Source organism: Flavobacterium sp. LM4 (genome assembly GCF_002017935.1).
GTDB classification, from domain to species: Bacteria; Bacteroidota; Bacteroidia; order Flavobacteriales; family Flavobacteriaceae; genus Flavobacterium; species Flavobacterium chungangense.
Window position 1 is genome coordinate 1,153,431 of record NZ_MUFW01000001.1, and the last position, 115,343, is coordinate 1,268,773.

Annotated in this window: 103 protein-coding genes and 2 pseudogenes (2 of these 105 cut by a window edge); 78 read left to right on the forward strand and 27 right to left on the reverse strand. The window is 33.7% G+C overall.

Annotated elements, in window-relative coordinates:
* The 3 genes and pseudogenes from BXU10_RS05170 to BXU10_RS25165 form a co-directional block, all read left to right on the forward strand.
* Positions 1-850 carry the 3' portion of an alkaline phosphatase family protein gene (locus BXU10_RS05170; RefSeq protein WP_078226409.1) on the forward strand. It extends 521 nt beyond the left edge of the window, so only the last 850 of its 1,371 coding nucleotides appear in the window; its start codon lies beyond the left edge, outside the window; it ends in the stop codon at positions 848-850.
* Positions 851-919: 69 nt separating this feature from the next.
* A protein-coding gene (locus BXU10_RS05180; RefSeq protein ID WP_223255388.1) for an IS3 family transposase occupies positions 920-2,094 on the forward strand; the annotation gives its coding sequence in 2 pieces (ribosomal slippage) (positions 920-1,175 and positions 1,175-2,094; 1,176 coding nt in all).
* Between the two features lie 101 nt (positions 2,095-2,195).
* Positions 2,196-2,456, forward strand: a pseudogene (locus BXU10_RS25165) (group II intron reverse transcriptase/maturase); the annotation flags it as partial.
* 77 nt (positions 2,457-2,533) lie between these two features.
* Here BXU10_RS25165 and BXU10_RS05190 read toward each other — a convergent pair.
* Positions 2,534-2,827 carry a type II toxin-antitoxin system RelE/ParE family toxin gene (locus BXU10_RS05190; RefSeq protein ID WP_078226410.1) on the reverse strand — a complete coding sequence of 98 codons (294 nt, stop codon included), beginning with the start codon at positions 2,825-2,827 and terminating at the stop codon, positions 2,534-2,536.
* Complete coding sequence (locus tag BXU10_RS05195; protein ID WP_078226411.1) at positions 2,820-3,071, reverse strand: type II toxin-antitoxin system ParD family antitoxin; 252 nt, start codon at positions 3,069-3,071, stop codon at positions 2,820-2,822. The genes BXU10_RS05190 and BXU10_RS05195 overlap by 8 nt, the downstream gene beginning before the upstream one ends.
* 150 nt (positions 3,072-3,221) lie before the next feature.
* On the opposite strand from BXU10_RS05195, the gene BXU10_RS05200 reads away from it, so the two are divergent.
* Positions 3,222-4,760 carry an IS1182 family transposase gene (locus tag BXU10_RS05200; RefSeq protein WP_078226412.1) on the forward strand — a complete coding sequence of 513 codons (1,539 nt, stop codon included), beginning with the start codon at positions 3,222-3,224 and terminating at the stop codon, positions 4,758-4,760.
* Between the two features lie 211 nt (positions 4,761-4,971).
* Here the strand turns inward: BXU10_RS05200 and lgt are convergent, their stop codons facing one another.
* Positions 4,972-5,814: a prolipoprotein diacylglyceryl transferase gene (gene lgt / locus BXU10_RS05205; protein ID WP_078226413.1), complete on the reverse strand. Its 843-nt coding sequence runs from the start codon at positions 5,812-5,814 to the stop codon at positions 4,972-4,974.
* A 278-nt stretch (positions 5,815-6,092) separates the two neighbouring features.
* Between lgt and BXU10_RS05210 the strand changes: the two genes are divergently transcribed.
* Positions 6,093-7,100 (forward strand): transposase, encoded by a 1,008-nt coding sequence (locus BXU10_RS05210; protein ID WP_078225959.1) that lies wholly within the window; start codon positions 6,093-6,095, stop codon positions 7,098-7,100.
* Between the two features lie 141 nt (positions 7,101-7,241).
* Here the strand turns inward: BXU10_RS05210 and BXU10_RS05215 are convergent, their stop codons facing one another.
* Positions 7,242-7,910, reverse strand: coding sequence for a hypothetical protein (locus BXU10_RS05215; RefSeq protein WP_078226414.1), 669 nt, complete (start codon positions 7,908-7,910; stop codon positions 7,242-7,244).
* Positions 7,911-8,009: 99 nt separating this feature from the next.
* On the opposite strand from BXU10_RS05215, the gene BXU10_RS05220 reads away from it, so the two are divergent.
* Complete coding sequence (locus BXU10_RS05220) at positions 8,010-9,542, forward strand: IS1182 family transposase (protein ID WP_223255389.1); 1,533 nt, start codon at positions 8,010-8,012, stop codon at positions 9,540-9,542.
* 273 nt (positions 9,543-9,815) lie between these two features.
* On the opposite strand, the gene BXU10_RS05225 is transcribed toward BXU10_RS05220, so the two are convergent.
* A complete protein-coding gene (locus BXU10_RS05225) occupies positions 9,816-10,235 on the reverse strand; it encodes a protease inhibitor I42 family protein (RefSeq protein ID WP_078226415.1) in 420 nt (139 codons plus the stop codon).
* 421 nt (positions 10,236-10,656) lie between these two features.
* Between BXU10_RS05225 and BXU10_RS05230 the strand changes: the two genes are divergently transcribed.
* Positions 10,657-11,664 (forward strand): transposase, encoded by a 1,008-nt coding sequence (locus BXU10_RS05230; RefSeq protein ID WP_078225959.1) that lies wholly within the window; start codon positions 10,657-10,659, stop codon positions 11,662-11,664.
* A gap of 141 nt (positions 11,665-11,805) precedes the next feature.
* On the opposite strand, the gene BXU10_RS05235 is transcribed toward BXU10_RS05230, so the two are convergent.
* Positions 11,806-12,369 (reverse strand): nucleoside monophosphate kinase, encoded by a 564-nt coding sequence (locus BXU10_RS05235; protein WP_078226416.1) that lies wholly within the window; start codon positions 12,367-12,369, stop codon positions 11,806-11,808.
* 139 nt (positions 12,370-12,508) lie between these two features.
* Here BXU10_RS05235 and BXU10_RS05240 point away from each other — a divergent pair, with 139 nt between their 5' ends.
* Positions 12,509-14,041: an IS1182 family transposase gene (locus BXU10_RS05240; protein WP_078226417.1), complete on the forward strand. Its 1,533-nt coding sequence runs from the start codon at positions 12,509-12,511 to the stop codon at positions 14,039-14,041.
* A gap of 231 nt (positions 14,042-14,272) precedes the next feature.
* Here the strand turns inward: BXU10_RS05240 and BXU10_RS05245 are convergent, their stop codons facing one another.
* Both BXU10_RS05245 and BXU10_RS05250 read right to left on the reverse strand, forming a co-directional pair.
* The gene (locus tag BXU10_RS05245) at positions 14,273-14,584 is read right to left on the reverse strand and encodes a helix-turn-helix domain-containing protein (protein ID WP_078226418.1); all 312 of its coding nucleotides are present in this window, start codon (positions 14,582-14,584) and stop codon (positions 14,273-14,275) included.
* Between the two features lie 4 nt (positions 14,585-14,588).
* Positions 14,589-14,927, reverse strand: a complete 339-nt coding sequence (locus BXU10_RS05250) for a type II toxin-antitoxin system RelE/ParE family toxin (RefSeq protein ID WP_078226419.1) — start codon at positions 14,925-14,927, stop codon at positions 14,589-14,591.
* A 320-nt stretch (positions 14,928-15,247) separates the two neighbouring features.
* Between BXU10_RS05250 and BXU10_RS05260 the strand changes: the two genes are divergently transcribed.
* Positions 15,248-16,255 carry a transposase gene (locus BXU10_RS05260; protein ID WP_078225959.1) on the forward strand — a complete coding sequence of 336 codons (1,008 nt, stop codon included), beginning with the start codon at positions 15,248-15,250 and terminating at the stop codon, positions 16,253-16,255.
* Positions 16,256-16,962: 707 nt separating this feature from the next.
* A complete protein-coding gene (locus tag BXU10_RS05265; RefSeq protein WP_078226421.1) occupies positions 16,963-17,193 on the forward strand; it encodes a hypothetical protein in 231 nt (76 codons plus the stop codon).
* A gap of 138 nt (positions 17,194-17,331) precedes the next feature.
* Here BXU10_RS05265 and BXU10_RS05270 read toward each other — a convergent pair whose 3' ends face one another.
* Positions 17,332-18,153: a hypothetical protein gene (locus tag BXU10_RS05270; RefSeq protein WP_123921951.1), complete on the reverse strand. Its 822-nt coding sequence runs from the start codon at positions 18,151-18,153 to the stop codon at positions 17,332-17,334.
* Positions 18,154-18,313: 160 nt separating this feature from the next.
* Between BXU10_RS05270 and BXU10_RS05275 the strand changes: the two genes are divergently transcribed.
* Positions 18,314-19,846 (forward strand): IS1182 family transposase, encoded by a 1,533-nt coding sequence (locus BXU10_RS05275; RefSeq protein WP_078226423.1) that lies wholly within the window; start codon positions 18,314-18,316, stop codon positions 19,844-19,846.
* Positions 19,847-20,073: 227 nt separating this feature from the next.
* Here the strand turns inward: BXU10_RS05275 and BXU10_RS05280 are convergent, their stop codons facing one another.
* From BXU10_RS05280 to BXU10_RS05300, 4 genes are all read right to left on the reverse strand, one after another.
* Positions 20,074-20,592 (reverse strand): CbrC family protein, encoded by a 519-nt coding sequence (locus tag BXU10_RS05280; RefSeq protein ID WP_078226424.1) that lies wholly within the window; start codon positions 20,590-20,592, stop codon positions 20,074-20,076.
* Between the two features lie 201 nt (positions 20,593-20,793).
* A complete protein-coding gene (locus BXU10_RS05285) occupies positions 20,794-21,294 on the reverse strand; it encodes a hypothetical protein (protein ID WP_078226425.1) in 501 nt (166 codons plus the stop codon).
* A 626-nt stretch (positions 21,295-21,920) separates the two neighbouring features.
* On the reverse strand, positions 21,921-22,319 hold the full coding sequence (locus BXU10_RS05295) for a tyrosine-type recombinase/integrase (protein ID WP_304529077.1): 399 nt from the start codon (positions 22,317-22,319) through the stop codon (positions 21,921-21,923).
* A 472-nt stretch (positions 22,320-22,791) separates the two neighbouring features.
* Positions 22,792-23,601 (reverse strand): hypothetical protein, encoded by an 810-nt coding sequence (locus BXU10_RS05300; protein ID WP_078226428.1) that lies wholly within the window; start codon positions 23,599-23,601, stop codon positions 22,792-22,794.
* Positions 23,602-23,657: 56 nt separating this feature from the next.
* On the opposite strand from BXU10_RS05300, the gene BXU10_RS05305 reads away from it, so the two are divergent.
* From BXU10_RS05305 to BXU10_RS05375, 15 genes are all read left to right on the forward strand, one after another.
* Positions 23,658-23,891 (forward strand): hypothetical protein, encoded by a 234-nt coding sequence (locus BXU10_RS05305; RefSeq protein WP_031457072.1) that lies wholly within the window; start codon positions 23,658-23,660, stop codon positions 23,889-23,891.
* A 10-nt stretch (positions 23,892-23,901) separates the two neighbouring features.
* Positions 23,902-25,848 carry a hypothetical protein gene (locus tag BXU10_RS05310; RefSeq protein WP_078226429.1) on the forward strand — a complete coding sequence of 649 codons (1,947 nt, stop codon included), beginning with the start codon at positions 23,902-23,904 and terminating at the stop codon, positions 25,846-25,848.
* 41 nt (positions 25,849-25,889) lie between these two features.
* Positions 25,890-26,735 (forward strand): AAA family ATPase, encoded by an 846-nt coding sequence (locus tag BXU10_RS05315; protein WP_078226430.1) that lies wholly within the window; start codon positions 25,890-25,892, stop codon positions 26,733-26,735.
* On the forward strand, positions 26,735-27,178 hold the full coding sequence (locus BXU10_RS05320) for a hypothetical protein (RefSeq protein WP_078226431.1): 444 nt from the start codon (positions 26,735-26,737) through the stop codon (positions 27,176-27,178). The genes BXU10_RS05315 and BXU10_RS05320 overlap by 1 nt, the downstream gene beginning before the upstream one ends.
* Positions 27,159-27,797 (forward strand): ATP-binding protein, encoded by a 639-nt coding sequence (locus tag BXU10_RS05325; protein WP_051872957.1) that lies wholly within the window; start codon positions 27,159-27,161, stop codon positions 27,795-27,797. The genes BXU10_RS05320 and BXU10_RS05325 overlap by 20 nt, the downstream gene beginning before the upstream one ends.
* A gap of 12 nt (positions 27,798-27,809) precedes the next feature.
* Entirely contained in the window at positions 27,810-28,178 is a 369-nt protein-coding gene (locus BXU10_RS05330) for a hypothetical protein (RefSeq protein WP_078226432.1), read from the forward strand.
* 126 nt (positions 28,179-28,304) lie between these two features.
* Entirely contained in the window at positions 28,305-28,637 is a 333-nt protein-coding gene (locus tag BXU10_RS05335) for a hypothetical protein (protein ID WP_078226433.1), read from the forward strand.
* A 19-nt stretch (positions 28,638-28,656) separates the two neighbouring features.
* Positions 28,657-29,364: a DUF3164 family protein gene (locus BXU10_RS05340; protein WP_078226434.1), complete on the forward strand. Its 708-nt coding sequence runs from the start codon at positions 28,657-28,659 to the stop codon at positions 29,362-29,364.
* A 212-nt stretch (positions 29,365-29,576) separates the two neighbouring features.
* Positions 29,577-30,020, forward strand: a complete 444-nt coding sequence (locus BXU10_RS05345; RefSeq protein ID WP_078226435.1) for a hypothetical protein — start codon at positions 29,577-29,579, stop codon at positions 30,018-30,020.
* A gap of 120 nt (positions 30,021-30,140) precedes the next feature.
* The gene (locus tag BXU10_RS05350; protein ID WP_078226436.1) at positions 30,141-30,473 is read left to right on the forward strand and encodes a hypothetical protein; all 333 of its coding nucleotides are present in this window, start codon (positions 30,141-30,143) and stop codon (positions 30,471-30,473) included.
* Positions 30,473-30,781, forward strand: a complete 309-nt coding sequence (locus BXU10_RS05355) for a DUF4406 domain-containing protein (RefSeq protein ID WP_078226437.1) — start codon at positions 30,473-30,475, stop codon at positions 30,779-30,781. The genes BXU10_RS05350 and BXU10_RS05355 overlap by 1 nt, the downstream gene beginning before the upstream one ends.
* A 1-nt stretch (position 30,782) precedes the next feature.
* Positions 30,783-31,217 carry a hypothetical protein gene (locus BXU10_RS05360; RefSeq protein ID WP_078226438.1) on the forward strand — a complete coding sequence of 145 codons (435 nt, stop codon included), beginning with the start codon at positions 30,783-30,785 and terminating at the stop codon, positions 31,215-31,217.
* Between the two features lie 347 nt (positions 31,218-31,564).
* Complete coding sequence (locus BXU10_RS05365) at positions 31,565-32,131, forward strand: hypothetical protein (protein WP_078226439.1); 567 nt, start codon at positions 31,565-31,567, stop codon at positions 32,129-32,131.
* A 152-nt stretch (positions 32,132-32,283) separates the two neighbouring features.
* Positions 32,284-32,832 carry a hypothetical protein gene (locus BXU10_RS05370; RefSeq protein WP_078226440.1) on the forward strand — a complete coding sequence of 183 codons (549 nt, stop codon included), beginning with the start codon at positions 32,284-32,286 and terminating at the stop codon, positions 32,830-32,832.
* A gap of 51 nt (positions 32,833-32,883) precedes the next feature.
* Complete coding sequence (locus tag BXU10_RS05375) at positions 32,884-33,114, forward strand: hypothetical protein (RefSeq protein ID WP_078227916.1); 231 nt, start codon at positions 32,884-32,886, stop codon at positions 33,112-33,114.
* A 178-nt stretch (positions 33,115-33,292) separates the two neighbouring features.
* Here BXU10_RS05375 and BXU10_RS05380 read toward each other — a convergent pair whose 3' ends face one another.
* The gene (locus BXU10_RS05380; protein ID WP_035136924.1) at positions 33,293-33,775 is read right to left on the reverse strand and encodes a hypothetical protein; all 483 of its coding nucleotides are present in this window, start codon (positions 33,773-33,775) and stop codon (positions 33,293-33,295) included.
* An 86-nt stretch (positions 33,776-33,861) separates the two neighbouring features.
* Positions 33,862-34,149, reverse strand: coding sequence for a hypothetical protein (locus tag BXU10_RS05385; protein WP_031457087.1), 288 nt, complete (start codon positions 34,147-34,149; stop codon positions 33,862-33,864).
* Positions 34,150-34,454: 305 nt separating this feature from the next.
* On the opposite strand from BXU10_RS05385, the gene BXU10_RS05390 reads away from it, so the two are divergent.
* The 22 genes from BXU10_RS05390 (at position 34,455) to BXU10_RS05495 (ending at position 50,171) form a co-directional block, all read left to right on the forward strand.
* Complete coding sequence (locus tag BXU10_RS05390) at positions 34,455-34,868, forward strand: N-acetylmuramoyl-L-alanine amidase (RefSeq protein WP_078226441.1); 414 nt, start codon at positions 34,455-34,457, stop codon at positions 34,866-34,868.
* Positions 34,869-35,014: 146 nt separating this feature from the next.
* Positions 35,015-35,404, forward strand: coding sequence for a hypothetical protein (locus BXU10_RS05395; RefSeq protein ID WP_123921952.1), 390 nt, complete (start codon positions 35,015-35,017; stop codon positions 35,402-35,404).
* Positions 35,401-36,576 (forward strand): DUF2586 family protein, encoded by a 1,176-nt coding sequence (locus tag BXU10_RS05400; protein ID WP_078226443.1) that lies wholly within the window; start codon positions 35,401-35,403, stop codon positions 36,574-36,576. The genes BXU10_RS05395 and BXU10_RS05400 overlap by 4 nt, the downstream gene beginning before the upstream one ends.
* The gene (locus BXU10_RS05405; RefSeq protein ID WP_031457091.1) at positions 36,576-36,992 is read left to right on the forward strand and encodes a hypothetical protein; all 417 of its coding nucleotides are present in this window, start codon (positions 36,576-36,578) and stop codon (positions 36,990-36,992) included. Before BXU10_RS05400 ends, BXU10_RS05405 begins: the two co-directional genes overlap by 1 nt.
* Before the next feature lie 74 nt (positions 36,993-37,066).
* Positions 37,067-37,636 (forward strand): hypothetical protein, encoded by a 570-nt coding sequence (locus tag BXU10_RS05410; RefSeq protein WP_078226444.1) that lies wholly within the window; start codon positions 37,067-37,069, stop codon positions 37,634-37,636.
* A 224-nt stretch (positions 37,637-37,860) separates the two neighbouring features.
* Entirely contained in the window at positions 37,861-39,282 is a 1,422-nt protein-coding gene (locus tag BXU10_RS05415; RefSeq protein ID WP_078226445.1) for a hypothetical protein, read from the forward strand.
* Positions 39,282-39,872: a DUF6046 domain-containing protein gene (locus BXU10_RS05420; protein WP_078226446.1), complete on the forward strand. Its 591-nt coding sequence runs from the start codon at positions 39,282-39,284 to the stop codon at positions 39,870-39,872. The genes BXU10_RS05415 and BXU10_RS05420 overlap by 1 nt, the downstream gene beginning before the upstream one ends.
* A 17-nt stretch (positions 39,873-39,889) precedes the next feature.
* Positions 39,890-40,879 (forward strand): late control protein, encoded by a 990-nt coding sequence (locus BXU10_RS05425; protein WP_078226447.1) that lies wholly within the window; start codon positions 39,890-39,892, stop codon positions 40,877-40,879.
* Between the two features lie 19 nt (positions 40,880-40,898).
* Positions 40,899-41,402 carry a hypothetical protein gene (locus tag BXU10_RS05430; protein WP_078226448.1) on the forward strand — a complete coding sequence of 168 codons (504 nt, stop codon included), beginning with the start codon at positions 40,899-40,901 and terminating at the stop codon, positions 41,400-41,402.
* Positions 41,402-41,770 (forward strand): hypothetical protein, encoded by a 369-nt coding sequence (locus BXU10_RS05435; RefSeq protein WP_078226449.1) that lies wholly within the window; start codon positions 41,402-41,404, stop codon positions 41,768-41,770. The genes BXU10_RS05430 and BXU10_RS05435 overlap by 1 nt, the downstream gene beginning before the upstream one ends.
* Positions 41,748-42,044 (forward strand): hypothetical protein, encoded by a 297-nt coding sequence (locus tag BXU10_RS05440; protein WP_031457098.1) that lies wholly within the window; start codon positions 41,748-41,750, stop codon positions 42,042-42,044. The genes BXU10_RS05435 and BXU10_RS05440 overlap by 23 nt, the downstream gene beginning before the upstream one ends.
* A complete protein-coding gene (locus BXU10_RS05445; protein ID WP_078226450.1) occupies positions 42,044-42,886 on the forward strand; it encodes a hypothetical protein in 843 nt (280 codons plus the stop codon). The genes BXU10_RS05440 and BXU10_RS05445 overlap by 1 nt, the downstream gene beginning before the upstream one ends.
* Positions 42,876-43,340 (forward strand): hypothetical protein, encoded by a 465-nt coding sequence (locus BXU10_RS05450; RefSeq protein WP_078226451.1) that lies wholly within the window; start codon positions 42,876-42,878, stop codon positions 43,338-43,340. The genes BXU10_RS05445 and BXU10_RS05450 overlap by 11 nt, the downstream gene beginning before the upstream one ends.
* Positions 43,340-44,116 (forward strand): hypothetical protein, encoded by a 777-nt coding sequence (locus BXU10_RS05455; RefSeq protein WP_078226452.1) that lies wholly within the window; start codon positions 43,340-43,342, stop codon positions 44,114-44,116. Before BXU10_RS05450 ends, BXU10_RS05455 begins: the two co-directional genes overlap by 1 nt.
* Positions 44,117-44,119: 3 nt before the next feature.
* Entirely contained in the window at positions 44,120-44,530 is a 411-nt protein-coding gene (locus BXU10_RS05460; RefSeq protein ID WP_078226453.1) for a hypothetical protein, read from the forward strand.
* 49 nt (positions 44,531-44,579) lie between these two features.
* Positions 44,580-45,881, forward strand: a complete 1,302-nt coding sequence (locus BXU10_RS05465) for a hypothetical protein (RefSeq protein ID WP_078226454.1) — start codon at positions 44,580-44,582, stop codon at positions 45,879-45,881.
* Positions 45,882-45,914: 33 nt separating this feature from the next.
* The gene (locus tag BXU10_RS05470; protein WP_078226455.1) at positions 45,915-46,106 is read left to right on the forward strand and encodes a hypothetical protein; all 192 of its coding nucleotides are present in this window, start codon (positions 45,915-45,917) and stop codon (positions 46,104-46,106) included.
* A 387-nt stretch (positions 46,107-46,493) separates the two neighbouring features.
* Complete coding sequence (locus tag BXU10_RS05475; protein WP_078226456.1) at positions 46,494-47,741, forward strand: hypothetical protein; 1,248 nt, start codon at positions 46,494-46,496, stop codon at positions 47,739-47,741.
* 14 nt (positions 47,742-47,755) lie between these two features.
* Complete coding sequence (locus BXU10_RS05480; protein WP_031457107.1) at positions 47,756-47,947, forward strand: hypothetical protein; 192 nt, start codon at positions 47,756-47,758, stop codon at positions 47,945-47,947.
* Between the two features lie 100 nt (positions 47,948-48,047).
* Positions 48,048-48,458, forward strand: a complete 411-nt coding sequence (locus BXU10_RS05485; RefSeq protein WP_078226458.1) for a hypothetical protein — start codon at positions 48,048-48,050, stop codon at positions 48,456-48,458.
* 50 nt (positions 48,459-48,508) lie between these two features.
* Positions 48,509-48,688, forward strand: coding sequence for a hypothetical protein (locus BXU10_RS05490; protein WP_123921953.1), 180 nt, complete (start codon positions 48,509-48,511; stop codon positions 48,686-48,688).
* Positions 48,669-50,171 carry a leucine-rich repeat domain-containing protein gene (locus BXU10_RS05495; protein WP_078226460.1) on the forward strand — a complete coding sequence of 501 codons (1,503 nt, stop codon included), beginning with the start codon at positions 48,669-48,671 and terminating at the stop codon, positions 50,169-50,171. The genes BXU10_RS05490 and BXU10_RS05495 overlap by 20 nt, the downstream gene beginning before the upstream one ends.
* A gap of 476 nt (positions 50,172-50,647) precedes the next feature.
* Here BXU10_RS05495 and BXU10_RS05500 read toward each other — a convergent pair whose 3' ends face one another.
* Positions 50,648-51,391: a carbonic anhydrase family protein gene (locus BXU10_RS05500; protein ID WP_078226461.1), complete on the reverse strand. Its 744-nt coding sequence runs from the start codon at positions 51,389-51,391 to the stop codon at positions 50,648-50,650.
* Between the two features lie 318 nt (positions 51,392-51,709).
* On the opposite strand from BXU10_RS05500, the gene BXU10_RS05505 reads away from it, so the two are divergent.
* On the forward strand, positions 51,710-53,656 hold the full coding sequence (locus BXU10_RS05505) for a metallophosphoesterase (RefSeq protein WP_078226462.1): 1,947 nt from the start codon (positions 51,710-51,712) through the stop codon (positions 53,654-53,656).
* A 256-nt stretch (positions 53,657-53,912) separates the two neighbouring features.
* On the opposite strand, the gene BXU10_RS05510 is transcribed toward BXU10_RS05505, so the two are convergent.
* The gene (locus BXU10_RS05510; RefSeq protein WP_078226463.1) at positions 53,913-54,968 is read right to left on the reverse strand and encodes a phosphatidylinositol-specific phospholipase C1-like protein; all 1,056 of its coding nucleotides are present in this window, start codon (positions 54,966-54,968) and stop codon (positions 53,913-53,915) included.
* A gap of 380 nt (positions 54,969-55,348) precedes the next feature.
* Here BXU10_RS05510 and BXU10_RS05515 point away from each other — a divergent pair, with 380 nt between their 5' ends.
* From BXU10_RS05515 to BXU10_RS05580, 13 genes are all read left to right on the forward strand, one after another.
* Positions 55,349-55,864: an RNA polymerase sigma-70 factor gene (locus tag BXU10_RS05515; protein WP_078226464.1), complete on the forward strand. Its 516-nt coding sequence runs from the start codon at positions 55,349-55,351 to the stop codon at positions 55,862-55,864.
* Between the two features lie 92 nt (positions 55,865-55,956).
* On the forward strand, positions 55,957-56,877 hold the full coding sequence (locus tag BXU10_RS05520; RefSeq protein ID WP_078226465.1) for a FecR family protein: 921 nt from the start codon (positions 55,957-55,959) through the stop codon (positions 56,875-56,877).
* A 69-nt stretch (positions 56,878-56,946) separates the two neighbouring features.
* Positions 56,947-60,228 carry a SusC/RagA family TonB-linked outer membrane protein gene (locus BXU10_RS05525; protein WP_078226466.1) on the forward strand — a complete coding sequence of 1,094 codons (3,282 nt, stop codon included), beginning with the start codon at positions 56,947-56,949 and terminating at the stop codon, positions 60,226-60,228.
* A 5-nt stretch (positions 60,229-60,233) separates the two neighbouring features.
* Positions 60,234-62,006 carry a RagB/SusD family nutrient uptake outer membrane protein gene (locus BXU10_RS05530; protein WP_078227917.1) on the forward strand — a complete coding sequence of 591 codons (1,773 nt, stop codon included), beginning with the start codon at positions 60,234-60,236 and terminating at the stop codon, positions 62,004-62,006.
* Between the two features lie 252 nt (positions 62,007-62,258).
* Complete coding sequence (locus tag BXU10_RS05535) at positions 62,259-63,017, forward strand: hypothetical protein (protein ID WP_078226467.1); 759 nt, start codon at positions 62,259-62,261, stop codon at positions 63,015-63,017.
* Between the two features lie 326 nt (positions 63,018-63,343).
* Complete coding sequence (locus BXU10_RS05540; protein WP_123921954.1) at positions 63,344-63,772, forward strand: hypothetical protein; 429 nt, start codon at positions 63,344-63,346, stop codon at positions 63,770-63,772.
* A gap of 325 nt (positions 63,773-64,097) precedes the next feature.
* A protein-coding gene (locus BXU10_RS05550) for an IS3 family transposase (RefSeq protein WP_223255388.1) occupies positions 64,098-65,272 on the forward strand; the annotation gives its coding sequence in 2 pieces (ribosomal slippage) (positions 64,098-64,353 and positions 64,353-65,272; 1,176 coding nt in all).
* Positions 65,273-65,596: 324 nt separating this feature from the next.
* Positions 65,597-67,252 (forward strand): sensor histidine kinase, encoded by a 1,656-nt coding sequence (locus BXU10_RS05555; protein WP_078226469.1) that lies wholly within the window; start codon positions 65,597-65,599, stop codon positions 67,250-67,252.
* Positions 67,249-67,881, forward strand: a complete 633-nt coding sequence (locus BXU10_RS05560; protein ID WP_078226470.1) for a response regulator transcription factor — start codon at positions 67,249-67,251, stop codon at positions 67,879-67,881. The genes BXU10_RS05555 and BXU10_RS05560 overlap by 4 nt, the downstream gene beginning before the upstream one ends.
* Before the next feature lie 116 nt (positions 67,882-67,997).
* The gene (locus tag BXU10_RS05565; RefSeq protein WP_078226471.1) at positions 67,998-68,318 is read left to right on the forward strand and encodes a hypothetical protein; all 321 of its coding nucleotides are present in this window, start codon (positions 67,998-68,000) and stop codon (positions 68,316-68,318) included.
* A gap of 332 nt (positions 68,319-68,650) precedes the next feature.
* Positions 68,651-69,088, forward strand: coding sequence for a MarR family winged helix-turn-helix transcriptional regulator (locus BXU10_RS05570; protein WP_078226472.1), 438 nt, complete (start codon positions 68,651-68,653; stop codon positions 69,086-69,088).
* 1 nt (position 69,089) lies between these two features.
* Entirely contained in the window at positions 69,090-70,415 is a 1,326-nt protein-coding gene (locus tag BXU10_RS05575) for a serine hydrolase (RefSeq protein WP_078226473.1), read from the forward strand.
* Between the two features lie 181 nt (positions 70,416-70,596).
* Positions 70,597-71,280, forward strand: coding sequence for a hypothetical protein (locus BXU10_RS05580; RefSeq protein WP_123921955.1), 684 nt, complete (start codon positions 70,597-70,599; stop codon positions 71,278-71,280).
* Positions 71,281-71,473: 193 nt separating this feature from the next.
* On the opposite strand, the gene BXU10_RS05585 is transcribed toward BXU10_RS05580, so the two are convergent.
* From BXU10_RS05585 to BXU10_RS05615, 7 genes are all read right to left on the reverse strand, one after another.
* Positions 71,474-74,290: a pitrilysin family protein gene (locus BXU10_RS05585; protein WP_078226475.1), complete on the reverse strand. Its 2,817-nt coding sequence runs from the start codon at positions 74,288-74,290 to the stop codon at positions 71,474-71,476.
* 257 nt (positions 74,291-74,547) lie between these two features.
* Positions 74,548-77,142 (reverse strand): S9 family peptidase, encoded by a 2,595-nt coding sequence (locus BXU10_RS05590; RefSeq protein WP_078226476.1) that lies wholly within the window; start codon positions 77,140-77,142, stop codon positions 74,548-74,550.
* A 21-nt stretch (positions 77,143-77,163) separates the two neighbouring features.
* Positions 77,164-79,143 carry a TlpA disulfide reductase family protein gene (locus BXU10_RS05595; protein WP_078226477.1) on the reverse strand — a complete coding sequence of 660 codons (1,980 nt, stop codon included), beginning with the start codon at positions 79,141-79,143 and terminating at the stop codon, positions 77,164-77,166.
* A 12-nt stretch (positions 79,144-79,155) separates the two neighbouring features.
* Positions 79,156-80,514, reverse strand: a complete 1,359-nt coding sequence (locus BXU10_RS05600; protein WP_078226478.1) for a RagB/SusD family nutrient uptake outer membrane protein — start codon at positions 80,512-80,514, stop codon at positions 79,156-79,158.
* A 17-nt stretch (positions 80,515-80,531) separates the two neighbouring features.
* Positions 80,532-84,101, reverse strand: a complete 3,570-nt coding sequence (locus BXU10_RS05605; RefSeq protein WP_078226479.1) for a SusC/RagA family TonB-linked outer membrane protein — start codon at positions 84,099-84,101, stop codon at positions 80,532-80,534.
* A 159-nt stretch (positions 84,102-84,260) separates the two neighbouring features.
* The gene (locus BXU10_RS05610) at positions 84,261-85,313 is read right to left on the reverse strand and encodes a FecR family protein (protein ID WP_078226480.1); all 1,053 of its coding nucleotides are present in this window, start codon (positions 85,311-85,313) and stop codon (positions 84,261-84,263) included.
* 86 nt (positions 85,314-85,399) lie between these two features.
* On the reverse strand, positions 85,400-85,942 hold the full coding sequence (locus BXU10_RS05615; protein WP_078226481.1) for an RNA polymerase sigma factor: 543 nt from the start codon (positions 85,940-85,942) through the stop codon (positions 85,400-85,402).
* Between the two features lie 460 nt (positions 85,943-86,402).
* Between BXU10_RS05615 and BXU10_RS25170 the strand changes: the two are divergent.
* From BXU10_RS25170 to BXU10_RS05670, 12 genes and pseudogenes are all read left to right on the forward strand, one after another.
* A pseudogene (locus tag BXU10_RS25170) lies at positions 86,403-86,560 on the forward strand (short-chain dehydrogenase/reductase); the annotation flags it as partial.
* A gap of 257 nt (positions 86,561-86,817) precedes the next feature.
* Complete coding sequence (locus BXU10_RS05620) at positions 86,818-87,408, forward strand: RNA polymerase sigma factor (RefSeq protein WP_078226482.1); 591 nt, start codon at positions 86,818-86,820, stop codon at positions 87,406-87,408.
* A 226-nt stretch (positions 87,409-87,634) separates the two neighbouring features.
* The gene (locus BXU10_RS05625) at positions 87,635-88,678 is read left to right on the forward strand and encodes a FecR family protein (RefSeq protein WP_078226483.1); all 1,044 of its coding nucleotides are present in this window, start codon (positions 87,635-87,637) and stop codon (positions 88,676-88,678) included.
* A 170-nt stretch (positions 88,679-88,848) separates the two neighbouring features.
* On the forward strand, positions 88,849-90,231 hold the full coding sequence (locus tag BXU10_RS05630; protein WP_078226484.1) for a SusC/RagA family TonB-linked outer membrane protein: 1,383 nt from the start codon (positions 88,849-88,851) through the stop codon (positions 90,229-90,231).
* The gene (locus tag BXU10_RS05635) at positions 90,186-92,231 is read left to right on the forward strand and encodes a SusC/RagA family TonB-linked outer membrane protein (protein WP_223255453.1); all 2,046 of its coding nucleotides are present in this window, start codon (positions 90,186-90,188) and stop codon (positions 92,229-92,231) included. Before BXU10_RS05630 ends, BXU10_RS05635 begins: the two co-directional genes overlap by 46 nt.
* A gap of 10 nt (positions 92,232-92,241) precedes the next feature.
* A complete protein-coding gene (locus BXU10_RS05640) occupies positions 92,242-93,606 on the forward strand; it encodes a RagB/SusD family nutrient uptake outer membrane protein (protein ID WP_078226486.1) in 1,365 nt (454 codons plus the stop codon).
* Between the two features lie 59 nt (positions 93,607-93,665).
* Positions 93,666-94,613: an ABC transporter ATP-binding protein gene (locus BXU10_RS05645; protein ID WP_078226487.1), complete on the forward strand. Its 948-nt coding sequence runs from the start codon at positions 93,666-93,668 to the stop codon at positions 94,611-94,613.
* An 11-nt stretch (positions 94,614-94,624) separates the two neighbouring features.
* Entirely contained in the window at positions 94,625-96,892 is a 2,268-nt protein-coding gene (locus BXU10_RS05650; protein ID WP_078226488.1) for a Gldg family protein, read from the forward strand.
* 12 nt (positions 96,893-96,904) lie between these two features.
* Positions 96,905-99,718: a pitrilysin family protein gene (locus tag BXU10_RS05655; protein WP_078226489.1), complete on the forward strand. Its 2,814-nt coding sequence runs from the start codon at positions 96,905-96,907 to the stop codon at positions 99,716-99,718.
* A gap of 572 nt (positions 99,719-100,290) precedes the next feature.
* Positions 100,291-100,737 (forward strand): response regulator, encoded by a 447-nt coding sequence (locus BXU10_RS05660; protein ID WP_031457402.1) that lies wholly within the window; start codon positions 100,291-100,293, stop codon positions 100,735-100,737.
* A gap of 18 nt (positions 100,738-100,755) precedes the next feature.
* Complete coding sequence (locus BXU10_RS05665) at positions 100,756-104,787, forward strand: PAS domain S-box protein (RefSeq protein WP_078226490.1); 4,032 nt, start codon at positions 100,756-100,758, stop codon at positions 104,785-104,787.
* 414 nt (positions 104,788-105,201) lie between these two features.
* Entirely contained in the window at positions 105,202-106,308 is a 1,107-nt protein-coding gene (locus BXU10_RS05670; protein ID WP_078226491.1) for a polysaccharide lyase family 1 protein, read from the forward strand.
* A 266-nt stretch (positions 106,309-106,574) separates the two neighbouring features.
* On the opposite strand, the gene BXU10_RS05675 is transcribed toward BXU10_RS05670, so the two are convergent.
* Together BXU10_RS05675 and BXU10_RS05680 are read right to left on the reverse strand one after the other, a co-directional pair.
* A complete protein-coding gene (locus BXU10_RS05675; RefSeq protein ID WP_035137010.1) occupies positions 106,575-106,925 on the reverse strand; it encodes a helix-turn-helix domain-containing protein in 351 nt (116 codons plus the stop codon).
* A 261-nt stretch (positions 106,926-107,186) separates the two neighbouring features.
* Entirely contained in the window at positions 107,187-108,092 is a 906-nt protein-coding gene (locus BXU10_RS05680) for an IS1595 family transposase (RefSeq protein WP_078226492.1), read from the reverse strand.
* 169 nt (positions 108,093-108,261) lie between these two features.
* On the opposite strand from BXU10_RS05680, the gene BXU10_RS05685 reads away from it, so the two are divergent.
* On the forward strand, positions 108,262-108,654 hold the full coding sequence (locus tag BXU10_RS05685; protein WP_078226493.1) for a helix-turn-helix domain-containing protein: 393 nt from the start codon (positions 108,262-108,264) through the stop codon (positions 108,652-108,654).
* Positions 108,655-108,832: 178 nt separating this feature from the next.
* On the opposite strand, the gene BXU10_RS05690 is transcribed toward BXU10_RS05685, so the two are convergent.
* On the reverse strand, positions 108,833-109,408 hold the full coding sequence (locus tag BXU10_RS05690; protein WP_123921956.1) for a DUF1080 domain-containing protein: 576 nt from the start codon (positions 109,406-109,408) through the stop codon (positions 108,833-108,835).
* 1,039 nt (positions 109,409-110,447) lie between these two features.
* Here BXU10_RS05690 and BXU10_RS05695 point away from each other — a divergent pair.
* The 3 genes from BXU10_RS05695 to BXU10_RS05705 all read left to right on the forward strand — a co-directional run.
* Positions 110,448-111,026, forward strand: coding sequence for an RNA polymerase sigma factor (locus BXU10_RS05695; RefSeq protein ID WP_078226495.1), 579 nt, complete (start codon positions 110,448-110,450; stop codon positions 111,024-111,026).
* Between the two features lie 214 nt (positions 111,027-111,240).
* On the forward strand, positions 111,241-112,089 hold the full coding sequence (locus BXU10_RS05700; RefSeq protein WP_078226496.1) for a FecR family protein: 849 nt from the start codon (positions 111,241-111,243) through the stop codon (positions 112,087-112,089).
* Positions 112,090-112,225: 136 nt separating this feature from the next.
* On the forward strand, positions 112,226-115,343 hold the 5' portion of the coding sequence (locus BXU10_RS05705) for a TonB-dependent receptor (protein ID WP_078226497.1). 116 nt of this gene lie beyond the right edge of the window; the window shows 3,118 of its 3,234 coding nt (coding positions 1-3,118); its start codon is at positions 112,226-112,228; its stop codon lies beyond the right edge, outside the window.

The window sequence follows — 115,343 nt, forward strand, 5'->3', positions numbered from 1 at the left end:
AAAAGCATCAAAACTGGTTTATGAATGGCACAATCCTACACTTACCTTAATTTATTTACCTCATTTAGATTATTGTTGTCAAAAATTTGAGCCCGGATCATCTGAAATCAGCAATGATCTAAAAGATATTGATAAATTATGTAAAGATTTAATTGAATTTTTTGAAGGCAATGGCGTAGAAGTTATTGTTTTATCTGAGTATGGCATTACTAAGGTAACAAATCCAGTACACATCAATAGGTTTTTACGCATCCATGATTATCTGGAAATTAGAGAAGAAAGAGGATTAGAATTATTAGATACTGGTGAGTGTCGCGCTTTTGCATTGGCAGATCATCAGATAGCTCACATATATATAAAAGATAAAAATGATATTCCTGAGCTCAAAAAACTACTGGAAAAAATATCAGGAGTAGCAAAAGTATTAGATGATGCAGGAAAAACAGAGTATCATCTCAATCACGAACGCGCAGGCGATCTTATACTTGTGGCAGAACAAGATAGTTGGTTTACGTATTATTATTGGCTGGATGATAGTAAAGCACCCGACTTTGCCCGAACGGTAGAAATTCATAAAAAAACAGGTTATGATCCTGTAGAATTGTTTTTGGACCCTAAAAAGAAATTTATTTTACCCCGCATTATTTTAAAATTAATTAAAAAGAAACTGGGATTTCGCACTCTTATGAATGTGATTCCGCTTGATGCCAAATTGGTTAACGGTTCCCATGGATGTATTCCTGAAAAAGAGCAGGATAAACCAGTGTTTATCAGTAAAAAAAATCTTTCCGCGAAAATAGAGAGCAACTTCGTATGTCAATATATATTAGACACTATCTTTAAAAATTAAGCAGGGGAGGGCTGGATGTGCTAACTTAGCGTGGAGTTCTAGTTAAGGACAAAATCTTAACTTTAGACCATGAAAGAAAATCGTAAAAATTACGACCGCATTTTCAAAGAGAAAGCAGTCCAATTAAGTTATGAAAGAGATAATATCTCTCTACTTGCCAAGGAACTTGGTATTACAGCTGCTTTGCTTTATAAATGGCGCCAAGATTATCAAGAATTTGGAACGGGAAGTTTTCCTGGAAAAGGCAATTTAAAACTAAGTCCCGAACAAGAAAAAATTCATGAACTTGAAAAAAAATTAAAAGAAGCAGAATTAGAACGTGATATCTTAAAAAAGGCAATAAGCATCTTTTCCAAGGGAGGTCGATGATTTATCTTTTCATAAAAGACCATGAAAAAATATATTCGATTGAAAAGATGTGCAAAGTTTTAGCAGTAAGCAACAGCAGTTACTATAAATGGAAAAAACAGATTGTTTCAGAAAGGCAAAAACGAGTGATTTTAATAAAAGAAGCAATAACTTCAATATATTTTAATACCAAACAGCGATATGGAAGTCCAAGAATTACTTTAGAACTTCAAAATATAGGATATCAAATATCTAGAATAACAGTCGCTAAATACATGAAGCAATTAGGTTTGTACAGTAAATTGAGTAAAAAATTTAAAGTAACAACCAATTCAAAACATAATCATTTTGTTGTTCCAAATATCTTAAAAAGAGAATTTACGGTGAAGGAACCATCTAAAGCTTGGGTTTCAGATATAACATATATTCAAACAAAGGACGGATTTTTGTATCTCACAATTATTTTGGATTTGTTCGACAGAAAAATAATTGGCTGGAGTCTAAGCAATGGTTTGAGTACTAAACAAACTACATTAACAGCTTGGAAAATGGCACTTAAAAATCGAAAAATTACAAATGAATTAATATTCCACTCCGACAGAGGAATTCAATATGCTAATAAAAGCTTTACTAATATGCTTGACTCTTTTAAAACTGTCACTAGAAGTATGAGCCGTAAAGGAGATTGCTGGGATAATGCTGTTGCAGAAAGTTTTTTCAAATCACTAAAAACAGAATTAATTTATGGGAATAAACTAATTACTAAAGAACAAATGGAACTTGAAATTTTTGAATACATCGAAATTTGGTACAATAAAAAAAGAAGGCACTCTGCTTTGAACTATAAAACTATTGAAGAATTTAATAAATTAACTAATTACAAAAATGTAGCTTAACTTTTTCTCTACTTTTTGTTTGCATATCCATTTTTTTTGTACATTCAAAAAATGTGAAAGTCAAAATTGTAATTATGATATTACGGGATTTAGACAGCTGACTCAGAAACCAACTTCAGTACTGTATTTGGCACGATTGGAAGAAGCCTGAAAGAAAGAGAAAGAATCTCATACGATTGGGTGTAAGTCAAGACCACGCCTATGCTTTTAGTCGCACTCGCAAAGGCGGTTGGGCAATTGCACAGAGTCCTATTTTGAGTACGACCATTACCTTAAAACGTTTAAAACAGCGAGTTTATCAATCTCTAACCGATGTTTATATCGAATTTAATCCATCACTTTGCGAACCGCCGAGTACGTGATCCGTACGCCCGGTAGTGTGAGAGGCGCACTCCGTTCCGTGTGGGGCGGAGCCGTCTACTCGATTATGTGAGGTTCCTTATAGTCTGCTTTTCAAATCCATCATTCCATGAAGAATTCTTGCGATTTCTATTTCGTTCTTTGATATAATTGAGTAGAAGATAATATGTTCACCTGATTTAAAACCTAATATTCCTTTCGTAACTATATCATAGTTTCTACCAAGTTCTGGATTATTTGCTAGATCATCACATGATGCCAAAAGTAAATCGTAATACTTTTCAGCTTGCATCTCTGACCAAGTTTCGATTGTATAATCCCAAATTTCAGTTAAGTCATCAACAGCTTTATTTGTTAAATAATATTTAGCCATTTGATGTTTTTCTTGCTTTTAAGACATTAAGATGTTTTTTAGCATCAAAATCTACTGCACGTCCACTTTCAATTCCATCATTAATCGCTTTTCTTAAAGCTACAATTTTATTTTCCTCATCTTCTAAAAGACGAAGACCGGCTCTGACAACTTCACTTGCGTTATTGAATCTTCCATCATTTACACTGTGTTCGATAAAACTTTCGAAATGATTACCAAGCGATATAGAAGTATTTCGTCCCATAATTTTTTTAGCTAAGTTACCAAAAAATGGTAACTTTTCAAATGATTCTGTATTTTTTTTGGAATCTCACATAACGTCAGTCTGTGAAAAAACTTCCGTTGATTAGTAACAAATATAGAAAAGTATTGTTTAAAAACAGGATTTTTCGTAATGCAACATATACAAGGAATTTCCCGCCAACAAATGCGTTTTTCAAGTTTAGAAGATGCAATATCTGCCGATAATCAAGTACGTTTTATAGATGCTTTTGTAACCTTTTTAGATTTGGAAAAACTTGGTTTTGCAGTTACTTCTATTAAATCAGAAGGTCGACCGAGCTATAATATCAAAGTGTTTTTGAAAATCTATTTATACGGCTATCTCAATGGATTAAGAAGTAGCCGCAAACTGGAAAAAGAATGTTTTAGAAACATTGAAATGCAGTGGTTGTTAGAAGACATTCGACCGAACTACCACAGCATATCTGATTTTAGAAAGAACAATCCTGCAGCATTAAAAAACTTGTTCAAACTCTTTGTCGTTTTCTTGAAAGATGCCGATTTAATAGCAGGGGAAACCATTGCTATTGATGGAACTAAAAGCCGAGCGCACAATAGCCGTAAAGCTAATTTCAATCAAAAGAAAATAGATAAACATTTAGAGTATATCGAAATCAAAACCCAGCAATACCTTGATGCTTTGGAAGAAAATGATGCAAAGCATAACCCTGAAAAAATCAAAAACATCCAGCAAAAAATAGAACGTTTAAAACAAAACAAAATCCGCTATGAATTACTGGAAGAAAAACTAGAAGCAAGTGGCGAACCTCAAATAAGCACCACCGATAGCGATGCCAGAGCCCTATTAGTACAAGGGCAAGTGGTTGAAATCTCATTTAACATTCAGGCTGCAGTCGATGCCAAACACAATCTTGTGGTAGCCACTCATACCATCAACAAGAACGATCGTAGCGCTTTATCTGCCATTGCCATAGAAGCCAAAGAAAATTTAGGAATTGAAACTTATACCGCTTTGGTAGATAAAGGCTACCATAATGGGAAACAAATAGAAATTTGCAAACAAGCCAATATCACTACAATTGTAGCGCAACCCGAACAAGGAAAAAGTAACGAAAAAGGTACAACTAAGGATTACCTGGTTGCCAGGTTTCGATACGATAAAATGACCGATACTTATACTTGCCCACAAGGTGAAATACTAAAAACTACTGGTAGTTGGCATAAAAAAACTACGGATAAAGACAGCTATAATTTTAAAAAGTACCGAACCCCAAAATGCAAAGAATGTCCTGTAAAACATTTATGTACCAGTAGAGCAGCAGGCAGGGAAATAGACCGCAGCCAATATGCCGATGCAGTAAAAGAAAATAATAAACGTTATGATGAAAACCCACAACTCTACCGCAAGCGTCAGGAAATCAACGAGCATATCTTTGGGACTATCAAACTGCAATGGGGCTATAATCACACTAATTTAACAGGATTGGAAAAAGTAAACGGAGAACACAGCTTAATTATGTTGGTCTATAACATCAAACGCAGTATCAATATACTGGGCGTTCCCGAACTTATTGCAAAACTTCAAAAATGGAACTCACCCTACAAGGCAAAAGTCTTGTTTTTACTAAAAACGAGTTATTTAAAGCTTCATACAACAACTAATTTTTATCCCGAGAAATTAGCAGCCTAAAAAAAGTGATTCAATATAAGGCTTTATTTGAATTACAGTAGAGTAAAATCTAGAGGTTTTAACTGGAAAAGGAGGTTTTTTCACAGCCTGACGTTTTGCAGCTTGGCGAAGTGGCGGATTTAGAAGCACTTACTTTCAATTTAGCACTAATGTTCATTTGAAAACCAAATGTTCAATTTAGCACTGAATCCGCCATTTTGCCAAACTGCTGTTAGTGGCTGGTTTTTTGTTCGGTTTCTTTTTTTATTAAATTTTTCCCCATAAAATATATTCCGAATATAATAAATGGAATACTCAAAATTTGTCCCATATTTAATTTCATTCCTTCTTCAAATTCCACTTGATTTACTTTTACATACTCGATTAAAATTCTCATTGTAAAAATTAAAGTAATTGCCAAGCCAAACATAAATCCATTTCCTAACTTTATGTTTTTAGTTTTGTAAACAGTGAAAATTATAATAAAAATTATAAAATATGCAATTGCTTCATAAAGTTGGGCTGGATGTCTTGGTAAATTGTCAACTTTTCTAAAAATAAATGCCCAAGGCATTGTTGTCGGATTACCAATCATTTCAGAGTTCATCAAATTAGCAAGTCTAATAAATGTTGCTCCAAGTGGCGCAACTATAGCAATTAAATCTAGTATTTTAAGATATTTTATTTCATATTTTTTTGAATATAAAAAAAGAGAAATAATAAGTCCTATTGTTCCTCCGTGGCTTGCTAATCCGCTATAACCAATAAATTTTATTTCTCCAACTTGATTTATTTTTATTGGTAAAAACATTTCTAAAATATTTTTTGAATAATATTCAAAGTCATAAAATAAACAATGTCCAAGTCTTGCTCCAACAAATATTCCGATTATTCCATATATGAACAATGCTTCGTGTGCATTATCTTTTAAATTTTCTCTTTTGTAAATTCCTTTTAGTATGTAAGTACTCAAAAGCAAACCACCACCAAATAAAAGTCCGTAATATTTTAATGGAAACCCAAAAATGTTAACTATTTCAGAGTCAAAATCCCAATTTATGTATAATCCAATCATATTCTTTTTGTTATTTTCTGTTTTTTGCGGTTTTTTGGCAAACTAGCCACTAACGTTCCGGCGCTTGGCCTTTACTTTGTAAAGCATAAATTTTGTAAATTTCTCAAAGGAAAGCAGAAGTGAACTACGCGCTTGGCCAGACTCATGATCCATACCTCGCATTAGTCTTCTGCTCCTCCTTGAGTTTTGTTGAATGGCTTCAAATAGAATGATAGACAACGGGTCTAATAAAGGCTTTAAAGCAAATTCAACTTTTTATTTCACTTAAAATCAAATGTATGAAAAAGTATTTATTTTTTGTAGGGATTGATGTTTCTAAGTCAAAATTAGACGTCACTTTTCTTGAGAAGCCATTAGGAAAGAAAATAGTTCACTTTGTGGTAAGTAACGACAACAAAGGAATTAAAGAGATTGTAAAGCAGCTAAACAATCGAAAAATTGCTTTAGAAGAGGTGTTGATCAGCTTTGAAGATACGGGTGTTTATTCACTTCCTTTGGGATGTTATTTGACACGGTACAAGATCGATTATTGGATGATTCCCGCCATTGAAATCAAACGCAGCAAAGGAATCTCCAGAGGGAAAACTGATAAAAATGACTCTAAAGATATTGCATTTTATACCTTAACACATTTGCACAAGTTGCGATTAACACAGCTTCCAGAGTTATCATTAATGGAACTTAAATTACTTTTTACAGAACGTGAAAAACTACTTAAAAGCTTGCGTATCATTGGAAGTACCAGTGAAGGAATCGGTTATATTCCCAAAGAAGCTATGGGTGATGTTTTAAAAATTAATAAAGTAGTTATTAAACAACTTCAAAAAGCAATCGAAAAAGTAGAAAGGAAAATGAAAGAAATCATTCAATCCAATGAGCAGCTCAAATTGCAGAACGAGCTCATTCAAAGTATTCCAGGGGTTGGGCCACAAACTGCCTTGTATATTATCTTAGTTACCAAATCGTTTCAATCCTTCGAAAACTGGCGACAAGTGGCTTGTTATGCTGGAGTGGCTCCATTTCAATACAGTTCTGGAAGTTCTATAAAAGGAAGGACAAAGGTCAATCATCTAGCAGATAAAAAACTAAAATCGTTACTGAATATGTGTGCTTTAAATAGCAAAAAACACGACGCGGAACTCAAACAATATTATGCACGGAAAGTAGGCGAAGGGAAATCGAAAATGTTGGTTTTAAATAATATAAGATGCAAACTATTGGGGCGAATTTTTGCAACTATTAACCGCGGAACACCTTATGTAAACATTCAAAAATTTGCAGCATAATTTTAGCGTTTTTTACTTGGATTTTGCCATAGAATGCGAGGTTGCGAACTTCGGAACCGATTATTTTCTATCAAAGATAAAATTTCTTGCGAGAAATAAACGTGTATTTACTAAAAAATTCGCAATCTTGCCAAACGCCTGTTAGCCACAGTTTTTATTTTCAGTTAGTTCTTCTTTCAGTTTTTCTGAGACTAATTCATTTCCCAACAAATACTCCTTTATCATTTTTAGAAATTTTTTACTGTCTTTTAGATAATCTTTGTCGAGTAAATCTGATTTCGTTTCTAAATATGTATATGCTCTTTGAACAAACCGTCCTGCACCTTCAAATTCCTTACTCATAAAAAGTGTTCCAACTAAAGAAATATAAGTTACAAACTCATATTGGAGATGGTTTCTCCTTAAATATTTAACTGGAAGTTTTTTGTTCATACTTTGAAAGTGCGAAATTATTCCGATGTCTTTCAAAAATTTTTCTTCTTCAATTACGAACCAGTCGTCCAATACTTCGCCATATAAATCTGTTTCAAATTCGTAATAACCAATCTGTTCTATATTTTCGAGCCAATTTTGGTTCTCAACATATAATCCTATTCTTGTTCTAATAATTGTGCTACCGTGCCTTCTGTCAGTTTGATATTTAAATCCGTCAAATATTGGTTTAATTTCAGTACGCTCAAAACCTCCTAGAAAATCTTTATCATTAGAGTTTTCGGTAAATATGTCGTCAAGAGATTCAAAAGCTTTTCTTTTTAAGTCAAGCGTTTTACATCTTTCTGATAATAATATTTCAAGTTCTTGTTCGGTCATAAATTGTGGCTAACGTCAGTCTGTGAAAAAACTTCCGTTTTGTTGTAAACAAATATAGGGAAGTATTGTTTAAAAACAGGATTTTTCGTATTTTTCGTAATGCAACATATACAAGGAATTTCCCGCCAACAAATGCGTTTTTCAAGTTTAGAAGATGCAATATCTGCCGATAATCAGGTTCGTTTTATAGATGCTTTTGTAACCTTTTTAGATTTGGAAAAACTTGGTTTTGCAGTTACTTCTATTAAATCAGAAGGTCGACCGAGCTATAATATCAAAGTGTTTTTGAAAATCTATTTATACGGCTATCTCAATGGATTAAGAAGTAGCCGCAAACTGGAAAAAGAATGTTTTAGAAACATTGAAATGCAGTGGTTGTTAGAAGACATTCGACCGAACTACCACAGCATATCTGATTTTAGAAAGAACAATCCTGCAGCATTAAAAAACTTGTTCAAACTCTTTGTCGTTTTCTTGAAAGATGCCGATTTAATAGCAGGGGAAACCATTGCTATTGATGGAACTAAAAGCCGAGCGCACAATAGCCGTAAAGCTAATTTCAATCAAAAGAAAATAGATAAACATTTAGAGTATATCGAAATCAAAACCCAGCAATACCTTGATGCTTTGGAAGAAAATGATGCAAAGCATAACCCTGAAAAAATCAAAAACATCAAGCAGAAAATAGAACGTTTAAAACAAAACAAAATCCGCTATGAATTACTGGAAGAAAAACTACAAGCAAGTGGCGAACCTCAAATAAGCACCACCGATAGTGATGCCAGAGCCCTATTAGTGCAAGGGCAAGTGGTTGAAATCTCATTTAATATGCAGGCTGCAGTCGATGCCAAACACAATCTTGTGGTAGCCACTCATACGATCAACAAGAACGATCGTAGCGCTTTATCTGCCATTGCCATAGAAGCCAAAGAAAATTTAGGAATTGAAACTTATACTGCATTAGTGGACAAAGGCTATCATAATGGCAAACAAATAGAAATCTGCAAAAAAGCGAACATCACTACAATTGTAGCACAGCCCGAACAGGGGAAAAATAAAGAAAGGATAGCTGAGGGTTATTTGATCTCGAAGTTCCAATACGACCAAACCACCGACACCTACACTTGCCCTGAGGGAGAAACGCTTAAAACCACAGGTCACTGGCACAAGAAAACTGATAGCGATAGTTATGAATTCAAGAGATACCGAACATCCAAGTGCAGGGAGTGTCCCGTAAAGCAGTTATGTACCAGCAGAGTGGCTGGACGAGATATAGACCGCAGTCAATATGCTGATGCCGTAGAAGAAAACAACAAACGTTATCACGCAAATCCACAGCTCTACCGCAAGCGTCAGGAAATCAACGAGCATATCTTTGGGACTATCAAACGGCAATGGGGCTATAATCACACTAATTTAACAGGATTGGAAAAAGTAAACGGAGAACACAGCTTAATTATGTTGGTCTATAACATCAAACGTAGTATCAATATACTGGGCGTTCCCGAACTTATTGCAAAACTTCAAAAATGGAACTCCCCTTACAAGGCAAAAGTCTTGTTTTTAATAAAAAGGAGGTATTTAAAGCTTAATACAACAACTAATTTTTATCCCGAGAAATTTGCAGCCTAAAAAAAGTGATTCAATATAAGGCTTTATTTGAATTACAGTAAAGTAAAATCTAGAGGTTTTAACTGGAAAAGGAGGTTTTTTCACAGCCTGACGTTCTCGCGCTACAGCGGGTTTGGGACTAAATTAAGCTCTATTTTCGGATTTGCCAAATCATCACAAATACAAAACCAACTTTCCATTAAGCCAATTGCCCAAATCCGTTGTAGCGTGTGTTACAGGCAGGTTGTTTTGTTGGAATTATGATTTTAAATGCAACTTTCACGTTTCTGTTTTTCAGTCAGTTATTTTAATTATAAATTCGTTATCGCTTTTTGTGTTTTCTGTATTGTAATCGGTACATTTTTCCCCATCTCTAAATGAGCAATTTGCAATTTTTATTGTGTCAACACCGACTTTTAATCCTTTAAATGTCATTTCAATTAAACCTCCCGAACCAATATATCCCAATCGAGCATTTAAACTTTGAGAGTATTCTTCTTTTACTTTTTTCAATAAAGGATTGTTCTGTTCATTTAGCCAACAATTTGAATAGCCTGTCGAACCATTTTCATAAAGTCGAATATGAAATTCTTGACCAACTTTAATTTCAAAAGAATCATTTTCTCCGCTTTCGTAATAATTTTCAAATTCACGATAGTAAAGTACTGATAAAACGAGAATAACAAATGCACCTAAAACCAATATTTTTTTCATAATTAGAACTCTGTTTTATTTACTTTTTTAGGATTCAGCAAAATTTGGCTTTTCTGCGCAATTTTGGTTCAACTTGCCTGTAACGTCAGTCTGTGAAAAAACCTCTTCAAATTTAGAAAGTATTCGGAGAGCTACCGGAGAAAAATCTCAAATATGAGATTCTCAAGACGTTGATTTTAGTTTTTTCACAGCCTGACGTCCCGCAGCTTGGCCTTTACTTTGTAAAGCATAAATTTTGTAAATTTCTCAAAGGAAAGCAGAAGTGAACTACGCGCTTGGCCAGACTCATGATCCATACCTCGCATTAGTCTTCTGCTCCTCCTTGAGTTTTGTTGAATGGCTTCAAATAGAATGATAGACAACGGGTCTAATAAAGGCTTTAAAGCAAATTCAACTTTTTATTTCACTTAAAATCAAATGTATGAAAAAGTATTTATTTTTTGTAGGGATTGATGTTTCTAAGTCAAAATTAGACGTCACTTTTCTTGAGAAGCCATTAGGAAAGAAAATAGTTCACTTTGTGGTAAGTAACGACAACAAAGGAATTAAAGAGATTGTAAAGCAGCTAAACAATCGAAAAATTGCTTTAGAAGAGGTGTTGATCAGCTTTGAAGATACGGGTGTTTATTCACTTCCTTTGGGATGTTATTTGACACGGTACAAGATCGATTATTGGATGATTCCCGCCATTGAAATCAAACGCAGCAAAGGAATCTCCAGAGGGAAAACTGATAAAAATGACTCTAAAGATATTGCATTTTATACCTTAACACATTTGCACAAGTTGCGATTAACACAGCTTCCAGAGTTATCATTAATGGAACTTAAATTACTTTTTACAGAACGTGAAAAACTACTTAAAAGCTTGCGTATCATTGGAAGTACCAGTGAAGGAATCGGTTATATTCCCAAAGAAGCTATGGGTGATGTTTTAAAAATTAATAAAGTAGTTATTAAACAACTTCAAAAAGCAATCGAAAAAGTAGAAAGGAAAATGAAAGAAATCATTCAATCCAATGAGCAGCTCAAATTGCAGAACGAGCTCATTCAAAGTATTCCAGGGGTTGGGCCACAAACTGCCTTGTATATTATCTTAGTTACCAAATCGTTTCAATCCTTCGAAAACTGGCGACAAGTGGCTTGTTATGCTGGAGTGGCTCCATTTCAATACAGTTCTGGAAGTTCTATAAAAGGAAGGACAAAGGTCAATCATCTAGCAGATAAAAAACTAAAATCGTTACTGAATATGTGTGCTTTAAATAGCAAAAAACACGACGCGGAACTCAAACAATATTATGCACGGAAAGTAGGCGAAGGGAAATCGAAAATGTTGGTTTTAAATAATATAAGATGCAAACTATTGGGGCGAATTTTTGCAACTATTAACCGCGGAACACCTTATGTAAACATTCAAAAATTTGCAGCATAATTTTAGCGTTTTTTACTTGGATTTTGCCATAGAATGCGAGGTTGCGAGCTTCGGAATCGATTATTTTCTGTTAAAGATAAAATTTCTTGCGAAATGTAAATTTGAATTTACTACAAAATTCGCAATCTTGCCAAACGCCTGTTACAAGCTGGCTTTTACACGGTTTGTAATTTCGTCAATTGTTCCTAATCCATCAAAAGTCAAAACGTTTAATTTATATTTCATATATTCAATTGCTGGTCTCGTTGAATCTTCAAAAACTTCAATTCTTTTTATATGTATTTCAGCATCTTTATCATCCTTTCGGTCAGAAGTTTCAGCTCGTTTTTTTGCTCTTTTTAAAAGTTCTAATTTTGGAACATTAATATTAATTACTTTTCCAATTTTCAAATCTTTAGATTCAATAAGTTCTAACAGATCATTTACTTGCGCGTTTGTTCTAGGATAACCGTCTAAAATTATTCCCTTATTTGAAATATTTTCATCCAATATTTTACTAAAAAGATTTTTCATTATAGAGTCTGGAACTAAATCTCCTTTTTCTTCATACTCACACATTATTCTTCCAATTTCCGTTTCATTCTGTTTTTCTAAGCGACATCTATCTCCTGTTGAGATATGCTCAAATTTTAGTTCTTTTTTTAAAATTTCACATTGAGTTCCTTTTCCTGAGTATGGTGGACCAGTTATTATCAGTATTTCCATTTCTTTTATTAAGTTATATAGTTTGAGTTTAGTTTTTTTACGCTTGCTTGTAACGTCAGTCTGTGAAAAAACTTCCGTTTTGTTGTAAACAAATATAGAAAAGTATTGTTTAAAAACAGGATTTTTCGTATTTTTCGTAATGCAACATATACAAGGAATTTCCCGCCAACAAATGCGTTTTTCAAGTTTAGAAGATGCAATATCTGCCGATAATCAAGTACGTTTTATAGATGCTTTTGTAACCTTTTTAGATTTGGAAAAACTTGGTTTTGCAGTTACTTCTATTAAATCAGAAGGTCGACCGAGCTATAATATCAAAGTGTTTTTGAAAATCTATTTATACGGCTATCTCCATGGATTAAGAAGTAGCCGCAAACTTGAAAAAGAATGTTTTAGAAACATTGAAATGCAGTGGTTGTTAGAAGACATTCGACCGAACTACCACAGCATATCTGATTTTAGAAAGAACAATCCTGCAGCATTAAAAAACTTGTTCAAACTCTTTGTCGTTTTCTTGAAAGATGCCGATTTAATAGCAGGGGAAACCATTGCTATTGATGGAACTAAAAGCCGAGCGCACAATAGCCGTAAAGCTAATTTCAATCAAAAGAAAATAGATAAACATTTAGAGTATATCGAAATCAAAACCCAGCAATACCTTGATGCTTTGGAAGAAAATGATGCAAAGCATAACCCTGAAAAAATCAAAAACATCAAGCAGAAAATAGAACGTTTAAAACAAAACAAAATCCGCTATGAATTACTGGAAGAAAAACTACAAGCAAGTGGCGAACCTCAAATAAGCACCACCGATAGCGATGCCAGAGCCCTATTAGTGCAAGGGCAAGTGGTTGAAATCTCATTTAATATGCAGGCTGCAGTCGATGCCAAACACAATCTTGTGGTAGCCACTCATACGATCAACAAGAACGATCGTAGCGCTTTATCTGCCATTGCCATAGAAGCCAAAGAAAATTTAGGAATTGAAACTTATACTGCATTAGTGGACAAAGGCTATCATAATGGCAAACAAATAGAAATCTGCAAAAAAGCGAACATCACTACAATTGTAGCACAGCCCGAACAGGGGAAAAATAAAGAAAGGATAGCTGAGGGTTATTTGATCTCGAAGTTCCAATACGACCAAACCACCGACACCTACACTTGCCCTGAGGGAGAAACGCTTAAAACCACAGGTCACTGGCACAAGAAAACCGATAGCGATAGTTATGAATTCAAGAGATACCGAACATCCAAGTGCAGGGAGTGTCCCGTAAAGCAGTTATGTACCAGCAGAGTGGCTGGACGAGATATAGACCGCAGTCAATATGCTGATGCCGTAGAAGAAAACAACAAACGTTATCACGCAAATCCACAGCTCTACCGCAAGCGTCAGGAAATCAACGAGCATATCTTTGGGACTATCAAACGGCAATGGGGCTATAATCACACTAATTTAACAGGATTGGAAAAAGTAAACGGAGAACACAGCTTAATTATGTTGGTCTATAACATCAAACGCAGTATCAATATACTGGGCGTTCCCGAACTTATTGCAAAACTTCAAAAATGGAATTCACCCTACAAGGCAAAAGTCTTGTTTTTACTAAAAACGAGTTATTTAAAGCTTCATACAACAACTAATTTTTATCCCGAGAAATTAGCAGCCTAAAAAAAGTGATTCAATATAAGGCTTTATTTGAATTACAGTAAAGTAAAATCTAGAGGTTTTAACTGGAAAAGGAGGTTTTTTCACAGCCTGACGTTCCCGCGCTACAAGCAGTTTGGGACTAAATTAAGCCCATTTTTCGGATTTGCCAAATCTTCCAAATACAAAACCAACTTCAAATTAAGCCAAATACCCAAATTGCTTGTAGCGTGTGTTGGGCGATCGGCAATTTTTTTAGTGGATTGCTACATTCTGATTTAACAATTCTACATTAAAATTAATTTTCGCATTTAAGGCTTTAAAAACTTTAATTATTGTGTCAAATCTTGCGTCAGTCAAGCTATTTTCAATTTTTGAAATTTGAGCTTTTTTTACACCAACTAATTCTCCTAATTGTTCTTGTGTCAAGTTTCTCTCTTTACGAATTTGTTTAATGGTTTGACCAATTAAATCAATTTTCAATTCGTTTTCGAAATTTTCTCTATTTGTTGTTCCTTTTGCTCCAACGAATTTATCTGTTACTTCATCTAAACTATATGTTTTCATAATCTTATTTCTTTTCGTTAAAATATTTTACTCGTAATGATTCTGCTCTTTCAATTTCTACTTTCGGAGTTTTGTCAGTTTTCTTTATAATTCCGTGAGTAGAAATAACAACTGTATCCTTTTTATCTGATTTATCCCAAAAGGCAAAAAGTCTCAAATATTGTTTGTTATATAAAGTTCTAAATTCCCAAATCTCTCCATCGAGTTTTTTGAATAATTCATTATCGTTTACGCTTCTTGATTTCCAAATATTATAAAGTATTTTTTCTCTAGATTTCGGGTCTAGATTTTCTAAAAACTCTAAAACGGGTTCAAGAAACTCAACTTTAAATTTATAATCCATTTTTCACTAATCTTATATTTTCTGTAAAGATATAAGTTTCCTTTTTAAGAAACAAATATTGTCGTTTTTTTCGGTTGCTCGTTGCTGTCGCCCAACGTTTTGGCGCTTGGCCTTTACTTTGTAAAGCATAAATTTTGTAAATTTCTCAAAGGAAAGCAGAAGTGAACTACGCGCTTGGCCAGACTCATGATCCATACCTCGCATTAGTCTTCTGCTCCTCCTTGAGTTTTGTTGAATGGCTTCAAATAGAATGATAGACAACGGGTCTAATAAAGGCTTTAAAGCAAATTCAACTTTTTATTTCACTTAAAATCAAATGTATGAAAAAGTATTTATTTTTTGTAGGGATTGATGTTTCTAAGTCAAAATTAGACGTCACTTTTCTTGAGAAGCCATTAGGAAAGAAAATAGTTCACTTTGTGGTAAGTAACGACAACAAAGGAATTAAAGAGATTGTAAAGCAGCTAAACAATCGAAAAATTGCTTTAGAAGAGGTGTTGATCAGCTTTGAAGATACGGGTGTTTATTCACTTCCTTTGGGATGTTATTTGACACGGTACAAGATCGATTATTGGATGATTCCCGCCATTGAAATCAAACGCAGCAAAGGAATCTCCAGAGGGAAAACTGATAAAAATGACTCTAAAGATATTGCATTTTATACCTTAACACATTTGCACAAGTTGCGATTAACACAGCTTCCAGAGTTATCATTAATGGAACTTAAATTACTTTTTACAGAACGTGAAAAACTACTTAAAAGCTTGCGTATCATTGGAAGTACCAGTGAAGGAATCGGTTATATTCCCAAAGAAGCTATGGGTGATGTTTTAAAAATTAATAAAGTAGTTATTAAACAACTTCAAAAAGCAATCGAAAAAGTAGAAAGGAAAATGAAAGAAATCATTCAATCCAATGAGCAGCTCAAATTGCAGAACGAGCTCATTCAAAGTATTCCAGGGGTTGGGCCACAAACTGCCTTGTATATTATCTTAGTTACCAAATCGTTTCAATCCTTCGAAAACTGGCGACAAGTGGCTTGTTATGCTGGAGTGGCTCCATTTCAATACAGTTCTGGAAGTTCTATAAAAGGAAGGACAAAGGTCAATCATCTAGCAGATAAAAAACTAAAATCGTTACTGAATATGTGTGCTTTAAATAGCAAAAAACACGACGCGGAACTCAAACAATATTATGCACGGAAAGTAGGCGAAGGGAAATCGAAAATGTTGGTTTTAAATAATATAAGATGCAAACTATTGGGGCGAATTTTTGCAACTATTAACCGCGGAACACCTTATGTAAACATTCAAAAATTTGCAGCATAATTTTAGCGTTTTTTACTTGGATTTTGCCATAGAATGCGAGGTTGGGGAATAAAGATGCGTAATTTTTCGGTTAAACCCAAATTTTCCAAATACAAAACCATTTTTAAATTCAGCCTAAAACCCCAATCTTGCCAAACGGCTGTTAGGCGGGGGTTGTTTTGTCGGAATTACTATTAAACCTCAAATTTTTAACGCTTCTATTTTTCAAGTTTCTGCTTTTCAAGTTTCTGCTTTCACGCTTCCGCTTTTCAAGTTTCTACTTTTTAGACTCCAACTTTTACACTTCAGCTTTTCAAGTTTCCACTTTTCAGATTCCAACTTTCACGCTTCCGCTTTTCAAGTTTCTACTTTTCAGATTCCAACTTTCACGCTTCCGCTTTTCAAGTTTCTACTTTTCAGATTCCAACTTTCACGTTTCCGCTTTTCACGTTTCTGTTTTTTAGATTCCAACTTTCAACTTTTAGCTTTTCAGATTTTCGCTTCTAAATTCCAACTTTCACGCTTCTGCTTTGTAAACTTCTTGAGGAAACCAATTCATTTTCTAATTGTTTTCATCTGCGTAATTTCGGCGTAACTCACGCCTAACGTTCCGCAGCTACACGATGCCAGCCTAAGCGGTTGCGTATATTCGGCTGGTATTGTGTAACTGCTGTTATGCGTTCGGCTTTTCTTTTCAATCACAATATTAACTAATAAATATAAAAATTATGATTAGATTTTTAGAAATAAAAGGAGTTTATCTCGATGACAAAAAAAGTTTTTCATTTTACAACACAGTAAAGGATAAATTATTAGACTTTGATGGCAGTCAAGTTTTTGATGATTTAGAAGATTTTGACTTACACTATACTTCAAAATGTGGTTATGATTATGATAGGTTAATTGGATTGATTCCTTCGGGTTATTTTTCTGACGACTACAACCAAGCTGATGCATAACGTCTTGGCACTACAGCGGGTTTGGGACTAAATTAAGCCCATTCTTCGGATTTGCCAAATATTCCAAATACAAAACCATTTTCCCATTAAGCCTATTGCCCAAATCCGTTGTAGTGGCTGTTACCAGCAGTTATTTTATCATAGTGCAATTGAAATTGTCCCATTATGTTTTTTTGCATAATTATACATCAATAAATATAATTTGCAGTATTCTAATCTCAATAAATCTATTGGTCTTTTCATAAAGAAAACCGTTCCTTCTTTGATAGGGAGAATTGAATTATTTTTTAAATCTTTCATATTAATAAAGTAGACTTTATTTTGTTCTGAATTATCTATAGTTACTCTGCAATAATCAATTTTATCGCAGTTTGTATGACCTGTGATAGCTTTATTCCCTATGAATTTATGTACTTGTCCAACAATTTTATTTTCATTATTATATATTCTTGATGTGCTTCCATATTCTTTGGTTTCATATGGTTCTTCTCTTTTATCTGCAAAATAATAATCAAATTTTTCAGTATTTATTTTTGATGAAATATCTTTCTTGATGTAGTTGATTATGTTTTTAAATTCGTTAAGTTCAATATTAATTTCGTCATCATATTTTAGATATGAAAGTTTTGTATTAAAATTACTCGGAAAATAATTTTTGAAGTCAGTTTTAGGATAAAAATAGGTGTATTTATCTTGAGTAAACTCAGGAAATGAAGTGTCAAAACTCAATTTATTTTTGTTATCAGGTAAGGTAATATACATTAAAATGACATTAGCTCTAATATATTTCCAATTTATTCTTTTAACTTCAGCTTTAAAATCATTCATTTCATTTTCTTCTAATTTTAGAGAAATTACTGTACTTCGACTAGCTGGAGAATACAATTTTAAGCAGTTATCAGACTGAGCATTTATGACATATTGAAAAAATGACATTATTGTTATGAAATATTTCTTCATTTAAAAATAAGACTTAAGTTTTGTTTCTTATGATATAATTATGATCTTCAATTCAACGGCATAATTGCTGGTAACGTCAGTCTGTGAAAAAACTTCCGTTTTGTTGTAAACAAATATAGAAAAGTATTGTTTAAAAACAGGATTTTTCGTATTTTTCGTAATGCAACATATACAAGGAATTTCCCGCCAACAAATGCGTTTTTCAAGTTTAGAAGATGCAATATCTGCCGATAATCAAGTACGTTTTATAGATGCTTTTGTAACCTTTTTAGATTTGGAAAAACTTGGTTTTACAGTTACTTCTATTAAATCAGAAGGTCGACCGAGCTATAATATCAAAGTGTTTTTGAAAATCTATTTATACGGCTATCTCAATGGATTAAGAAGTAGCCGCAAACTGGAAAAAGAATGTTTTAGAAACATTGAAATGCAGTGGTTGTTAGAAGACATTCGACCGAACTACCACAGCATATCTGATTTTAGAAAGAACAATCCTGCAGCATTAAAAAACTTGTTCAAACTCTTTGTCGTTTTCTTGAAAGATGCCGATTTAATAGCAGGGGAAACCATTGCTATTGATGGAACTAAAAGCCGAGCGCACAATAGCCGTAAAGCTAATTTCAATCAAAAGAAAATAGATAAACATTTAGAGTATATCGAAATCAAAACCCAGCAATACCTTGATGCTTTGGAAGAAAATGATGCAAAGCATAACCCTGAAAAAATCAAAAACATCAAGCAGAAAATAGAACGTTTAAAACAAAACAAAATCCGCTATGAATTACTGGAAGAAAAACTACAAGCAAGTGGCGAACCTCAAATAAGCACCACCGATAGCGATGCCAGAGCCCTATTAGTGCAAGGGCAAGTGGTTGAAATCTCATTTAATATGCAGGCTGCAGTCGATGCCAAACACAATCTTGTGGTAGCCACTCATACGATCAACAAGAACGATCGTAGCGCTTTATCTGCCATTGCCATAGAAGCCAAAGAAAATTTAGGAATTGAAACTTATACTGCATTAGTGGACAAAGGCTATCATAATGGCAAACAAATAGAAATCTGCAAAAAAGCGAACATCACTACAATTGTAGCACAGCCCGAACAGGGGAAAAATAAAGAAAGGATAGCTGAGGGTTATTTGATCTCGAAGTTCCAATACGACCAAACCACCGACACCTACACTTGCCCTGAGGGAGAAACGCTTAAAACCACAGGTCACTGGCACAAGAAAACCGATAGCGATAGTTATGAATTCAAGAGATACCGAACATCCAAGTGCAGGGAGTGTCCCGTAAAGCAGTTATGTACCAGCAGAGTGGCTGGACGAGATATAGACCGCAGTCAATATGCTGATGCCGTAGAAGAAAACAACAAACGTTATCACGCAAATCCACAGCTCTACCGCAAGCGTCAGGAAATCAACGAGCATATCTTTGGGACTATCAAACGGCAATGGGGCTATAATCACACTAATTTAACAGGATTGGAAAAAGTAAACGGAGAACACAGCTTAATTATGTTGGTCTATAACATCAAACGCAGTATCAATATACTGGGCGTTCCCGAACTTATTGCAAAACTTCAAAAATGGAATTCACCCTACAAGGCAAAAGTCTTGTTTTTACTAAAAACGAGTTATTTAAAGCTTCATACAACAACTAATTTTTATCCCGAGAAATTAGCAGCCTAAAAAAAGTGATTCAATATAAGGCTTTATTTGAATTACAGTAGAGTAAAATCTAGAGGTTTTAACTGGAAAAGGAGGTTTTTTCACAGCCTGACGTTCCCGCGCTACACGCAGGCTGGGATTAAAGATGCGTATTCTTTCGGTTAAAAACAAATGCATCAAATACAAACTATTTTCAAATTAAGCCAATTGCCCAGCTTGCTTGTAGCGTGTGTTGGTGGCAGTATTTTTTAGTCGCAATCAACGTGTAATCTATGTTGTCCGCAATTCACACACTGAAATAAATAACCAACTAAACTTCCGTCTTTTGATAAGTGTTCTTTTATCATTTCTGGTTCATAACCGTTATTTTCGATGTCATCATTTAATTCGTCTAATAGTGGTTCAATTGTTTTAGAATCTGCATAACTTATTAATCTACAAGGTTGATTACAATGTGAAAGCCAAACTTCTTGTTGCCAACTTATATAACTTGGAGTTTTTTCGCTAACTTTTAATAACAATTCCTCAGCAATATTTTCTGAATTTTCAATTCCTGCATAATCGTTAAATTCTCCTTTAAAAATTTCTGCCGCTTTTCCACTTTCAATACACCAAGCACAAATATAATCAGGTTCTTCTTGGCTGTAAAATGAGCCTGTATATTTTAGGTTTCTATTTTCGTTACAACAAGAACAAATTCCGTCTTCTTTTTCAAAAACATCTAGTTCATATGCATTTGGACTAAATTCAAATTTTGGTAATTCCACAATAATTTTTTTAAGTTTAGTTTTATTTCACTTAGTTTCTCCGATTTTCAGGCAATATTGCCACCAACGTTCCCGCGCTACAGCGGGTTTGGGACTAAATTAATCCCTATTTTCGGATTTGCCAAATCTTCCAAATACAAAACCAACTTTCCATTAAGCCAATTGCCCAAATCCGTTGTAGCGTGTGTTGGCAGATGGTTTTTATTCTTTTGTTACTTTTGGAGGTTCATTTTCACAGTGAATGTCGAAAATTAATTCTTCTTTACTATATTCTTTACAACTTTTATTATACTTATTAGTTTCAATACAAAGTTGTGTTTCAATCATAAGTAATTGGTCAATTAGCGATTGCGTTTCTTCTTTGTTTTTAAGTTTAGTGTCAAATTCTAAATTAACTAAAGTATGAGTTAGCGATGTAGTTAATTTTCCATTCTTTTCTTTGGTTAAATCTACTTTACTTTTATTTAAGATGTTGTCTTCACAAGTAAGTTTTAATTCTTCTGCATAAAGTTCGGTGTTTTTTAATTCTACTTTGTCAATCTTTTTCGACTTCTGAAGTTGTTTAGTTATTTCCAAAGTAATTTCCGTTCGTAACTTTAGTTGTTGTTTTAATTTCGTCCAATTTTTATTAATTTCCAAACTATCTTGGCAAAATACATTTAGGCTTTGTAATAAAATAAAAATTAAAAGACTTTTTTTCATATTATTTATTTTCGTTTTTTCTGCTCCAAAATCTCTGCCAACGTTCTCGCGCTACAGCGGGTTTGGGACTAAATTAAGCTCTATTTTCGGATTTGCCAAATCTTTCAAATACAAGACCATTTTTAAATTAAGCCAATTGCCCAAATCCGTTGTAGCGTGTGTTACAGGGCGGTTATTTTTGTCGAAATTACGATTTTCACACAAAACTTTCACGCTTTTGTTGGCAAAATCCAATTTTCACGTTTCTGCTTTTCTGCTCGTAATTTTCGGTTCATTATTTCAAATATTTTCTTTTCGTTTTAAAAATCTGCGCAAAAAAAAATCAAGTTTCTGCTTTTCAAGTTTCCGTTGGCAAATTCCGATTTTCAGGTTTCTGCTTTTCACGCTTCTGTTTTCAGACTCCAACTTTCCGACTTCTGCTATCGATTCCAATTTTCACGCTTCTGCTTTGTAAACTTCTTGCGGAATCAATGCTTATTTTCTGATTGTTTTCATCTGCGTAATTTCGGCATAACTGCCCTGTAACTAATTTATATGCGAATAAATTTAGCCTGTTTTATACTATATTGGCATGTTATGCGCATGTTTTTTTGCGTTTTATTGCATTACAAAAATAAAATTATTTCTTACATATCGAAGGGATTGATGATTTTTTGTAATGAATTGCTTGATACATGTGTGTAAATCATAGTTGTTTTTGGATTGCTATGTCCTAATAAATCCTGAATATATCGTAAATCAGTTCCTGATTCTAACAGGTGAGTTGCAAAACTATGCCGTAAGGTATGCAAACTAATCCGTTTTGTAATTCCCGATTTTCGGGCTGCTATTTGTAAAATGGCTTGTGCGCTTCGGCTGCTATATTGTTCTTTAAACTGACCTTCAAACAAATACAACTGAGGTTTGTATACACTGTAATATTCTCGTAACAAAAGAAGAATTTTATTGGATAATAATGTATAACGGTCTTTTTTCCCTTTCGCATTTATAACACGAATAACCAAAAGTATTAATACACTAATCAAAAAGAACCTGAAAACCCCAATAAAATCAGCTACTTGAGGAGGGGCATCCTGAATGCAACTACAATCGAAAAGTAATTAAGTGTTTATTAAAGGTCTTTCAAATGTCATTTATTAAAGGCTTTAAATGCTAATACTATTCTGTTATATTGGTGCTCCCAAAAACTACCTGAAAAGCCTTAAAAACAACGATTTTGATTACTCTTAATACCGTTTAAAACATCTTTTAAACGGTTTTTTTTATGCCTCAAAGTAACCAGATCAAAACTTATTGAAATACGAACAAAAAAAAATTGCGGTTAGTTTTGGGGTTAGTGTTGCAGTTAGATAAAAAGATAAAAAAACACACATAAAATGCCATGTATTCCAAAAAATAGACAAGTTATGGTTATTAAAGTATCTATGTGTGTAGGGATAATACCAAAATGATAAAAGTAAAAATGAAGTTATGTTGTTGATTTTTATATTGTTGTGTTTAAAATGATCGTTTTATCACGTGAAATATCTGTATTATATCATTAAGTGAGCAGTCAAAAGGTTTGGAAAGGGGATTTCTTGAAGATAAAGTGATTTTACCATTGTCTTTTAATTCGGTGATATCTTTGTGCCAAATTCCTTTCTTTGAGATGATTACAAATCCGTATCGTGTTTTGTGAAATCCGTTTAACCATAAATGTTTTCCTACTTCCCTCCCTAATATGTCGGCGCCAGAGGGAGTGTCGAACCCGCCATTATTCCACATGCTGTCACCAATAGATTCAAAGCCAACATAATTGCCCCGGCCAATGTGGTCAACCTTAAATGCCATTGTAGAAAATTCTTCTTTTAAGACAACTTCGTCATGGTAAGATTCTACATATGAGGCATATGCGTTAAAAGGAACTTTGATAACCTCAATTCTAATTGTGCCATCTGAATAGATATAATATTTATTTCCGTTGGAATTGAATAGTACTTCAGGTTCTTGAGAATCATCGAAAAGCTTTGCTTCATTTAGAAATAAATTAGTGTCATTAGTCTGAATATTTAAATCTGTGTCAGATGGATGAGGATCCGTGTTTTTTTCCATGTCACCTTCTCCAGTAATCACCCATTCTATATTAATATCTGGGTAGGTAGACAAAAGAGTATCTAAAAAATCAGAATTTACTGTAGTGTATTTGTGCTTGCCTTTGAAATTTCCATAGGTCATACCCAAATCTTCAATAAATTTTTCCTTTACAAGTCCTTTGTATTCAGCGTATTGCAATATTCGTTCTTTAATTGGAGTTATTATTCTATCCATTAAGTGTAAATTAGTTATTATTTTAACTATCTTTGTCGCGACAATAAGACAAAACTATGGAGAAAAATAGTAATGTCCTAACAAACGGACAAAAAACTCAAGAAGAAATTAGCCTATTAGAAGAAAGATTGCAATACGGAGATTATACAACTCTCGGATTAGCACTTAGTTGTACTCCTGATACGGGTAAAAAAAGATTCAAACGTGGAAATATTGAAGCGTTTTTGGCATTGGATAAAATAATCACCTCCCGAGAAGAATTAGTTAAGGATTTACAAAAAAAGAAATAATTCGGATTCTATGTTTGAGTATCAACACAACAAGTTATGTGTAGTAAGCTCATGGCTTTATTCTGAGGGAATAATGACCGAGTCGAACTACAAATACTTGTGTTCAGCCGGAAAAATGAAAAAAGTAACCATTGGTGGTAATGGCCGCAAGGCATTGGTCGCTTATGAATCTATTCCTGACCGTTTTAAAAAGATAATTCGTGAAAAAGGTATTGATCCTTACGCATCAGTAAAAAACATTGTCTTTGGTGATTATATGGAATGGGATCATAAAGCTGAGCAATACTTTAGAGATTATCTTTTAGATAATGGTTTGCATTTGCCTGAGGAAAAACAGAAAGAGTACACCCATCAGGCAATTATGTTCAATGCTGTCAAACATATTGCAACAAATGTAGTAGTTCAAAAACGTTTTGGAGGTAAAAAACAAATGTGGGAAAGAATGTTAGAAGCAATTAGCAATTTGCCTGAAACGTGGATGCATACCCGTTATAAAAACGTGGTTTCATTTAAACGTGCTATTCAAAAATATGAACACGATGGTTATGGGGCTATCGTTTCGGGGAAATGGTTAAACTCAAATCCTTCTAAAATTGTCGAGGATGTAGCCGATTTTATTCTTTCGCAGTATTGCCTTCCTGTAAAGTACACAATTAGCGAGGTTTTGAAAATTTACGAATCAGTTCGTGAATCTAAAGGATGGAAAACTTTATCAGAAAGAGCAATCGGTGCATGGCTCGATAAAACAGAGCAAAAACGTATTTGGATGTTGGCCCGTGACGGTAAGGATGAGTATATGAAACATTTTGGCCATACAGTTACACGTAAACGTTCAGAATGGTTTCCAAATGCATGGTGGGCGATTGACGGTACTAAACTGGATTTGGTTCATTTTGCCAACAATAAGCAAAGAATGGCAGCCGAATTAAAAATAAATGTTGTTTTTGATGTGTATAGCGAAAAAATTATTGGTTGGGATATAGCCTATTCTGAAAATCACGCATCGCACTTTAGAGCTATTAAAATGGCTGTTAATGAATCAGGTTGTCGTCCGTTTTTGTTCACTTATGATAAACAATCTGGTCACACTTCGAACCGCATGCAGAATTTATACGATAAGCTTCCTGCGAAAGGTGGTGCACATTATAGCCATAAAGCAGGCAGAAAGTCAAGCCCGGCAGAACAAATCTTTAACAGGTTACAACAGCAAGTTATATCTAAAATGTGGTTTTCGGACAAACAAAGCATCAAAGTAAGAACAGCAACCAATAAGCCTAACACTGACTTTATTGTAGAGTACAAGAATGCATTGCCAACCGTTGACGAATTCAATAAAATATTCACAGCATTAATTAATAAATGGAATGCAGGAAAACAAGAAGATTGGGAATACAGCCGAACTGAAATGTATAATCAAGAAACTGAACACCGTGAAGAAATCAACATTATGGATCAGCTTTCAATGTTTTGGATTGATGAAACGAAAGTTAAAAAATACTATGCTCACGGAATGCCTCTTACTGTTGAAGGTAAAGACTATCTCTACGAAGTGTATGATGAAACCAATAATGTTGATTTGAATTTTAGACAGAAATATGTTGGGGAAAGTTTAATTGTTCGATATGACCCTGAACGACTGGATGAGTTTGTCGGATTGTATGAATTGACATCTTCAGGAGAAAAAAGATTTGTAGCCTATGCACAATCAAAACGAATGCATGAATCAATTCCGGTTCTAATGAAAGGTAATTCAAAGGCATTATTACTCCAGGATGTTTCTGTTCGGGATCAGGAATTAAAACGAGATCATGAGGCATACGAAAGATTAATTCAGCGTACAGGTATTAACAGAGAAAGCCTAATCGAAGAACAGCAATTGATGGTTAAGTTTCAGGGGCACTTACCAAAAGAAGAACAAATGGCAACTGATTCAAACGGCTTTTATTCCAGATTTTAAACTCTTTAAATAATATTTAAACTCTTATTAAACCTATAAAAATGACACATCAAGACAAAATTCAAATCGTAGAAGTATTAGAAAAATTTATTATACAAAAAGGTTCAGCAAATAAAGTTGCTGCCGACATGCCGGGAGTATCACCTGCTACATTATCACAAATGAGAAATCACAATTGGGATTTAATTGCTGCTGAAATGTGGCGAAGAGTTGCCAAATATGTTGGCCTTTCTGCTAATGAATGGAATTATGCAGAAACTCGTAATTCGAAAGATTTGTTACAATTCTTTAGCGAAAGTCAACAGTTTTCAATGGTAATGGCTATCACAGGTAAAGCAGGATCGGGAAAAACAGAAACAGCCAAAAAATACGAATCAGAAAATAAAAACACCTTTCTATTGTCTTGTAACGAATATTGGGACAAACGCTGGTTTTTGCGTGAATTGTTGGGAAAAATGGGTAAAGAGTTTGCTGGTTCAACAATGCCAGAAATGATGTATAAAGTGGTTTTACATTTAAATTCTTTAGAATCTCCAATGATCATTTTAGATGAAGCTGATAAACTGGCTGATAATGTGCTTCTGTTTTTCATTACTCTTTATAACGAGCTTGAAAATCATTGTGGTATTGTTCTTATGGCAACGCACTTCCTTGAAAAAAGAATTAGGAGAGGTATAGCAACAGAAAAGAAAGGGTATCGAGAAATCTACAGTCGTGTAGGGCTAAGATTTATTGAACTTGAAAACACAAGCTACAGTGATGTTCAAAATATATGTGTTGCAAATGGTTTAGAGGATACCTTAATGATTCGAACCATATCAAAAGACTGCGAAGGCGATGTAAGACGAGTTAGAAGATTGATTTATGCACACAAAAGAGCATCATAATGGATTTTCGCTATCACCCTATAATAGAAAATCTCAAAATCAGTGAAAATGGTACAGAGATATACTACAATGATGTTTTATTAAAACCTTTTGAAAACGATAAAACCAGGAAAAATCCAACACTAAAGGTAAACTTTCTCAATAAAGCCCATTCAGTAACAAAATTGATTTGTGAGGCATGGAACGGATTGAGAGAGCATTCCGGACAACGAGTAAGCAAAATAAATCAGCTTTCTGACAATCATTATTCAAATTTAGAATGGAAAGAAGGTGCTTCAAGTGGTGTGGGTAATTGGAAACAGAAGTTAAAACATGAGGACATTCCCAAAATCATCGAATTGCTGCAAGTAGGAAAATCCAAAACACAAATAGACCGCAAGTTCAATGTAGATGATGTAACTATTTTGAGAAATATAAAAAAGCATGACAAAGAAAATCAATAGAGCCTACTCTGTATCAAACGTTCTTTCAAAAAAATTCAATCCCTTAGAATTTACTGGCGAATGGAAAAATACATTAGGAACACCCGATAAAGCTTTTTCGGCAATCATATTTGGTGGTTCTGGTCAGGGTAAAACAGAAGCTGCAATAAAATTTGCAAAGTATCTGACCAATTTTGGCAAAGTTGCCTATGATTCTTTAGAGCAAGGATTATCTGCAACAATTCAAAACGCACTTGTCAGAAATCACATGGATACTTGCGGAAACTCTTTTGTCTTATTAGATCGTGAGCCCTTTGATGAATTGATTATCAGAATGAGTAAACCAAAATCACCAGACTTTCTTTTTGTCGATTCGGTTCAATACACAAGGATTAACAAAGTACAGTATTATCAACTAAAAGAACTGATGTTAAAGAAAGGAAAAGGTATTGTTTGGATTTCGCAGGCAAAGGGAAAAGAGCCTAAAGGTGCCTTGGCAGACGATATAAGATATGATGTTGATTTGAAATTATGGGTTGAGGGATTTAAGTTATTCCCTGATGGAAGGTTAAACGGTGGTGGTGAAGATTTTGCCATTTTTCCGGAGAGAGCAGCAAAATACTGGAGAGAAATTATTTAAACGTCAAAAAACATGAATAACAAAAACAAAATTATCGATCATTTACAGTTAACATCAGAGCAATATGATGAAAGATTATTTCAAATATTTTGGTGTTGGTGTCAAAAATTTGGTAAAACTATAAATCATTCACAACAGTTATTAGCCAATCATGGCATTGCTAAATGGTGGTATGCAGAGTATGAAAAAATAGAAGCAAGGTTTATTGAAGCAATGCCTCATTTGCCGCTACACACCAATAGTTTAGAGTATCACTATTTCGGTTTTATCAATCAAATGAATACGATTTATCCAAAACCTTTAATAGATGCTATTTCAGTAAGTGTACAAAAAGAAGAAATTAAAATTACTAAAACACTACCTACTTATTATGCGAACTAAAAACCAATTAAAAAACAAAAAGGCTGAATTAGAACAATGGTTAACCGACAATCCTAACCATCCAGACAGGATAAAGATTCAATCAGATTTAAACAATGTTATTAACAAACTCTTAGAAAAAGAAAAATGATAAACTCAAACATTAGCGACCAAGAAGCCAAAGCGCGCTTAGATTTTTTAGACATCATAAATTCATTTTTGTTTGAGGATGTCCCCGTAAAGATTAAAGGCGAAATCCAATACCGAAAACGAGGGATCCTCACAGATGGTGAAAAAATTTGCTTAAGTCAGGAACGAGCTGCAATAAGGGATTTCCTTTCCTATAAAAAAGGTGAGATTGATAAAAAGCAAGTTCGAAATTATAAGGTTTCGGATAAAATAGAAGATAAAATAAATACCTGTGTAATTATTATCAAGCAAACCAACTGGCTAAAAACCTTTAAGAGACAATACTATTAATCATTAAAAAAATATCATTATGAATACTCAAACATTATCAAATCAAAGTTTAAACCTATTGGATTTATCTAATTATAGCCCGGAACAGTTAAGAGCTGCACTTGCGAAAGCAGAATCAAGGAAAGAAGAAGATCGTACAGCCTATAAGGAAATAGTGGAGCAAACAGTACCTAAAGCTGTTCATCTATTGTTGCAAGCTTCAGATCTTCTTTCAATAGCTAAAACAGAAGCTTTTAAATACTTCGAAAATGTTTTAAAACTTAAAGCTGATGTATATGGTGTAAAGGAGAAACAAATGACACATACTTTTTCTTATGAAAAAGGAGAGATTACCATTGGCTATCGAATTAATGATGCCTGGGACGATACTGTAAATGCCGGAATTGCCAAAGTTGAAAAATTCATTTCATCATTAGCGAAAGACAAAGAAACAGCTGCATTGGTAAGAATGGTATTCAATTTATTGAAAAAAGATGCAAAAGGTAATTTAAAAAGTAACCGTGTTTTAGAGCTTCAAAAATTAACAAAGGACTTTAATAGCGAAGAATTTACAGATGGTGTTGATATAATTTCCAAAGCCTATAAACCTAAAAAATCAGTTTGGTTTTGTGAAGCAGCCGTGATAAATGATGACGGAACAAAAACAGCAGTACCGCTTTCATTAAGTGCTGTTGATTTTACAAAAAACTACAAATTCAATTTTTACAATGAACCAGTCAAATCTTAGTACAATTATAGTATTGGTTATTGTACTCATCATAACCAACCGAAAGGAAATAGCCACTTTTAACGAATGGCTGCAATTTAGGATTAAAACACTTCTTAAACAGAATTTCGGCAAGTAGTTCAGTTTACCGGATATAATCTAACGTTTTGTATCCGGTATCAATATTACCATAATCAGTAATAATCTCAACTATTACACAAATCAGTCATATTATGGAAACGTCAATCACTCCAATTGTTACAATGGCAACATCAGACCAAAAACGATTAATTGCCATACACACACCCAATAAAGACACAAAGGAAGAATGGGTGCAATGGGCTACGGCAGATGAAAAAAGGACCTCTACAAATGATTTGACTTTCGACCAGGCGAATAGGATTTTAAAACAGCTTGGTTTAAAAGAACATGTAAAAGATCTATGGTCAAAATTTGACAAAAAAAATGCCCAGCACATGTCAATTTTAGCAATTCTAAGGATAGCACAATGGACTAAAAAAGTGAATGGAAAAGAGGTTGCAGATCTTGACGTTTTAGATCATTTTTTAAAAACAAAATCGCCTGTTAAAAAGCCATTAAAGAAAATGAACTACGAAGAAACCAGTAAAGTTATTCACGCACTTAACCAATCAGTAAAATGGATATTCAGCAAATAAATTGTTCTCACAGAGAAAAGAAAATCAAAGTATTAGATGCTGTATGCGGATGCGAAACAACAGTAATTGTTTGCTGTGATTGCGAAAAAGAATTAACAGAACCTAAAACCGAATGCTAAAATGCAAATAGATCTAAAACTTCCACCAGAAACATTTGTAATAATAGCGGCGACCCTACAGCCTGTTTACAACACCAACCCTATAACAAGAAAGGAGAAATCAATGTTTTCAATTGCTTTAGATATTACTAATAAAATGGATTCAAAAACAGGATTTCTAAAAAAACAATCCACCTTGTTTGATAGTAAAAAGAAATTAAAAATAACATTTAAACATCACGAAGCCGATATGTTAGAAATCATATTACTGGATCAGATTAAATATGTTGAAGATAAATATATAAGGCTTCAAATTCAAAACACAATTGACCTGTTAAATCAAAAATTAGCATAATGAATCAAACCATATACATTGCCGGAAAAGTAACCGGAGAGTTGCCAGAACCAACAACAGATAAATTTAAAAAAAAGCAAATCGAACTAGAAGGAAAAGGTTTCGATGTTGTGAATCCAATAGAAGTAGTGAATAATGTTAATGAGAATTGGCACACTGCTATGGAAATGTGTTTGCAAGCTTTAGAATCTTGTGATGCTATTTTTATGGTGCCGTGTTATGTTGATAGTAAAGGAGCAAAAGTAGAGCTTAAAAGAGCTAAAGAAATGGGTATTCAGATCTACTACAATTTAAAAGAAATTATATAAAATGAGCCTTGTTAGAACCTACACCGTAAAAATGCAGTCGGGCGATATATGGCAGTTTAAATACAATTTAAACGGTATTTTAATCTTCTTTAATGTACTGGAAGGAAACCTAACTCCAAAACAAGAAAAGTTTCTTTATCTGGATGGTAAATTTCCATGGAAAGAAGAGCATATAAAAGCCTGGTCGAAACTTTATAAAACTACAACTGTAGAAGTTGGTGAGCCAGATTTATCCTTCGCTGCATTTTGGAAATTATATCCATCAAATCCACTTTCAAAGAAGAAACTTGCAAATGAAAGATTCCTTAAATTAAAGGAGGCTGATAAAATAAAGATCTTCTTAAAAACCCCCGAATTTATAAAAGAAAAAACTAAGCAAAACTCGCCCTTTCTTTATGCTGAAGTATATATAAATCAGCGGTGGTGGGACCAGTAATTTGATTATCGCAAGAAAAAGAAACGGCTCATTAATGAGCCGTTTCTTTTTCTTGTCAGTTTAAAAATTAATGGAATTATTGTTTGTTAAGTTTTTCAATCTGATATTTTCAATCAGCTAAAATTAACTGATTTGAACAGAAAGTTTCTTCCATAAAATGCAAAAACACAGAACAAGCATCAAATAATTTTGGCAGTAATTACTTATTTTTTATATGTTTGTTTTTTAAACGAGCTAATGAGGTTTAAATATGAAAAATTAAAGAACCCCAAAGCTGCAGGATTATAATGCTATTGGTGTAATTATCATTCAACTAATTTTTATTTATAAATAATTCAATTCTCAAAATGAAAAAACTACTATTGCTTACTTATTTGTTGTTATCAATTTCGGCACAATCTCAGGAAGTATCACCCTACTATCCGGCAAAGCATGTTGTAGATAACCCTGCTACTTTTACAAGTCAAATAACTTATTTTGATATGAATTACATTACAAATAATATCAGTGAGTTTCTTACTTATAGAATGAGTATGGTTGTGACAAAAAGCGATGATAGTAAATTGCTTTATGATGGTGGATCTTACACAATAACCTACACTGATAGATTAGCGCAGTCAGGATATAAAACTCTTGTTTTTAATTACAGCATTGGAAAAGTTGACGATATTTATACAATTAAATCTTTAGAAATTACAGGATCAGAACGCCGTCTTATTTCTTTTTTTGTTAATTTTTGGCAAACAAGTATAAACTTTACAGCTCCTGCAGGCAATTCAGATGTATCACTTTTGACAGGTCAGGATGTTGCAAAATTTTATTTTAACAAAGGCCAACCTTATATAACGGTTACAAATAATACCTTTAAATCAATAGAAGAATTTAAAGCATATTTCCAAAAACGAAAAGGTTAGAAACCCAAAGCCACTGTAAAAAGTGGTTTTTTTATGGCTTCAAATAATGTTTTAAAATAGGAATAAATAAAGCTCCAAACTACAGGATTATAATCCTATTGGTGTAATTATCATTCAACTAATTTTTATTTATAAATAATTCAATTCTTAAAATGAAAAAACTACTATTGCTTACTTATTTGTTTTTATCAATCTCGGCACAATCTCAGGATTTTGCAAAAGACACTCTTTTAGTTAATGGCACACAACCCGCCTCAATTATTAGAATCAAAAATCATAAAATATTTATAGCCCAAAATCAAGAAATGCAAAAATCATATATAAAACAAAAGGATGGTTCTTTTGTTTCTAATGGAGTTCCATATGTAGAAATCTATATAGATAAAAAAGCACATACTATTGGTACTACAACAGAATATGTTGATATCATGTTTGATAAATTAAATACTGGTCCTGGTAGCAGTAATGAAATAATTGCATTAGATAATACCCGAATATTAATTCACTATAGAAAAATAGAAAAAGAAAAAAAGGAACAAATGGTTGTATTTTATCCACTTGCAGATAGATTTTTAAATTTCAGTTTTGTTTTTTATTATACAGATGATGATAATAGATCTAGTAAGGAAAATGCAGTTTATTCTATTATCAAAGATGGTATTTTGGTTTTAGAAGATTATTTTTTATATCGTAAAATTTAAACCCACACAGTGGATTTTTTTTATGTAGAAAAAATTTATATTTTTGCCACTATGACACGCAATGAAAGACTTACCGAAAGAAACAACCAAGTGAGAAAGCTTTTTTATGATCTACAGGTAAAAAATCCGAAGTGGCGTATTGATGCTATCATTGAAGAAGTTGCCGACAGGTTCTTTTTATCTAACAGAACTATTGAGGCTATCATTAAATTCGAAGGCGTCTACAATGATAATGCTAAGGCAGCAGAATCTGTACAGCCAACATTATTTCAATTTTTATAAAGTATAATAAATTTTTATTTGTATAGTCAGACTTACGGGTAGGGCAAAGCAGGCGTTTAGTAGCAATACTAAACGCCTGTTTGATTTATAACAATTAGGTTTCCTTTTTTATAAAAACAATACCCTTTTATTTATAGTTTTTATTCTTAAAAACATCCCTGACTCATTTCTGATTTCTCTAAAAAATTACACTGGCATTCAAATTTTTTATATAAGTGTATTTTGAATTTACTGATCTGTAAATCGAGGTTTCAAATAAAAGGGTGTAACTCATGATTTCTTCGCCTTTTTCTCCAGGTTCTTCATTAACATGATTCAAAGGTTTGAACTGTTCACCTTGAAAATTTTGCAATTGTTCGACGATTTTATCAAGAATGTCAATTTCGATTAATGCGTTTTCAGGATCTGAGCTATAAAAATGTTCCATCCAGCCGTCTTTGCAGTAAAAAGTAACAGCAACAACACATTTCCCTTCCTGCTTTTGTTCGACCATCAAAGTCCAGGTAATCGACCTGATTTCAATTAATGCAGCAGTGTAATAAGCAGGATAATTTTCCTTTCCATTACCAAACTGTTGTCGCTGTAAATCGATAAGTTCTAACTCGGGAATGTTTGCGAGTTCTTCTTTTACTTTTATAAATAATTCTTTACGTGGTGTCATACTCTGCGTGTTGTTTTTGGTTTATCTATCAATGGTTTTGTATTGCTTTCTTTAGAGCGTATCCAAATAAAAGCCTGTCTTTATTCTTATTTGTAATAACCATCGATGTTTAGATTGCCGTTTTCTTCAAACTTGATGTTATTGATTTTCATTCCGTCATATTCAAGGTTCTTTTTAGCTTCAATCAAAAAAGGTAAAAAATCATCTTCATTTAACATCCTGTCAATGCCGACTCCCAATTCTGGAAATTCTTTGTACTCTCCTTTGTTTGCAAGTAAAATATGCTCTTGGTGTTGGTTATCAGAATAACCGATTACGATATCACCGTTTTGGATATCTAAATCTCCTGTTGTGTCTAAAAGTATATCTGTCATGGAGCAAAATTCGATATATAATAGGGCTCTAAAAATTTATCCTCCAATGCTTGTAAAAAATTGATACAATATTTGTTTTAATGTCATACAACCATTGGCAGGTTATTTTTTTTTGCTTCAAAAACGCTTCAATTTTGCCTCATCAAACAATCAGAAATACATAAAACTATTGCTGATGACAGAAGATTTTGTATAAAATGTTAATGGATATAAATTCAGGGTTCTATCAAGAGAATAGACGGATACACGAGTAGCATCAATTACAGATATTCTAAAAGATTACCAAGCTAAAAACAAGAATAATTATGCCAAGAAATATGAAGTATATAGCGGTGCATTGTACGGCAACTTCTCAAAAAACGAGCATTAGCGCAATTCAAAGCTATTGGCAAAAGCAATTGGGCTGGAAAATGCCCGGCTATCACTTTATTATTAAACCTGATGGCGAAATTGTTCAATTATTACCAATAGAACAGGTTTCAAATGGTGTACAAGGATTCAATAGTGAAACGATTAATATCTCCTATATAGGAGGTGTAGATGAAAACAACGTTCCGATTGATAACAGAACACCGGCGCAAAAAGCATCGCTTTTAAAAAAGCTAAAAGAATTAAAAATAAAATTTCCACTTGCAAAAATTCAAGGACACAGGGATTTCCCAAAAGTTAAAAAAGCTTGTCCGAGTTTTGATGCCTTAAAGGAATATAAAGATCTATAACAGATGAGATGCAAAGAAAAAACATAAAACTTAAATTTTTACTGATTTGTTTTGTACTTGTTTTTTGCTTTTTGAGCTCCTGCCGTTCTAAACGGCAGGAAACCCAAAAAGTTGATACAACTATTGAAACAACAAAAGAAGATATTGTGAGCTATAAAGACACAATTATTTACGCTCCAAAGTCAGAAACAAGTTTAAAAATACCAATTTCAGACTTAATGTTTAAACCTGATTCAAATGAGGTTGAAACATCTAAAAATAAGGTTGAAACACCTAAAATATACACCCAAAAGAATGGGAATGCAACTGCAAAAATAAAAGTTGTCCATGACTTTATTTATGTTACAGCAACATGTGACAGTTTAGCAATAGCAGCTAAAATAAAAACCAGGCTGGAAAAAGAATACCGATTAAAAGAGCTTACAGATCAATCGAAAGCAGAGATTCAATCAGGTTTTACATTTTGGAATTTGCTTATTGCCTTTATTCTTGGATTTGCACTTTGTTTAATAATTAATTTTTTTAAAATAATATGAGTTTACCAAATATAATATTTAATATCTCTAACAATGGTTTAGGGTTATTACAATCCGACACACAAAAAGTCCCAGGCTTTGTTTTGACCGGTGCAACGGTTACCGGTGCCAACAAAGTTACAGTGGGAAATTCGTACCAAATTTTTTCACTCGAAGAAGCTGTTAATCTTGGTATCGAAGAAACTGGAACAAATGCATTTGCATATGGCCAGATAAAGAGCTTTTATGCTGAAGCAAAAAAAGGAGCTGAACTTTGGTTTATGCTGGTGGCTTCAACAGTTACTTTAGAAGACCAGGCCGATTTAACTAAAAACTTTGCAAAGAAACTGTTATCAGATGCACAGGGGAAAATCAGGGTTTTAGGGCTTTTAAAGAAGTCTGGAACTTCTGAAACTATTACAAACGGTCTTGATAACGATGTGCATTTATCTGTTGTTAAAGCTCAGGCATTAGCAGAAGATTTTAGTGACCGTTACTTTCCGGTACGTATTCTAATTTCAGGAAACAAATTCGACGGTACAGTTGCAAATCTTAAGGATTATTCTACAACTGATTACAACAAAGTATCAATCTTGATTGCAAACGTTGACGGTTCAAAAGAGGCATCAATTGGTTTGGCTTTGGGAAGATTAGCGAGTATTCCGACACAGCGAAAAATTAGCCGTGTAAAAGATGGAGCTGTTGAGCCTCTTGCAGCTTACTTTACAAATGGTGAACCAGTATTTACTTTGGATGCTGCCTGGGATGCTATTGACAATAAGAATTATATTTTCTTAAGAAGTTTTGCAAGTCAATCCGGTTTCTTCTTTACAGGAGACAAAACATTAACTAAATCAACGGATGACTTCAATAGTCTTGCTCGTGGTTTGGTGATGGACGAAGCTGTTTTGATTGCTTACGCTACATTGGTGCAGGAGCTTTCAGATGAGGTTCCGGTTACAGCAAGCGGAACAATCCACCCGACAATTATTAAAACATGGCAAAATTCAATTGAGCGTCAAATTGGCGGGCTTATGGTTGAAGCTGGAAAACTTTCAGGTGTTAAAGCATTTATTGATGAAAATCAAAATGTTTTAGTTACCAACAATGTTAACGTTGAGCTTCAATTATTGCCAGTTGGTTATGCAGATTTCATAACGGTAAACATAGGATTTACCACAACATTAGAGTAATGGCAGATTATAGTAGTAAAAATTATTCGTGGAATGATATTTCTATTGCTTTAGGCGGTAGAATTATCGAAGGTATTGAAGAAGTAGAATACACAGTTAAACAAGAAAAAGCAGTTTTGCGTGGTCGTGGATCTGTAGGTCATATGATTACCCGAGGTAACAAAGATTGTGAAGGTAAAATTACATTGTGGCAAAGTGAAGTTGAGGCCATGATCAAAGATGCTCCCAACAATGATATTCTGGCTTTGAACTTTGATATCATTTGGAGTTTTTCACCAAATGATGGAGGTGCAACGATTACCGATGTACTAACAAGTTGCGAGGTTAAAGAATACAAAAAAGGGATGAAGCAGGGAGATCAAAATATGCTTGTAGAATTACCGATCGTTTTCCTGGATATTAAACATCAACAATAAAAACTGAAACATTCAAAAATCCGAAAAGCCATTCTTTAAATTAAAAGAGTGGCTTTTTTAAAAACAAACAAAAAATGAACAAAGCAGATTTAAAAAAAGGAGTAGTAGACGAAAAACAAATTGACGACTGGAAAGAAAAATACGGAGGTGTTTACGCATTACCAGTTGAAGATAAAACCGCCTATTTACGTGAGCCAAAAATGAAAGATTTCAAAAGAGCTTTTACAGCCATGACAAACGATGGTGATTTAGCCTTTGGAGAGGAATTGATCAATGTTTTATTTATTGGTGGTGATGACGAAATTAAAACCAATGATGACTATTTCTTTCCAGCCCGAAAAGAAATGAGGGATTTCTTCAATTTTGATGAAGCTGAAATCGAAACTGAAGGTAATAATTCGATTATTACTATTGGTGATGTTAAATGCAAAATTAGAAGCATTACCCGTAATGATATCAAACTGGCAGAAAAGAAAAATCCAAGCGGAAAACCTTTTGTAACCCAGGAAAAACTTTTTGATGTAGTAGTTCTTGAAAAAGATGCGGTCTTCAATGACAGAGACAACGCTGTTATTAGATTTCCATTATATCAGGCAATCGAAAAGTTACAGAACAAAAAAATTGCTATGCTAAAAAAGCTTTAGATGAGGCAGTCATTGACACCAATGACGCCTCATCTTTTGAATTAGTAAAAACTAATAAAAAAGGAGAACCTTACATATACATAAGGCTGTTTGATGCCTATTTAAAATACTACATGCACATTCGAAAACCCGAAAAACTAAGCGATTCTGCCTGGTGTGAGGAAATTCAAAACCTGCATTTTATAAGAACCAAAGAGAAACAAAATTCTCAAACATAAATAATTATGACAGCCTACGAATTTATTGTAACGATAAAAGATTATGCCAGTAGTGGCTTAAAACAGATTGCTAATTCAGTTGGTCAGGCTTATGATAAAGTTAAGGTTTTCGCCAAAGGTCTTATTGAAACTGCAAAGAAATCAAAAGTATTTGAAGATGTTTTTGGGAACATATTTGATTCTGTTTGGTCATTTACCAAGAAGGTCATTGAAGCCCGGCTTGAGTATGAGAAATTTAATAAAGGATCTACATCTAAAACACTTGGACAAGAGATCGAAGCTCTTGATAAACAGTGGAATAAATTTCTTCTTCAGGTTGGTGGAGAAGCTAGCGGAATCTTTACATCAGTTATTACGCTTATGACTGCCGGATTGAAGTTTCTAAGTGATAACCTTGCTTATGTCTCAGAATGGTTTTCAATCCTTTTTGAAATGATTGACCCTGTTGTAACCGCTTTTAGGGGATTTATACAGTCTGCATTGGGAGTCAATTATGCTAGTGAAGCTCTTGGAATTTTTGGTAGTATAATGACCGGTGTTTTGGTTGGTATTAGTTGGTTGACTACCGGGTTAACAACTATTGTCAACATTCTAACGCCTTTTGCCAAAGAAATTATGATTCTAACTGCTTTATGGTGGTTATGGAACAACGCTATTGGAGTTCAAAGCGCTCTGATGTTGGTTAGTCCACTTACATGGACTGTTCTTGGTGTTATGGCTTTAATCATGGTTATTGGAATGGTCATAAAATACACAAGTGGCTGGGGAGAAAGCTGGAGTCATACGGTTAAAGGAGCTCAGTTTTTGTGGCAGGCTTTTACAGATACTGCAAAATACAATTTTGCATTAATGGTTAATACTTTAATGACCAATATTGATAAGATTAAGTTAAGCTGGTATAGGTTTAAGGAAGCTGTTGGTATGGGTGATTCATCTGAGAATCAAAAAATGATTACTCAGATTAATAGCGAGATGGAAGCCCGAAAAAAGGGACTTGCAGACCTTAACAAAAAAAGGAATGATAATTATGCCAAAGCCAGAAATGAATTTAGCCAGGTAGGAATTAAAGTTGATAGCGACGGAATTAAAAGAGATTTCCAGGAATTAAAAGACAGGTTTAGTAATGCCAAAGCAAAACAAGATGGCGGTACAGGAGCTTATGACGATTATTTAAATAAGAAAAAAGGACTTACTGCCGGAGCTGACAAAAGCAAGAATATCAAAGGCGAGGATATTAAAAGTCAATCTGATTCGATTGTATCCGGAGGTTCTAAAATGACTCACTTAACAATCAATATTCAAAAGCTTCAGGACGATACTAAAATCTTTGTTGAAAGCACCGAAAAAGGAATCGAAAACTTAGGCGAAAAAGTTCAGGAAATGATCTTAAGAGCTGTCAACAGTGTAAATCAAATGCAAACGGACTAATGGCACAATTTAATATCAAGGAAGTACTTGTAAGGGCTGCGTTGGATTATACCGGCCCACATTTTCCCGAATGGTGGAAAATGAACAAAAAAAAATATGGTTTGCCTGATTTGAGTGCTATAAACTCAAGTCAGCTTTTAGGCGCAAAATATTTCATGAAACTAATATTGTCTCATAAAGGAATAGCGTTTGTTTTACCCAATGAACCGTTAGTTTCAATAGGACTTACCAAAACAATTGTAAAAACTGTAACGGTTGGAAAGTATAAAAAAGGAACGGTTAAGGAATACATAAATACTGATGATTATGTGATATCAATCAAAGGGGTTTGTATTAACAAATTTGCTCCTGAAATATATCCTGCAGATCAGGTAAAATTATTAAATGAGCTGACAAATATTAACGATGCTCTTGAAATTGAAGGAAATCCCTTTTTTGAGCTATTCGGCATTAGACGCTTAGTAATCGAAGATATCCAGTTTGATGAAATGATAGGCGAATCAGGGCTGCAAAAATATAGCATTAAGGCGATTTCTGATACTGATTTTTTTGCCGATTTAAATGAAAAGGGATCAACAACCCCAAACTAAAATTAATCTGTTGGAATATGTTTATACTCGAAGCAAAGGTTGAAATAGGCGATTTTATATTTAATGCTGTAAATGAAATTGTAATTACAAAATCGGTCGAAGATATGGCAGACACAGCCATTATTAAACTACCGGCACGATTTAAAGTAAAACAAAATGGCGAGCAAAAATATACTGAAAACGCAATCAAGGTCAATGATCCGGTAAAAATTACATTAGGCTATGAGGGTAAGTATTCAGGTGTTGAATTTACAGGCTACGTAAAAAAAATTAATCCTAAGATACCGCTTGAAATACATTGCGAAGATGCAATTTGGTTGTTAAGACGAAAAAGTATTACCAAAACATGGGAGAAAACAACGATGAAAGAAATTCTTGAAGAAGTTGTAAAAGATACTCCGCTTCAATTGGCAGAACCTGTTGATGATGTTGAATTAAACAAATGGATTATAACAAATGCTAATGGAGCGCAAGTTTTAGAAAGTCTTAAAAAAGATTTGTTGATGTCTGTTTTTATTACGGATGAAGGTAAACTGTATTGTGGTTTACAGCAACTCACCAACATAGGACAAACTGCCGTCTATAATCTGAATTTTAACGTTGTCGAAAACAACCTTGAATTTAAAAGCAAGGAAGACAGAAAAATTAAAATTAAATATACATACATCGACAAGCAAAACAAACGTCAAAGTATTGAAGTTGGAGATCTGGACGGTGAACAAAGAGAGTATCATACGTCTGTCATTTCAGACATGAAAAAGCTTGAAGAAATGGCAAACACTGAACTTGAAAAGCTAAAGTATGATGGTTTTGATGGCGATGTAAAAAGCTTCTTAATTCCATTTGCGACAAGAGGTATGAAAGCAAAATTTATTGACAGTGAGCACCCTAAACGTGAGGGAGATTATTTTATTAAAAAAGTAGTCACATCGTTTGGAACTGGTGGGGCAAGAAGAACAGTAACAATTGGTAAACGTTTGGGACTGGTGGAGAAACAAGAACAGTAATAATTGGTAAACGTTTGTAATGGATAAAAAGATACAAGACGCATTTAGAAAACTTATGCAGCGGGATGTTGATACATTTCCGGGAAATGTGATTTCGGTTGATAAAAAACAAGGAACCTGTGTGGTATCAGATGATCAAATAAAATACACAGATGTTCAATTATCGTCGGTAATTGATGGAAATAAAAATAAATTTTTCTTGTTCCCCAGTGTTGGCAGTTCTGTTCTGGTTAGTCCAATAAAAGAGGATATCAAAAGATTATATGTTGAATCTTACTCCGAGATAGAAAGTTTAGATCTTCAAATTAACACAGTTCAGTTTAAAATTACTGAAGCGGGCTTTTTATTGAAAAAGGAAAATGAAACCCTCAAAGGTTTGGTTTCGGATTTATTAACCGCTGTAGAGAACATGAGTTTTTTGGTTACAACTACAGGAGGTGCAGGTAATACAACAACATTAGTAAATGCAGCACAGTTTACGGCTGTAAAAAATAGATTTAATGAGTTTTTAAATGACGTTTAATGAATGATATTTTAGTTTTTATTTCTTCAATTCTGGCTGCTATTGGCGGTACCGGTCTTTTTACATTTCTTTTTACAAGGTCAAAATATCAAGTTGATGTATTGCAGGCAAAAGAAAATGCCGAAACAACTGCCATAGAAAATGATATTAGGTTATCAGGACATTATAAAGAAATTCTTGATGATCTCAAAAACAGATATGAAACCCGATACATAGAATTTGAAAATCTGATGAATCGGAAAATTTCATTACTGGAAGAGGAACTAAAACTAAAAGACAGAAAGATTAAACTACAACAACAGGAAATAATCGAATTAAAGCGAGAAAACCGAATACTTAAAGACAATGCAAAAGCAAATCTTACATAATCAATCTTTTTTTGATGTAGCAATTCAGAACATAGGGACTCCGGTTTATGCATTCGATATTGCTCTTAAAAATGGTTTTTCAATTACTGATGATCCAATACCAGGTAACATAATTGAAGTTCCGGAAAGTGAATTACTGGACACACAAATCGTTGAATATTTCACGAACAAAAAACAAATAATTGCTACAGGTTTTACCAACTTAGATAGCAATATTATACCAGAATTAGGTATAGGTACAATGGCAATAAACACAACTTTTATAGTATCATAATGGCAAGAAATATCGAAGTAATACAAAAACAGATGCTAGATGCAGTTTCGGCTGATCAAAATTTAGCTGAATTGAATTCAACCAGTAAATTCGCTATTTACAGGTTATTCATTTTTATCGTTTCCTATGCTCATGTTTTGTTAGAAAAATTGTTTGACACGCACAAAAAAGAAGTGGAAGACGTTATCGAACAAAAATTTCCACATCGTCCTTCCTGGTATCGTTCTAAAGCTTTGGCGTTTCAGTATGGCTTTGATTTGATTACTGACACAGATAAATACGATAACACAGGTTTTAGTGAAGATATAATTGAAGAGTCAAAAATTGTAAAATACAGTGCTGTTACTAAAAATGGCGGTCAATTGCTGATAAAAATTGCTTCCGAAAACGAAGGAGTTTTACAGCCACTTGATGAACTTCAAAAGGAAGCATTCGATTTCTATATTGATGAAATTACAGACGCTGGTGTTAACTATATAGTAGTAAACAATGAGCCGGATATTTTATTATTGACTTTACAAATATTCCGTGATCCATTGGTTTTAGATCAATACGGAATGAGAATATTACCTGATGGTGGTGGTACCTATCCTGTTGAAGACGCAATTTTAGAATATATGAAAGAACTGCCTTTTAATGGTGAGTTGGTTCTTTTTGATCTTGAAACAAAGCTGAAAGCTGTAGAAGGTGTAAGAATCCCGAACATCGTAAATGCCGAATCTCAGATAATTGATATTAATACAGGAGAATACAAAGATCCGGAACCTATCACAGTGAGAACGATTCCGGCAAGCGGTTATTTTACTGTTCCCGATTTTAAAGGTGTGAGTTATGTGGTATAAGGTAGATTGGAACAAACTGATATTATTGCTTTTACCAACATTTCTAAGAAAGCCAGTAATATTTGGGTATTTAAAAGTATTGATTTCTCCTGTTAAAAATCTGGATTATCAATGGTCCCGAATGCGGGAAGAGAATTTGAAAAAGCTACGATACAATTCACAAAAATGTTATTTGCGTGGTGCTCTGAATGATGCTTTTGACAAAGAAGATAGGAGAATAACAATTACGAACACTGTCAATAAAACACAGGATTATATTTATACACAAGCCGAAAACAGACCTGTTTATCTTGGAATAATGTGGTTAGAACCGGCCTTCAATTACTCAGGTTCAAAAGTAGATTTTTTAGTAAATGTACCGCAAGAGCTTGTAAACACAATATTAAACGAAATAGAGGCTAAGATTGAATTTTATGTCTTAGCCGGAAAATCATATCAAATAATAGCAATATAATGAATAAACTCGATGTAAATCAGGTAGGCGGTTTTCCAATGACCACACGAATACTGGACGAATTGCAAAAAATTTCAGCCGTTTTTAATGGTCTGGGAGGAATTGCCGGAGATAAAACAATTCTTTATGGTTGCAACATTACTGGTTCAACCGCTGATGATGGTGTTGTTTATGTAAATGGGGAAGTTTTCTTTTTTAAAGGCGGAATCGTTCAAAGCAAAGTCATTATCAAAGAAGACAAGGAAAACCTTGTTTTTGAAAACAACGAATCTAAAACAGTTATTAGAACTCGTTACGTAACATTTGGATCAGGAATAGGCTCTATCGATTGGGCTGATTTTACAAAACCAAAAGAAACCAAAGAAATTGAAGAAGCCCTGGAAGGCAAAGCAGATCAGACTTCCTTTGATGCTTTGTCGAATGCGTTTGCACTTGTTTATACCAAAATGCTTACAATCGAAACAGGTGCTCAGAAAAACCTACAGGAATTTTACCAGACCGGAACTTTAACAACAACCAACAGACAAACTGGAATTAATGAGTATGATTTCAGTAAAAACTATGCTGACATTTTACCTCCTGATGGATTTGTGATGGATAATTTAAAAGCATTTATGCCTAGCATTGCGAAAGTAGCATTTGCCGGAGATGTAAATGTAGACGATACCATGTGGTGTCATTATGAATTAAGAACTGACAGAATTAGGGTTACTTGCAATAATTCAGAGAGTAGAGAAACTTCTAAAATCAATTATATAGCAATCTGGAAAAAGTAAATCATGGCAGTTACAGAAAAAAACATATTAAAAAACTGGTTTTTAAACGGCCTTAAACCGCCACAAGAACAGTTCTGGGCGTGGCAGGAGTCCTATTTTCACAAGTATGATGTAATACCACCTACATCTATTGAAGGACTTTCGGAACTATTGAATAGCAAAGCCGATAAGGAGGCTTTTGATACGCATGTACAAAACTTTAATACGCATGAAGAAGATTTAAATGCGCATCCCGAGCTGGTAGCACTAACCCGAATTATTCCATATGGTCAGGTACAGGTATTTAAAACAAGTCCTGAAGGAGATCAAAAAGTAAAAGCTATAGGTGATTATTGCGTGGGATGGATTGAAGGTTCTTTGGTTAGTGGAAACTGGAATGGTGGTGACGAAATGCTAAAATCATCTTATGAATAAATACTCAAACAAGTCAAACTTAGGAAACAATACTAATTGACAAAAAAATATGAAAAAATTACTTTTATTTTTAGCGCTGGCCGTCACATTCAATTTATCGGCTCAGACAATTTCGACGACTTATTTTGCTAAGCCGTTAGAATTAAATTCTGTCCCGGTAAGTACTTCAAAGTCAGATAGTGTAATCGTGCGTGGAGCTGATAAGATTTTAAAATTTGTGCCAAGAAGTGAGTTTTCAGGCGGTGGGGGTTCTCAGGATTTACAACAAACTTTAGACAAAGGTACTACCGCTATATCTAATGTTTTTGCCGTTAATGGTCCAAATGGACGTTTTTCATTAGATAATACTGGAGTTGAAATGTCTAATATTGGATATGGTGCCCTGAATATTGGTGCAAATGGTTTAGTTCTTGACAATAGGGGAAATTCATATCCTATTAATTTGCTTGGTCGAAATTCGGGTGTTTACGTACAAGGAGCTTACGGAAATTATCTGAAATTACAGACCGGAGTAGTTGAATTGAGGTCTGTAACTGGTTTAGATATTGACAATCAAAGTAATCTACCAATGAATATTAAGAGTTGGGGAGATAAGGTCAATATTGATGGCTGGGCAGGGGTTAATTTAAAATCACAAAATGGGACGGCTAATATAGAAGCATCTCAAAACATAAAGATAACATCTCAAAGCGATGTTCATTTAAAAGCCAATGATACATTAAGCCTTGTAACTCAAAGTAAACTTTATGCAAAGGCGAATCAATTTGAATTTATAAGCGGTGGTGCACTAAATCAATTATACATATCAGATAGTACCGGTAAAATTTCATTACAATCACAATCGGGCGGTATTGAATTAAATTCCAGTAGTGGTCCCGTTGTTATTAAGAATAGTACTGGTGCCGGTGTGCAAATAGGTGATGCTAGTGTAAGTTCTCCTCTATCTCTTAAAAGTGGAGCATTTATTACACTTGAATCACAGGGCTTGGCTGCAAGGTCTAATACTTATCCGATGTATGTATCAGGAGCAGGATTGTATTTGGATAATAATGCGGGTACTGGAGGTCAGTTTCATATAGACCCAACCGGTATAGCAAGTTTATCAGCGGGCTCTGGCAAAGCGGTTGAGATATACGGCAATGCATTAGATGTTCATGTCAATAAAGCCAAATACTTTAATCCTGTTGAATTACCTGTGTATACAGTAGATACCTTACCAGTTTCACCTGGTTACTTCGTGTATGCGACTGTTAGCGATGCTGCCTCACCTGCTTATTTGCAACCCGTTAATGGTGGAGGAACAACAGTTTGCCCGGTAATCTATAATGGTACTACTTGGGTTGCTCACTAATTTTTTTAATCCGTAATCAATTAATTTTAAAGTATGAACAAACAAAAAATCGCTGTAATCGCAAGTGTTTTAATTGTCTTAACAGGCTTTATCGATACAAAATTTGACCTTTTACAAGAGGTTGGTTTCTCTTTAATCACAATCAACAGAATCAAATTGGGTGGTTTGTTGTTGTCAGCATTATTGCCGGGTATCACGTCTTCACTTTCTAAGACAGAAAAGTAATTTAAAGATTCCTAAGGAGGCAGGAAGTAAAAAAAGTCCTCCAACAATTAACGGCATTTACAGAAGATCTGAATGTTGATGATACTTTGTGATGTAAATATCGTGTAGGTACTGAGACTATAATCCGAAAGTAGATCAGTGAGTGAAATCAATTCTATCGCAATCTAAAAACAAACACAGAAAAAATATATTAAAAAACTGGTTTTTAACGGTCTAAAACATCCGTAAGAACAGTTCTGGGCGCGGCAGTATTAAGTCATATTTCATAAATATAATTTGATACTGCCTACATCTGTTGAAAGCGCTAATCAGTTTGAAAAATGGAGATTTCAAAATTGAAAAGGTTACAAATTAAACTCTCAAAACAATACTAATTGACAAAAAAATATGAAAAAATTACTTTTATTTTTAGCGCTGGCCGTCACATTCAATTTATCGGCTCAGACAATTTCGACGACTTATTTTGCTAAGCCGTTAGAATTAAATTCTGTTCCGGCTAGTACTTCAAAGGCTGATAGTGTAATCGTTCGTGGGGCTGATAAAATTTTAAAATATGTTCCTCGTAGTGAGTTTGCTCCTGAAGTGAGTCCACAAAACCTACAACAAACATTAACAGCGGGAGGTTCATCCAATTTACCTATTATACTAATTTCAGGGGATTCAACCGCTAAATTAAATGTTTATAGCCCATTAGGTGCGACTTCTATTAATGCTGGGCATATTAATTTAATGCCAAGTGGTGGAGGTCAAACAAGCCTTAATGCTGATGGTACTATACAAGTAGTCAGGTCATTCAGCAATAACCTATATCATTTCCCCTATGATAAAGTTACTAATGATACTATTGCTATGAAAAGTGATTTAGTAGTTCGAGGGTCTCAAACTTTAGAAGAAGTAGTTTATTCAGGAAACGTAATAAACAATAAACCTATAGTGATAACTAATGGTGAAAACAGTAATATTTTAGATTATGAAGGCGTTAGCTTAGATGGGTATGGATTTCAAACTAAATTAGTGTCTAATGGAGTGAGGTATTTTAATAACGGCTTTACCAATACACTATTTTATCCAGAACTTATGGCAGGGTCTATATCTACTCCTTTTGCAACATCAGTAAATGGAAATTTTGCTGATGCTTATGGTAATATTAATGTTAGTTTTTTAGAATCTCAGGATTTAAATAGTGTTTTAAGTCATGGAATTGCTGCGGTAGATAAAGGTATTGTTTTATTTGGAGATTCTTATGCTAAAACAATGTCACTTGATTACAGCAACTTACAATTTAACTATAATGGATTTGTTTCTTTATATGACTCAACAGGTTTCCAATATGTTAGTACTGACGGTTTAAATAATTTATGGATTCAGTTTCCTTCTTTAGATAATTTTATTGGTTCTAATGTTAAAAAATTACCGTTATCTGTAAATGGAACTTTTGCAGATGCAAATGGAAACATTACTTCTGTAGTAAATAATAGTACCACTACAGCATTAAGCTCTAGCGATCTAATTTCATCATATCCGACAGCAAATTTAGGATTTAGAGTTCAATGCTTATCAATATCCGGGGGAGCGGTGATTTACGAAAAAACATCAGCCGGATGGTTTCAGTATTCAATCACAAGTGTGCCTTAAAAACTTTAATAGATATGAATAAACAAAAAATCGCCGTAATCGCAAGTATTTTAATTGTCTTAACAGGCTTTATTGACACAAAACTTGACCTTTTACAAGGTGTAGGGTTCTCATTAATAACAATTAACAGAATTAAACTGGCTGGGTTAGTATTATCGGCCGTACTGCCAAGCGTTACGCCTTTGTTTTCGAAAGAAGAAAAGTAAAAGATTTTCCAGTGGAGGCAGGAATAAAAAAAAGCCATCCAATAGTGAGAGCAGGTCAGTAAGTGAAATCAATTCTATCGCAATTTGAAAAAAAATAATTATGGCAGTTACAGAAAAAAATATATTAAAAAACTGGTTTTTAAATGGGCTAAAACCTCCCCAGGAACAGTTTTGGGCATGGCAGGATTCCTATTTTCATAAATATGATTTGATACCCCCTGCATCTATTGAGGGATTTACGGAACTATTGAGTGAAAAAGCCGATAAAGAAGCTTTTGATAATCATTTAGAAGCCGCAGATGCACACCCGGAAGCAATAAAAAAAGCTAGAATAATTCCGTCAGACGAAATGGTTGTTTTTAAAGCACCTGGAAATGAAAATAATGAAATAAAAGAAGTCGGGGATTATTGTATCGGGATTGTCGAAAATACAAAAATAGAGGGTATTTATGTAGGAGGTGACGATAATTTACTTGACGGATACGAAATATACAGTCAATTAGAATTTTAAATATGTCAAGCAAAAAGAAAATTAAGAAGCTTAAAAAGCAACTTAAACAATTGAGGCAAATTCTAAAAAAAGATTGCCTTACAATTACCAACTCCGAAAATGAAAATGAGCAAGTAACATTGTCATTTATTGACGGAGTATTCAGGTTTAGCAAGACAATTAAATCTGAGCAAACAGACACAACAGAAATTTCAGAAGTAACTTTTAATTATGGCAAAACAGATATTTAAAACACATTTAAACTTTCAAGAAGTTGACCCTGGCACGATAGAAGATAAAGTGTTGGTTAGAGATTCTGACGGAAATGTAAAAGAAATTGCCTCTACTGAGCTTGGTGGTGGTATCGAAATCAAAGGCGAATATAATAACAACGGTGAAGCTCTTGCGGCAGGGCTTGTTCCAGGTGATTTGTATAGATTACCTATTACTTCAGATTCACAAGCATCATTGGTAGCAATGACGATTTTATTGCCTTCGGCTGCTATGAGGTTATTATTTACAAATATTGATACCACATGTCTAAATAATGGAATTGCAGACAAAGAAAGTATCAGCGACTGGAATGCATTTTTTGAAACAAGATCGTCTTTAACTTTTGACAGAGTTACAGTTACAGGTAATGAAGCTGTTTTTAATGTATCTGAAGTACCTTTCAGTAATTTAAAACTTGCTAGTTTAGGTATTGCAGAATTCAGCTTAACAGATTTTTCGGATAAAACCTTATACGAATTAGATTTAGGATTCAACGTATTAACTTCATTTGACCCATCAGAAGCGTTGCCGGCTATGAGTATATTACAATTGACATATAACCCTATTGGTAACTTTGACCCTTCAATAGCATTGCCTAATTTATTTAATTTAAATTTATCAGGTTGTGGTATTAGTGATTTTAACCCGTCTTTACCGTTGCCTAATTCATTATATTACTTGTATTTAGGTGAAAATGGAATGACTAATTTTGATCCGTCAATAGCGTTACCTCCAAATTTAAATACTTTATGGTTGGCGTTTAATGATTTAACAGGTTTTGATCCTTCAATAGCCTTACCAAACAGTATTAGCCAGTTGGTGTTAGCTATAAACAAATTAACGACTTTTACGCCTTCTTTGCCATTGCCTGCTAATCTATATGCTTTAAGTTTAAATAATAACAAGCTTACAGAATTTGACCCTCCTACAGCATTACCATCAAATGTAGAGTCCTTACATTTAAGTAATAATAATTTAACTGTTTTTGATCCGGCAATAGCTTTACCTGATAATTTAGTTCTCATCGATTTAAGGATTAATAAGTTGACTGATTTTAACCCATCAATAGCGTTACCGTCGAATTTGCAAACTTTGAATCTGGATAGTAATGATTTAACTGCTTTTGATCCAGAATTAGAATTGCCAACAGCATTAACCCATTTAAACCTAGAAGGCAATAATTTAACTGTTTTTGACCCGGCAGTAAGCTTAAGTAATATTCAGCAATTACGTTTAAGAGTTAATCCTCTAACTTATTTTAATCCTTCAAGTAATTTAGATGCTTTGACACTCTTAACTTTAGACGGCTGTGGTATTAATACTGTAGGTTGGAATTTGGTTGATTGGACTGATAGTGTGCCTAACAACGGTGTTGTTTACGCTATGTACAATCTGGATACGATAACAGGTTCAGATACAGAAGCTTCTTTGTTGGCTAAATCGTGGTCAATTAATGCTTAAACAGATTCCACTGAGGCAGGAATTTAAAAAAGTCCTTCAGCAGATTAATACTTTCTCAGAGTAATTTAATTTAACAAAAAGCCACCATTGAAAGACAAAAAGTCTTCTAATGGTGGCTTTGCTATATGTATAAATTATCAGGAGAGTAATCCATTTCATAGGTGCTTATACCATAAACTATGAACGCTACAGTTAATTATAATGCTAGTTATACTGATATAATCCTTATAAGTATTAGATAATGTTAAAGTAAATTAATAAAGCATACAATTTGTATTGACTTTTTTTGGATACTTTTGGCTCTGTTTTTATGTACTTCTTGTTTTTCCGATTATAAAAATTAACTATAAAACCGTATAGTTATATTAAAGAGGATGCGCAAAAAGAACATACAGATTTTTCAAAATCCTAATAAAGAAAAAACCTGTAAATATTTAAATTTACAGGTTTTTTCTTTATTTTTTCAAAACTTAATACTATAAATATGTTACCGTTCCGGTATGCATATCATAATAACCTCCAATTATTTTAATCTGACCATTATCTTCCAGTCCTTTCAAAATAGGGCTTCTTTCTCTGATAGTTTTTATAGTATTGATTACATTATTTTTTGAAACATAGGCTACGTATTCTTTATTTTTTGAAGTTTTTTCTCCTTTAAAGTTTTGTGATGCAGTCACTGCCGGTTTTATGTTGGTTAACATTGCAGTTATGTTGCCTAGTTTAGCATCGTCAATAGTAGCTGTAATGGCGCCACAGGATTCATGTCCTAACACAAGAATTACTTTTGCACCCATAAGTTTACACCCAAATTCCATACTTCCCAATAAATCGGTATTGGCAAAATTTCCGGCCACGCGTCCTACAAAAAGATCACCAATACCTCTGTCAAAAACATCTTCTACCGGAATTCTACTATCGAGGCAGGAAAGAATTACCGCTTTAGGGAATTGTCCAGGAGCAGCATTTCGTACCATTGCAGAATGATCCCTGGCTGTAACATTATTGGTTGAAAATCGTTTGTTGCCTTCTTTCAGGCTTTTGATAACTGCATCCGGTGTTAAAGCAGCTTGCTCTTTTGCAGTTAAAACCCGCTCTCTTAAGGGAGTTGGTACAGGAGTAATTTGTGGACAGTCTTTTTCTTTTCCTGAGCCATTACAGGAAAAAAGTACTAGTATTGCCACTAAGGCTGCATAAACTGCGTGAATTTTTCTTTTCATTTTTGGTGTGATTAAAAGTTAAACTTAATGTAAGAATAATAATGTTAATTAATTTACAAATATATAATGTTTGTGTTATATTTTAGAGTAATTGTTAATTTAAAATCAGTATTTTTTTGAAATAACTATTTTAATATCAATTGTTTACATTTTTGTTATCTTGCTAACTCACTTAAGACAGGATGTAAGAGGTTTTCTGCAGTAAGAAATAATTATAAGCCATAAAAATTATCATTCGGTAACAATAGGATAAACGTATTTTGGATTTTAATCAATAGAATTGCATACTCTTTAAAAATTCCATTGAAAGCTGAATCTATGACTCTAAAAATTACTTCTTCATATAAAAACTGTTTATCTGTTCTGTTTTTCGTTTTTTTCAACTTTCCAATTTCAGCCCAAAAACAAAATTCACTTAACGGAGTTCAGATAGCTTTTCTATCAGATGTGCACTTGCAGGATTTATTCGGAAAATTATCAGATAATGAATATCAAGGGGTTTTAAATCCTAAAACCGGTAAATATACTTTAGCCAGAACAATGGCTTCACAGCTGCATTCGACCCGAATTTTTAATGAAAACTATTTTGCTTTCATTGCAGCTTTAGAAGATATTGTAAAGCGAAATATAAAATACGTAGCACTTCCGGGTGATTATACAGATGATGGGCAGCCCATTCACGTACGTGGTTTGGAAAAAATTCTCGACCAGTACCGAAAAAAATATAATATTGAATTTTTTATCACAACCGGAAATCATGATCCTGTTGGACCTTTTGCTCAGGAATCCGGTAAAGAAGATTTTTTAGGAAAAGAGGGTAAAAGTCAACCCATTTACAGTAAAGACGGATTGTATAAGCCGAATTTAACTATCGAACAGCCTGTAGTGGTTACTGCCGATATTGCTAAAATGGGTTATTTAGGAATTACAGACAGATTAAAACATTTTGGTTTTTATCCCGATAAAAAATACAAATTCTGGTCAACACCTTTTGCCACTTACACGAGCAAAAATTATAATTACAAAAAGGCTGAAAAAGCAGCTGAATTATCAAACAGGGTTTACAGTGTGGCAGCGGGCTACGAAGTTCCGGATGTGAGTTATGTGGTTGAACCTGTGGAAGGGCTTTGGCTGATGGCAATTGACGGAAATGTGTATATACCAAAGAAAAACGATGTTGATCCAAAGGATTCTAAAAGTTATTCTGAAGCGAGTACGGGTTATAATAACGTGCTTTCGAACAAAAAACATCTGATAAAATGGGTCGCAGCTATTTCGGCGGAAGCCAAAGAACAGGGCAAAACACTGATTGCTTTCAGTCATTTTCCGATGATTGATTTTAACGATGATGCTTCTTCAGAAATAAAGGAGCTTTTAGGACCAAACAAATGGCAATTGAACCGTGTTCCGGTTGAAGAAGTGGCGCAGGTTTTTGCTGATGCCGGACTGAAGATTCATTTTGGCGGTCACATGCACATCAACGACACCGGAATCCGGACTTCGGCAAAGGGAAATACTCTGGTCAATATTCAGACACCTTCATTGGCTGCATATATTCCGGCATATAAATTGCTGACAATCAAAAAAGACAATCTGGTCGATATTCAAACCATCACAATAGATAATGTTCAGCGTTATGATGAACTTTTCGATTTATATAAAATGGAATATCAGTTTTTGGAAAGTCAAAATACCAAAGACATTTGGAATATCGATATTCTGAAAACCAAAAGTTATCATGATTTTACCGATTTTCATTTAAAAGAATTAGTACGGCTGCGTTTTCTAAAAGATGACTGGCCTTTTGCGTTTAAAGATTTTTTCCTGAATGTTTCCGGTAAAGATTTATTGGTTCTGGCGAATATTCAGACTGATAAAGATTTTGATTTTATTCTGAAAAATAAAGAAGTCCTCAAAAAAGAATGGGCAGAAGCTCAAATCAAAACAGATAAATTCGTAACTGAAAATCAACTAAAAAAAACAGATTTCAACTGGAACGGTTACGACTTTTTAGTCGATTTTTATCGTTTCAGAAGTGCAGATGAACTGGCTTTGGCAGATGTTGGAGAGGCGAGAGCCAGACAATACAAATTGTTATCCCAATTGTATTTTGAAAATTATAAAGACCATAATGCAATTGAAAAACCTTTACAGAAGCAATTGCGTTTGTTTTTAATCATCTTCAATAAATTCATGCGCGAAATTCCGGCAGATCATTTTACAGTGAATTTGAAGAGTGGGGTTGTTAACCGTAAAGAGAGGTGATTTTTTTTACGCAGATTCGGCAGATTCGGCAGATTTTTAATTAGATAAATCAAATAAAGATCTGCCTAAAATAATTCCAAGATTGAAATATAAAGTTGTCATTTCGAGGAACGAGAAATCACACAAGTAACTCCGCAAAGTATATCGCCAATCTTTGTCGAGCTTCTAATGTGATTTCTCGTTCCTCGAAATGACATATTTTGGGCTAAATTTGTTTTAGGTTTCAAGTCTAACAATAACCTGAAACCTGAAACAATTATTTATTCACCGGATTACTTCTAACATACGTCCCGTCATCATATTTAATTTGATAAGAAGAATCAAAGAACGTACTTGGCAAATAATAATCTGTTGTAATGATTTGTGCGCCTGATTTTTTGGCTGTTTCAAAATGTGTGTAATCATTTGCACGGGCTTCTTTGGTATCAGCATCTGCTCTGGTTCTGATAATGTATCCTTTTTTAACTAAATCTGTAATTGTTGAATCTTCAGGATTGTTTCTGAATAAAGTTGCGGCTTCCGGTTTTCCGGGTTCAGCGTTGATGAAAACCGCTCTGCCTTTTAGTGACGGATGATTTAAAGCATACAAATCTCTTTTGGCTCCGTTATTATCCAGAATAAATAAAAATTTACCTTTTGCTTTTTTAAGTGTTGGCCAGTTGTTATTTAAAACCGCTTCTTCAAGGGTTTTGTATTTTCCACGCACCATGTCCGGTGTGATTAACTTATTTCCTAAGCCTTTACGAAGTTCTTTGTCTAAAGCGTCAAATAACCCGGGCGTAAATTTCTCTGCTTTTGTGCCTAAAAAACTGTCATCATCTTTTGGTTCCAGCGTAATGAAAACAGGAACATGATCCGGATTGGCATCAGACCATTTTTTTAATTCGGCAAGACAATTTTGAAGCGTGTAACAAGAAGTTCTAAAATCGATATCGATCATATGAAAAACTTTAAAACCCGGTTTCTTCATTTCTCCATTCGGATCATAAACTTCTCCGGATTTTGCAAGATCCAAACCTTTTGGATGTGTATATTTTCCGCCTTGAGAATCACCCTGAACATCAATTTCAAGATTACGCAAACCTTTGTTTAATTGGTCTGTGAGGCTAATATGAGTGTATTGCAAACCTTTTAGCGAACGCAAAGTATCTTTTGCCTGAATGAAATTGTACAAATCGGTTTCGATGGCGCGGCGGTAACTGTTGTGTGAACCAATAACCTGTAGCTGATTGATTTTTAAATCGTCGCTTTGTGCAGTAGAAGTGTAGGCTACTGCTGTGGTAATTAAAAATGTAAACAGAATTCGTTTCATAATTTAAAATAATAAGTATTAATAAAGATAAGGGAATATGATAAATAATTTAAAATTTTTAGAGGCAGTACGAAGGTTGGGTGTCAGGCTGAGCGGAGTCGAAGCCTTTTCTGAACTTAAAAGCCCTTCGACTCCGCTCAGGATGACATTGATTTACATGATTTTTATCCTTTTTTAAAGCTCACTAAATTAAAGTCTGAATTCTATTTTTGTGTTAGATAAAAAAAAAGAAATCAGCAATCGATTATCATTTTTGATTCAAAATAGTAGTATTTCTTCATCAAAAGGGTTTTTTATTTAATTAAAACTTAACCTTCAGACAAAAAGTATTGAAGGGACATTTCCTTATTTTACATCAACAAATACCACTACAAATACCAATGAAAAACCCTGAAATTTTTGAAAAAACGTATACTGATTACTGGAAAAAACTCACCTCCTTTTCGTATACAATGACTCAGGATAAAGACTTGGCGCAGAACATTGTTCAGGATGTTTTTATTGATTTATGGGAACGAAAAGATGATTTGAGCATTAATGCAATTGAACCTTATTTGTTTCGGGCAGTCAAAAATCAGATTTTCAAACATTACCAGAATAATCGTTTCGACAAGACCATTATGGAAGATCAATTTGAAGATTACATCCTTGATAACTTTTCGTCTATAGATCCCGAAGTAATGGATTTACTTTACTCTTTATTAGAGCAGCTTCCTGAAAAAAGAAAAGAAGTTTTATTGATGTATAAATTTCAGGATATGTCAATAGAACAGATTGCTGATGAACTCGGAATCTCGAAACAAACTGTAAAAAACCAAATTTCATCAGCTGTAAAACAATTGCGTGAAGGTTTAAAAGATTTGGCGTGGCTGGCTCCATTCATTATTTTTTGTTAATTTTTTAAGATAACTTTCTGTTGATGTTTTCATAATATTTCCGGATAGTACGATTTTAAAGATTCAGTACTTACAGGTAACAAGTAAGTATTATGACAAAAAGAATCAAACATAGTTTAGCATATCTTATCGATAAAAGTTCCCGAAACAAAACTTCGGAAGCAGAAGAAAATCTGTTGGATGATTTTGCTTTTAACCACTATCAAAATTCAAAATGGAACGAAACTTCAATGGGCAATCCTGATGAAGTTTCTCAAAATATATATGAAGGAATTCAATTTCGAATCAGAAAAAGAACCTTCAGACCTTATTTTAAATATATGGCAGCTGCCAGTATTCTTTTTCTTGTTGGTTTAGGATTTTTCTATAAACCAGAAATTGTTTCAGAGAAGCAATTGACATTTAAAACATCAGATATCCCCAAATCTATCCAGTTAAGTGATGGCTCGAAAATTTATCTGGCAGCAAACTCATTATTTCAGTATCCTGAAAAATTTTCTGGCGAAGAACGAAACGTTTCACTATTAAAAGGAAATGCATTTTTTGAAATTGCCAAAGACAAAAAGCATCCTTTTATTATCACATCGGGCGAAATCAAAACAAGAGTTTTGGGGACTTCGTTTCACATACAAATGTCAAAAACGAAATGCGAAGTAATCGTTGTAACCGGAAAAGTAAATGTGAGTTCAAAAGGACAAAGTGTTGATCTGATTCCGAATGAAGCGGCTTTGTTCGAATCGCAAAACCTGACCAGACAAGTGGCAGAGAAGTCCTTTTTGGTCAATTGGTATGCTACAGATCTTACACTGGACCAGACTAAACTTCAGCAGGTTATCACTATTTTACAATATAAATACGGCGTTTCATTTCAGTTAAAAAACGAACAGGTATTAACTATGCCATTAACGGTATTCATCAAAAAAGACGCAACATTAGAGAATGTTCTGGAGCAGATAAATTACATCACCAACCTAAAATTTAAAGTTTATGGCCAAATAGTAAAAATGAATTAAAAACAAAAAAGTAGTTGCTGAGAACAACTGCGATTAATAATTAAGTATCGAAAACCAATAACTTAAATCATGTATTTTAAACGAATCAATTTAAATTTTCTAAAAGGACTTTTCTTTGTGGTCCTGACATTGCTTTCCGTTCAAAACGGTTACTGTAAAGTCAATTACAAAAAATCAAATGTAGATAATAAAATAGAAAAGGCGACGCTGGTTTCTATTTTTTCAAAATTAAGCAAGCAAACGGACTACAAATTCAGTTACGGACAGGCAATTATCGCTGATAATAAGGTCTATACGGTAAGTGATACGAATGAATCTGTAACTGTGATTTTAAACGACCTTTCTAAAAAAGCAAATTTCAATTACAACATCAACGGAAAATTAGTGCTGATTCAGAAAACTGTTGCTGTAAAAAAGAACGAAGCCGCAGATAAGATTAAGGTAAAAGGAAAAATCGTTGACGAAAACGGAGTACCAATGCCTGGTGTAAGCATTGTAGAAGCTACAACCAAAAATGCTTCGGTAAGTAATTTTGACGGAGAATTCGAAATTACGGTTGAAGAAGGCCGAAATCTTGAGGTTTCGTATTTAGGCTATAAAATGAAAACCGTTGCGGTTCAAAAAAGCTTTATGACGATTCAGTTAGAACCAAATACATCAGAGTTAAGCGAAGTTTTGGTTGTGGGTTACGGAAAACAGTCTAAAAAAGATGTAACCGGAGCCGTAACACAATTAGAGGCAGCCAATTTTAAACAAGGTGTAAATGTTTCAGTAGATAACTTAATTCAGGGAAAAGTTGCGGGTGTACGTGTTGTAAATGCAAGCGGTGAGCCGGGAGCAGGGGTAAACGTAACAATTAGAGGAGTAGGATCTATCAGAAGCGGTAGTACACCTTTGTTCGTAGTAGACGGTCTGCCATTATCAAATGACGATGTGAGCCCTACAGGAACTAATGTTGGTTTTGGAGCGTCTTCTGCGAAAAATCCATTGAACTTTTTGAATACAAGCGATATTGAATCGATTACTGTTTTAAAAGATGCTTCGGCAGCGGCTATTTACGGTGCAAGAGGTTCTAACGGTGTTATTCTTGTGACGACTAAAAAAGGAGCAAAAGGCGAGGGAACAATGACTTTTGATTCGTATTTAGGAGTTGCAAAAGTGGCTAATAAACTGGACGTTTTAAGTGCAGATCAATATAGAAAAGCGATTAAAGACCCTGCTTTTGATCACGGCGGAAACACAGACTGGCAGGACGTAATTTACAGAACAGCTATTACAACAAACAACGCACTTTCTTTTGCAAAGCAAACAGAATCAGGGAATTATTATGCTTCGATAGCACATATGGATCAGGAGGGGATTATCCGTAACAGTAATTTCAAACGTCTTTCGGGAAGGATTAATGCTTCAGAATCATTTTTAGACAACAAACGTTTAAAATTAAAATTGAACCTTACAGCAAGTGAAACTAAGGATAACGGTGTTCCAACCAGTGATGACGGTGGATCTAACGGGCAATTGATTGTACATACTCTGATGGCAAACCCAACAAGATCGGTTTATGATGCTGATGGAAAGTACACCAATTTTAATATGAATGCGCACTACAATCCTGCTTATTTGTTAAGCATTTACGAGGATGAAACACGTACTTTGAGAGTTTTAGGAAATTTAGAAACTTCTTTTAGAATTATCAACGGATTAGAATATAAATTAAACGTAGGTATTGACCGTTCTACATCTGAAAGAAATACGACCATTTATCCAAACACCACCGATTTAAATCCAACAGGAAGGTATGTACAGAACAATCTGGATTCTAAAAACTCTTTGATCGAACATTATCTGACGTACAACCTAAATTTAGATAAACATAAAATCGAAGCTTTGGGAGGTTTCTCTTATCAGAAATTTGAGCGATCAGGAACCAATTTTACTATCGAAAACATTAATGAAAAAGGAGTAGGAGTAAAACCCTCAATCAATCCTGGTATTAAAGGACAAAAACCGGTCATAACAGGTTATGCACAGGAAAACGAATTGCAGTCTTACTTTGGCAGATTAAATTATACTTTTAATGATAAATACTTGTTGACCGCTTCGATGAGAGCAGATGGTTCAACTCGTTTTGGAGAAAACAATAAATACGGTTACTTTCCTTCATTTGCTTTAGGCTGGAATATTTTTAAAGAAAGTTTCCTTGAAAATGCTACTGGTGTAAATAACTTAAAACTTAGAGCAAGCTGGGGACAAACAGGAAACCAGGAAGTAGAGAACAAACTGACAAAAGCAAGCTACTCATTATCAGGAGCAGACGGATATTATTTGTATGACGATTTGAATCTGGTAAACGGAATTTCTGTAGTAAGAACAGCCAATCCTGATTTAAAATGGGAAGTTGTTACACAGTTTAACGTAGGAGCAGATTTTAATTTATGGAACGATAAATTGTACGGTACAGTTGACTATTTCAACAAAACAACAACAGACGCTATCCTAAATGTTCCTGCACCGGTATTAAGCCCCACTACAACAATCTGGACAAATATTAAAGATGGTAAAATCATCAACAAAGGTATCGAGATCATGTTGGGTTCAAAAATAATCAATACAAAGGATTTTACATGGAATGTTGATGTAAACGGCGCAACATTAAAAAATAAAATTGAAGACTTACCGGTTTCAGAAATCTTAACCGGAACAGTTTCAGGACCCGGACAATCGGGTGTAAATGCGAATATCTACAAAAACGGCTATGCTGCAGGATCATTTTACATGAGAAAGCATATTGGTTTTGACGCTAACGGAAATGATATTTTTGAAGACCAAAACGGTGACGGAAAAATTGATAACAGCGACCGCGTTATTTTTGAAGGGGCACTGCCTACTTTTTACTATGGACTTAACAGTGATATGAAATACAAAAATTTCAGTTTTTCATTCTCTATCATTGGTCAGACCGGAGGTTATTTATTGAATAATACAGGTTTGAATGCTTTAAACATCAATAACCTTGCTTCAGACAGAAACGTGGCGACACAATATTATGACTCTGGTGCAAACTCTGCAAACTCTCCGATTTTATCATCGCTTTTCCTTGAAAAATCAGATTTTATCAGATTAAATACAGCTCGTTTAGGGTATGATTTCAACCTTAAAAACGCAACCTGGATAAACGGGTTAACGCTTTATGTAACAGGTCAGAACCTGCTTACGATTACAAATTATTCAGGATATGACCCTTTAGTGAATACACCAAAATCAAATGGTGGAAACCAGTCTATCGGTATCGATTACGCTAGTTACCCAACTTCCAGAACTTTCAGTTTTGGTGCAACTTTAAAATTATAATGATCATGAAGACAAAAACGATATTCAGTTTAAAAATTATAACGCTATTTTCTTTTATTTTTCTCTTTGCCAGCTGTACAGATCTTGATGAAGTTGTATTGGATGAAGTATTGGGAGGTGAAGCCTCAGATCCTGCCGGTGCACTTGCTGCGGCTTATGACCGATTGGGAGACAGAACATTTACAGATCACGGAGGTGTTTTTTCATTGCAGGAATACACAACAGACGAGGCTATTTTACCAACCCGCGGAAGTGATTGGGGAGACGGAGGAAAATGGAGAGATATGCACGAATTTACATGGACTTCTAATAATGCCATTGTGGTAGACAATTGGAACTTGTTGACCAACGGAATTACACGTTCCCTTACTGCAATAAAAGCTATTGAAGAAAGTACTATTGCAGACAAAGCAATGTTTTTGGCTGAAGCCAAGGCACTTTTAGCATTTTATACCTATAATACCTTAGACTTATACGGACAGGCGCCATACAAAGATCCGATGGTTTTCAAAGCACCTTTGCAGGTTTTTAAAGCAGACACTCAGATCGATCAATTAATTACCGAAGTTGAAGCTTTGATTCCTGATTTGGCTGATATAGGAACAAAAAGCACACACCACGGAAGATTTACAAAACAGGCAGCTTACGCTTTTTTGAGTACCATGTATTTAAATCGTGCCGTTTTTAAAGACCGTTATAATGCAACTTCAAACTTCAATTTTAGTGAAGCAGCCGTATCAGGTTCAGGAACCGATATGGATCGTGTTATTTATTACACTTCATTGCTAATTGACTCAGGTAAATTTTCTTTAGAGAGTGATTATTTCAAAAATTTTGCAAGAGACAATGATAAGGGGAAAGAGTTAATTTTTGCTATTTCACAAAAAATAGATTACATCCGCAACGGATCAAACAGTTTCGCTTATGTATGTATGGAACGTAACCAGAGAACTTCTGCAGCAAACAGAGGAACAAATGCTGCCTGTACAACTCCTGAATTTTATGCCACCTGGGATGGAAATCATGATGACCCAAGGTTTCACCAGCATTACCAATATGCAGACGGTACCTGGTTTATGAATGATGGTACAGATGTAAGCGTTCCAGCAACAGATCTTGTGCCTAACAATGATAAAAACCTGCCTTGGTTTCACTTTAACAGAGGTATTCAGGCAGGACCTCAGTATGGACCAAAATTATTGACATCGGCATCTCTTGAAATGGTAGGGAACCGTATCAAAGTATCTCCTTTGTATATGGAAAAAAGTACTACTACGAGAATGGATTTTACACCAACATTAACGTTTACAAAACCATTAGAATCTGTTTTTGCCCAAAACGAAATCAATCAGGGAGCCCGTATTTTTAAATATGAATTTGATCCCGAAGGAGGAAACGGTAACAGTAATGTTGATATTTCGTTGTTCCGTTTAGGCGGCGTGTATGCCATGAGAGCCGAGGCTTATTTCAGAAAAGGGAGCACAGGTTTAGCAATGAGCGATTTAAACACATTGCGTACCAGCAGACACAGGGAATCATTGTTTGCAAATGCTCCCGGAAAAGCGCTTACTGCCGCTTTAGACGCAGCACAATTGTATAAAGAATTAGGTTTCGAATTGTACTGGGAATTGCAAAGAAGACCACAAAGCCTTCGTTTCGGAAAATTTGATTTGCCGGGAACTGCAAAACCAGCCACAGAGCCATACAGAAGATTTTTCCCGATTCCGCAAACCGTGATCGATGCAAAAGATCTGGAACAAAACGAAGGATATAAGTAAGAAGTTGTGTTAGTTTATTTTTTTGACAAAATGCCTGTTTCGAGAGAGACAGGCTTTTGTTTTTTAATCAGGAGCTGGTTCCAGCTGTCCGCTATATCTTTTGTGCCGAACCCCGGCACAAAAGGATGCCGCTTCCATCTGGGCTAGGGCTTTTAGGTTTCATAGAACCAATATTATAAAAGAGTATTTTAGAAATTTAGCAGATAAGTTTTTAATTATAAATAAATTATATTTGAAAAAATAATACGAAATATGAAAATTTTAAAAATAGTTATTGGTGTATTTTTATTATTCGGTGCAGGTTCTGAATATGTAAGTGCAAGTCATGAACTTTTAACTTTTACTTCTCCAGGAATTTTAATTGGCTGTTTTTTAGTTATATTTTTTTGCACTTGGATAATTGGTAGTGGAATATCAAAAGATAAATTAAAAATTCGTTCATTTCAATTTATCAAGTATTTTGCAATTTGTTTTGGTGCATTTTTAATTTTAGCTTTTGTGAATTTGGCGACTTACAAAGAAAATCCTGAAATCATCACAATAAATGGAATTAATATTGATATTGCAGAAATGATGAGTGGTTCTAAAAGAATGATTCCTGATGAAAAGCAAAGAAGATTGTATTGCATTTGTATAGTAACAAAACTTGCAAATGATAAAAACATATCAGAAAAACATATTGATGAATTAAAATCTGGTAAAATTGATGAAATTCTAATTTCATTAAAATCAGAAAATAAATTGAGTACATTAAATTTGGAAGAGTGTTTTGATTCTAATACGAAAATGAATTGGACAAGTAAAATAGAAGAAACTGTAAAAAAGGATATTTTAAGTAATCTTAAAAATAGTAGATATGCAAAAACAAATGATTTAAACAAATTTTGTGATTGTCAGATAACTGAATATAAAAAACTTACAGCAAAAGAATTATCAAGCGAAGAATTTGCAAACTCTCAAAAAAAACAAAATATTGAAAAAGAGTGTGATTTAAAAAGTAGAATAAAATAAAAAAGAATTATTACCGACAGCTACAACGGATTTGGGCAATTGGCTTAATGGAAAGATAGTTTTGTATTTGGGATGATTTGCTTAGCCAGCTCGCTATCGCTCGGGTGGCAAATCTGAAGAATGGGCTTAATTTAGCCCCAAACTCGTTGTAGTCTCAGAACGTCAGGCTGTGAAAAAACTTCTTCAAATTTATAAAGTATTCGGAGAGCCACCGGAGAAAAATCTCAAATATGGGATTCTCAAGAGGCAGATTTTAGTTTTTTCACAGACTGACGTTGTGTGCTATTTTCGATCGACAGGATATTGAGAGAATTAAAATAAAAAACATGAATGAGGAATTAGAAAATCAATTATATTTTCTTCGCAATTTTGTAGTTGAGGGTTTTGAAAATTACATGATAGATAAAATACTAGTTTGTGAAAATTTAAAAACTAAATCTGTAATATTTGTATATCTAAAAAATTATGGAAAGAATTGGCAAAAATATTTTCTTGATGCTGGAGTTGGATTTTGGGAAGATACCGAAACAATAAATTATTCAGATTTAGGAGATATTGAAGATGATGAAAACTTTATATTTAAAGATTATTCAAACAAATTTAACATTATAGACAATGAAATATCTAAAATATTTTGTGAACAAAATGAGAAAAATTCTCAAATAGTAATTGAACTTAAAAATAGGAAAAAAATAATTTTGAGATGTATAAACTCAGAAGTATTTGATAGTGAATGTGAAATAGTATATGAATAAAAAAAGCAGCACACAACAAGCGTTTAGCAAGATTGCGAATTTTGTAGTAAACACACGTTTACTTTTAGCAAGAAATTTTATTTAAAAGAAAATAATTGGTTCCGAAGCTCGCAACTTGGCCAAGCGCCGGAACGTCAGGCTGTGAAAAAACTAAAATCAACGTCTTGAGAATCTCATATTTGAGATTTTTCTCCGGTAGCTCTCCGAATACTTTCTAAATTTGAAGAGGTTTTTTCACAGACTGACGTTATGTGACCTAGAACCAAACTGGATGTGCTAACTTAGCGTGGAGTTCTAGTTAAGGACAAAATCTTAACTTTAGACCATGAAAGAAAATCGTAAAAATTACGACCGCATTTTCAAAGAGAAAGCAGTCCAATTAAGTTATGAAAGAGATAATATCTCTCTACTTGCCAAGGAACTTGGTATTACAGCTGCTTTGCTTTATAAATGGCGCCAAGATTATCAAGAATTTGGAACGGGAAGTTTTCCTGGAAAAGGCAATTTAAAACTAAGTCCCGAACAAGAAAAAATTCATGAACTTGAAAAAAAATTAAAAGAAGCAGAATTAGAACGTGATATCTTAAAAAAGGCAATAAGCATCTTTTCCAAGGGAGGTCGATGATTTATCTTTTCATAAAAGACCATGAAAAAATATATTCGATTGAAAAGATGTGCAAAGTTTTAGCAGTAAGCAACAGCAGTTACTATAAATGGAAAAAACAGATTGTTTCAGAAAGGCAAAAACGAGTGATTTTAATAAAAGAAGCAATAACTTCAATATATTTTAATACCAAACAGCGATATGGAAGTCCAAGAATTACTTTAGAACTTCAAAATATAGGATATCAAATATCTAGAATAACAGTCGCTAAATACATGAAGCAATTAGGTTTGTACAGTAAATTGAGTAAAAAATTTAAAGTAACAACCAATTCAAAACATAATCATTTTGTTGTTCCAAATATCTTAAAAAGAGAATTTACGGTGAAGGAACCATCTAAAGCTTGGGTTTCAGATATAACATATATTCAAACAAAGGACGGATTTTTGTATCTCACAATTATTTTGGATTTGTTCGACAGAAAAATAATTGGCTGGAGTCTAAGCAATGGTTTGAGTACTAAACAAACTACATTAACAGCTTGGAAAATGGCACTTAAAAATCGAAAAATTACAAATGAATTAATATTCCACTCCGACAGAGGAATTCAATATGCTAATAAAAGCTTTACTAATATGCTTGACTCTTTTAAAACTGTCACTAGAAGTATGAGCCGTAAAGGAGATTGCTGGGATAATGCTGTTGCAGAAAGTTTTTTCAAATCACTAAAAACAGAATTAATTTATGGGAATAAACTAATTACTAAAGAACAAATGGAACTTGAAATTTTTGAATACATCGAAATTTGGTACAATAAAAAAAGAAGGCACTCTGCTTTGAACTATAAAACTATTGAAGAATTTAATAAATTAACTAATTACAAAAATGTAGCTTAACTTTTTCTCTACTTTTTGTTTGCATATCCATTTTGAACTTAATCCGCAACATTACAAGTCTAAATATGGATTTACCCAAAAGGAATTTGATAAAATAGGTAAAAAAAGATACGATAAAGTAGTTGGGGATTAATTAGGAGACAATATCCGGCTCAGTAAAGTCTTCTTCAGACTTTGTAATTTTAAAATCATATTACAATCCATAAAAGTGTCAAAAATTCTCCTGACTTTTAATAGAAATGCCTTCGTAAACTGACCACGATATTTCATTAAATCTAAATTTAGCATTTGTATATTTACATAAATTAAAAAAAATAGATTTTAATGAACATCAAAACATTAATACTAATTATAATTAATAGCTTAATTGCGTTGGTAATTGCTTTATTGTCTTTTTCTTCATATAAGCAGTTTTCAAACGTTTTAAACGATCGTATTTTACTGCAGTTAAATTCTATTAAAACACTCAAGCAAAACCAGATTGAACATGTATTAAAATCAGAATGGGAGCGATTTGATGCATCCGAATTGTACAGCCAGAACATTGATACTACAGTATTAAAACTTCCGGATAGTATTAAAAACAGCAATGGAATTCACGATTTTACAGCGTACCATGTGGCTAAAAAAACGACAATAGGTTTTATCTCAAATTCGAAAAGGGGGACTATTGTTAAAGTTTTAGACTACAACAAAATAAAACAAATACTCCTTGAACGAACCGGAATGGGGGACAGTGGAGAGTCCTATCTTGTGGGTGCCGATTTCCGAATGCGTTCTCAATCTCGTTTTTACCCTAATAAAACCCCTTACACCATATTGGTTAAAACAAAAGGGGTGACCAATGCTTTTAAAGGGATGAATGGGAGAGGGGTTTTTGAGGATTACAGGGGCATTGATGTATATAGCGTGTACAGCCCAATAGTAGTTGGAAAATTAAAGATGGTTATTCTGTCTGAAATAGATGTTGATGAGGTTACGCTCCCCTTAAAAGAATTGAAACAAAGACTTTTAGGTATAACTCTCGGTATTTTTTTACTGGGTGTCATGCTTTCTCTTTTTCTGACAAGATTTATTACTAACCCAATTAAAAACATGCAAAAAAGTCTCCGGATTATGGCACAAGGAGATTATAACCAAACCAATGAATTTATAAAAAATTCTAAGGAAATAAAGGAAATGTTTGATGCTCTGGCAAATTTAAAAGCTTCTTTGCAGGGGGCTGTAAAATTCTCCGATGATATTGGAAAAATGAATTTACATACTAATTTTCAACCTAAAAGTTCTAATGATTTGCTGGGAAAAAGCCTTTTGGCAATGAGAGATAAGCTTATAGAGTTTAGAAATAAGGAAGAAAATACCAGAATACTATCCAAACGGATGTTGGTAAACGGTATGGAAGATGAAAGGCGCAGGCTTTCGCGAGAGCTTCACGATGGAGTAGGGCCTTATTTAACTTCTTTGAAGCACTACATTGAAAACAGGGTTAAAAATGAATTGAAGAAAGCAGAAATGAAGAAAATAGTGGATGATACCATTTCTGAAATCAGATTGATGTCAAATGCCTTAATGCCGGCTTCAATTGATGATTTTGGAATTGGGGTTACCTTAACCAACTTTATTGAAAGCCTGAAAAAATCGACAACCGTAAGGATTGAATACGAAGATTTAACCCAGCAGGAAAGTTCTAATATTACCAGCCATCAGGCGATTAATCTTTTTAGAATAAGCCAGGAGCTAATTAATAACTCATTAAAACATGCTAATGCAAAAAATATCCGGATTACACTTTCAGAATTTGATGAATTTATTTCTCTTTTTTATTTTGATGATGGAATTGGGTTTGATATTACCACTGTTAAATTAGGGTTAGGAATTATTAACATCAAAGAACGTGTAGAAATTTGCAATGGTACCATTACAATCAATGCAGCTTCCGGAAATACAACTTTTGAAATCGAATTACCTGTAGAATTATGAACGAAATCAAATTAATAATAGCAGATGATCATGAACTTTTTCGAAAAGGACTTGCTGAGCTCCTAAGAAAGCATGACGATATAAAAATAGTTAAAAGCGTAGCTGATGGCGTTGAGTTTATGGAGCTTATAAACAGCCAGTTTGAGGCTGATATTGTATTGCTGGATATTACAATGCCCAATATGGATGGTTTTCAGGTTTTAAAAGAATTAAAAAACACCGCTTCGACTATAAAACCTATTGTGATTTCTATGCACAATGATGGTAATTACATCGCAAAATGCGCTAAAACGGGAGCTTATGGATACCTGTTAAAAAATACGGATGAAGCCGAATTAATCCTTGCAATAAGAACCGTTAGTAATGAGAAAAAATATTTCAGTGCTGAAATTTCTGAAAAAATGATCAACTTTATGTCAACACAAAGCATCAGTGAAAATGTTTTGTCGAATAAGGAAACCGAAGTTTTAGGATTAATTGCTAAGGGGTTAACAACTAAAGAAATTGCGGCTAAATTATTTGTGAGTTCACGCACAATAGAAACCCATCGGGCCAATATTTTAAAAAAGTTGGAAGTAAAAAATACCGCCGAACTCATTAAAAAAGCTGCAAAAATGAATTTAGTATAACGAAAATTAAGAATACCAGTATCCGTATAAATACGGATGCAAATAGGGTAGATTCACATAATCCTAAAAGGCTGTTACTGATTGTAAATTTGAAGAAACAATAAAAAGTAACAGTCATGAAAAATATAGTATTTATTTTAGGAGTTTTATTAGTTTCTTTTAGCGGATTTGCACAAGAAGAACCTACGGTTTTGAAAAAGAGTGATTTAAAAGGTCCGGCTTATAAAAATTATAAATTTTGGAAGCACGAAACAGTGCCGACTAAAATATATTCAGAAAACAATAAACAATCACTTCAGGGACCAGCATTTAAAAATGCGCAACCGGTAAACACTCCAAAAGAAGATCTGGTTGAAGTGAAAATAGGCGGTTCAGAAAAACAAAAGTTAACCGGACCAGCATACAAAAACCATGGTCCGTGGAGTAAAAAAGGATAATGTCTCAGGAACTGAATCAGCTGGAATATCGGTTTCCAGTGTCTAAAATTTGATTCAACCTAGATTAGAAACTAATAGGCTGTTCGAAAAGTAATTTTCGGACAGCCTATTTTTTGTTTGCCTTTTTGGTAGTAATTCTATTCGTGCACACATATTCTATTAAGCTCTAAAACCTTGGATAATTTGCTGAGCGAGCTATTGTATAATTAAGCAGTTATCACATTGCAGATAAAAGCCATTATATTGCCTCTCTTTTTTCTAAATAAAAAATAACCTAAAAAATTAAACCATATAATTGATATATCAATTATATTTGTGTCAAATAATTTGAAATGAAAAAAAATAATCCAACAGGAACCGTTCTTTATACAATTGAGCAAACAATTAAAGAATATAGAAAAATTGCACAGAAAAACATAAGTCAAATAGTAATTGATATTACTGTTGACCAGTGTCTGCTGCTCATAATACTTGATAAAAATGCGACTTATTCTCAAAAAGAAATTGCAGAATTAATTTTTAAGGATAGCGCATCAATTACCCGAATTATCGAATTAATGGTGAAAAAGGATTATCTGACAAGACAAATAAACGAATCAGACAGAAGAAAATTCAATCTTGAAATAACTGAAAAAGGAAAAAAAACAATTGAACTATTAACACCCGTTATACATAAAAACAGAGAAGATGCTCTTGAAGGATTATCAAAAGATGAAATTGCATTGCTTGACAAGTTACTAACTAAAATAATCTCAAATTGTAAAAAATAAAATGACAAAAATTTATCAAATATCTAAGGCGGCACAAATTATACTATTTATGTTTTTCCCTGTATTTATTTTTGGGCAAAAAAATATATCAGAGAGTCTTGCAAAATATATGGAAGCACAGGTAAAAGTAAATGATTTTAGCGGAACAGTGCTTGTTACAAAAAATGGTTCTGTTTTATTAAAAAAAGCGTATGGTTTGGCAGACTACGAGTGGAATATTAAAAACACCATAGATACTAAATTCCAGCTGGCTTCGGTAACCAAACAATTTACAGCTACAGCTATTCTTCAGTTAGTAGAGAATAGAAAATTGTCACTTAATGATCATTTAAGTAAATTTTTTCCGGACTACCCAAAAGCTGATAGTGTTACGATTCATATGTTGTTATCGCATTCATCAGGACTTGCTTTAGGTTTCAAAGAAATAGCATTAAGTACTATGAGTGTTGATTCTGCCTATTCTCAAATAAAAAAAATACCTTACGAATTTTCACCGGGAACTAAAACTGCATACAGCAATATAGGCTATTATTTATTAGCCAAAATAATAGAAAAGGTTTCAGGGGAGAAGTACGAAGTTTTTTTAAGAAAAAACATTTTTGAAAAAGCAGGAATGAAAAATACAGGTGTTAGTAATAATGATTCGATCATCTTGAAAAAAGCGAAAATTTATTGTCGAACAGAAAAGGGGTTTATGCACAATCCATATATCAATTGGAAAATTAACATTGGGCATGACGGTATTTATTCTACCGTAGAAGATTTGGCTTTATGGGACAAGGCGCTATACGGAACGACTATCTTATCAACAGAAATGAAGAAACTAATGTTTACCCCTTATAGCTCTGAAAATTGGGGATACGGTTTTATAATTAATCCATTTTATAATCACGGACATCAGCTGATTGCCCATGACGGAGGTTTTTTTGGTACCATGACTTCCTTTAACCGGTTTACAGATGACAAAATTTTTGTGACGGTACTTTCAAATAACGAGTCATTTTCATACATTATAGCCTACGGGCTTTCAGCGATTACCTTGCAAAAAGAGGTAGAACTTCCATACAAACATTATCAAACTAAAATAGATACTACAGTTTATGATAAATATGTCGGTAAGTATGGTAACTTTGAAATAGTAAAAATTGACGGCAGACTTTACTATAATAGTGTAGAAATGGAACTATTGCCTGAGTCTGAAACAAAGTTTTTCAGAGCAGACAATAACGATAGGACAATTGAATTCATTGAGGATATATCAGGTATTTGCAATGCTGTAGTTTTTACAAAAGGAGGCGTAAAAGAAACTGTCAAAAGAAATAATTAGCAGGCGCTACATAGGAGAAAAAGTATAATTCAAATTTTGACCTTATTACTTTTAGCTTTCCATTGACAGACAAAAGAGAAATATCATTAGATCCGGGTTTTCAAAAAAAATACATTCTTTTTTACATTTTTTAGTAGTTCAGACGTTGTCAGTTCTTATTTTCTTAACTGATACCCAAAAGGTGGCAGATATTTTCGAAAACCCGATAAGCAAGTTCCTTTTAAAAATAATTAATTACACTTTTTTGAGAAATCAACGAAACCAAAAGAAAATAGAAAAGAGGAAAATCAAAAACAAAGAAAAAAGAACAGAACGAAAACATTATTCTCTTTTAATTTTTGCTTTGATTTTTTGTGTTATAAATTTAGCGTTTATCGAAAGTAAAACGATTGGACACGATTACAGATATAAAATCTACATATTCTTATTGCCTGTAAGTATTGGAATGCTGTTTTTCGGAATTTACAGATGGAATTTTTTAATTAGAAAATATTTAAGTTTTAAAGAAATACATTTAAAACTATATGTGATTGGGTTCTACTTGTTACAGGGAATTGTAGTCTCCTATTTAAGTTTTGGTCAAATTACAAGTGTAATATGGAATTGCATAAATAATTATGAAGCAGAAAAAAATCATACAGAAATAGTCTATTGTAAGGTAACAGGATTTTACACTAAAAAAAATCCACATGTAAGTTGTATTTTTAAAAATCATACTGAAGTTTTTAGCGTTAGTACTGAAATGAATCGTGAAAATTATCAGCGTGATCCAAAAGATTATGAACTTAAGATAACGATACAAAAAGGAATCTGGAATTACTATTTGGTTAAAAACTGGGAATTAAAAAAAATCATTAGCCGTTAGGAATAATAAAGAGTACAAACATCAATATTTCTATTTTAAAGGCTGTAAATTCAAAAGAGCTGTCCGGCAAAACAGCTCTTTTTAGTCTACAAATTTTATTACTAATTCAAAATTTTAAAAAACTGCGTTTTTCTTTAGAGACTATTAAAATTAAAGTAAAGAATTGCCGTTCTGAATGAATAACTGATGCATGTTATTTGTTAGCAGACTGTTCAGTTTTGGGCTGCATGACAACTTCTACTTTGTTTGCTTTTGGCAGTACTTCGCCAGCATATTTTTTCATATCCTGTGACGATATGCTTTTAATAATTTTGACATAATCATCACTGCTGACAAATTTATCACCAAATTGGACCTGACCTGTAATAGTACTCATCCAATAAGAATTGGATTTAATATTCTGCTGATTGCTTTTGATCAAATCTTCTTTGATATCGGATAAATCTTTTACGTTAGCATCAATTTTTGTAATAGCATCCAATTCATTATACACGATTTGCAATAGTTTACTGTCCTTTTCAGGATTACAGTCGAAACTTACACGTAATGAAAAAACCGGAGTCGGATCTTTAGATAGCGAACTCTGCGTTTGTACGCCATAACTTCCTCCTTCAGCTTCCCTGATTTTTTCTAAATAGCGTTTGTTTAGCAATTGCGATAATACATAAGCCATAATCTGATTTTTATCTGAATAGGTTACGTTTTTATTCTCATAATGCACATAAATACTTGCTTTAGGAACACTCATTTCACGTACCAGTTTTTCTTTGGCTGTTCCTGCTTTCATACCAATTTTATGATCTGTAAATTTTTCGTGAGTGTGGTTTCCGGATAAATTTCCAATATATTTATTTATAACCTCCAGGTCTGTCTGCGCAATATTTCCAACAAAAACAAATGTAAAGTCTGAGGCATTTGAGATGCGTTCCTGATAGATTTTGGATGCCGTATCAAAGTTTAATTCCCCAAGGTTTTCTTTACTCAAAAGAAACGTTCTCGCACTGTGATTACTGTCCAGCATTGCTATAGTATCACCAAACAGTTTGTTATTATTTTCGTTTACATTCTCAAGCGCATTGCTGTAATAATCTATAATTCTTTTATACGCCTGCTGTTCAAATCTTGGCTTTTTAAAGTATAAGTAGGTCAATTGTAATAGTGTTTCGAAATCTTTTTGCACAGCGCTTCCACTAAATCCTTCGTAATGTTCAGCGATATAGGGGCTTATTTTTACCGTTTTTCCGGCAAGTTGTTTTTGAAGGTCTGTTACCTTAAAATCTCCTAAACCTGAATTTTTAGCTAAAACCGTTGCAATTTGCGCAGAGGGCAAATCTTTTTCTGAAAGTAAAGAACTCCCGCCTGGGCTAAAAGCGGAGAACAGAATCTGATCTTGCGCTAAAGTTGTTGGGTAAAGAATCACTTTTGCCCCGTTTTCTAAAATGTATCCCTTGGCTTCTTTTATGCCTTTAATGTCAAATTTCTTTGCAATAGACTTAGCAGTAAGTTTATCACTAACCAAAGCAACATTATTTAGAGTTTCGGTGTAAGGCGCTAACTTTTCTGCTTTTACATTTTTAATAACCGTGATATAATCTGTTTCTGATGGATATTTTACATTTTCTTTTTCAGGTCCGGAAACAGTTAAAATTTGATTTTTTTCTGTTGGAAGCTCCCGAAAAACTTTGTTTACCTGTTTAACATCAAGTTTTGACAAAGTCGCTTTTACCACTTCAAATTCATCTTCCATACTCATTACCGGCGAAGCTTCTAAAAAGTACCCCTGCAATTGCGAAGCCCAGTTTTCGTTACCAATTTTATCTTTGTTTTTTAACTGATTTTCATAACCGGAACGCAAATTTTCTTTTACGCGGTCTAATTCTTCTTTTGTAAATCCGTTTTGAATGGCGCGCTCATATTCTGTATACGCTTGTTGAAAGGCTTCTAATAATCTTCCGTTTTTGGGGTTTACCGTTAAAGTGAAAAAAGAAGTCAATCTTGTTAAACTGGAATGGCTTACACCTGCAGACAACAACGCCGTTTCATTGTTTACCGTATATTCTCTAAAACGATTGTTCATCATTTGCAAAGCCAGGTTTTCGGCAATATTATTTTCAAAAGCGGCTAAATCCTGAACAACGGGTTTTGTCTTTTTAAAATTAAGCGAAATTGAGGTTTTCTGTGCTTCTTTATCAATGGCAAGTTTGTATAAAAGAACATCATTGTCAGGAATACTTTCGTAAGTACGTTCTGCCGGATTAGACGGTTTTGGTATCGAACCCATAATGGCTTTTACCTGCTGTTCCATTTTTAACGGATCAATATCTCCCACAATAATTATCGCCTGATGGTTGGGCAGATACCATTTTTTATAATAATCCCGTAATTGTTTGTATTTGAAATTATCAATCAGGTCCATATTCCCTAAAACATCTCTTTTTGAATATTTTGAACCGTTGTAAATGACCGGTTCCAGCTGAGAACCGATTCTTAAATCGGCATTTCGTCTGGTGCGCCACTCTTCGTGAATTACACCTCTTTCGGCATCGATTTCAGCATCTTTTAAAGATAAATAACCCGACCAGTCGTGTAAAACGTATAAACAGGAATCTAATAAAACAGGATTTTTTACCGGTACATTGCTGAGGTTGTACACCGTTTCGTCGTGTGCGGTATAAGCGTTAATATCACGTCCAAAAGTGACACCATGTTTTGCCAGCATATCAATAATGCCTTTTCCTTTAAAATGCTCGGTTCCGTTAAAAGCCATGTGTTCCAGAAAATGTGCCAGCCCGTTTTGATTGTCGTCTTCTAAAATTGCACCGACATTCTGAACAAAATAAAAATCGGCACGTTCTTTTGGCCATTCGTTATGCAGGATAAAATATTGCATCCCGTTGTTTAAAGTGCCATGAACTACATCTTTCCGCAACGGAATCGTAGTTTTAAATTGTGCCGATACCTGGGCTAAACCCAGTATCATAAAATGCACTAAAAATATCTTTGTTTTCATGTTGATAGTTTTGTTTTTTTTGATTGATTTTTTTGAAAATGGTATAAGAAGTTACTGCTGTTTATTATAAGGTTTCTTATGAAGCCTTATAATAACAGTTTTAAAAATTGTTGAATTAAACAGATGAAACGGATTTACCTTGCGAAAAGACGGATTAATACGAATTTTTAATATATTTTAATCTTTGTTTATCAGTGTTTTAGCAATAGTGAATCAGTAAAATCAGCGTCTAATCCGATACTGTTTTACTAGCTATATTACATCCAGTCTGGTCGGTTTTCGCCTTTTAAGTAATAATCAAAATACTGCTGCATTTTGCCGGTCCAGTCTTTTTTGTTTGCTGCATCGTCTAAAGTGTGTCCTTCTTTTTTGTAGTTCACCAGCCATCCTGGTTTTCCTAAACGGCGAAGTGCAAAAAACAAAGATTGTCCTTCCTGATAAGGCACTGCACGGTCATTATCATTATGAAAGATCAAAGCCGGTGTTTTAATGTTTTTTACTGAGAACAAAGGCGAATTTTTAATATACCCATCTAAATTATCATACAAAGAACTTCCCATTCTATATTGATCTGCTTCGTATTTAAACATGGTCGAAATACCGTTTGATCTCATAACAGGATAATTGGCCGTAAAATTACTCACGCCGGAACCTATAATGGCACAGCTAAAAAGATCTGTTTTTGTAATTAAAAATGAAGTTTCGTAACCTCCAAAACTATGTCCCTGAATACCAATTTTCCCTTTTTCGGTAATTCCGTTAGAAATTAAATATTCTACACCGCTGACAACATCATTGTAGACACTGTTTCCCGGATTTCCATATTGGTAATACACATCTGGCTGGAAAACGATATAGCCTCTGCTGAGATAGGTTGGAATATTGATATTGGAAGTACTGAATTCCGGTGATTGATAGGCATTAAGTTCTTCGGTATGTTTTTCGTAAAAATGAACAATAACAGGGTACGTTTTTTTAGGATCATAATTCTCGGGAAGATATAAATTTCCCTGGTTTTCTTTTCCGTTAAAAGTAGTCCAGGTTATTAATTTTGAAGTTCCCCAGGCATATTCTTTTTGTTGCGGATTTACGTCTGTAATTTTTTGCTGTGAACCAAAACTTGCTGTTGCCCACCATAAATTCGGAAATAGGGCGTAACTTTCTTTTACAAATAATACACTTGAATTATCTCCCGAAACAGATTCAATTTCCGTATTATAATTCACATCTGCAGCTACTTTTGTAACGGTATTATTGGCAAATTTATAGACTCCTTTTGACTTATGCAGCTCATCAAAACCTATTAAAAAGAATGTTTTTTTCTGGTCTAAATCACCTATAAAACCACTTTCACTATAGCGCAGTTCTATGTTATTTTTTCTTCCAAAACCTTTTGTTAAAGAATAGGGTGCTTTTTGGTTTAACAAATCTATGGCCCAAAGATCAAACTGGTCGTATATTACTAATGTGTTTCCGTTGTTTAACCAGCCGGCAATTCCAAATGCTGTGTTTGCAGATTTCATATCTACATTATCATCAGAAACCGGAAACGGAACCTGTGCACTGCAATTTTTAAACTGTAGGGATGCAGGATCAAAAATGGTCCATGCTTTTTGATTTTCATCATAAAAAACGGCAAAACTTCCCTGTGGATTCCAGGATGGGTTTCCAAAAACTCCAGTTAGTATTTTTGTTTTTTCGCCTGTTGAAGCGTCTATCCAGTAAATATCATTACGCTCGTTAAAAGTCCAGTCTACTTCGACTGTATACGGCTTTTTGTCATTAGCAAAAACACCTTTAAAATTACCCGATTCAGGTGCCATCACCTGGTCAAATTCGCCAGATGAAGCTGTTTTTATGACTTTTTTATTTTTAATATCATACAGGAATTTTGGTTCGCCAGGCAGTGTTTTAGAACCTCTAAGCAATTCTTGTCTGCGCTCCATTGCACCCTGATTCGTTTTCCAGATTTCAACTCCTGATTTCGGAATTTGAGTGTTTTCTGGACGTTTGTTTGAATTTACCTGAAGCTCTATAAAATTGCTGTTTTCGTTTAATCCATAAGCTGTTTTTGAGATAGAATATCCGGAATCGTTTAACGTAATATCATTATAATTGAATAATTCCTTAACAGAATTGTTCTTCAAATTGAAATAATAAACCAGGTTAAAATCGGTATTGTTGGTGTCTTTCAGTGTAAAAGTTCCGCCATCTTCATTAGCATTCAATTGAAAATCGCCAAAATCAGCAGCTTTTCCTGTATAAACGGTTTGTTGTTTACCTCCGGGTGCTCCTTGTTTTAAAAATACTTTATCGTTCTCTATCTGCACATATACGATTGATTTGTTTTTCAAAAATCGAAACGATTTCATGTTATTTACAAAAGTACTGTCGTTGCTTTCTAAATTGTAACATACAAGACGCTGCAGAAAAAACTGCCCTTTTTGAGTTTCAGGACGTGTGTAATACAAAAGATCGGTTCCGTCAAGAGCGTTGGTGTAATGTTTGCTTTTCCACAGTTTTTTAATTCCTGATTTTAAGTTATGCAAAATTATACTGTCATTCGAATGGTACTGAATCCAGTCTTTTTTCCCAATGAATTTTAAATCACTGATAGTATTCATTACGAAACGTTTTCCTTTAGGTGCTTCCTGAATAATAATTTGTTTTGGACTTTCTTTTTGCTCATCCTGAAAAACAGTGCTGTACGACATCCATTTTCCGTTATAGGACAACGATTTGCTGTTTATCCTTTTCCATTGATCGTAAGCCGTTTCGCCAACCACTTTTTTCTGTGCAGATAAACTATGTACACTCAAAGCGAGTGTACATAGTAAAACTATTTTTTTCATATTGTTTGATTTCAAGGGGAATTATTCTTTTTTCAACGTATTGATAACGTTTGTCAGTTCATCGATAAGCTGCCCCGGATTTCCAGAATATCCTTCTGATGTAAAACGAATCTGGCCATTTTTGATTACCACTTTTCTGGGAATACCGCTTGATTTAAATATCGCTGCATAATTGGAGAAAGATTCGTTATTGGTTCCGCCTCCTTTTTTAACTAAATCAAAATAAGTATCCAGTTTTAAGCCTTTTGATTTTAAATACGCCAAAGCTTCTTTTTTATAGCCTTCTTTGGTTTCCTGAGTGCTTATAAAATAAATCTCAACTTGTTTATCTTGTTTAAAGTTGTTGACCAATTGCTGCATTGCCGGAAATGCCTGTTTGCAAGGCCCGCACCATGTTGCCCAAAAATCGATTACAATAATTTTTCCGCTGTCTAAAGCGAGTTGTTTTGTTTTTCCGTCTGCCGTCTGCACTTTAATTGCGGGTGCAGGAACCGGATTCATCAGCGTGATGTTTTCGTCTGAATTGCTTTCTTTTTTCAGCTGCTCTAAATACCCCGAAAAATCAGCTTCTTTTTTTCCGTCTTTTAAATAGGCTTCTTTTAATTTAGCCGTTGCTCCTTCCGATAAAGTATTCGCTCTTGCAGCATTTTTTAAAACCTCAATTATGGGTTTGTTTAATGCCTCTAAAGCTCTTACGTGAATGTCGTTGATACTTGCTTTTTCATAACGTTTTTGAAATGGCAGCAATTCAAAAGTTTCTAAAACTTCTTTATACTTTTTCAAAATATCGTACATACGAATCTGAATTACTAATTCATTCTCAAGCTGTGTTTTTGCATTCTCTGTTGCCTGATTTGGTGACCAGTAAATTCCCTGCATATACGACAAATCATTTACTTTTTCCTGCATTAGCCTGATCATTGGCACGGCCATAGTTTCTACAATCGCAGGCTCAACAGATTTAGTATACAGCACTTTAGAAATATTCTGATGATAACAGTCGTTTATTGAGGCAAAATTCATTGTTGGAATTAACTTTAAAACGGATTGATAATCTTTTGTTTCAAAATAATAACCAAACAACATTTTAGAAATGTTATTATACAGGTAATTCTGTGATTCAGGTACGGTTGGATTGTTCGGAAAATCTTCTAAAAACTGAAGTGCAGCTTTATTTCTTTCAGCTGCATCAGCAATTGGAGTAATTTTTTGAAAAGCTTTAAAACGCATGAAAGCACCTTTTGGAAATTGTTTTTGAATTACGGTTTCAAGCGAATCTCCTTTTGCTTTATCCTTAAGATCGTATAAATATAAATCATGAACTTTTACAAAAACCTCTTCTGGAAGACCATTCATTTTTTTAGTAAAATCGCCTAAGAACCGGTGTCCTAATTCATCAAATTTTTCCGGTTTCTGAACTTTTAATACCTTAATGTAGGTATCAATAAATTTCGGAAAGTTTTGCCCCTGATCACCCACTTCTTTTTTCAGCCAATATTCTGTTGCATCTCCTCCGATGGTAAAATCTTTAAAATAATTGCTAAACTGACTGTTGAAATCTTTGTTTCTAAAAGTCGCCCAGGCCAGATCTGCTCCGGGCATTTTTACTTTTGGTTCTTTAAACACAACCAGAAGATAGCCTGTATCTTGCCCGGTATCTGTTACCACGCCGTTGTCTGTATTGCCGTAAAATTTGAAGGCCATAAAAGCGCAGTTTTTAGGAACTGTATATTCTACATTCCATACAGCACCGTTTCTTTTCAATTTCAGGTCTTCTATTTCCCATCTGTAATCATTAAAAACATAGGTATAACCATTGATTTCTTTTACATTTTCCAGCGGTCCGCCTTTTGCATTATAGGTCATATTTAAAGTTGATCCCGGAATGGGGATATCTGGCATTCCGGTTAATCTCAACGTTGTTTCCTGACTTGTAACCTGTAGGGTAAAGGCACAAAAAGCCAATACCAGTAATTTGATATTTGATATTTTTTTGAACATTTTTCGTGTTTTTTATTTACCCAGTTCCGGGTTTAAATCGATGTAATTTTGGTTAATCGGGAATACATATCCATCACTATTAGGTTCAAGAGTATAAGTAACAGTTTTAAAAACTCGAGTGTATGTTTTTCTGAAAGCCGGATCAAGGTTCAATCTTCGCTGATCAAACCAACGGAACCCGCGGCCAATGAATTCTTTTTGTCTTTCTGTCAAAGCTAAATCTAATGCTTCTTTGGGTGTTGTTGCAGAAACCTCATAAGCTGTAGCAGCTTTGTATCGCTTAGCTCTTAAAATATTCAGATTATCTACTGCTTTTTGTGTCTGCCCTAATCTGGCATAACATTCAGCAGCAATTAGATACATTTCAGGAACCGATACGCCTACATTTATTCCGTTAGTAAAGCTGTAAGTAGCAATTCCAAATCCTCTTCCTGTATAAGTAGGATAAATACCTATATTACCAGCAATTGTATAATAATCATAACGTAAGTCATTGCTTGAAAAACTATTTAATAAATCATTTGACAAAGGAGCTCTGTTGTAAGACGTTAATAATGTTTTTGAAAATATAACCTCCGGATTCTGAATCAAAACAGGATAACTATATCCAGAAGCAAATGTTTTTAAATCGATTAAACCATTTTGCATTGCTAAAGCTTTTTCTGCATTATCAAGACTCAGCTGGTAAGAACCCATATACAGATAAGTTCTGGCCAATAAAGCATACACAGCTCTTTTTGAGGGGAGTACATTGAACTCCGGCGTATCCTGAATATCATTGGCCAGAGCACTTTTTAGATCTGAAATAATCTGATCATAAACCTGCCCAACAGTGCTTCTGTCCAAAGAAGAAAACAATTCCGGTTTTAACAATAACGGAACTGCTTTTTCAGCATTATCTGAAGCCGGATCAAATTGTGGACCGTATGTATTTACCAATTGTAAATAAGCAAATGCTCTGTGTACAAAAGCCTCAGCATAGATTTCTTTTTTCTCTGATTCTAATCCGTCCTGGCTGCTCATTACTCCGTCTAAAATAACATTACTGTAATAAATAGCCTTATACAAGCCATTCCAGTCTGCATCACTCTGAGAAGGATCATATATTCTTTCCTGCCAGGTATAGCTGTTTCCCCAAATGGTAGTAACACCATTTTGATAAGTTGTAGGAAATTCTACATCTGCGTTGGCAAGAAGATAAATTCCGCCTGAAGAAGTTATATCGTTATAGCTGTTAGCCAGACCTCTGTAATCAGAAGTATATTTTAAAACTCTGTTGTTTCCAACCGGTTCTACTTCGACATAATCTCTACAAGAGTTTAATAAAAGTACTGGCAGGAAAATATATAGTGTGAATTTTAGTAATTTCATAAATCTGTTTTTTAAAATTAAAAGCTACAATTAAATTGTAAAGAATAATTACGTTGCGGAGCCAGTGTGTTATAGTTATTATTTGATAAATACTGAGGATCAATACCCTCATCATTTTTAACCCATAATAGCCCTAAATTTCTTGCAGCAAAATTGAAACTCAATGATTTTATAAAAGTTTTTTGTAACCATTCCGCAGGCACATTATAGCCCAATGAAATTTGCTGTAATCGAATATTATCAGCGGGAAGTACATTGATGTCTGCGTTTTGAAAACGATTTAAACTGTTAAAACTAATATTGCTTAATCCAGGAACATTTGTAAGCACTTCGTCTCCGGCTTGTCTCCAGCGATCGGCAATCAATTCGTCTTTTGCAACTGCACCATATTGTACGCCTGCATAAGTAGGATAATTTTGCAACACGGTATTTCTAAATACATGTCCTGCGTAGTATGTTATCTGAACACCAAGTCTGAAATTCTTATACGAGAAATCATTCATAAATCCGCCAAAATAAGGTGCAATAGTTCTTCCCATATATTTAAGGTCGTCTTTATTAATCATTGAAATTCCCTGAGTTGAATTTATGATTGTACCATCTTTTTTATAAACCGTAGACTGACCATTAGCATCTAAACCTGCCCATTTGTAAGCATAAAGATACCCTATTGGATTACCCTTCGTTGTTACTCCAGACAAATATTGATTTGTAGTTGTAGCTATAAAACGGGAGTCTGTTACTTCATTTGTGTTATAGGCAAAAGTGAAACCACTATTCCATTTGAAGCCTGAGTTTATGATAACTCCTGAAATATTTAAATCAATACCATGCCCTTTAAGTGAAGCTGTGTTGTAATTTAAATTCGACCAGCCCGATGTTGGATTAAAAGGCAAACTCGTTAATATATCATTGGTTTTTTTATAATACAAATCAGCACTTCCGCGAAGGCGGTTATTGAAAACGGCATAATCCAAACCAAAATTAATTGTCTGTGTTGTTTCCCATTTAATCTCAGAATTTTCCGGTAATGAAATAGAAGCAGTTGGTAATTGTGTGTTAAAATCAACAGATCCAACAGAAATTATAGCATTTTTACTTCCAAAACCACTAGGAGGAGTACTTCCTGCTTTTCCATAAGTAACTCTGGCAGATAAATTGTTTAACCAGCTTACTTCTTTTAAGAAAAATTCTTTATTGATATCCCATTTACCTCCAACAGACCATAATGGTAATGCTCTGTTTTTTCTGGAAGCTCCCAGTAAATTAAAGTCATCAAAACGTACACTTCCTGATATATGATATCTGCTCATAAAATCGTAAGATCCTAAGCCGTAATAAGACAAGTAACGTTCTCTATATTTATTGATGCTGTTATCAGAAGTTCCAATAATATTTTGCCAGCCATAAATAGTGGTATAATAAGTCGTAGGATTTACGGAAGTTGATGAGTTAGTATCCATATTATAGCCATAATACCTTTGGCTTGATCCTTCTCTGCGCTCTTCTCTAACTTCTGAACCTGCTAAAAAGTGCAGGGCATTATTCTCATTAAAGTTCTTATTGATATTCATCTGCATACGCATACTTTGCGAGGCATTTGAAGTAGTTGTTGTGTACAAATAAGATCCTACAGGTACGCCATAGACTAATTTTCCTGCTGTACTTACAGAAGTTGCCTCATTAATCATGTTTCTTGCATAGTAACTGTCTAATTCACTCAATGACTTTGTTTTGTTTCCAATGGTAGTGTACATCCCTGAAGCTTCAAAATTCAACCAGCTGTTTACTGTCGCCGTTAAACTGGCATTCAACCTTATGTTTGCCCCTTTTGTTACTACATTAGAATAATTTAATTCATCCAGATAATTATAAGTCCACGGCAAATATCCTTTTGCTTCAAATCCTTTTGCAACTTCAGGTCTAAAAATAATATAACGATCTATACCATCTCCGTTTTCATCAGCAATCATATCATACGGGCGCAGCGCAAAATTGGATACGTTTGATAATGCTTCATTGGCAGTGGTATTGGTTTGAAATTTTGAAGAAACGTAGTTTATCCCAGTATTTAATTTTAAAAAGCTTTTAAGCTGAAAAGAATTATTGAGCGTTATGCTGTACGATTGAGACTCGTTACCTCTCATCGCTGCTTCATCTTTATTATATCCTAAAGACAAATAATAAGTACTTTTATCACTTCCACCAGAAACAGATAAATCGTATAGTCTGGTGGATGAATTTCTTAATAAATATTTATTAATCTGACCCAGATTGTCGTTTTGTCCCAATTGATTTAATAAACGGTCTCTTTCTGAAATAGAAATAGTTCCTCTTTTTTGCTGAAACATGATTTCCTGTGCAGCACTCGGGTTTTTGGCCTGCCAATCGCTTATATTATCAACCACAAACCCACCATTAACCAAATCTTTTTCATAATCAATATATTGGGCTGTGTTCATGACACGCAATTTTCCCAAATCCATTTTTTCACCTATTGTAGTGGTGGCATTAAAATTGATTATTGGATCACCTTTCTTTCCTTTTTTGGTGACCACTACAATTACTCCATCGGCTGCACGAGATCCCCAGATAGCAGCAGCAGCGGCATCTTTTAAAACCGTAATACTCTCTACATCTTCCGGATTAAGGTAGCTTAAAATAGAAGCTCCTGAAACACCTCTTCTGCTAAAGCTAAAATCATCCTGAGACTGCGGAAAACCATCAATAACAATTAAGGGTTTGCCACTACCGAGATAACTGTTTGTCCCTCTTACCGAAATAGTACCTGTTCTTGGATCAACTTTTACGCCTGCCATTTTTCCCTCGATTCTTTGGTTAAGATCTACAGTAGGAACATCGGCAAGTTCTTTTGCACTCATAACTTCAAATGAACCCGTTACTCTTTCTTTAGGGATATCAGTATATCCGTTTGATGCAACAACCACTATATCTTTTAATAATTCGACCTGAAGTTCTAAAACTACATTTATCTCTTTTTTATTATTTACAGCAATTGTTTTGGTCTTATAACCTAAGTAAGAAAATTTAAGTGAATCTGTAGCAATTACTTCAATTCTATAGTCTCCTTTTTCCCGGGTAATATCCCAAATTTGTGTACCTACCAATGAAACATTTACACCTATTAATTTATTTCCTTTTTTATCGGTTACCGTTCCTTTGAGTTCATAAGGCTCCAGTTCAACTAACGAAGTTTTGGGCTTACTTTTTTTTATAACTATCTGTTTGTCAATGATACTGTATGTTAATCCTGTATTCGATAAAGCAGTGTTTAAGATTTGCTCTACTGTACCGTATTGATTTATATTTACCTTTTTAGTTGAAGACATTAAATCATCATTGTAAAAAAACACAAAATCGCTCTTTTGCTGAATAGTGGTAAAAAGCGTTTGCAATGAAGCACCTTGTACTTTCACAGAGATTTCATTTTGTGCTTTGACACCATTGGCATAAATAGTGGTTAATCCTAAATACAGAACTAAAATGGATACTCTCATAAATAAAATAAAAGTAAGGTTGATGATTTTTTTAGGCAATAGAAAGCCTATATCATGATTATTATTCATAATTTTGTTTTAGTTATTTAATAATTGCATTTGCAATTAAAGTTGACATAGCCAAGAGATGTTCCAGCATCTTTTGGTTTTTTTTTGACTGGTTATATTCCTTTTATTCTTGAGTTTTATTTTACATCATAGGCATCAATAATTTATAGTCATTAGTATTTAGTTAATAGTTATCTCTCTGGTTTTGGCATCATATACGAAATCAAAACCTGTGGTAGCTTCTAATGTTTTTACCACTTTATCTAAATCATCATTAAGTTTAAAAGCACCTGAATAGGTTTCTTTCGGGCTTATCTCTTTATTCATCACAAAATCTACGTTGTAATAGCGTGTTAATTTATCAAGCACCGCAGGCAGTTTTTCTTTAGAGAACTCATAGTATCCTTTTCTCCATGAAAACAACTGCTCAACATATTGTACTTTTGTTTTGATTGTCTGGCTTTTTTTATCCAAAGCAGCAATCATTCCCGGATTAAGAACTGCCTGAAGCGTATCGCTGCTTAAGAGCCCTTTTTTAGCATAAGCAACCTGAACTTTTCCGCGCAATAAAGCTGTCGAAACTTTTGAATCTTTAGTGTAACAGCTTACATTAAATAAGGTTCCCAATACGCGAACGCTGTAATTATTGGCTGCCCTTACAAAAAACGGTTTTGCCGCATTATGTGCTACATCAAAAATTCCTTCTCCTTCCAGAAAAACTTCTCTGTTTGCAGCATCAAAAGCCGTTGGGTAAATTAATTTAGAACCGGAATTAAGCCAAACCTGTGTCCCGTCTGCCAGACTTAGTTGAGCTCGTTTTCCGTACGGAACCATTACCGTGTTATACTGAGGTTCCAGTGTTTTTTTTTGATTAATCTGCTTATTATTTACCTTAATTTTATTTCCCGATGCATCATAAGCAATTGTAGTACTATCACCAACACTAACAGCTTCCTGATTTGATAATATCAATTTGACCTCATTGCTTTTCTCAAAAGAACTATTTATTTCTGTGGTATTTGCAAATTGCTCTATTGGACTCATTACTTTTTGTTGCTGTTTAAAAACAACTGTAATTCCAAGGCATATACAAAATACCGCCGCTACACTCCAGGACAGCGTACGAAGTCTTTTTCTTTTGATGCGTTGTTTTTCAAAAGCAATGCTTTCTGCAATTCTTGCTTTTAAATTTGCCTGATCTTCTTGTGGTAAAATTTTGAAATTTGGGTACAAAATATTTTTCTTTTAAATTCTATACAGCTATAAGAATCAAAAGGGAAAAACATAGACAAAAAAAATAATGTTTTTTTGAAGTTTTTTTAAAGTTTACTCCGAAGTTTTGTTAAAGATCTGTATATTAATGTTCTACAAGATTCAAGAGTGATTTCTAAACTAGAGGAAATTTCCTCATAAGACAAATCTTCGCTAAACCGAAGATGCAATGCATATCGCTGTTTTTTGGTGAGTGAAGATAAAGCAACTGCCAGAGTAGCGTGTTTGTTTAAAGTAGTTTCATTAAAGATAAGTTCATCTTCTGTAGATTCTGTTTTATAAGTACCTTCAGCCACAATATCAAGCCTTACGATTTTGGTCTGTGATTTTAGCTTTTTGAAAATATCATTTTGAAGAGATTTAAACAAATAGGATTTAATTGCAACGTCTGCTGCAATAGTATTTCGGTAACGATGAAGATCAACAAAAATATCATGTATGGAATCCTGCACTAATGCATCATCATTAGTGTATTGCATTCCAAATGAAAAAAGCATATTGATGTACCGATCATATAATTCATGATAAGCGTTAACATCTCCTTTTTTAATTTGGCTCCAAAGATCAATATCTCTCTTTTCATTACCCATTGAAGATTTTCACGCTTTAAGAGTTGTTTTGTGTACAAAACTAAAGAATTTCAAAAATTTCCAATTAATTTTTCATAATTATTTCAATCAGGATAAAAAATTATCAAAACCTGAAAAAAATATAATTGTTTTGATTTTTTAATAAATATAGGCTTCAATAATTTTCTTTTATCAAATACTACAACCATTAAACTTACAAAAAAAGAAAAAAAGAAAATGAGGTGTTTTTCTATCATATAATCTTAATACTACAAAGAGATTATCGATAAAATTTAAAAAATCCTTTTTTGTCTAAACCAGACTGAATTTTAATATAAAATCCTGCTATTTTAATCCTTAATACAGTTAGTTTACACTTTTCTGTAAAATGTTTATTTTAGCTAATTAATTGTTCAAAACGGCTAAAAGCAGCTTCTTGTTTCAACCCATCTTTGTATTATAATTTTAAACAATTAAAAAAATGCAAAAGATAATTTTTATTACAGGAGCTTCATCTGGTTTAGGAAAATCAGCAGCAAAATTATTTCAGAGTAAAGAGGGCATGTAATTGCCACAATGCGAAATCCTGAAAAAGAAACACAATTAACTTTATTGAATAACGTAACAGTAATTTTGCTTTAAGTTACTGATTTTGAACAAATTAATGTTAAAGTAATTGTTTTTTGATACTTGTACCGTCTAACTACTAAAATTCATATCTTTTAATATTTATAGTATTACATTTTATACATTGATAAATCGCTTGCTGTTTTTATAGAAAACACGAAAATATTCCTATAAAAAAATAGCAAAATGATATTTTTTTACTTTTTTTTTACTCAAAAGATACAATTATTTAAAAAATTAATAATATTGCCATTCAAAACAAATTATAAATGATGTCACCAAATTCCAGTTTGGATCAAAAGAGACTTCTTCTTGAGTTATCTCAGGGAAGTGAACTGGCATTTACACAACTATATAACCAGTATAAACATATTGTTTACGGTACTGCTTTAAAAATCACCAAATCACCAATTCAGGCTGAAGAAGTAGTTCAGGAAGTGTTTTTAAAAATCTGGCAAAATCAGGATAATTTAGCTGATATAGTCAATTTTGAAAATTATCTTTTTATTATTTCCCGCAATCATATTTTTGATATGATCAAAAAAATAGCACGGGAAACCTCTTTGCCGGTTGAACTTAATTATAAAAATACAACTTCAGAAGATACAGATACTGCTATAAAAGACGATCAGTACAATATTATCCTGAATCAGATCGTAGAACAGCTTCCTCCTCAACAGCAAAAAATCTATAAAATGGCTAAATTGGAAGGTTTAAGCCATCAAAAAATTGGTGAAGATCTGGGGATTTCTACAGAAACGGTAAAAAAGCACATGGCGCAGGCCTTAAAATTTGTACGTCTCAAAATTTCTCCTTACATTAATATCTTCATGACATTCATTGTGTTTTTTAAGGCTTAAATCTTAAAAAGCATTTCTTTTTGAGTCATCCCGGATTTTTTTTTGCATTTTTTTTACATTTTTTTAACTTTCGACTACTCCCTCCTCATTTTTGAATCGTCTTTATAATAAAGATCATTATTTAATTGGTAATTGCCCCCAAAAAGATTGATCTTTTAAATAAATTTTAAACTGTCCCAGGTTTACCATTTACGACCTATTATTAACTTATTTAATTACAAATCGAATGCAGAAAAAAATATTTGAAGAATTATTTGAAAATTATTTGCAAAGGAACCTCTCAGAAGCTGAAGAACAAAAACTGATGGAACTTATTCGACATGGTGAATATGATGATTTCATTAAAGAAAAAATTCATATTATGCTTAAAGAAAAGACCGGGTCTGAAATTATGGGTGATGAACAGAGTGCTTATATTTTAAGATGTATTTTGTCTGAGCCAAATAGCAACAGAGAAGTAATTACATTAGAACCGCAAAAGAGAACCAGAAAAAGAGCTGTTCGCATCCTATTTGCAGCAGCCGGTATTATAGCTTTAATTGCACTTGGTAATACCTTATTTTTTAAACCTCAAGCTGCAATAACAACCCCTGTTACAGAACAGCCTGCAATTGCAGCAAATACTTCAATAGATTTTAGCGGGAAACAATTGATTCGTTTGCCTGACGGAAGTACCGTACTTCTGAACGATAACAGTACCTTAAAATACAAACAGGATTCATTTAATACCAAAACCCGTGAAGTGACACTTACCGGAGAAGCCTTTTTTGATATTAAACGAAACGAAAAAAAGCCTTTTATCGTGCATACAGGAAAGGTACAAACCAAAGTTTTAGGTACGGCATTTAATATTAATACATATAACTCTTCGGGTAATATTGAAGTTACCGTTGCAAGAGGTAAGGTTCAGGTTGGAGATGATGAGAAAATTTACGGCATAATCACTCCAAACCAGCAGATTAAAGTCAATAAAAATACACTGAGTTTTGAGCAAAATAATATTAGTGCCGCTGTCGTGACGGAGTGGAAAAGTAATTACCTGATTCTGGACGATATTAATATGGAAGAAGCAATTGCTTTAATTTCTCAGAAATACAAAGTACAGATTTCACTGGCAAATGAAAAGATTAAAAATTGCAGAATAACAGCCAGTTTCTTAAATGATGAAGATCTGGATCATGTCTTAAAAGTAATCAGCAGTGTTATTGAAACAGAGTACCGATACAATAAATCCGGAACTATCATTCTGGACGGAAAAGGCTGTGAATAATTAAAAACTTAAAAAGGCTGACTAAACCTCCTACTTTAGAAAGCTAAATAAAATAAATAGTAACCTTAAAACCAAAATCTATATAAATACAAAAAAGCCATCCAGCTCCTACACCAGATGGCCTCGATTCTTAATAATTAAACCAGTAACCATTAAAAACAAGCAAATTTATGAAATTACGCTTTAAAACAACCATGTTTGAAAGTGAAAAGAACAATTCTTTGTTCGGGCTTTCAAAAAAAACCATTATGATCATGCGAATCAGTTTATTCCACATTTTTTTACTCACCTGCGGTACCCCAATGGTATTTGCAAATGAAATGAGCGGTCAGAGTTTAGAAACTATATCTGTTGATATTGAGCTTCATAATCAGGATATTAAAACCCTGTTTAAAACTATTGAAAATAAAACGGGATTACTGTTTGCCTATCAGCCACAGCTTATTAATAATTTTCCAAAAATCAGTACACCACGCGGAAGAAGATCAGTAAGTGAAATCTTAAATACTGCATTTCAGGGCAGTAATCTGGTTTATAAACAAGTAGATCAAAATGTTATTGTTTATAAAAAAGAAAGCGCAAAAGCAGAAATAAAAAAGGAAGACAAAGCCGAAGCCAATTATTACCTAAGCGGTAAAATTTTAGATGAAAATGGCTTACCATTACCAGGTGTCAGTGTTTTACTTGTAGGGAGTAACAAGCATGGTGTATCTGATTTTGATGGTCAGTTTTCTATCGAATTACCATCAGGAAAACACTTACTTAGAATATCTTACTTAGGGTATAAAACACAAGATATTACGGTTGAAAACCAAACCACTGTTACCATTAAAATGCAGCCCGATTTAGCAAAACTGGACGAAGTTGTAATTATTGGTTATGGTACGACAACAAAAAGAACTTCTACCGGATCTGTAGTTAAAATTACTTCTCAGGATATTGAAAAGCAGCCTATTACTAATATTCTTCAAAGTTTGCAAGGAAGAACTCCGGGAGTTTTTGTTTCTCAGACTTCTGGTTATGCAGGAAGTAATATGAACATCAGTATCCGTGGTCGAAATTCTATTGCAGGAGACAATCTGCCGCTTTATATAATCGATGGGGTTCCTTATATTTCAGACGATATAAAAGAGCAGGTACAGGCAGATCGTGTAATAAGAGGAGCGCAAAAAAGATCAAGCCCATTAAATATTCTTAATCCAAACGATATTGAGAGTATCGAAATTTTGAAAGATGCCGATGCTACTGCTATATATGGTTCTAGAGGAGCAAATGGAGTAGTACTTATTACGACAAAAAGAGGAGAAGCCGGAAAAACGGAGTTTACGATTAATACTGCTTCGGGTATATCTGATGTGGCACATAAGATAAAAACATTAGATACTCCTACTTATCTAAACATGCTTCGTACAGCTTTAACCAATGCAAATGCAAATCCAAGTAATTTCAGCACCGGAATAGCTCTTACTGATTTTGATCCAAATGCTTACACGGACTGGCAGGAAAAATTAATAGGGGTTCTGCAACATTCAACGATTTTTCAGGAAGCTTAAAAGGAGGGAATGACACGACAAATTTTTTATTAAGTGCTGCGTATCATAATGAAACTACTGTTTTACCTGGAGATTTTGGTTACAATAAATTTTCTACGAATTTTAATGTAAATCATTATACTTTAAACAAAAAACTGAAAATAGGAGCTTCTGTTATATTTGCTTCTGATAAAAATAAACTGCCATTTTATGACATTACCAATTATGCTGTAAATACTGCCCCGAATCATCCTATTTACAACCCTGATGGTACCTATTATTGGTCACCTACTTATTCCAGCGACGTAAATCCAATTGCTGCCCTGGACAGAAGAGTAGAAGATCAGGGAACAAATTTAATTACAAATGTGAGTGCTACATTGGATCTGGCTAAGGGATTGTCTCTTAAAACAGATTTAGGCTATGGAAGAGCACAATCGACATCTGAACAATTTTTACCTGCATCAGGTATGAACAATGTTTATTATACCAGAAATAACATTTCGCTTAATGCGTCAAGATCTTATACTGTTTCTATAAACAACACTAATAATTTTTCGGTTGAGCCGCAATTAAATTACGCTGCTTCTTTGTGGAAAGGTAATCTTACTGCTTTGGTTGGAGGTTCATGGCAAAACAGAAAATCAGAAATGCCTTCTTACGTAAGTTCATCTGTATATAGTTCTGATAACCTTATTGGGATTACAGGCTCTGCAGGAAATGTAACTTCTTATAACGGTTCATCTGAATACAAATATATTTCTCTTTTTAGCAGGGTAAATTATAATATCTTAAATAAATACATTCTTAACGTAACCTTTAGAAGAGATGGTTCTTCTCGTTTTGGAGAAAACAAACGTTATGGCGATTTTGGATCTATAGGTGGTGCATGGGTGTTTACAGAAGAAAAATTCTTAAAAGATAACCCATGGCTGAGTTTTGGTAAAATTCGTTCCAGTTACGGTAAAATAGGTAGTGATGATATCGGGGATTATGGTTACGCTTCTACTTATACCACAAGTACTTATGGAGTTGGGAATTCTGCTATGGCATCAGCCAGAATTGCTAATCCAAATTTTCAATGGGAAGTTACCAATAAATTTGAAGCAGCGCTTGAATTGGGTTTCCTGAAAGACAGAATCTCTTTTACGGCGGCCTATTACAAAAACGTTTCTTCCAACCAATTAGTTCCGTATACGCTTAGTCCGCAAGCAGGATTTCTTAATTATCAGGCAAATTTAGGTGCCAAAGTTGAAAATAAAGGATTGGAGTTTACCTTAACCACAACTAATATTCACAATAAAAATCTGAACTGGAATACTTCGTTTAATATTTCTAAAAATACAAATACATTAGTTTCATTTCCTAATCTGGCAACTTCATCTTATTTTACTACTTATATAGTGGGGAATCCATTAAACAGTTTGTATTTGTTAAATTATACTGGTGTGAATGCAGCTGGTATTGCACAATTTGAAGATGTTAACGGTGATGGAAGAATTTCTACAGGATTTGCAGATACAGGGGTTGGAGACAGAAAATACCAGGGTCCTACTTATCCGGAATATTATGGAGGAATCTCAAACTCTATTTCATACAAAGGATTTGCACTCGACTTTTTATTCCAATTTGTAAAACAAGAGGGAAGAAGCTTATTGTCTTCTGTTGCTGTACAACCAGGATATCCGTACGGACTTGCTAATTACCAGGTAGATGAATACAGAGATTATCTGGCTCAGGGAAATGTATTGAGTTCAAATTATCAGTCTAGTTTCTTTAATTACTTAGGATCTACAGCTACAGTTGTAGATGCATCTTATATCAAATTAAAAAATGTAAGTGCTTCATATACTATTCCTTTGAATGAAGGCACTAAAAAAGTAATACAGAATATTCGTGTTTCGCTACAAGGCCAAAATTTAGTGACTTTTACCAAATACAGAGGGTTTGACCCTGAAACGCAAGGATTGGCATTACCTCCCTTACGTACTGTAACGCTTGGAACTCAGTTAACATTTTAAATCTAAAAACATGAAAAATAATTCTATAAAATACACGTATATATTTTCGTTTTTTCTTTTATTGGGATTAACGGGTTGTGATGAAATGCTTGAAGTTGAAATTCCTAAGGAACAGATGGAATCCGAGAACATTTATGTCTCAGATGCTACTGCTGAAGCTACTGTAAACGGAATTTATCAAAGTATGGTAAGTAGTTTAAGTTTTGTTAGTACCATACATTATATGCCTGGGGAAACATCAGATGAACTCATATTAAGAACTCAGCTTACAGATGTTTATACCACAAATGAAATCCCGGAGATTGATGGCTCTGTTCTTACTATGTGGACAGACTTTTATAAAACTATTTATAATGCAAATAAAGCTATTGAAGGGCTAAATGGCAGTACAACTATTAGTCCGGACAAAAAGAAACGCTGGATAGCCGAAGCAAAATTCGTAAGAGCCTATTGTTATTTTTACATGACTAATTTCTGGGGCGATGTTCCTTTGATTGTAACTACAGATGTAGAAAAAACAGCTTTGGCACCACGAAATACTCAAACTGAAATTTATAATCAGATTGTACTTGATTTGACAGAGGCTACGAATGATCTTCCTGTTAATTACAGTAACTATAGTAATCTGCGTATCAGAGCTACAAAATGGGCGGCAGAAGCATTACTGGCAAGGGTAAATCTTTATTTAGGAAAATGGACAGAAGCTGCATCACATGCCAGCTCTGTAATCAGCCAAAACAGCAGCTATAAAATGATTACAGGTCTAACAGCCAATAACAGCCCTTTTATTGCTGACAATACTGAAGCAATCCTGCAAATTCCATATTTCAATACAGCTTATGCCTATGAAGGCGGTGCTTTGTTTACTTCGGGAGGAAAATATATCCTTAGAAAAGGAACTGCTCTGTTTGAAACAGGCGATGCCAGAAAAACGAATTGGACAGACCCTGTTACCGGAACTGCATTTTTAGCACCAAGAAAATATAAAAATGCATTTGTTGCTACTCCGGTAGAACGTTCAACAGTACTTCGTTTAGCCGAACTTTATCTTATAAGAGCCGAAGCAAGGGTGAAATTAAATGATATTACCGGAGCTCAGGAAGATATTAATGTAATACGAAACAGAGCTTTATTAGGCAACACTACTTTAACAGATCCTAACCAATTGCTGGATTTAATTGCCTTAGAAAGAGAACGTGAACTTTTTGGAGAGTTCGGTCACAGATGGTTCGATCTTAAAAGAACCGGAAAAGCAGATCAGGTTTTAGGAGCAATTCCCGGAAAAATATGGACTGCAACTGACAAGCTTTATCCTATACCGGATTCTGCCAGACGCTCTAATCCTTTTTTAACCCAAAACTTAGGGTATAACTAAATCATTAAAAATTACCCAGGAATGCTTCACAAAAGCATTCCTGGTATTTACAAATCACTATGGAAACAACAATTGTAAGAGTTGAGGACTTGTCGCATCAATACAGTAAGGATTGGGCAATACAAAATATTAATTTTGAAATCAAAGAAAACAGGATTTTGGGGCTTTTGGGGTCGAATGGAGCAGGAAAATCGACCACTATGAATATCCTTTGCGGGGTTTTAAATCAAACACACGGCAGCATTTTTATCGACGGAATTAACCTGAAAGAAAACCCGGTCGAAGCCAAAAAATTAATTGGTTTTTTACCACAGACACCACCGCTTCACCTCGATTTAACGGTAGACGAATATTTAATTCACTGTGCGCAGCTACGACTGGTTAAAAAAGAAGATCTGAGAAATGCAGTTGAAAAAGCCAAAGAAAAATGTGGCATTTCTCATTTCAGCCACCGATTGATTAAAAATTTATCCGGCGGATACAGACAGCGTGTGGGAATTGCCCAGGCCATCATTCACGAGCCAAAGCTGGTGGTTTTAGATGAGCCAACCAACGGACTGGATCCAAATCAGATTTTAGAGGTACGAAATTTAATTAAAAAAATTGCTAAGGATAAAGCTGTGATTTTTTCGTCACACATTCTTTCTGAAGTTCAGGCTACATGTCAGGATATCCGAATGATCGAAAACGGACACATGGTTTTCTCTGATACACTTGATGCTTTTAACAATTATATCGAAGCCGATAAATTAACGGCAAGTTTCGAAAATCCGCCAGCAATCGAGGCACTAACTGCTATTCCAGAAGTTACAGATGCAGTTTATCTTTCTCCTAAAAAAGTACAGATTACTTTTAAAGGCACACAGGAAATAGCTGAAAAAATTGTAGCACAGAGCGTTTCAAGCAATTGGAAATTACGTGAAATTCAGTTCGAAAAAGTCTCTCTTGATGAAATTTTTGCCCAATTATCTAAAAAAGCACCTTCAAAAAACGCTATCCTTTCTTAAAAAATAAATAAATGAAAACAATATACAGAATCGCTAAAACCGAACTCAACACCATGTTTTATTCGCCTGTTGCATGGGTCGTTTTAGTCATATTTTCCATCCAGTCCAACTGGAAATTCTTCGAATTAATTGAACGTTTTGAAAAATCGCAAAAGCTAGGCAGTGACATGCACAATTTGTCTCAGATTATTTTTTCAGGCTTTATGGGGTTATTTACAGAAATGCAGAATTATTTATACCTGTATGTTCCACTATTAACCATGGGTCTAGTGAGTCGTGAAATTAACAGCGGATCTATAAAACTGCTATTTTCTTCTCCAATAAAAATTAAGGAAATTATATTAGGTAAATACCTTGCTATTGCAGCTTATTGCTCGCTCTTTGTGGTCATATTGGGATTGCAGGTAGTAATTGCTTATTTCTCTGTTGATAATTTAGATCTAAAATTTGCTATTTCGGGTCTCATTGGATTGTATTTATTGGTTTGTACCTATGCTGCTATTGGTCTTTTTATGTCTTGTCTTACTTCTTATCAGGTAGTTGCAGCAATCAGTACTTTGGTGGTTTTGGCAGGTTTAAATTTTATTGGAAAATTATGGCAGGATGTCGAATTTGTAAAAGACATAACGTATTTTCTATCCATAGCAGGCCGTGCCAACGAAATGCTGCAGGGGCTTATTATCAGTAAGGATGTGTTTTACTTTATTCTGGTAAGCAGTCTTTTTATTGTGTTGAGTATCTATAAGTTACAAACCGGACGAGATGCACAATCTATTGTGCAAAGAGTGGCAAAATATACTGCATTAATAACTGTTGTTTTGGCATTGGGTTACATTACATCAAGAGCCTCACTTACGCTGTACCATGATATGACCCGCACAAAAGACAGAACCCTCACAGCAGCAAGTTTAGATATAGTCAAAAAAATAGAGGGTCCGGTTAAAATAGTAACGTATGTTAACTTATTAGATATAAACTATTCTATGGCTATGCCATATTCTCAAAATTATGACATGGCCCGCTTTGAACAATATACCCGTTTTTTGCCACAAATAGAAATGGAATATGTGTACTATTATGATACCTCAAAGAATGAAGCTTTATACGCCCAGAATCCGGGATTAAATGATAAGCAATTGGCTGATAAAATGATTGAAACACAGGATTTAAAGATAAAAAAAATATATACACCTGCAGAAATTAAGAAAATTATTGATTTAGGTCCGGAGCAAAACCGCGTAGTGAGAACGGTAGAGTACAACGGACAGAAAACATTTTTAAGAATGTATGACGATTTATTTAAAGCACCTTCTGAAAAAGAAATCTCAGCAACCTTAAAACGTTTAATTGTTACAGCTCCAAAAATTGTGTTTGCAACCGGAAACATGGAACGCAGCGTTGACAAAATAGGAGATAAAAATTACAAGACTGGTTTTAATGAAATTACATTCAGATACTCTTTAATCAATCAGGGCTTTGATGTTGCTTCTGTTGATATTAATGCGCAGAATATCCCTGAACAAACTTCTGTTTTAATAATTGCCGACCCAAAAACACAGTTGAGCCAGGGTGCTGTTGACAGAATTAATACCTATATCGATCAGGGGAAAAACATAGTTCTTTTGGGAGAGCCAGAAACGAATTCGGCTTTGGCTGCAGTTACAGACAAATTAGGTATTCAATTTACGAAACAGGCATTGGTTCAGGAAAGTGAAATCAACTCGCCGGATTATTTGGTGACTGAACTTCAAAGAAATGTAGATTCAACTTTAATTAAATTCAGTCCTAACCCAAATAATAATCCTATCCCGTTTTTAGGAAGCAGCGGTATCAAAACAGTTAAAGAGGCAGGATTTAAAGTGACACCACTGTTAAAAACCAACAATCAGCCGGCTTGGGAAGCCCAAACCGGAATCACTTCTGTTTCTGAAGATTTGAAAAAACAGACTTCTGTAAAAGCTGTTCCCTTGGTAGTAGCTTTAACGAGAAATGTAAAGGGTAAATCACAAAAAATAATTGTTGCCGGCGATGCTGATTTTATGGGTAATGCCGAATTAAGCCGTGGCGGATCAGGAACATTTCAGTTTGTAACTGATATTTTCAGTTGGTTCACTAATTACGAATTCCCAATTGATACAACACGCCCTGAAAACACTGATAAAAAGTTAACTATAACAGCAAATCAGGTTTTCATCAGTAAAATTGTTTTCATCGGACTATTTCCTTTGTTGATTGTATTAAGTGGTGCTTTTATACTAATTAGAAGAAACAGAAGATAAAAAACAGCAAAAATGAATACTAAAAAAAATATCACAATCGGGTTGATGCTTTTATGCTTTCAGGGTGTATTTGCTCAATTCAAAACCACAATTCCACTCAATAAAAATGTTACAACCGGAAAATTGAAAAACGGTTTAACCTATTATATCCTGCACAACGAAGAACCAAAAGACAGAGCGAGTTTTTACTTCGTTCAAAATGTGGGTGCCATATTAGAAGATGACAATCAAAATGGATTGGCGCATTTTCTGGAACACATGGCATTTAACGGAACTGAGCATTTTAAAGGCAAAGGGATCATCAAAATGCTGGAAAAAAACGGAGTGAAATTCGGCAAGGATATCAATGCTTATACCGCTCAGGACGAAACAGTTTACAATATAAGCGGAGTTCCTGTTGCGAACCAAAAACTGATTGATTCTACACTTTGGGTTTTACACGACTGGTCCGGATCTTTATCTTTAACCAATGAAGAAATTGATGCAGAAAGAGGCGTAATCAGAGAAGAATGGAGAACCAGACGTACAAGTGGTTTCCGTTTAAAAATGCAGACGGATCCGGTTTTGTATAAAGGTTCAAAGTACAGTAAAAGAGACGTTATTGGTGATCTGAATATTATCAATAATTTCAAATATCCCGAATTAAGAAACTACTATAAAAAATGGTACAGACCAGATTTACAGGCGGTAATTATCGTTGGAGATATCGATGTAAAAGCAATGGAGCAAAAGATAAAAGAGATCTTTTCAGGAATCCCTTTAGCAAAAAAAGCTGCAGCGAGAACCTATGAAGCAATCCCAAAACACGACGAATTGTATTTTGGAACTGCAGCAGACAAAGAAGCTTCTTCAACGGCCATTACTTTAAAATATGTTTTTGATGAACCGCTGGTAAACGACACTATCGTTTCCCGAAAAAACGTAATGAATTCTTTTTACACCAGCATTCTGAATAATCGCTTCAAGGAGTTAATCCTTAAAAATCAAGGTTCAGCCTTAAACCTGAAAACCTATTTTGAGTCAATTTCAAGATTAAACAATTCGTTTAATATTGTAGCTGTAGCCAAAAAAGGAAAAACAATCGAAGGCTTTGAAGAAGCATATACAGAAGCAGAACGCTTAAAACGTTTTGGCGCTGTTCAGTCTGAATTAGACCGTACAAAAAAGCTTTTCATCAGTTCATACGATGATTACATCAGCAACAAAGATAAAGTTGAAAACGACGACCTGGCAGATAATCTTACGAATTATTTCCTGAAAGCAAAACCATTTCTTTCGCCTGAAGAGAGTTACAAACTGGTTGTCGGAATCATCAAAAGTCTTACTTTGGAAGAGTTGAACGCTTATGCTAAAACAATCCAGAAACCTACTAATCAGGTTGTTTTGGTAACCGGATCTGAAGATGATAAAGCTAATTTTCCAACAAAAGAAGCCGTTGTCAATGTAATGAAAAAGGTAGAAAGTATGTCTTTGGAACCTTACACTAAAAAAGAAAACAATGCACCTTTGATCGAAAAACAATTAAAACCAGCTGCCATCAAAAAAACGTTTGAAGTAGCCGGAATAAAAGATGCAAAAGGATATATTTTAGAAAACGATGCTAAAATAATTGTGCTTCCAACGACCTATTCTCAGGATCAGATTGTTTTTTCCGCCTTTTCAAAGGGAGGGAAATCTTTGGTGAAAACAGAGGATTTAACATCTGCAGAAATTGCAACTACACTGGCAAGATCTTCCGGTTTAGGGAATTTTGACAATATTGGCTTAAAGGAAAAACTCACGGGAAAATTAGCTCAGTCAGCTCCGTTTATTAGTGATGAAACACAGGGATTTCAGGGAAGTTCAAACAAAGCCGATTTTGAAACCATGCTGCAGTTAATGTACCTTTCTTTTGAAGCACCCCGTTTTGATCCGAACATTTTTAACATTTTAAAAGAACAGTATAAGAACCGCCTGGAAACCATTAAAAAAGATAACGGAAGTGCTTTTAAGGATTCTATTGATTTAGCAAATTCAAATCATAATCCAAGAACTTTTCTGTTCGACGATAAATTTCTGGAAACGATTGACCTGAAAAAAGCAGAAAATATCTATCGTGACCGAATCAAAAATGCGGCAGATTTCACGTTTATTTTTGTTGGAAATATTCCTGAATCCGGATTAGAATTAATTCAGAAATATGTTGGAAACCTAAAATCGAATCCGGTTCAGAAAGAAAATTTCATCGATCATCATATCGAACCTAAAAAAGGAAAGACAGTGGTGCATTTCAAACGTCCTATGGAAGTTCCAAAAACAACGGTTTATCTTAATTTAACAGGTAAAACAGAGTACAGCAAAGAAAATGCGATGACCATTTATATTATAGGGGAATTATTATCGAAACGTTTTTTACAGACCATTCGCGAAGAAGAAGGCGGGAGTTATGGCGTAAGTGTTGGCGGTAACCTGGAACAGATTCCAGCACCGGCTTTCAGTCTTGCCCTGACTTTTGACTGTAATCCTGATAAACAGGAAAAGTTGATGCAGATTGTCTGGAAAGAATTAAATGATTTAAAAACGGTTCCGGTAAATGCCAATGATTTGGAAGACATCAAAAAAGCGCTCCTTAAAAACAGGGAAGAATCATTGAAAACCAATTCTTTTTGGAACAATACACTTTATAACAACAGTTTAAATGAGATTCCGTTTTTACAGGATGAAGAATATAAAAATTTAATTTCTAAAATTAATCAGAAAACTATTCAGCAGTTTAGTAAGCACGTTTTGGATAGTTCTAGTAGTGTTGAGGTAATTATGAACCCTGAAAACACATCAGGAAAGTAAGAGCTTTAACATACATTTTTTTTATTTTAATTAGTTTTAAAGGCAGTCTGATAAAGACAGCCTTTTTAGTTATACTCAATATATACTTTAAATAGGTGAAAATAATTCATCTTTTTATTAAATTTATAGAACTAACTCACCATGACCAAGAGAGTGTATGCAGAAAAATTCTTTTCCATATCGTATCCTTAATAGTCCTAAGAGCTGAACTATTAGAGCATCTTTTTACATCGTGTAACCAACTTGATGAAAAAATTTCAGAAGTTGTAGAAAAAAGTACTCCATATCCTCTTCCTGAAAATAAATTGTAAGATTCAGTTTTCAATTCTTACTTATAATTGACAAAGTGCTTTAAACAAAAAGATTGTAGATTTTATCCTAAAGCATTAAAATTTATCAGGATAGTATTCACTATTGCTATTGAAATTAGTTTTATCTTAGCAGAGATAAAAACATTTTAGATTTGATTTTTTTTTAGAAATAAAAATAAAATTGACCTAAAACAAGATGATTTTTCTGATTCATAAATGATTTTAAACAAAATCAAAATTATTAAATTTATCCTGCACAAAATGAAACATAATTACAGTCTTCTATTGGCTGACGATGATGAGGATGATTGTGCTTTTTTTAAAGAAGCACTTGATGAACTCACACTTCCTGTTACTCTTATAACAGTTAATGACGGTGTAGAGCTTATGAATCATTTGACTATAACAGATTCAGATAATTTGCCGGATTTGCTTTTTCTTGACTTAAATATGCCACGTAAAAACGGGTATGAATGTCTGGCTGAAATAAAAGAAATCAACGAGCTAAAAGAGCTTCCGGTGATTATTTTTTCAACTTCTCTGGATATGGAAATTGTAAATACAATGTATGACAAAGGTGCTTTATATTATATTCGCAAACCCGGTGATTTTTCCAAATTAAAACAAGTGATAGGGAATGCACTTAAAGTAACAGCCGAAACCAATTTTAAAAAACCTGAAAGAGAGGATTTTATTCTTCAGCCCTAAATATTTACCTGGATACGCATGACAAATAAAGAGTATTATTTTCTTCAGGGTGGAGGCGAAATGGGAGAGCTCATTCGGAATAAAGATTGGAGTAAAACACCATTAGGAACTCCGGATATCTGGCCGCAAAGTCTTCGTACTTCGCTCGGTATTATTTTGAACTCAAAATTCCCAATGTTTTTATGGTGGGGCGATGAACTTACTTGTTTTTACAACGATGCATATCGTCCAAGCCTTGGAAATGAAGGTAAACATCCTGAAATTTTAGGACAAAAAGCAGAGGACGCCTGGCCTGAAATCTGGCCAATTATAAACCCTCTTATTCAGCAGGTATTAGCAGGAGAAGAATCTACATGGAGTGAAAATCAGCTTATTCCAATATACAGAAACGGAAAGATTGAAGATGTCTATTGGACATTTAGCTACAGTCCGGTACACGATGAATCCGGAAAAATTGCCGGTGTAATGGTAATCTGCAGCGAAACAACAGAAAACATATATTACCTTAAAAAATTAGAAGAAAGTAACAACCGCTATCTAAACAATATCATTCAGGCTCCAACTGCAATGTGTGTCTTCAGAGGAAAAAATCATGTTGTGGAAATTGTAAATGACATGATGCTTGAGATTTGGGGAAAAAGCAAAAATGAAGTCATAAACAAACCTATATTTGAAGGCTTGCCTGAAGCAAAAGGCCAAGGTATGGAGTCAATACTGGATAAAGTTTATCAAACAGGAGAAAAATTTATTGCAAATGAACATCCTGTCAATCTCCCCCGAAACGGGAAAATAGAAACCACTTATATCAATTTTGGATATGAGGCATTAAAAGAAGCCGATGGAACGATTTCAGGCATAGTAGCCATTGCTATTGAAGTAACAGAACAAATTATATCCCGTTCAAGAATAGAGGAAAGCGAGCATAAAATAAGGGCATTGGTAGAAAATGCTCCATTTGCCATTGCAGTTTATACTGGTGAAGAAATGATTATTGAGCTGGCCAATGAATCTATTATCAATATCTGGGGAAAAGGAAATGATGTAATTGGAAAATCATTTATGGGTCTTTTGCCTGAGCTAACCAATCAATTGGTGTTTGAGCAGATTAAAAATGTTTATAAAACCGGACAACCCTTTCATACAGAAAATACACCTCTGGATTTACTGGTAGATGGAAATTGGGGAACTTATTATTTTAATTATCAATTTACGCCATTGTATGATTTGAAAGGAAACATATATGGTGTTATGAATACCGGACTTGACCTGACAGATCTGAATTTAGCTAAGAAAAGGGTAGAAGAAAGTGAAGAAAATTTACGCAGTATGGTACTGCAATCTCCAATAGGTATTTGTGTATTGGATGCAGCAACTTTAGTAACCGAAATAGTAAACGACAGTTTTATTGAAATAGCCGGAAAACCTTATGATGAAATAGCCGGTAAATACTATTGGGATGCATTCGTGGAGGTAAAATCGTATTATGAAGAGGCTCTTGAAAATGTAGTGGACAATGGTATCCCTTTTTATATCAATGAGGTAGAAATGATACTTGTTCGACATGGAAAAGAAGAAACTATATATGTAACCTTTGTTTATGCCCCACTTAAAAATATTGAGGGAGAAGTAAAAAAAGTTGCTATTTGGGTTTTGGATAACACCCCTCAGGTAAAAGCAAGACGCGAAATTGAAGAGGCTAATAAACAATTCCGTAATACTGTAAAACAAGCTCCGGTTGGAATTACCATTTTAAGAGGTCAGGAGCATATAGTAGAAATGGCCAATCAAGCTTATCTGAAACTGGTTGACAGAGACGAAGCATCCTTTGTAGGCAGACCGCTTTTTGATTCTTTGCCTGAGGTAAAAGAAACAGTTAGTTCCCTATTAGATGCGGTTTTAAATACAGGTATTCCCTATCACGGTAACGAAGTACCGGTTCCTTTAAGAAGACAAGGTATTGAGGATGTTTGCTATTTTGATTTTCTTTACCATCCGCTGAAAGAAGAAGACGGAAAAATTTCGGGTATCATTGTAACAGTAACTGAAGTAACTGAAAAAGTAGAAGCAAAAAACGAAATAGAGCAAAACGAACAACGACTTAATATTATAGTAGAAGCCAGCGAGCTTGGTACCTGGGAATTGAATGTAAAAACAAAAGAACTTATCTATTCCAACAGATATCTCGAAATCATTGGCGGGTATAAAGAGTATGTAGAATTAACCCATGAACAGTTACTTAAACATGTCCATCGGGATGATCTGCCTATTAGAGAAAAAGCCTTTAAACATGCAATTGCATCAGGACATCTTTATTATGAAGCAAGGGTAATATGGAATGATGGGTCTGTTCACTGGGTAGAAGCAAAAGGAAAAGTTTTTTATGATGCAGATAATAAATTAGAAAGATTATTAGGTACTGCCAGAGATATTACAGAGCTAAAAAAACACCAGCAGGAACTCGAAGAAAGCGAACAAAAGTTCAGGCTTCTTGCCAGTTCAATGCCTCAGCATATCTGGACATCAGATACAGACGGTAATTTGAATTATTGTAATAAATCGGTTTATACCTATTCCGGTTTAACGCCAAAACAAATAGCTGAAGAGGGCTGGCTGCAAATTGTACATCCTGACGAGAGAGCTGAAAGTTCAAAAGTATGGATGGAGTCAATTGCTACCGGAAAAGATTTTTTATTTGAACATCGTTTCAAAAGACATGATGGTGTATACCGCTGGCAACTAAGCCGTGCAAGTCCGCAAATAGATGAAAACGGAAAAATACAAATGTGGGTAGGTACAAGCACTGATATAGAAGATCAAAAAACTTTTACCAATGAATTGGAAAAACTGGTAAAAGAGCGTACAAAAGAACTTAGTTTGATAAACGAATCTTTGAGAAAAAGTGAGGAACGTTATCATTTAATGGTAGAGGAAGTACAGGATTATGCCATATTGTATCTAAATCATGAAGGAATAGTTGAAAATTGGAATATAGGGGCAGAAAAAATAAAAGGATACAAAGCAGAGCAAATAATAGGGAAATCTTTTTCAATTTTTTATACAGAAGAAGATCGAAAAAATAACCTGCCTAATAAACTTTTACAATTAGCCCGTGAAAGAGGAAAAGCAGTACAGGAAGGCTGGCGCATTAGAAAAGACGGAACTCTTTTTTGGTCAAGTGCGGTCATAACAGCTATTCGTAACAAAAAAGGTGAAGTTATCGGATTTTCAAAAGTGACACATGACCTCACAGAAAAAAAGAAAGCTGAGGATAAACTAAAGCTAAATGCATTGGAACTCGAGCAAAAAAATATAGAATTGGAGCAAATGAATAAGGAACTCCAGTCTTTTGCTTATATCTCCAGTCACGATTTACAAGAGCCTCTAAGAAAAATACAGACTTTTGCCACACAAATTATAGATAGAGAATCCGATAACTTATCAGATGTTGGGAAGGATAAATTTCAAAGGATGCAGAACGCGGCAAAGCGAATGCAAACTTTGATTAATGATCTTTTGGCTTATTCCAGAACCAATGTACAGGAAAGGATATTTGAAAAAACAGATTTATCAGCAATTATTGATGAAGTAAAGGAAGACCTGAGAGAAGAATTAGAACTGCACAATGCGGTCATAGAAAAAGGTAAAACGTATGTAATAGATGTTATCCCATTTCAGTTTAGACAGCTTTTGTATAATTTAGTAAGTAATTCCCTTAAATTTTCTAAGCCGGAAATACCGGCATTAATAAAAATTAACAGCAAAATAATTAAGGGATCAACATTGACTCATAAAAATGTAGTCCCTGATATTGACTATTGCCATATTAGTATTTCAGATAATGGTATTGGGTTTGACCAACAATACAGTGCAAAAATATTCGAAGTGTTCCAACGTTTACACGGAAAAATGGAGTATACAGGAACCGGAATAGGATTGGCTATTGTTAAAAAAATCGTAGAAAATCACAACGGATTTATTATGGCAAGTGGCAAACAAAACAAGGGAGCTACTTTTGATATTTATATTCCTGTAAATCAAAATAAACAATAGACCTTTCAAATTAAACAGTCTTGCATGTAACAATATTGTTTTTTGATTAGTTTATGGAGAAAAAACATGGAATTTAGTTTATCCTTTCGAGAGACTTTTCAATTCTATTTTTTTTCAAATCAATTGATAAAACCTTAGTAAGTTTTAAGAAAATTTGCCTTCTGTAGCGGAAGCTTTTACGCATTAGGTTACTAATTTTTCGTTTTACTTTTGGTGTTACCTCATCCAGAAATATCATTTTCTAATAGAGTTGTTTTTGTGATCTAAAGACAGATTTTTTTAAAAGGAACCTATATCCATTTGATTCAATGCTCATAAATTATTCCTAAAGTATTGAATTAGTTCAACAAATTAAATGAGGATTTCTGTAAAATTTGTACCACAAATTAAGTAACCCCTTTTAATCAATTAATTATGAAATTTAAAAAAATTGCTTCACTGCTATTAGTATCAATTTTTTTTACTGTTTCCTGCAGTAAAGAAGATAGCAGTGCCGATCAAAATGAAAATGCGATAGCTATTCTTGATCTTGCTCCCAGTACAGCCAAAGTTGGTAATTGCGCTGAAGTTCCCGGCTGGGCTTCAGAAAATGGAAACACAACAGGAGGCGGAAGTTCTTCAGAGACACCAGTCACCACTTATGCTGCCTTAAAGACAGCAATTGAAAACAGTGCTGTAAAAGTTATAAAGATAACTGGTACCATTCAAATTCCGGCTACTGCTACCGGAAGGTTATTGCTTCAGGGACAGTCAGGAAAAACCATATATGGTGCAAGCGGTGCAAAATTGGTATCAACAGATCAGACTACAGCAAATTCAGGGATTATTAATATTAAGAACTGTACCAATATTATCATCAGAAATTTAATTTTTGAAGGGCCGGGAGCTTACGATACAGACGGCTGGGACAATGCTATTATTGATAATTGCCAAAATGTTTGGGTGGATCATTGCGAATTCAGAGATGGAGTAGATGGAAATTTAGACATTAAAAATAAATCTGATTTTGTTACAGTTTCTTACACTAAATTCAGTTATCTGAAAACGCCAAAAGCAGGAGGTCCAGGCGGAACGGACGATCATAGATTTTCAAATTTAATTGGTTCAAGTGATACGGCTACCGGAGATCGTGGAAAATTAAGAATCACTTTTGCGAGATGCTGGTGGGGACCTGGATGCAAAGAGAGAATGCCAAGAGTAAGATTTGGAAAAGTTCATATCATAAACAGTTATTTTAACAGTTCAGTTAGTAATAAATGCATCATGGCAGGCTTTGAAGCAGATATCAGAGTTGAAAAAAATGTTTTCGAAGGTGTTACCAAACCTATCGATCTAATGACGGGTTTTACAGCCATCACAGAACTTGACAATAGTTTTCCAAATACCACAAATACTGTAAGTGGGAGTAACGCTTTTACACCCCCATATACTATCGTTACACTTCCTACAGCTTCTGTAAAAGCTGATGTTACCGCTAACGCAGGTGCCACTTTTACAGGAAATATTTGTGGTTCTTTTTAATTATATTTTACCCGTGGGTGTAATTATAGAACATAAAAACATAATAATGTACGCATTAATTATGGTAAAGAAATTGTATTGAATTAGCCTTTTAATTACCCGACGGGTTAAAATTTAAGAAGCATATATTTCAGTTTTTTGAGACTGAATATATGCTTCTTTTAATTATTCATAAAAAATGAAGCTAAGATTCTATTTTACAAAAAAAATATATAATGACGTAGTTGTATTTGCTACGACTATTTATCACTTATAAAAAACGTAAACTATTGCTTCTTTATTAAATCAAGTGCAATAGCCTTGTCTTCTAAAGCTTTTTCAAGAAGCTCTATTTTTTTTTGATAAATTTTATTAAGTTTCACAACTGCATCCATTTCCTTGGTTTTTTCAACACCAGTTTTATCAAATATAGAGCTTTGGAAATTAATAATGTCATCGATATCTACTTCTAGAATAATAGCTATTTTTAGTAATCGGTTTTGCCCTAAAATAGTTTTACCCTTTTCAATCTTGTTATAAGCCGACTGTGTTATCCCCAATTGACCAGCCATATACTCCTGAGTATAATTTTTTAACTCTCGTATATTTTTAATATTGTTGAGTATAGAGTTCCACATATTGGTACGGGTTGTAATATTTATATTTTACAATACACAAAATTAGGCAGATTTGTGCTTCAAGACAGTAAAACTTACCTCAAGGTAACTGATTAAAAGTAAAATATTATTTAGCCATTGTGTCATCTGAATTTGGAACAGTTTTTCTTTTTTTAATCACACATTTACAGGCGAAAACCAATAGATAATTTTTCTACATACTGTAAGTTCTCATAGTATCATTTTTGATTATATTAAAATAAATTGATTATCCGTTTTTAGTCATAATCCTGTGATGCTTGCTATTACTAGCCTGTCGAATAATTTTTCCTCAAAATACCTCCTATTAAGCTTGTAAACGAACTCATTTAGGTATAATTGAAGATATTTTCCTTTAATTTTATGGAAATTTCCTAGGAAATTTCTTTTTGCATTACTAATTGCAATATGAACCCATCTTAAAGTTTCTGTGGTTGTTTCTTTATTGGATTTTTCAGTTATATGAATTTCTACATATTCTGCAATGTCTATATATGAAGTACTCTTGTCTGTAAAAAGGATACTTTTTTCAGAAATAGATTCCTGTATAGTTTGATTTATTTGCTCCGATGTATGATCCGTTAAAACCTTTGCTTTAAAATACCTGCACTGATTTGATTTTTCACCCGTTTCTATATCTTCTAAAACGGTAGATTCTGCCATAATTGCAACGTTAGATTTCCCAACAGCACCACGTCCACGAATTCCTTTTTCTTGTTCTATTTCAGTAGATTCAATTGTAAAATAACCCTCGTCAAATTCAATCATTCCTTCCAAAGTATAGCGTGCATCTCTATTTCCCATTGCTTTTCGAAGTTTATGAACCATAGACCAAACTGGCTCGTAACGTTTCAATCCCAATTGTTTTTGAATTTCTTTACTCGAAAATCCTTTTTTTGTTGCCGTTAATAAAAATATAGTTTTGTACCAAACCAAAAATGATAAATTCGAACTTTGCATTATCGTTCCACTACGTAATGAAATTCGACTTCTACATTTTTTACATTCATAGCTCCATCTGCTTTTTATCCAAAAATGTTCTGTGCTTCCGCATTTACATTGAACTCCGATCTTATCTCTTTCTTCTTTAAAATGAAGTCGGCAAGATTCTTCGCTTCCAAAATTTGCAGTAAAATTGAATATATTCATCGCTTTTTTTTATCAAAAATAAGGCTTTTTATTCAATTATGAGTAATTACGGATAATTAAATAAAATAAAATTTAAAGCATAAATACCTTACATGATAAGTAATAAAAAAAGATATTTTTGATTACTTGATTATTACCCAAAGATAGCTACACTAAATATTTAGAACCAATGACTATAATAGACGAAAATATCCCTAAAGGAAAGAATAGGCAAGAAAGAATTTTGAATTGTAAAACAGAAGTAGTCCCTATTATGGACGCCATTTATATTATAACCGGCAAATGGAGGATTCCTATTACGATAGCACTCATGGAAGGAAATAGAAGATTTAGTGAGATTATGAAAGAAATTCCTAAAATCACTTCAAAAGTATTGGCACAACAATTAAAGGAAATGGAGCTTAACGGATTCGTGGAAAAAAAGATTTATAAAGACAGTGTAATAAGAACGGAATATGAACTCACTGAATATAGCTGGTCGATAAAACCTGTTATATTGGCACTAAGAGACTTCGGTATCAAGCATCGTGAAAAGTTAAAACAGGAAGGTAAAGTGTTGTGAAAAATTATCTTTTTCTCAGGTGCTTTAAATTAGCTCTTTAAGAATATAAAGGATGATTTTCCATTTAGCGCAGGAAGTGAATTATAAGTATCTAGGAGGTTCAGATGATCAAAATCGATTATTTCTTTGCAAGCCCATATAGAGTTTTTTCAAATCTGACATTACATAATATTTCTAACTACTTAGAAATATTATGTAATTGTATGTTCCTGAAATCAATTGGAGAACTTTCATAATTTAATGAAATTTTACCTTCTTTAGAAGAAGCTTCCTCACATTCGTTTACTAATTTTCCGTTTAGATATTGCGTTATTTTACCGTTTAACGATTTGATTACAATAGAGTTCCATTCGCCGTAAGGTTTTTCGTTTTCAATAAATTTGGGAGAAGTTACACTCGCACCCGCCTCAACTAATTTACCGTTTACCTTAGCGGTTACCTGATCTAAAAAAATAAAGTCACCTGTAGTGTTCTCTTTTATCTGAAACTGAATTCCTTTTGGCCAAATTTTGTCAGGTGAATCTGCAGGTATGTTGTACATAACACCGCTGTTTTTCTTGTTTTTGGTTTTAAATTTTTCTTCAATATTCCATCTGTACTCTAAACTAAGTTCAAAATTCTTAAAGCTTTTTTGAGACATTAGATAGCCATTGTTTTCGCCATACATACGTATCATTCCATCTGAGAAATCATATGCTTTTGAAGGTTCTAGCCTTTCTGTGCTGGTTTTTGTAAAAGCATACCAATCATTCATGGTTAAGTTTTTTTGTTGAACAGCACATGAACTCAAAATTAAAAGTAAGGCAAAAGCAGAAGTTATTTTTTGGAACATAGTAAATTAGGAATTTAAAAAAAGAAATTTATCTAATAGTTTAATACGGTAAAAATAAGAAATAGAAAACTTAGGGAGTTTATTTTATTTGAAAACATTATTTTAAATATATTGTAATTGATACTAAATGGTTAATGGCAAATTGTTTACTCAACCTGATTTGTATCACTAATGCCAAAGTGTAAATTATTGTTTCACCTTTATGGAAGCAATGCTCGAATTGTAAAATCAGTTTCTTTTTACCCTGTATGATCTCTGCACAAACAATGAAATTTAGTATGTATTTTTTTGTTTTTGTTGAAACATGAGTTTGTTTTTATATTTCTTTTTGATAAAATAAAATTCTTTTCACAAGGGAGATACTATATTAAATTTTGTACAAAACACAATATTTAAAAGCAACCGATTGTTTTTGTCTTCATTTATTTAGATGTCTTACTTTAAATTAATACTCTTCTTTGTTTTTTAATATTTTATGTAAGTATTATGTGTTTATATGTAAATATTTAATACTATTTAGTAATATTTTAGCTTCAAAATAATTTCAATTTTTAATATTTTCTGAAAAACGTATTTTTATTATTATTTTAGGCTTATTCGTATTTTATTTTATAATATTCATTTTAAAATGGTTTAATATTATTTTTTAGAAGATTATAAGTGTTTAGTGTTAGTTAGATAAAAGCCGGGAGTTTTCTTTCGGCTTTTTTATATTTATACTAAAACGTTTCCGGGTACTTGATGTTTAAAGAGTATTTTTTATCAATCAAACAGTTCTGAATGTAATTGTGTTTTGAATAATTCGACCTGTTAGATTTAAGGTGTTTAGCGTATAAAAATCTCTCAAAGTAGTTGAATAGGAGCAATATTAATAAATTATTAAATGAATAAAAAACAAATAATTTCAATAAAGGTTTATTATACTTTTGTAAGCATCTTCTTTAACGATTAAAATTATATTATGAGCTCTAATTTGATAGTAAGGTTACGAGAGGGAGATGATTCTTGCTTTAGAGAAATCTATGATTTATATCATTTTAAAGTATTTTGCTTTGTAAAAAAATATACTGCGCAACTTGCAGACTCAGAAGATGTGACGCAAAATGTGTTTATTCATCTCTGGAAATACAGAACAAAATTAGACTCAAACACAGATTTAGAAGCAGTTTTGTATAAAAGCTCGAAACAGGAAATTTCGAAATGGTATAAAAAACAAAACCGAATTTTTTCAGTTGAAAATGATCAGTTGATAAAAGAGTTAGACAGTGCGTCTGAATCTGATGATGATATCAGTTTAAAATTGGAAAAAATAGAATATCTGCTGAACAAAATTCCTGCAAAAAGGAGAAAAATATTCAATCTTCATAAATTTGAAGATCTCAGTCACAAAGAAATTGCATTAGAAATGGATATGTCACCAAGTGCGGTGGCAAATCAAATTTCTAAAACATTGCAATTTCTTAAAAAGAATTCAGTCAAAAACCATGAACTTTATTGGTTTGCCTTATTTCTTATAAATCAATCAGAAAATATTTTATAATTAAGCATCCTGAGTTGATTACTTAACCAGTAAACTTTCTCTTTGTTATAACTTTTAAAATGCGTTTTACTTTACATTGACTACATTAAATCTTCTCTTTTGTTAAGAAAACATTAATAGTGATATCAGTCCGTGATATTTAAAACATTGGAAATCTAATGTAGTTGAATCGACAAGATTCGAATGTCAATTTCCAAATGCTAAATGCTAATAAATGAGAACCGGAAAACTAAGAGAAGAATGGAATGCCATACCAAATAGAGGGATTCTTCCTGGCGAAGTAAATGCCCGTATGTGGAATAATATACGGAAGAATACAATTCATAAATATAAAAAACTTTATAATTGGGCAGCCGTTGCTTGTGCTGTATTCATTATTTCTATTACAGGATATTATAATTTCAAGCAGTTTCATTATGCTAAAAATCAAACTGCTTTCGTAAAAACATTTGAAAAGGATATTAGGCTTGTGATTTTACCTGATGGTACCCGTCTTTGGCTCAATGAGAATTCAGAAATTGAATATCCTTCTAAATTTTCAGGAAAATACCGAAATGTAACTTTAAAGGGAGAAGCTTTTTTTGAAGTAAAGCGCGATGTAGCACATCCTTTTATTATTAGTTCAGGAGCTATAAAGACTACAGTATTAGGAACTTCATTTAATGTTAGGGCGTACAGTAACAGTCAACCCGAAGTAAACGTAAGAACAGGGAAGGTAAAAGTAGAGAGTGAGCAAAACAGTGTTTTACTTTTGAAAGGCGATAAAGCAATTTATGGCTCCGGAACAGCCGTACTTAGTAAGCAAAAAACAAATGTTTTAGAGCCGGCATATAAAAAAGTTCTAATATATGTAGATGACTTGACTCTCGAACAAGTTGTAGCCACCTTAAAACGGGATTATGATTTTAACGTAAATTATGTGGACGAAAATTTAAAGAATCTTAAAATGCAGGGAACTCTCGATACCCGACAAGGTTTTTACGAAACACTTCAAACCATTTCGTTTGCTTTAGAAATTAAAATTAAACCTACCGGAAATAAGACTTATTTAATTAGTCAATAATTAGCTAAAACATATCATTGTCTACATCTCTCAGCTTAATATATTTTGAGCTGATGATAAAGTATTAAAATGACCGAAATGAATTAACCCTAAATAGCATATTAAAATTAAATATAATAACTAACAATTATCAATTATGAACAATGATTTTTCCAGGCAATTTGCCATTTGGATTTTGTTTTTCGGTTTCCTGTTGGGAACACAAATTATTTATTCACAAACCGGAACAGTATCGGTTGATTTTAAGAATGCGTCGCCTCAAAAAATTATAGATAATTTAAAATCCCAGACTCCGTATCAATTTGTTTATCAAAAGGATCTGGATCTTAGTTTACCTCTTGTTACCTTAAAAAAAGAAAATGTTTCTATTGATGAAATTTTGACGGATCTGGAAAATCTGACAAATCTAAATTTTAGAAGAAATGCAAATAACATAGCCGTAAATAGTAAAGATACAGGCAAAAAAAAAAAGAAAGGAAAAATAACCGGTAAAGTAGTGGACGTTAACGGACTGTCTCTGCCGGGTGTAAATATAAAAGTTGCAGGACTAAATTATGGAGTGCAATCTGATATTGATGGTCATTATGTTCTAGAACTGGAACCGGGCGAATATTCCATTGAGTTAAGTGCTATTTCGTTTCAGACCCAAAAAATTACGGGTATAAAAGTATTTGAAGAGCAGGAAACGCCTTTAGTGGTATCATTAAAAGAAGATGCTCAATCATTAAAAGAAGTTGTAATTGTTCAGGATTATAAAAAAGCTACAGCCTCTGTTGAAGGAATGCTGCTGCAGCAAAAAAAGGCAGCACAGTTTTCTGATGGTATCTCGGCAGAGCAGATTGCCAGAACACCGGACAGAGATGTAGCAAGTTCACTAAAACGCATCACGGGTGTTACTACAATTGGGGATAAATATGTAGTTGTGCGTTCTATGGGCGAACGATGGAATCAGGCCGTAATGGATGGTATTGTATTGCCAAGTACAGATGCCTACCAGCAAAATTTTTCGTTTGATATTATCCCTACTTCAATTGTAGAGAGTATTGTAGTGAGCAAATCAGCAACTCCGGATATGTACGCCAATTTTGCAGGCGGTTATGTAGAGATAAAAACAAAGGATATTCCTAAAGAAAATTTCACCAATTTCTCTATAAGCACTTCTTACAACAGCCGAAGCACTTTTAAACAACGATTAACAAAACAGGAAGGTGATTACGACTATTTGGGGTTTGATGACGGACGACGTGATTTTCCTAATAAATTTAATCTTTATGATCTTCCGAAAAGTGAGGAGGGTTCTGGTGAATTTTTTGAGAATTCAAAGCAATTCAATCAGGATAATTTTACCACTTATAAAACGTATGCGGCTCCGGGCACCACACTTCAATTTGGTATAGGGCGGGTTTACAAATTAAAAGAAAATAACAAATGGGGATTTACAGGATCTTTTATATTTAAGAATACACAGGAGAAACTAGATATCGAGCATACCCAGAGAGGTAGTTATAAAATTAATTCGGAGTTTTTAGCCGAAAACGATGCTAATACATACTCTACTTTTACAAAATATGGCTTTAAGAATTCAGGGGCCAATTATAATTATACCTCCACATTGGGCGGTATGTTTAATGCGGCAATTCAGTTAGACAACCATAAAATTACAAGCCGCAATACGATAATGCACATATATAACAATCAATTAACCCAGATTACAGGCTGGACTCAGGGTAATAGCATTGAAAATATATTAAATGGTAGTGAACTTGCCGGGACATCAGAAACCAATTATCCGGTTTATACCACTTTTATCCAGAATAAAATTGAAGGAAATCACAAATTTGAAAAACTCGAAATCAATTGGTATGGTGCGTATGGAAATGTTTCAAAAGATACCAAAGATGCAACATTTTTAAGCTCAGCAAAGAGAAAGGTTGGCGATGATGAGCTGGTTGTTTACACAGTTTATAATTCTGATGATTTAATTAAAAGAAGCAATTTTACGAATGATGAAGTGAATTATAATTGCGACATTAATTTTAAATACTCCTTTAATTTTAGTGATGCGTTTACAAACGATATCAAAACAGGTTATTTCGGGACTTATAAAAAAGCTACTAATCAACAGAATTCTGCCCTTTTAGCAGTCGTTGGGCAGGGGACAGACAGAGTAGATATTTATGGTTCTTTGGCCAAATATTTAGACGGCTCAAATTATTATTACGGAGGTTTTGGCTGGACTTCTTTTGGTAAATATGGGAATCAGTATGTTGGGGATATAAAAGTACATTCGCCATTTTTAATGCTGGACAATAAAATGGGACGGTTTTTAAGATTTGTGTGGGGGGCCAGAGCAGAAAGTTATATATACACACAAATTGAGAGTCAGTCTATATCTGCCGGTGATTTTAATAAGGAACAAAAAGATGAAAAAATATGGCAATTTTTACCTTCAGCCAGCTTAATCATTAGCCCTGTCAATAAAATGAATATACGATTAGGATATAATAGGTCTGTTTTGAGGCCTCAATTTTCAGAACGTTTGGCAATGCCGTATTATGACCCAATTCGTTCTTCTTTTATATATAACAATACAGGTGGATTGGTTTCGAGTGTAGCCAATAACTATGATTTTAAAATGGAATGGTTTCCTTCGGGTGGCGAAATTTTGTCCTTTGGAGTATATCATAAAAACATAGACAATCCGATTGAAAGTGTTAGTGCCTTGAATACTTCGGGTGTAAGGGAAATTTTCAATATGAATTCTCACAATGCAAAACTTTGGGGTCTTGAATTAGAATTTTACAAAAGCCTTTCTTTTTTAGGGGAAGGAGAAACCCTAAAAGACCTGTTTTTATACGGAAACGCAACCATAAATGCTACAAAGGTAATATCCTATAAAAATTTAGATGGAACAGGAGGTACTTATGAGGCAAATAGACCTTTGTATGGTCAGTCGCCCTACAGCTACAACATAGGCTTAGATTATGTTGGGGAACGATTAGGCTTTAGTCTTAGGTATAATACCGTAGGAGATCAATACCTGCTAGTAGGATATGATTATGACGCCGAGGAAATTCGTAAACCCTATGCTATAACAGATGCTCAAATAAGCTACAAATTTTTTAAGGAAAGAAATCTGGAGTTAAAATGCAGCCTGAAAAATTTGTTTGATTCTGCTATAGAAACTTATAATAATACCAACAGTTACAGTAAAATAAATGATAACGCTGCTTCCGGAACTATTCCGCCAAGGG

What these genes read in the sequence shown, in the direction of transcription:
- BXU10_RS05400 (WP_078226443.1), top strand. Translation starts at nt 35,401, where the DNA reads ATGAGTTTACCAAATATAATATTTAATATCTCTAACAATGGTTTAGGG.
- BXU10_RS05600 (WP_078226478.1), bottom strand. Translation starts at nt 80,514, where the DNA reads ATGAAATTACTAAAATTCACACTATATATTTTCCTGCCAGTACTTTTA.
- BXU10_RS05495 (WP_078226460.1), top strand. Translation starts at nt 48,669, where the DNA reads ATGGCAAAACAGATATTTAAAACACATTTAAACTTTCAAGAAGTTGAC.
- BXU10_RS05405 (WP_031457091.1), top strand. Translation starts at nt 36,576, where the DNA reads ATGGCAGATTATAGTAGTAAAAATTATTCGTGGAATGATATTTCTATT.
- BXU10_RS05320 (WP_078226431.1), top strand. Translation starts at nt 26,735, where the DNA reads ATGGATTTTCGCTATCACCCTATAATAGAAAATCTCAAAATCAGTGAA.
- BXU10_RS05355 (WP_078226437.1), top strand. Translation starts at nt 30,473, where the DNA reads ATGAATCAAACCATATACATTGCCGGAAAAGTAACCGGAGAGTTGCCA.
- BXU10_RS05450 (WP_078226451.1), top strand. Translation starts at nt 42,876, where the DNA reads ATGTGGTATAAGGTAGATTGGAACAAACTGATATTATTGCTTTTACCA.
- BXU10_RS05300 (WP_078226428.1), bottom strand. Translation starts at nt 23,601, where the DNA reads ATGGATAGAATAATAACTCCAATTAAAGAACGAATATTGCAATACGCT.
- BXU10_RS05645 (WP_078226487.1), top strand. Translation starts at nt 93,666, where the DNA reads ATGGAAACAACAATTGTAAGAGTTGAGGACTTGTCGCATCAATACAGT.
- BXU10_RS05445 (WP_078226450.1), top strand. Translation starts at nt 42,044, where the DNA reads ATGGCAAGAAATATCGAAGTAATACAAAAACAGATGCTAGATGCAGTT.
- BXU10_RS05695 (WP_078226495.1), top strand. Translation starts at nt 110,448, where the DNA reads ATGAGCTCTAATTTGATAGTAAGGTTACGAGAGGGAGATGATTCTTGC.
- BXU10_RS05425 (WP_078226447.1), top strand. Translation starts at nt 39,890, where the DNA reads ATGTTTATACTCGAAGCAAAGGTTGAAATAGGCGATTTTATATTTAAT.
- BXU10_RS05325 (WP_051872957.1), top strand. Translation starts at nt 27,159, where the DNA reads ATGACAAAGAAAATCAATAGAGCCTACTCTGTATCAAACGTTCTTTCA.
- BXU10_RS05680 (WP_078226492.1), bottom strand. Translation starts at nt 108,092, where the DNA reads ATGAATATATTCAATTTTACTGCAAATTTTGGAAGCGAAGAATCTTGC.
- BXU10_RS05345 (WP_078226435.1), top strand. Translation starts at nt 29,577, where the DNA reads ATGGAAACGTCAATCACTCCAATTGTTACAATGGCAACATCAGACCAA.
- BXU10_RS05275 (WP_078226423.1), top strand. Translation starts at nt 18,314, where the DNA reads ATGCAACATATACAAGGAATTTCCCGCCAACAAATGCGTTTTTCAAGT.
- BXU10_RS05675 (WP_035137010.1), bottom strand. Translation starts at nt 106,925, where the DNA reads ATGTGGAACTCTATACTCAACAATATTAAAAATATACGAGAGTTAAAA.
- BXU10_RS05500 (WP_078226461.1), bottom strand. Translation starts at nt 51,391, where the DNA reads ATGAAAAGAAAAATTCACGCAGTTTATGCAGCCTTAGTGGCAATACTA.
- BXU10_RS05225 (WP_078226415.1), bottom strand. Translation starts at nt 10,235, where the DNA reads ATGAAAAAAATATTGGTTTTAGGTGCATTTGTTATTCTCGTTTTATCA.
- BXU10_RS05660 (WP_031457402.1), top strand. Translation starts at nt 100,291, where the DNA reads ATGAAACATAATTACAGTCTTCTATTGGCTGACGATGATGAGGATGAT.
- BXU10_RS05195 (WP_078226411.1), bottom strand. Translation starts at nt 3,071, where the DNA reads ATGGGACGAAATACTTCTATATCGCTTGGTAATCATTTCGAAAGTTTT.
- BXU10_RS05330 (WP_078226432.1), top strand. Translation starts at nt 27,810, where the DNA reads ATGAATAACAAAAACAAAATTATCGATCATTTACAGTTAACATCAGAG.
- BXU10_RS05505 (WP_078226462.1), top strand. Translation starts at nt 51,710, where the DNA reads ATGACTCTAAAAATTACTTCTTCATATAAAAACTGTTTATCTGTTCTG.
- BXU10_RS05670 (WP_078226491.1), top strand. Translation starts at nt 105,202, where the DNA reads ATGAAATTTAAAAAAATTGCTTCACTGCTATTAGTATCAATTTTTTTT.
- BXU10_RS05480 (WP_031457107.1), top strand. Translation starts at nt 47,756, where the DNA reads ATGAATAAACAAAAAATCGCCGTAATCGCAAGTATTTTAATTGTCTTA.
- BXU10_RS05465 (WP_078226454.1), top strand. Translation starts at nt 44,580, where the DNA reads ATGAAAAAATTACTTTTATTTTTAGCGCTGGCCGTCACATTCAATTTA.
- BXU10_RS05210 (WP_078225959.1), top strand. Translation starts at nt 6,093, where the DNA reads ATGAAAAAGTATTTATTTTTTGTAGGGATTGATGTTTCTAAGTCAAAA.
- BXU10_RS05650 (WP_078226488.1), top strand. Translation starts at nt 94,625, where the DNA reads ATGAAAACAATATACAGAATCGCTAAAACCGAACTCAACACCATGTTT.
- BXU10_RS05285 (WP_078226425.1), bottom strand. Translation starts at nt 21,294, where the DNA reads ATGAAAAAAAGTCTTTTAATTTTTATTTTATTACAAAGCCTAAATGTA.
- BXU10_RS05440 (WP_031457098.1), top strand. Translation starts at nt 41,748, where the DNA reads ATGCAAAAGCAAATCTTACATAATCAATCTTTTTTTGATGTAGCAATT.
- BXU10_RS05575 (WP_078226473.1), top strand. Translation starts at nt 69,090, where the DNA reads ATGACAAAAATTTATCAAATATCTAAGGCGGCACAAATTATACTATTT.
- BXU10_RS05240 (WP_078226417.1), top strand. Translation starts at nt 12,509, where the DNA reads ATGCAACATATACAAGGAATTTCCCGCCAACAAATGCGTTTTTCAAGT.
- BXU10_RS05200 (WP_078226412.1), top strand. Translation starts at nt 3,222, where the DNA reads ATGCAACATATACAAGGAATTTCCCGCCAACAAATGCGTTTTTCAAGT.
- lgt (WP_078226413.1), bottom strand. Translation starts at nt 5,814, where the DNA reads ATGATTGGATTATACATAAATTGGGATTTTGACTCTGAAATAGTTAAC.
- BXU10_RS05380 (WP_035136924.1), bottom strand. Translation starts at nt 33,775, where the DNA reads ATGACACCACGTAAAGAATTATTTATAAAAGTAAAAGAAGAACTCGCA.
- BXU10_RS05590 (WP_078226476.1), bottom strand. Translation starts at nt 77,142, where the DNA reads ATGAAAAAAATAGTTTTACTATGTACACTCGCTTTGAGTGTACATAGT.
- BXU10_RS05250 (WP_078226419.1), bottom strand. Translation starts at nt 14,927, where the DNA reads ATGGATTATAAATTTAAAGTTGAGTTTCTTGAACCCGTTTTAGAGTTT.
- BXU10_RS05640 (WP_078226486.1), top strand. Translation starts at nt 92,242, where the DNA reads ATGAAAAATAATTCTATAAAATACACGTATATATTTTCGTTTTTTCTT.
- BXU10_RS05605 (WP_078226479.1), bottom strand. Translation starts at nt 84,101, where the DNA reads ATGAATAATAATCATGATATAGGCTTTCTATTGCCTAAAAAAATCATC.
- BXU10_RS05560 (WP_078226470.1), top strand. Translation starts at nt 67,249, where the DNA reads ATGAACGAAATCAAATTAATAATAGCAGATGATCATGAACTTTTTCGA.
- BXU10_RS05630 (WP_078226484.1), top strand. Translation starts at nt 88,849, where the DNA reads ATGAAATTACGCTTTAAAACAACCATGTTTGAAAGTGAAAAGAACAAT.
- BXU10_RS05510 (WP_078226463.1), bottom strand. Translation starts at nt 54,968, where the DNA reads ATGAAACGAATTCTGTTTACATTTTTAATTACCACAGCAGTAGCCTAC.
- BXU10_RS05555 (WP_078226469.1), top strand. Translation starts at nt 65,597, where the DNA reads ATGAACATCAAAACATTAATACTAATTATAATTAATAGCTTAATTGCG.
- BXU10_RS05470 (WP_078226455.1), top strand. Translation starts at nt 45,915, where the DNA reads ATGAACAAACAAAAAATCGCTGTAATCGCAAGTGTTTTAATTGTCTTA.
- BXU10_RS05265 (WP_078226421.1), top strand. Translation starts at nt 16,963, where the DNA reads ATGATTAGATTTTTAGAAATAAAAGGAGTTTATCTCGATGACAAAAAA.
- BXU10_RS05235 (WP_078226416.1), bottom strand. Translation starts at nt 12,369, where the DNA reads ATGGAAATACTGATAATAACTGGTCCACCATACTCAGGAAAAGGAACT.
- BXU10_RS05585 (WP_078226475.1), bottom strand. Translation starts at nt 74,290, where the DNA reads ATGAAAACAAAGATATTTTTAGTGCATTTTATGATACTGGGTTTAGCC.
- BXU10_RS05595 (WP_078226477.1), bottom strand. Translation starts at nt 79,143, where the DNA reads ATGTTCAAAAAAATATCAAATATCAAATTACTGGTATTGGCTTTTTGT.
- BXU10_RS05310 (WP_078226429.1), top strand. Translation starts at nt 23,902, where the DNA reads ATGTTTGAGTATCAACACAACAAGTTATGTGTAGTAAGCTCATGGCTT.
- BXU10_RS05305 (WP_031457072.1), top strand. Translation starts at nt 23,658, where the DNA reads ATGGAGAAAAATAGTAATGTCCTAACAAACGGACAAAAAACTCAAGAA.
- BXU10_RS05665 (WP_078226490.1), top strand. Translation starts at nt 100,756, where the DNA reads ATGACAAATAAAGAGTATTATTTTCTTCAGGGTGGAGGCGAAATGGGA.
- BXU10_RS05520 (WP_078226465.1), top strand. Translation starts at nt 55,957, where the DNA reads ATGACAAAAAGAATCAAACATAGTTTAGCATATCTTATCGATAAAAGT.
- BXU10_RS05230 (WP_078225959.1), top strand. Translation starts at nt 10,657, where the DNA reads ATGAAAAAGTATTTATTTTTTGTAGGGATTGATGTTTCTAAGTCAAAA.
- BXU10_RS05410 (WP_078226444.1), top strand. Translation starts at nt 37,067, where the DNA reads ATGAACAAAGCAGATTTAAAAAAAGGAGTAGTAGACGAAAAACAAATT.
- BXU10_RS05455 (WP_078226452.1), top strand. Translation starts at nt 43,340, where the DNA reads ATGAATAAACTCGATGTAAATCAGGTAGGCGGTTTTCCAATGACCACA.
- BXU10_RS05570 (WP_078226472.1), top strand. Translation starts at nt 68,651, where the DNA reads ATGAAAAAAAATAATCCAACAGGAACCGTTCTTTATACAATTGAGCAA.
- BXU10_RS05615 (WP_078226481.1), bottom strand. Translation starts at nt 85,942, where the DNA reads ATGGGTAATGAAAAGAGAGATATTGATCTTTGGAGCCAAATTAAAAAA.
- BXU10_RS05270 (WP_123921951.1), bottom strand. Translation starts at nt 18,153, where the DNA reads ATGAAGAAATATTTCATAACAATAATGTCATTTTTTCAATATGTCATA.
- BXU10_RS05385 (WP_031457087.1), bottom strand. Translation starts at nt 34,149, where the DNA reads ATGACAGATATACTTTTAGACACAACAGGAGATTTAGATATCCAAAAC.
- BXU10_RS05475 (WP_078226456.1), top strand. Translation starts at nt 46,494, where the DNA reads ATGAAAAAATTACTTTTATTTTTAGCGCTGGCCGTCACATTCAATTTA.
- BXU10_RS05190 (WP_078226410.1), bottom strand. Translation starts at nt 2,827, where the DNA reads ATGGCTAAATATTATTTAACAAATAAAGCTGTTGATGACTTAACTGAA.
- BXU10_RS05375 (WP_078227916.1), top strand. Translation starts at nt 32,884, where the DNA reads ATGACACGCAATGAAAGACTTACCGAAAGAAACAACCAAGTGAGAAAG.
- BXU10_RS05525 (WP_078226466.1), top strand. Translation starts at nt 56,947, where the DNA reads ATGTATTTTAAACGAATCAATTTAAATTTTCTAAAAGGACTTTTCTTT.
- BXU10_RS05370 (WP_078226440.1), top strand. Translation starts at nt 32,284, where the DNA reads ATGAAAAAACTACTATTGCTTACTTATTTGTTTTTATCAATCTCGGCA.
- BXU10_RS05430 (WP_078226448.1), top strand. Translation starts at nt 40,899, where the DNA reads ATGGATAAAAAGATACAAGACGCATTTAGAAAACTTATGCAGCGGGAT.
- BXU10_RS05690 (WP_123921956.1), bottom strand. Translation starts at nt 109,408, where the DNA reads ATGAATGATTGGTATGCTTTTACAAAAACCAGCACAGAAAGGCTAGAA.
- BXU10_RS05460 (WP_078226453.1), top strand. Translation starts at nt 44,120, where the DNA reads ATGGCAGTTACAGAAAAAAACATATTAAAAAACTGGTTTTTAAACGGC.
- BXU10_RS05260 (WP_078225959.1), top strand. Translation starts at nt 15,248, where the DNA reads ATGAAAAAGTATTTATTTTTTGTAGGGATTGATGTTTCTAAGTCAAAA.
- BXU10_RS05655 (WP_078226489.1), top strand. Translation starts at nt 96,905, where the DNA reads ATGAATACTAAAAAAAATATCACAATCGGGTTGATGCTTTTATGCTTT.
- BXU10_RS05245 (WP_078226418.1), bottom strand. Translation starts at nt 14,584, where the DNA reads ATGAAAACATATAGTTTAGATGAAGTAACAGATAAATTCGTTGGAGCA.
- BXU10_RS05485 (WP_078226458.1), top strand. Translation starts at nt 48,048, where the DNA reads ATGGCAGTTACAGAAAAAAATATATTAAAAAACTGGTTTTTAAATGGG.
- BXU10_RS05685 (WP_078226493.1), top strand. Translation starts at nt 108,262, where the DNA reads ATGACTATAATAGACGAAAATATCCCTAAAGGAAAGAATAGGCAAGAA.
- BXU10_RS05215 (WP_078226414.1), bottom strand. Translation starts at nt 7,910, where the DNA reads ATGACCGAACAAGAACTTGAAATATTATTATCAGAAAGATGTAAAACG.
- BXU10_RS05420 (WP_078226446.1), top strand. Translation starts at nt 39,282, where the DNA reads ATGGCACAATTTAATATCAAGGAAGTACTTGTAAGGGCTGCGTTGGAT.
- BXU10_RS05360 (WP_078226438.1), top strand. Translation starts at nt 30,783, where the DNA reads ATGAGCCTTGTTAGAACCTACACCGTAAAAATGCAGTCGGGCGATATA.
- BXU10_RS05620 (WP_078226482.1), top strand. Translation starts at nt 86,818, where the DNA reads ATGATGTCACCAAATTCCAGTTTGGATCAAAAGAGACTTCTTCTTGAG.
- BXU10_RS05315 (WP_078226430.1), top strand. Translation starts at nt 25,890, where the DNA reads ATGACACATCAAGACAAAATTCAAATCGTAGAAGTATTAGAAAAATTT.
- BXU10_RS05565 (WP_078226471.1), top strand. Translation starts at nt 67,998, where the DNA reads ATGAAAAATATAGTATTTATTTTAGGAGTTTTATTAGTTTCTTTTAGC.
- BXU10_RS05625 (WP_078226483.1), top strand. Translation starts at nt 87,635, where the DNA reads ATGCAGAAAAAAATATTTGAAGAATTATTTGAAAATTATTTGCAAAGG.
- BXU10_RS05390 (WP_078226441.1), top strand. Translation starts at nt 34,455, where the DNA reads ATGCCAAGAAATATGAAGTATATAGCGGTGCATTGTACGGCAACTTCT.
- BXU10_RS05700 (WP_078226496.1), top strand. Translation starts at nt 111,241, where the DNA reads ATGAGAACCGGAAAACTAAGAGAAGAATGGAATGCCATACCAAATAGA.
- BXU10_RS05540 (WP_123921954.1), top strand. Translation starts at nt 63,344, where the DNA reads ATGAATGAGGAATTAGAAAATCAATTATATTTTCTTCGCAATTTTGTA.
- BXU10_RS05365 (WP_078226439.1), top strand. Translation starts at nt 31,565, where the DNA reads ATGAAAAAACTACTATTGCTTACTTATTTGTTGTTATCAATTTCGGCA.
- BXU10_RS05535 (WP_078226467.1), top strand. Translation starts at nt 62,259, where the DNA reads ATGAAAATTTTAAAAATAGTTATTGGTGTATTTTTATTATTCGGTGCA.
- BXU10_RS05220 (WP_223255389.1), top strand. Translation starts at nt 8,010, where the DNA reads ATGCAACATATACAAGGAATTTCCCGCCAACAAATGCGTTTTTCAAGT.
- BXU10_RS05530 (WP_078227917.1), top strand. Translation starts at nt 60,234, where the DNA reads ATGAAGACAAAAACGATATTCAGTTTAAAAATTATAACGCTATTTTCT.
- BXU10_RS05340 (WP_078226434.1), top strand. Translation starts at nt 28,657, where the DNA reads ATGAATACTCAAACATTATCAAATCAAAGTTTAAACCTATTGGATTTA.
- BXU10_RS05435 (WP_078226449.1), top strand. Translation starts at nt 41,402, where the DNA reads ATGAATGATATTTTAGTTTTTATTTCTTCAATTCTGGCTGCTATTGGC.
- BXU10_RS05515 (WP_078226464.1), top strand. Translation starts at nt 55,349, where the DNA reads ATGAAAAACCCTGAAATTTTTGAAAAAACGTATACTGATTACTGGAAA.
- BXU10_RS05350 (WP_078226436.1), top strand. Translation starts at nt 30,141, where the DNA reads ATGCAAATAGATCTAAAACTTCCACCAGAAACATTTGTAATAATAGCG.
- BXU10_RS05415 (WP_078226445.1), top strand. Translation starts at nt 37,861, where the DNA reads ATGACAGCCTACGAATTTATTGTAACGATAAAAGATTATGCCAGTAGT.
- BXU10_RS05335 (WP_078226433.1), top strand. Translation starts at nt 28,305, where the DNA reads ATGATAAACTCAAACATTAGCGACCAAGAAGCCAAAGCGCGCTTAGAT.